Origin of the sequence: Sulfurospirillum arsenophilum NBRC 109478 (assembly GCF_000813345.1) — a bacterium.
In the GTDB taxonomy this organism is placed as follows: Bacteria; Campylobacterota; Campylobacteria; order Campylobacterales; family Sulfurospirillaceae; genus Sulfurospirillum; species Sulfurospirillum arsenophilum.
In genome coordinates this window covers 113702-229044 of record NZ_BBQF01000003.1, presented here as the reverse complement: position 1 = coordinate 229044, position 115343 = coordinate 113702, and the positions used below count along the sequence as shown (strand labels likewise).

The 115343-nt window shown below is 40.5% G+C and carries 124 protein-coding genes and 5 tRNA genes (2 of these 129 running past the window's edge); 66 read left to right on the top strand and 63 right to left on the bottom strand.

The window, feature by feature from the left end:
* Positions 1-1011, bottom strand: the 5' portion of a protein-coding gene (locus SAR02S_RS08780) for a 4Fe-4S dicluster domain-containing protein (RefSeq protein WP_041958882.1). It extends 672 nt beyond the left edge of the window; the window shows 1011 of its 1683 coding nt (coding positions 1-1011); the start codon lies at positions 1009-1011; its stop codon lies beyond the left edge, outside the window.
* A gap of 207 nt (positions 1012-1218) precedes the next feature.
* On the opposite strand from SAR02S_RS08780, the gene SAR02S_RS08775 reads away from it, so the two are divergent.
* From SAR02S_RS08775 to selB, 5 genes are read left to right on the top strand one after another with little or no spacing between them, the layout of a single operon-like run.
* Positions 1219-2382, top strand: a complete 1164-nt coding sequence (locus SAR02S_RS08775) for an ABC transporter substrate-binding protein (protein ID WP_052433581.1) — start codon at positions 1219-1221, stop codon at positions 2380-2382.
* A 1-nt stretch (position 2383) separates the two neighbouring features.
* A complete protein-coding gene (locus SAR02S_RS08770; RefSeq protein ID WP_041958880.1) occupies positions 2384-4015 on the top strand; it encodes a sensor histidine kinase in 1632 nt (543 codons plus the stop codon).
* The gene (locus SAR02S_RS08765; RefSeq protein ID WP_041958878.1) at positions 3996-4670 is read left to right on the top strand and encodes a response regulator; all 675 of its coding nucleotides are present in this window, start codon (positions 3996-3998) and stop codon (positions 4668-4670) included. The genes SAR02S_RS08770 and SAR02S_RS08765 overlap by 20 nt, the downstream gene beginning before the upstream one ends.
* Positions 4667-6004 carry an L-seryl-tRNA(Sec) selenium transferase gene (gene selA / locus SAR02S_RS08760; protein ID WP_041958877.1) on the top strand — a complete coding sequence of 446 codons (1338 nt, stop codon included), beginning with the start codon at positions 4667-4669 and terminating at the stop codon, positions 6002-6004. Before SAR02S_RS08765 ends, selA begins: the two co-directional genes overlap by 4 nt.
* A complete protein-coding gene (selB, locus tag SAR02S_RS08755; RefSeq protein WP_041958876.1) occupies positions 6005-7840 on the top strand; it encodes a selenocysteine-specific translation elongation factor in 1836 nt (611 codons plus the stop codon). It abuts the gene before it with no gap.
* Between the two features lie 27 nt (positions 7841-7867).
* On the opposite strand, the gene SAR02S_RS08750 is transcribed toward selB, so the two are convergent.
* The gene (locus tag SAR02S_RS08750; RefSeq protein WP_232294025.1) at positions 7868-8398 is read right to left on the bottom strand and encodes a hypothetical protein; all 531 of its coding nucleotides are present in this window, start codon (positions 8396-8398) and stop codon (positions 7868-7870) included.
* A gap of 155 nt (positions 8399-8553) precedes the next feature.
* Between SAR02S_RS08750 and SAR02S_RS08745 the strand changes: the two genes are divergently transcribed.
* The 5 genes from SAR02S_RS08745 to SAR02S_RS08725 all read left to right on the top strand — a co-directional run bounded on the left by SAR02S_RS08745 (position 8554) and on the right by SAR02S_RS08725 (position 11798).
* Positions 8554-9009, top strand: coding sequence for a MarR family winged helix-turn-helix transcriptional regulator (locus SAR02S_RS08745; RefSeq protein ID WP_041958872.1), 456 nt, complete (start codon positions 8554-8556; stop codon positions 9007-9009).
* A 62-nt stretch (positions 9010-9071) separates the two neighbouring features.
* On the top strand, positions 9072-9638 hold the full coding sequence (locus tag SAR02S_RS08740) for a YceI family protein (protein WP_041958870.1): 567 nt from the start codon (positions 9072-9074) through the stop codon (positions 9636-9638).
* A gap of 191 nt (positions 9639-9829) precedes the next feature.
* Positions 9830-10537, top strand: a complete 708-nt coding sequence (locus tag SAR02S_RS08735; RefSeq protein WP_041958868.1) for a pirin family protein — start codon at positions 9830-9832, stop codon at positions 10535-10537.
* A gap of 18 nt (positions 10538-10555) precedes the next feature.
* Complete coding sequence (locus tag SAR02S_RS08730) at positions 10556-10768, top strand: CDGSH iron-sulfur domain-containing protein (RefSeq protein ID WP_041958866.1); 213 nt, start codon at positions 10556-10558, stop codon at positions 10766-10768.
* A 115-nt stretch (positions 10769-10883) separates the two neighbouring features.
* On the top strand, positions 10884-11798 hold the full coding sequence (locus SAR02S_RS08725; RefSeq protein ID WP_041958864.1) for a DUF234 domain-containing protein: 915 nt from the start codon (positions 10884-10886) through the stop codon (positions 11796-11798).
* A gap of 188 nt (positions 11799-11986) precedes the next feature.
* On the opposite strand, the gene SAR02S_RS08720 is transcribed toward SAR02S_RS08725, so the two are convergent.
* Together SAR02S_RS08720 and SAR02S_RS08715 are read right to left on the bottom strand one after the other, a co-directional pair.
* A complete protein-coding gene (locus SAR02S_RS08720; protein ID WP_198133100.1) occupies positions 11987-12961 on the bottom strand; it encodes an HD domain-containing protein in 975 nt (324 codons plus the stop codon).
* 28 nt (positions 12962-12989) lie between these two features.
* Positions 12990-13211, bottom strand: coding sequence for a hypothetical protein (locus tag SAR02S_RS08715; protein ID WP_232294024.1), 222 nt, complete (start codon positions 13209-13211; stop codon positions 12990-12992).
* Between the two features lie 79 nt (positions 13212-13290).
* Between SAR02S_RS08715 and SAR02S_RS08710 the strand changes: the two genes are divergently transcribed.
* The 4 genes from SAR02S_RS08710 to SAR02S_RS08695 all read left to right on the top strand — a co-directional run bounded on the left by SAR02S_RS08710 (position 13291) and on the right by SAR02S_RS08695 (position 16686).
* Entirely contained in the window at positions 13291-14010 is a 720-nt protein-coding gene (locus SAR02S_RS08710) for a thioredoxin domain-containing protein (RefSeq protein ID WP_041958860.1), read from the top strand.
* 142 nt (positions 14011-14152) lie between these two features.
* Entirely contained in the window at positions 14153-14833 is a 681-nt protein-coding gene (locus SAR02S_RS08705; protein WP_041958858.1) for a response regulator transcription factor, read from the top strand.
* Positions 14830-16059, top strand: coding sequence for an ArsS family sensor histidine kinase (locus SAR02S_RS08700; RefSeq protein WP_041958856.1), 1230 nt, complete (start codon positions 14830-14832; stop codon positions 16057-16059). The genes SAR02S_RS08705 and SAR02S_RS08700 overlap by 4 nt, the downstream gene beginning before the upstream one ends.
* An 18-nt stretch (positions 16060-16077) precedes the next feature.
* Entirely contained in the window at positions 16078-16686 is a 609-nt protein-coding gene (locus SAR02S_RS08695; protein ID WP_041958854.1) for a DJ-1/PfpI family protein, read from the top strand.
* On the opposite strand, the gene SAR02S_RS08690 is transcribed toward SAR02S_RS08695, so the two are convergent.
* Positions 16683-17753 (bottom strand): class I SAM-dependent methyltransferase, encoded by a 1071-nt coding sequence (locus tag SAR02S_RS08690; RefSeq protein WP_041958852.1) that lies wholly within the window; start codon positions 17751-17753, stop codon positions 16683-16685. The two genes, SAR02S_RS08695 and SAR02S_RS08690, sit on opposite strands and share 4 nt — an antisense overlap.
* A gap of 123 nt (positions 17754-17876) precedes the next feature.
* Between SAR02S_RS08690 and SAR02S_RS08685 the strand changes: the two genes are divergently transcribed.
* From SAR02S_RS08685 to SAR02S_RS08640, 10 genes are read left to right on the top strand one after another with little or no spacing between them, the layout of a single operon-like run.
* Positions 17877-18191: an ApeI family dehydratase gene (locus tag SAR02S_RS08685; RefSeq protein WP_041958849.1), complete on the top strand. Its 315-nt coding sequence runs from the start codon at positions 17877-17879 to the stop codon at positions 18189-18191.
* A complete protein-coding gene (locus tag SAR02S_RS08680) occupies positions 18178-18882 on the top strand; it encodes a glycosyltransferase family 2 protein (protein ID WP_041958847.1) in 705 nt (234 codons plus the stop codon). The genes SAR02S_RS08685 and SAR02S_RS08680 overlap by 14 nt, the downstream gene beginning before the upstream one ends.
* Positions 18879-19739 carry a lysophospholipid acyltransferase family protein gene (locus SAR02S_RS08675; protein WP_041958845.1) on the top strand — a complete coding sequence of 287 codons (861 nt, stop codon included), beginning with the start codon at positions 18879-18881 and terminating at the stop codon, positions 19737-19739. The genes SAR02S_RS08680 and SAR02S_RS08675 overlap by 4 nt, the downstream gene beginning before the upstream one ends.
* Complete coding sequence (locus tag SAR02S_RS08670) at positions 19736-21256, top strand: HAL/PAL/TAL family ammonia-lyase (RefSeq protein WP_041958843.1); 1521 nt, start codon at positions 19736-19738, stop codon at positions 21254-21256. The genes SAR02S_RS08675 and SAR02S_RS08670 overlap by 4 nt, the downstream gene beginning before the upstream one ends.
* Positions 21253-21942 carry an SDR family oxidoreductase gene (locus SAR02S_RS08665; protein WP_041958841.1) on the top strand — a complete coding sequence of 230 codons (690 nt, stop codon included), beginning with the start codon at positions 21253-21255 and terminating at the stop codon, positions 21940-21942. The genes SAR02S_RS08670 and SAR02S_RS08665 overlap by 4 nt, the downstream gene beginning before the upstream one ends.
* Positions 21942-22475: a hypothetical protein gene (locus tag SAR02S_RS08660; protein WP_041958839.1), complete on the top strand. Its 534-nt coding sequence runs from the start codon at positions 21942-21944 to the stop codon at positions 22473-22475. Before SAR02S_RS08665 ends, SAR02S_RS08660 begins: the two co-directional genes overlap by 1 nt.
* A gap of 3 nt (positions 22476-22478) precedes the next feature.
* On the top strand, positions 22479-22961 hold the full coding sequence (locus SAR02S_RS08655; RefSeq protein WP_041958838.1) for a LolA-like protein: 483 nt from the start codon (positions 22479-22481) through the stop codon (positions 22959-22961).
* Positions 22945-25062, top strand: coding sequence for an MMPL family transporter (locus SAR02S_RS08650; RefSeq protein ID WP_041958836.1), 2118 nt, complete (start codon positions 22945-22947; stop codon positions 25060-25062). Before SAR02S_RS08655 ends, SAR02S_RS08650 begins: the two co-directional genes overlap by 17 nt.
* Positions 25059-26240, top strand: a complete 1182-nt coding sequence (locus tag SAR02S_RS08645) for an AMP-binding protein (RefSeq protein WP_041958834.1) — start codon at positions 25059-25061, stop codon at positions 26238-26240. The genes SAR02S_RS08650 and SAR02S_RS08645 overlap by 4 nt, the downstream gene beginning before the upstream one ends.
* Positions 26241-26265: 25 nt before the next feature.
* Positions 26266-26925 (top strand): hypothetical protein, encoded by a 660-nt coding sequence (locus SAR02S_RS08640; protein ID WP_052433580.1) that lies wholly within the window; start codon positions 26266-26268, stop codon positions 26923-26925.
* Between the two features lie 44 nt (positions 26926-26969).
* On the opposite strand, the gene SAR02S_RS08635 is transcribed toward SAR02S_RS08640, so the two are convergent.
* Complete coding sequence (locus SAR02S_RS08635; protein ID WP_198133099.1) at positions 26970-27368, bottom strand: hypothetical protein; 399 nt, start codon at positions 27366-27368, stop codon at positions 26970-26972.
* 156 nt (positions 27369-27524) lie between these two features.
* Here SAR02S_RS08635 and SAR02S_RS08630 point away from each other — a divergent pair, with 156 nt between their 5' ends.
* From SAR02S_RS08630 to SAR02S_RS13380, 6 genes are read left to right on the top strand one after another with little or no spacing between them, the layout of a single operon-like run.
* Entirely contained in the window at positions 27525-28388 is an 864-nt protein-coding gene (locus SAR02S_RS08630) for an ABC transporter ATP-binding protein (protein WP_041958829.1), read from the top strand.
* Positions 28388-29545 carry an ABC transporter permease gene (locus SAR02S_RS08625; RefSeq protein ID WP_041958827.1) on the top strand — a complete coding sequence of 386 codons (1158 nt, stop codon included), beginning with the start codon at positions 28388-28390 and terminating at the stop codon, positions 29543-29545. The genes SAR02S_RS08630 and SAR02S_RS08625 overlap by 1 nt, the downstream gene beginning before the upstream one ends.
* Entirely contained in the window at positions 29546-29815 is a 270-nt protein-coding gene (locus SAR02S_RS08620) for a phosphopantetheine-binding protein (RefSeq protein WP_041958825.1), read from the top strand.
* Positions 29812-30972, top strand: a complete 1161-nt coding sequence (locus tag SAR02S_RS08615; RefSeq protein ID WP_041958823.1) for a beta-ketoacyl synthase N-terminal-like domain-containing protein — start codon at positions 29812-29814, stop codon at positions 30970-30972. The genes SAR02S_RS08620 and SAR02S_RS08615 overlap by 4 nt, the downstream gene beginning before the upstream one ends.
* Positions 30973-30981: 9 nt before the next feature.
* On the top strand, positions 30982-31707 hold the full coding sequence (locus SAR02S_RS08610; protein ID WP_041958822.1) for a hypothetical protein: 726 nt from the start codon (positions 30982-30984) through the stop codon (positions 31705-31707).
* Positions 31708-31763: 56 nt separating this feature from the next.
* Positions 31764-32084, top strand: a complete 321-nt coding sequence (locus tag SAR02S_RS13380) for a hypothetical protein (RefSeq protein WP_084218479.1) — start codon at positions 31764-31766, stop codon at positions 32082-32084.
* Positions 32085-32153: 69 nt separating this feature from the next.
* On the opposite strand, the gene SAR02S_RS08600 is transcribed toward SAR02S_RS13380, so the two are convergent.
* Genes SAR02S_RS08600 through SAR02S_RS08555 form a run of 10 tightly spaced genes read right to left on the bottom strand, consistent with a single transcriptional unit; the run spans position 32154 to position 39748 of the window.
* On the bottom strand, positions 32154-32564 hold the full coding sequence (locus SAR02S_RS08600; RefSeq protein ID WP_041958819.1) for a hypothetical protein: 411 nt from the start codon (positions 32562-32564) through the stop codon (positions 32154-32156).
* 45 nt (positions 32565-32609) lie between these two features.
* Positions 32610-33605 (bottom strand): BtrH-related acyltransferase DarH, encoded by a 996-nt coding sequence (gene darH / locus SAR02S_RS08595; protein WP_041958817.1) that lies wholly within the window; start codon positions 33603-33605, stop codon positions 32610-32612.
* Complete coding sequence (locus SAR02S_RS08590) at positions 33602-33997, bottom strand: DarG family dialkylresorcinol biosynthesis protein (RefSeq protein WP_232294023.1); 396 nt, start codon at positions 33995-33997, stop codon at positions 33602-33604. The genes darH and SAR02S_RS08590 overlap by 4 nt, the downstream gene beginning before the upstream one ends.
* The gene (locus SAR02S_RS08585) at positions 33997-35136 is read right to left on the bottom strand and encodes a beta-ketoacyl-ACP synthase III (RefSeq protein ID WP_041958815.1); all 1140 of its coding nucleotides are present in this window, start codon (positions 35134-35136) and stop codon (positions 33997-33999) included. The genes SAR02S_RS08590 and SAR02S_RS08585 overlap by 1 nt, the downstream gene beginning before the upstream one ends.
* On the bottom strand, positions 35129-36082 hold the full coding sequence (locus SAR02S_RS08580) for a hypothetical protein (RefSeq protein WP_041958813.1): 954 nt from the start codon (positions 36080-36082) through the stop codon (positions 35129-35131). The genes SAR02S_RS08585 and SAR02S_RS08580 overlap by 8 nt, the downstream gene beginning before the upstream one ends.
* 11 nt (positions 36083-36093) lie before the next feature.
* Positions 36094-37413, bottom strand: a complete 1320-nt coding sequence (locus SAR02S_RS08575) for an alpha/beta fold hydrolase (protein ID WP_041958811.1) — start codon at positions 37411-37413, stop codon at positions 36094-36096.
* The gene (locus tag SAR02S_RS08570; protein WP_041958810.1) at positions 37410-37772 is read right to left on the bottom strand and encodes a hypothetical protein; all 363 of its coding nucleotides are present in this window, start codon (positions 37770-37772) and stop codon (positions 37410-37412) included. The genes SAR02S_RS08575 and SAR02S_RS08570 overlap by 4 nt, the downstream gene beginning before the upstream one ends.
* The gene (locus SAR02S_RS08565) at positions 37769-38413 is read right to left on the bottom strand and encodes a beta-ketoacyl synthase chain length factor (protein WP_041958808.1); all 645 of its coding nucleotides are present in this window, start codon (positions 38411-38413) and stop codon (positions 37769-37771) included. Before SAR02S_RS08565 ends, SAR02S_RS08570 begins: the two co-directional genes overlap by 4 nt.
* Positions 38410-39519: a beta-ketoacyl-[acyl-carrier-protein] synthase family protein gene (locus tag SAR02S_RS08560; RefSeq protein ID WP_041958806.1), complete on the bottom strand. Its 1110-nt coding sequence runs from the start codon at positions 39517-39519 to the stop codon at positions 38410-38412. Before SAR02S_RS08560 ends, SAR02S_RS08565 begins: the two co-directional genes overlap by 4 nt.
* Complete coding sequence (locus SAR02S_RS08555; RefSeq protein ID WP_439645581.1) at positions 39506-39748, bottom strand: phosphopantetheine-binding protein; 243 nt, start codon at positions 39746-39748, stop codon at positions 39506-39508. Before SAR02S_RS08555 ends, SAR02S_RS08560 begins: the two co-directional genes overlap by 14 nt.
* 398 nt (positions 39749-40146) lie before the next feature.
* Here SAR02S_RS08555 and SAR02S_RS08550 point away from each other — a divergent pair, with 398 nt between their 5' ends.
* Positions 40147-41940: a DEAD/DEAH box helicase gene (locus SAR02S_RS08550; protein ID WP_041958802.1), complete on the top strand. Its 1794-nt coding sequence runs from the start codon at positions 40147-40149 to the stop codon at positions 41938-41940.
* 41 nt (positions 41941-41981) lie between these two features.
* Here the strand turns inward: SAR02S_RS08550 and SAR02S_RS08545 are convergent, their stop codons facing one another.
* The 5 genes from SAR02S_RS08545 to SAR02S_RS08525 form a co-directional block, all read right to left on the bottom strand.
* The gene (locus tag SAR02S_RS08545; RefSeq protein ID WP_041958801.1) at positions 41982-42257 is read right to left on the bottom strand and encodes a heavy-metal-associated domain-containing protein; all 276 of its coding nucleotides are present in this window, start codon (positions 42255-42257) and stop codon (positions 41982-41984) included.
* Complete coding sequence (locus SAR02S_RS08540) at positions 42254-42586, bottom strand: mercuric transporter MerT family protein (RefSeq protein WP_041958800.1); 333 nt, start codon at positions 42584-42586, stop codon at positions 42254-42256. The genes SAR02S_RS08545 and SAR02S_RS08540 overlap by 4 nt, the downstream gene beginning before the upstream one ends.
* Before the next feature lie 3 nt (positions 42587-42589).
* Entirely contained in the window at positions 42590-43678 is a 1089-nt protein-coding gene (locus tag SAR02S_RS08535; protein WP_041958799.1) for a transglutaminase-like domain-containing protein, read from the bottom strand.
* Positions 43679-43863: 185 nt separating this feature from the next.
* Positions 43864-44085, bottom strand: coding sequence for a hypothetical protein (locus SAR02S_RS08530; RefSeq protein ID WP_041958795.1), 222 nt, complete (start codon positions 44083-44085; stop codon positions 43864-43866).
* Between the two features lie 48 nt (positions 44086-44133).
* On the bottom strand, positions 44134-45111 hold the full coding sequence (locus SAR02S_RS08525; RefSeq protein WP_041958793.1) for a DNA adenine methylase: 978 nt from the start codon (positions 45109-45111) through the stop codon (positions 44134-44136).
* 87 nt (positions 45112-45198) lie between these two features.
* On the opposite strand from SAR02S_RS08525, the gene SAR02S_RS08520 reads away from it, so the two are divergent.
* Complete coding sequence (locus SAR02S_RS08520; RefSeq protein WP_041958791.1) at positions 45199-45555, top strand: response regulator; 357 nt, start codon at positions 45199-45201, stop codon at positions 45553-45555.
* On the opposite strand, the gene SAR02S_RS08515 is transcribed toward SAR02S_RS08520, so the two are convergent.
* The 10 genes from SAR02S_RS08515 to SAR02S_RS08470 all read right to left on the bottom strand — a co-directional run bounded on the left by SAR02S_RS08515 (position 45552) and on the right by SAR02S_RS08470 (position 57767).
* Positions 45552-46835 (bottom strand): ArsS family sensor histidine kinase, encoded by a 1284-nt coding sequence (locus SAR02S_RS08515; protein ID WP_041958789.1) that lies wholly within the window; start codon positions 46833-46835, stop codon positions 45552-45554. The genes SAR02S_RS08520 and SAR02S_RS08515 overlap by 4 nt on opposite strands.
* A complete protein-coding gene (locus tag SAR02S_RS08510; protein ID WP_041958786.1) occupies positions 46828-47499 on the bottom strand; it encodes a response regulator transcription factor in 672 nt (223 codons plus the stop codon). The genes SAR02S_RS08515 and SAR02S_RS08510 overlap by 8 nt, the downstream gene beginning before the upstream one ends.
* A gap of 73 nt (positions 47500-47572) precedes the next feature.
* A complete protein-coding gene (locus tag SAR02S_RS08505; protein WP_041958784.1) occupies positions 47573-48493 on the bottom strand; it encodes an EF-hand domain-containing protein in 921 nt (306 codons plus the stop codon).
* 116 nt (positions 48494-48609) lie between these two features.
* Positions 48610-49293, bottom strand: a complete 684-nt coding sequence (locus tag SAR02S_RS08500) for a winged helix-turn-helix domain-containing protein (RefSeq protein ID WP_041958782.1) — start codon at positions 49291-49293, stop codon at positions 48610-48612.
* Positions 49293-51986, bottom strand: a complete 2694-nt coding sequence (locus SAR02S_RS08495; protein ID WP_041958781.1) for a DUF4118 domain-containing protein — start codon at positions 51984-51986, stop codon at positions 49293-49295. The genes SAR02S_RS08500 and SAR02S_RS08495 overlap by 1 nt, the downstream gene beginning before the upstream one ends.
* A 1-nt stretch (position 51987) precedes the next feature.
* Positions 51988-52566, bottom strand: a complete 579-nt coding sequence (kdpC, locus tag SAR02S_RS08490; protein WP_041958779.1) for a potassium-transporting ATPase subunit KdpC — start codon at positions 52564-52566, stop codon at positions 51988-51990.
* A gap of 10 nt (positions 52567-52576) precedes the next feature.
* The gene (kdpB, locus tag SAR02S_RS08485) at positions 52577-54613 is read right to left on the bottom strand and encodes a potassium-transporting ATPase subunit KdpB (RefSeq protein WP_084218478.1); all 2037 of its coding nucleotides are present in this window, start codon (positions 54611-54613) and stop codon (positions 52577-52579) included.
* Between the two features lie 9 nt (positions 54614-54622).
* Positions 54623-56320, bottom strand: coding sequence for a potassium-transporting ATPase subunit KdpA (gene kdpA, locus SAR02S_RS08480; RefSeq protein WP_041958775.1), 1698 nt, complete (start codon positions 56318-56320; stop codon positions 54623-54625).
* Positions 56321-56644: 324 nt separating this feature from the next.
* Complete coding sequence (locus SAR02S_RS08475; RefSeq protein ID WP_041958773.1) at positions 56645-57115, bottom strand: YjiG family protein; 471 nt, start codon at positions 57113-57115, stop codon at positions 56645-56647.
* Positions 57108-57767, bottom strand: a complete 660-nt coding sequence (locus tag SAR02S_RS08470; protein WP_084218477.1) for a nucleoside recognition domain-containing protein — start codon at positions 57765-57767, stop codon at positions 57108-57110. The genes SAR02S_RS08475 and SAR02S_RS08470 overlap by 8 nt, the downstream gene beginning before the upstream one ends.
* A 137-nt stretch (positions 57768-57904) precedes the next feature.
* On the opposite strand from SAR02S_RS08470, the gene SAR02S_RS08465 reads away from it, so the two are divergent.
* Positions 57905-59005, top strand: a complete 1101-nt coding sequence (locus tag SAR02S_RS08465) for an amidohydrolase (protein ID WP_041958769.1) — start codon at positions 57905-57907, stop codon at positions 59003-59005.
* A 26-nt stretch (positions 59006-59031) separates the two neighbouring features.
* Here the strand turns inward: SAR02S_RS08465 and nspC are convergent, their stop codons facing one another.
* The gene (gene nspC / locus SAR02S_RS08460) at positions 59032-60177 is read right to left on the bottom strand and encodes a carboxynorspermidine decarboxylase (RefSeq protein WP_041958767.1); all 1146 of its coding nucleotides are present in this window, start codon (positions 60175-60177) and stop codon (positions 59032-59034) included.
* Positions 60178-60308: 131 nt separating this feature from the next.
* Here nspC and SAR02S_RS08455 point away from each other — a divergent pair, with 131 nt between their 5' ends.
* On the top strand, positions 60309-62447 hold the full coding sequence (locus tag SAR02S_RS08455; RefSeq protein ID WP_041958765.1) for a methyl-accepting chemotaxis protein: 2139 nt from the start codon (positions 60309-60311) through the stop codon (positions 62445-62447).
* A 23-nt stretch (positions 62448-62470) separates the two neighbouring features.
* Here the strand turns inward: SAR02S_RS08455 and SAR02S_RS08450 are convergent, their stop codons facing one another.
* The 5 genes from SAR02S_RS08450 to mltA form a co-directional block, all read right to left on the bottom strand.
* Entirely contained in the window at positions 62471-63295 is an 825-nt protein-coding gene (locus tag SAR02S_RS08450; RefSeq protein ID WP_041958763.1) for an SDR family NAD(P)-dependent oxidoreductase, read from the bottom strand.
* Positions 63292-63630: a hypothetical protein gene (locus SAR02S_RS08445; protein WP_041958762.1), complete on the bottom strand. Its 339-nt coding sequence runs from the start codon at positions 63628-63630 to the stop codon at positions 63292-63294. Before SAR02S_RS08445 ends, SAR02S_RS08450 begins: the two co-directional genes overlap by 4 nt.
* A 72-nt stretch (positions 63631-63702) precedes the next feature.
* A complete protein-coding gene (locus SAR02S_RS08440) occupies positions 63703-64917 on the bottom strand; it encodes a saccharopine dehydrogenase family protein (RefSeq protein ID WP_041958760.1) in 1215 nt (404 codons plus the stop codon).
* Between the two features lie 103 nt (positions 64918-65020).
* Positions 65021-65611: an RdgB/HAM1 family non-canonical purine NTP pyrophosphatase gene (gene rdgB, locus SAR02S_RS08435; protein WP_041958758.1), complete on the bottom strand. Its 591-nt coding sequence runs from the start codon at positions 65609-65611 to the stop codon at positions 65021-65023.
* A 49-nt stretch (positions 65612-65660) separates the two neighbouring features.
* The gene (gene mltA, locus SAR02S_RS08430) at positions 65661-66734 is read right to left on the bottom strand and encodes a murein transglycosylase A (RefSeq protein ID WP_052433579.1); all 1074 of its coding nucleotides are present in this window, start codon (positions 66732-66734) and stop codon (positions 65661-65663) included.
* 201 nt (positions 66735-66935) lie between these two features.
* Here mltA and SAR02S_RS08425 point away from each other — a divergent pair, with 201 nt between their 5' ends.
* The 6 genes from SAR02S_RS08425 (at position 66936) to SAR02S_RS08400 (ending at position 71909) form a co-directional block, all read left to right on the top strand.
* Positions 66936-68252: an MFS transporter gene (locus tag SAR02S_RS08425; RefSeq protein WP_041958756.1), complete on the top strand. Its 1317-nt coding sequence runs from the start codon at positions 66936-66938 to the stop codon at positions 68250-68252.
* A gap of 3 nt (positions 68253-68255) precedes the next feature.
* Positions 68256-68678 (top strand): YqaA family protein, encoded by a 423-nt coding sequence (locus tag SAR02S_RS08420; protein WP_041958753.1) that lies wholly within the window; start codon positions 68256-68258, stop codon positions 68676-68678.
* Between the two features lie 24 nt (positions 68679-68702).
* Positions 68703-68933, top strand: coding sequence for a hypothetical protein (locus SAR02S_RS08415; protein ID WP_041958751.1), 231 nt, complete (start codon positions 68703-68705; stop codon positions 68931-68933).
* 89 nt (positions 68934-69022) lie between these two features.
* On the top strand, positions 69023-69307 hold the full coding sequence (locus SAR02S_RS08410; protein WP_041958750.1) for an ArsR/SmtB family transcription factor: 285 nt from the start codon (positions 69023-69025) through the stop codon (positions 69305-69307).
* A gap of 91 nt (positions 69308-69398) precedes the next feature.
* Entirely contained in the window at positions 69399-70304 is a 906-nt protein-coding gene (locus SAR02S_RS08405; protein ID WP_041958748.1) for an oxidoreductase, read from the top strand.
* A 177-nt stretch (positions 70305-70481) separates the two neighbouring features.
* Complete coding sequence (locus SAR02S_RS08400) at positions 70482-71909, top strand: SLC13 family permease (protein WP_041958747.1); 1428 nt, start codon at positions 70482-70484, stop codon at positions 71907-71909.
* Positions 71910-71959: 50 nt separating this feature from the next.
* Here SAR02S_RS08400 and SAR02S_RS08395 read toward each other — a convergent pair whose 3' ends face one another.
* From SAR02S_RS08395 to folE, 9 genes are all read right to left on the bottom strand, one after another.
* Entirely contained in the window at positions 71960-72364 is a 405-nt protein-coding gene (locus SAR02S_RS08395; RefSeq protein ID WP_041958746.1) for a hypothetical protein, read from the bottom strand.
* A 79-nt stretch (positions 72365-72443) separates the two neighbouring features.
* Entirely contained in the window at positions 72444-72650 is a 207-nt protein-coding gene (locus SAR02S_RS13375; RefSeq protein WP_156961457.1) for a CPXCG motif-containing cysteine-rich protein, read from the bottom strand.
* Positions 72651-72727: 77 nt separating this feature from the next.
* Positions 72728-73942: a molybdopterin molybdotransferase MoeA gene (locus tag SAR02S_RS08390; protein WP_041958745.1), complete on the bottom strand. Its 1215-nt coding sequence runs from the start codon at positions 73940-73942 to the stop codon at positions 72728-72730.
* The gene (locus SAR02S_RS08385) at positions 73939-74385 is read right to left on the bottom strand and encodes a molybdopterin synthase catalytic subunit (protein ID WP_041958744.1); all 447 of its coding nucleotides are present in this window, start codon (positions 74383-74385) and stop codon (positions 73939-73941) included. Before SAR02S_RS08385 ends, SAR02S_RS08390 begins: the two co-directional genes overlap by 4 nt.
* Positions 74386-74388: 3 nt before the next feature.
* Positions 74389-74610 carry a MoaD/ThiS family protein gene (locus tag SAR02S_RS08380; RefSeq protein ID WP_041958743.1) on the bottom strand — a complete coding sequence of 74 codons (222 nt, stop codon included), beginning with the start codon at positions 74608-74610 and terminating at the stop codon, positions 74389-74391.
* A gap of 63 nt (positions 74611-74673) precedes the next feature.
* A complete protein-coding gene (locus tag SAR02S_RS08375; protein WP_041958742.1) occupies positions 74674-75663 on the bottom strand; it encodes an iron-sulfur cluster assembly scaffold protein NifU in 990 nt (329 codons plus the stop codon).
* A 133-nt stretch (positions 75664-75796) separates the two neighbouring features.
* On the bottom strand, positions 75797-76987 hold the full coding sequence (locus SAR02S_RS08370; RefSeq protein ID WP_041958741.1) for a NifS family cysteine desulfurase: 1191 nt from the start codon (positions 76985-76987) through the stop codon (positions 75797-75799).
* Positions 76988-77078: 91 nt separating this feature from the next.
* A complete protein-coding gene (gene fliI, locus SAR02S_RS08365; RefSeq protein ID WP_041958740.1) occupies positions 77079-78383 on the bottom strand; it encodes a flagellar protein export ATPase FliI in 1305 nt (434 codons plus the stop codon).
* Complete coding sequence (folE, locus tag SAR02S_RS08360; RefSeq protein WP_041958739.1) at positions 78383-78958, bottom strand: GTP cyclohydrolase I FolE; 576 nt, start codon at positions 78956-78958, stop codon at positions 78383-78385. Before folE ends, fliI begins: the two co-directional genes overlap by 1 nt.
* Positions 78959-79086: 128 nt before the next feature.
* Between folE and tig the strand changes: the two genes are divergently transcribed.
* The 13 genes from tig to SAR02S_RS08295 all read left to right on the top strand — a co-directional run bounded on the left by tig (position 79087) and on the right by SAR02S_RS08295 (position 87493).
* Positions 79087-80385 (top strand): trigger factor, encoded by a 1299-nt coding sequence (gene tig, locus SAR02S_RS08355; RefSeq protein WP_041958738.1) that lies wholly within the window; start codon positions 79087-79089, stop codon positions 80383-80385.
* Positions 80385-80975, top strand: coding sequence for an ATP-dependent Clp endopeptidase proteolytic subunit ClpP (clpP, locus tag SAR02S_RS08350; protein WP_041958737.1), 591 nt, complete (start codon positions 80385-80387; stop codon positions 80973-80975). The genes tig and clpP overlap by 1 nt, the downstream gene beginning before the upstream one ends.
* 20 nt (positions 80976-80995) lie before the next feature.
* A complete protein-coding gene (locus tag SAR02S_RS08345; protein ID WP_041958736.1) occupies positions 80996-82087 on the top strand; it encodes a GGDEF domain-containing protein in 1092 nt (363 codons plus the stop codon).
* Positions 82084-82599, top strand: a complete 516-nt coding sequence (def, locus tag SAR02S_RS08340) for a peptide deformylase (RefSeq protein WP_041958735.1) — start codon at positions 82084-82086, stop codon at positions 82597-82599. The genes SAR02S_RS08345 and def overlap by 4 nt, the downstream gene beginning before the upstream one ends.
* A 2-nt stretch (positions 82600-82601) precedes the next feature.
* On the top strand, positions 82602-84137 hold the full coding sequence (locus SAR02S_RS08335; RefSeq protein ID WP_041958734.1) for a YifB family Mg chelatase-like AAA ATPase: 1536 nt from the start codon (positions 82602-82604) through the stop codon (positions 84135-84137).
* A gap of 9 nt (positions 84138-84146) precedes the next feature.
* The gene (locus SAR02S_RS08330; RefSeq protein WP_041958732.1) at positions 84147-85544 is read left to right on the top strand and encodes a bifunctional ADP-dependent NAD(P)H-hydrate dehydratase/NAD(P)H-hydrate epimerase; all 1398 of its coding nucleotides are present in this window, start codon (positions 84147-84149) and stop codon (positions 85542-85544) included.
* Entirely contained in the window at positions 85535-86113 is a 579-nt protein-coding gene (gene purN, locus SAR02S_RS08325; RefSeq protein WP_041958730.1) for a phosphoribosylglycinamide formyltransferase, read from the top strand. Before SAR02S_RS08330 ends, purN begins: the two co-directional genes overlap by 10 nt.
* A gap of 2 nt (positions 86114-86115) precedes the next feature.
* On the top strand, positions 86116-86907 hold the full coding sequence (locus SAR02S_RS08320; protein WP_041958728.1) for a thiazole synthase: 792 nt from the start codon (positions 86116-86118) through the stop codon (positions 86905-86907).
* 80 nt (positions 86908-86987) lie between these two features.
* Positions 86988-87065, top strand: a tRNA-Pro gene (locus SAR02S_RS08315).
* A 22-nt stretch (positions 87066-87087) separates the two neighbouring features.
* Positions 87088-87164, top strand: a tRNA-His gene (locus tag SAR02S_RS08310).
* Positions 87165-87189: 25 nt separating this feature from the next.
* Positions 87190-87266: transfer RNA gene (locus SAR02S_RS08305), tRNA-Arg, on the top strand.
* A gap of 18 nt (positions 87267-87284) precedes the next feature.
* Positions 87285-87361: transfer RNA gene (locus SAR02S_RS08300), tRNA-Arg, on the top strand.
* Positions 87362-87408: 47 nt separating this feature from the next.
* Positions 87409-87493: transfer RNA gene (locus SAR02S_RS08295), tRNA-Leu, on the top strand.
* A 183-nt stretch (positions 87494-87676) separates the two neighbouring features.
* On the opposite strand, the gene SAR02S_RS08290 is transcribed toward SAR02S_RS08295, so the two are convergent.
* The 9 genes from SAR02S_RS08290 to SAR02S_RS13440 all read right to left on the bottom strand — a co-directional run bounded on the left by SAR02S_RS08290 (position 87677) and on the right by SAR02S_RS13440 (position 96925).
* On the bottom strand, positions 87677-88900 hold the full coding sequence (locus SAR02S_RS08290; RefSeq protein ID WP_198133098.1) for a transporter substrate-binding domain-containing protein: 1224 nt from the start codon (positions 88898-88900) through the stop codon (positions 87677-87679).
* Between the two features lie 70 nt (positions 88901-88970).
* Entirely contained in the window at positions 88971-90143 is a 1173-nt protein-coding gene (locus tag SAR02S_RS08285; protein ID WP_052433577.1) for a sensor histidine kinase, read from the bottom strand.
* A complete protein-coding gene (locus tag SAR02S_RS08280) occupies positions 90130-90792 on the bottom strand; it encodes a response regulator transcription factor (RefSeq protein ID WP_041958726.1) in 663 nt (220 codons plus the stop codon). The genes SAR02S_RS08285 and SAR02S_RS08280 overlap by 14 nt, the downstream gene beginning before the upstream one ends.
* 84 nt (positions 90793-90876) lie before the next feature.
* Complete coding sequence (locus tag SAR02S_RS08275; protein WP_041958724.1) at positions 90877-91512, bottom strand: TorD/DmsD family molecular chaperone; 636 nt, start codon at positions 91510-91512, stop codon at positions 90877-90879.
* 10 nt (positions 91513-91522) lie between these two features.
* A complete protein-coding gene (locus SAR02S_RS08270; protein WP_041958722.1) occupies positions 91523-92212 on the bottom strand; it encodes a cytochrome b/b6 domain-containing protein in 690 nt (229 codons plus the stop codon).
* A 53-nt stretch (positions 92213-92265) separates the two neighbouring features.
* Positions 92266-92829 carry a 4Fe-4S dicluster domain-containing protein gene (locus tag SAR02S_RS08265; RefSeq protein ID WP_198133097.1) on the bottom strand — a complete coding sequence of 188 codons (564 nt, stop codon included), beginning with the start codon at positions 92827-92829 and terminating at the stop codon, positions 92266-92268.
* Positions 92816-95158, bottom strand: a complete 2343-nt coding sequence (locus SAR02S_RS08260) for a molybdopterin-containing oxidoreductase family protein (protein ID WP_232294022.1) — start codon at positions 95156-95158, stop codon at positions 92816-92818. The genes SAR02S_RS08265 and SAR02S_RS08260 overlap by 14 nt, the downstream gene beginning before the upstream one ends.
* A gap of 75 nt (positions 95159-95233) precedes the next feature.
* Positions 95234-96742 carry a disulfide bond formation protein B gene (locus SAR02S_RS08255; RefSeq protein ID WP_041958720.1) on the bottom strand — a complete coding sequence of 503 codons (1509 nt, stop codon included), beginning with the start codon at positions 96740-96742 and terminating at the stop codon, positions 95234-95236.
* Positions 96743-96754: 12 nt separating this feature from the next.
* Positions 96755-96925 (bottom strand): dihydroneopterin aldolase, encoded by a 171-nt coding sequence (locus SAR02S_RS13440; protein ID WP_156961456.1) that lies wholly within the window; start codon positions 96923-96925, stop codon positions 96755-96757.
* A gap of 484 nt (positions 96926-97409) precedes the next feature.
* Between SAR02S_RS13440 and SAR02S_RS08250 the strand changes: the two genes are divergently transcribed.
* From SAR02S_RS08250 to SAR02S_RS08240, 3 genes are all read left to right on the top strand, one after another.
* Positions 97410-97886, top strand: coding sequence for a nucleoside 2-deoxyribosyltransferase (locus tag SAR02S_RS08250; protein WP_041958718.1), 477 nt, complete (start codon positions 97410-97412; stop codon positions 97884-97886).
* 135 nt (positions 97887-98021) lie between these two features.
* The gene (locus tag SAR02S_RS08245) at positions 98022-99518 is read left to right on the top strand and encodes an aldehyde dehydrogenase family protein (RefSeq protein ID WP_041958716.1); all 1497 of its coding nucleotides are present in this window, start codon (positions 98022-98024) and stop codon (positions 99516-99518) included.
* A 144-nt stretch (positions 99519-99662) separates the two neighbouring features.
* Complete coding sequence (locus SAR02S_RS08240) at positions 99663-100040, top strand: DUF779 domain-containing protein (protein WP_041958714.1); 378 nt, start codon at positions 99663-99665, stop codon at positions 100038-100040.
* A gap of 31 nt (positions 100041-100071) precedes the next feature.
* On the opposite strand, the gene SAR02S_RS08235 is transcribed toward SAR02S_RS08240, so the two are convergent.
* Positions 100072-100506, bottom strand: coding sequence for a hypothetical protein (locus tag SAR02S_RS08235; RefSeq protein ID WP_041958712.1), 435 nt, complete (start codon positions 100504-100506; stop codon positions 100072-100074).
* Positions 100507-100657: 151 nt separating this feature from the next.
* On the opposite strand from SAR02S_RS08235, the gene SAR02S_RS08230 reads away from it, so the two are divergent.
* Both SAR02S_RS08230 and SAR02S_RS08225 read left to right on the top strand, forming a co-directional pair.
* Entirely contained in the window at positions 100658-101578 is a 921-nt protein-coding gene (locus tag SAR02S_RS08230; protein ID WP_041958710.1) for a phosphoglycerate dehydrogenase, read from the top strand.
* 63 nt (positions 101579-101641) lie between these two features.
* Entirely contained in the window at positions 101642-102901 is a 1260-nt protein-coding gene (locus SAR02S_RS08225; RefSeq protein WP_041958708.1) for a hypothetical protein, read from the top strand.
* Between the two features lie 3 nt (positions 102902-102904).
* Here SAR02S_RS08225 and SAR02S_RS08220 read toward each other — a convergent pair whose 3' ends face one another.
* A complete protein-coding gene (locus tag SAR02S_RS08220; protein WP_041958705.1) occupies positions 102905-103126 on the bottom strand; it encodes an SHOCT domain-containing protein in 222 nt (73 codons plus the stop codon).
* 124 nt (positions 103127-103250) lie between these two features.
* Between SAR02S_RS08220 and SAR02S_RS08215 the strand changes: the two genes are divergently transcribed.
* Positions 103251-103520 (top strand): metal-sensing transcriptional repressor, encoded by a 270-nt coding sequence (locus tag SAR02S_RS08215; protein WP_041958703.1) that lies wholly within the window; start codon positions 103251-103253, stop codon positions 103518-103520.
* A 12-nt stretch (positions 103521-103532) separates the two neighbouring features.
* Positions 103533-104405: a nickel/cobalt efflux transporter gene (locus SAR02S_RS08210; RefSeq protein ID WP_041958701.1), complete on the top strand. Its 873-nt coding sequence runs from the start codon at positions 103533-103535 to the stop codon at positions 104403-104405.
* Between the two features lie 40 nt (positions 104406-104445).
* Here the strand turns inward: SAR02S_RS08210 and SAR02S_RS08205 are convergent, their stop codons facing one another.
* From SAR02S_RS08205 to SAR02S_RS08195, 3 genes are all read right to left on the bottom strand, one after another.
* On the bottom strand, positions 104446-106560 hold the full coding sequence (locus tag SAR02S_RS08205; RefSeq protein WP_041958699.1) for a Tex-like N-terminal domain-containing protein: 2115 nt from the start codon (positions 106558-106560) through the stop codon (positions 104446-104448).
* Between the two features lie 119 nt (positions 106561-106679).
* Complete coding sequence (locus tag SAR02S_RS08200) at positions 106680-107435, bottom strand: nitroreductase family protein (RefSeq protein ID WP_041958697.1); 756 nt, start codon at positions 107433-107435, stop codon at positions 106680-106682.
* Between the two features lie 8 nt (positions 107436-107443).
* Complete coding sequence (locus SAR02S_RS08195; RefSeq protein WP_041958695.1) at positions 107444-107737, bottom strand: putative quinol monooxygenase; 294 nt, start codon at positions 107735-107737, stop codon at positions 107444-107446.
* A gap of 435 nt (positions 107738-108172) precedes the next feature.
* On the opposite strand from SAR02S_RS08195, the gene SAR02S_RS08190 reads away from it, so the two are divergent.
* The 5 genes from SAR02S_RS08190 to SAR02S_RS08170 are packed head-to-tail and all read left to right on the top strand — an operon-like array spanning position 108173 to position 113221.
* Complete coding sequence (locus tag SAR02S_RS08190; protein WP_052433576.1) at positions 108173-109273, top strand: GTP pyrophosphokinase; 1101 nt, start codon at positions 108173-108175, stop codon at positions 109271-109273.
* Between the two features lie 27 nt (positions 109274-109300).
* Positions 109301-109903 (top strand): pentapeptide repeat-containing protein, encoded by a 603-nt coding sequence (locus tag SAR02S_RS08185; protein WP_041958693.1) that lies wholly within the window; start codon positions 109301-109303, stop codon positions 109901-109903.
* A gap of 38 nt (positions 109904-109941) precedes the next feature.
* Complete coding sequence (locus SAR02S_RS08180; RefSeq protein ID WP_084218474.1) at positions 109942-110610, top strand: tRNA-uridine aminocarboxypropyltransferase; 669 nt, start codon at positions 109942-109944, stop codon at positions 110608-110610.
* Between the two features lie 35 nt (positions 110611-110645).
* Positions 110646-111719 (top strand): glycoside hydrolase family 3 N-terminal domain-containing protein, encoded by a 1074-nt coding sequence (locus SAR02S_RS08175; RefSeq protein WP_232294021.1) that lies wholly within the window; start codon positions 110646-110648, stop codon positions 111717-111719.
* Between the two features lie 26 nt (positions 111720-111745).
* Positions 111746-113221 (top strand): amidohydrolase family protein, encoded by a 1476-nt coding sequence (locus tag SAR02S_RS08170; RefSeq protein ID WP_041958689.1) that lies wholly within the window; start codon positions 111746-111748, stop codon positions 113219-113221.
* A 60-nt stretch (positions 113222-113281) separates the two neighbouring features.
* On the opposite strand, the gene SAR02S_RS08165 is transcribed toward SAR02S_RS08170, so the two are convergent.
* Entirely contained in the window at positions 113282-113911 is a 630-nt protein-coding gene (locus tag SAR02S_RS08165) for a LysE family translocator (RefSeq protein ID WP_041959389.1), read from the bottom strand.
* A 136-nt stretch (positions 113912-114047) separates the two neighbouring features.
* On the opposite strand from SAR02S_RS08165, the gene SAR02S_RS08160 reads away from it, so the two are divergent.
* A complete protein-coding gene (locus SAR02S_RS08160) occupies positions 114048-114713 on the top strand; it encodes a nitroreductase (RefSeq protein WP_041958687.1) in 666 nt (221 codons plus the stop codon).
* On the opposite strand, the gene SAR02S_RS08155 is transcribed toward SAR02S_RS08160, so the two are convergent.
* Both SAR02S_RS08155 and SAR02S_RS08150 read right to left on the bottom strand, forming a co-directional pair.
* Complete coding sequence (locus SAR02S_RS08155) at positions 114679-115266, bottom strand: GNAT family N-acetyltransferase (RefSeq protein WP_041958685.1); 588 nt, start codon at positions 115264-115266, stop codon at positions 114679-114681. The genes SAR02S_RS08160 and SAR02S_RS08155 overlap by 35 nt on opposite strands.
* Positions 115251-115343: the final stretch of a bifunctional transcriptional activator/DNA repair enzyme AdaA gene (locus SAR02S_RS08150; protein ID WP_041958683.1), read on the bottom strand. The gene runs 759 nt beyond the window's last position; the window shows 93 of its 852 coding nt (coding positions 760-852); its start codon lies off the right edge, out of view — the gene reads right to left on this strand; the stop codon is at positions 115251-115253. The genes SAR02S_RS08155 and SAR02S_RS08150 overlap by 16 nt, the downstream gene beginning before the upstream one ends.

The following is a 115343-nucleotide window of genomic DNA, read 5'->3' as shown; positions in this document are numbered from 1 at the left end:
CCCAGTACCTTTTGAGATAAAATCGGTGTAAAAAATGATTGGATTGCCACTGGTTTGAAGCAGATTTAAAAGGTGCGCTTCATGCAAATACTTCTCACCCTCAATCATAAGCGGCAAAACACCCTCACGAAGAGGAATATCAATCAAACTTAAATCCATTTTATGAGGAATAATCAGTGCCGTTGAGCCTTTAAAATAATCACTCAAATGCGAAAAAGCAATACGCGGCATCTGCGTATAATCGAGTGCTCCACTAGGACAAACACTGATACAACCGCCACAGCCATGACAGTCAATATGTGAAAAAGCGAGATGCTTGGTCTCATCCTCTTTTAAAATCGCAACGGTTGGGCACACCTCAGCACACTTACCACACACCTCAACACGACGCTCATGGTACTGGCAAATGGAAGGATCATAATTGATATAGTTTTTATAGTGGTATTCACCTTTATTGTCACGAAGCTTTTTAAGCGCCCCTTCTAAACCAAGTAGAGCTGGGTCATACACGCCACTTTGCTTCATAGCAAAAATGGGCGCATTCCACCAAAGGATTTGATCGCACTCTAATTCAAGCAGTTCATCCTCTTTTTTAAGGGTTACATGTAAAGCACCTATGTGACCATTGACATCTAAAATCGCTGAGGGAGAAAGCAGCATCACGGTAAAATCTTCATCTCTAAGTTCCGCTTTAAGCGCTTCAAGACTTTCATCATCGGTAACGATCAAAACTTTATTGCCAACCTCTTGGGAGTAGTCCATATCTTGCGCAAAATCAAATCCAAGCCCACGAATAGCGTAAAGTTTCGTAACATTGTTAATTTTTTGAGCGATGGTATCGCGAGATTGTTGGAGGTAAAAATTGATCTCAGGAGCATAAATAATTGCTTCGGCATCAGGGTTGTTAGAGACTAAAAAATCGCCATTACATGGGCTTTTAACCAGTTCTATCGCTTCGTCAAGAGGGAAATCAATACCAACGGTATCGTAGAAAACGTACTCTTTTTGCATTTTACATCCATTATAGTGGTAAATAAGTATTTACCGATATTGTAAAATGAATTGGATTAAATGGCTCTTAACAAGACAAAGTTTATCCGCTTGGAAGAGCGTTATATCTGCAACTACATAACGTATTTTCTTACACCTGTACCATTAGGTTGCGTTAATCTTCTTAAGCTATAATAACTATTCATCCAATGTTCAAGGTGACTCATTTTGGTAAACAAAAACTTTCTAATCGTGAGCTTTTTAGCCCTAATCGTTTTGGTACTCTTTTTTTTCTTTACCGCTTCTTTCAAAGGTATCGAAAAAAACACCATCGTCTTAGGAGCATCTCTTCCTCTAACGGGTATCAACAGCCATTTAGGACGTGATGTGGTCGTAGGTGCCAATACATACTTTAGCCACACCAACGCCAGAGGCGGAGTGCAAGGTAAAAAGATCGAATTTATTCAGTATGACGACAAATATGAGCCTGAAAACACCTTTAGTAACACCATCAAACTTATCACCAAAGATGACGTTTTTGCACTTTTTGGCTTTGTAGGAACGCCTACGGTCAAACGCGTTATGCCTCTTATTGCTGAAAGTAACATACCTTTTATAGCTCCTTACACTGGTGCTTCCTTCCTTCGTACCAAAGAGACTCCCAACATCGTTAATTTTCGAAGCTCTTACACTGAAGAGTTAGATGCCTTGGTGGAGTATCTGACCAAGCAAAAAGGCATAAGCCGTTTTGCGATCTTTTACCAAAACGATGACTACGGTGAAGAGGGCTACATTGCACTCTCAAATGCATTGACCAAGCGTAACCTCCAACTTACTGCTGAAGGCACGTACAAACGCAATACTCTCTCCATTCGTCATGCTATCCATGAGATTGAGGCGGCAAAACCTGAAGCCATCATCTTGGTGGGTTCTTACAAACCAACGGCACGTTTTATCGAAAAAGTGAAAGAGCAGGTTCCTTCAAAAATGATTTTTTGCCCCATCTCTTTTGTCAATGCCGATGCATTAATGGGTGAACTCCACGGCAAAGGGGAGAACATTCTCTTCTCGCAAACGGTTCCTTCTTACGATGATTTTTACTCAAAAGAGGCGGTGGAGTACCTTAAAAATCTTGCGTTTTACTACCCTGATGAGAAGCCCTCTTTAGTTTCATATGAATCCTATCTTGCTGCTAAAGCGGTTGTTACAGCCCTGAAGGCGATCAATGGAACGATAACACCCTACAAGTTCTTAGAAAAACTCAAACACATAGCACCCCAAACACTGGATAACATCCCCCTTGTTTACCATAACGCACAGCTCTTAAACCAAGTCTATCTCTCCAATTATGTCAATGGCAAATTTGAGATCATTCAAAAGTACGAGTACTAAGATGACATTTGTAGAGTTTATTAACCAAAAACTAGAGACTATCAAGTTTTCCAATAAAACGAAGATTCTTATTTTTATCATTCTCAGCGGTACAATGACCATTGGTTTTTTGATGTTCGTTTCCATTTTTGCACTGAAATACGACTATGAAACCCTGTTCCAAAAACACACCCAACCCCAAGTGGATCTTGAAGAGATTAAAGACAATTACCGTGTGAATATTGCAGAAACCTTACATGATATTCGTGAAAAACAGATCAGTAACACTGATGCTATCGAGGTTATTTACCTGACACAACAGATCATCCACAAACAGTGGAACAGCTACCAATTTGCAACCAATCGCCAAATCGGAGGACTTCCCTACTTCGCAAGCAAATGGCTCAGCCTCTTTTTAGTCACACCTGAAATCCATGAAAAGACCATTTTCCAGCGAGGCATTGTAGAGAAGATTAGCGTTAAAATGCAAAGCATTGATAGTAAAATCAACACGATGCTAGAGCTTTTAAAGTACTCCAAAACAGAACAAGCCACCTTTTTGATTGATGACATTACCCTAGAGGCAAACTCACTCAACATCTATCTCTCTAGCCTTATTACCACGCATCTCAAACAGGCGATTACCGAGAAACAAGTGAACGACAGCCTTTTTCAAACAAGCACTGTTATGCTGATTCTTCTCATCGGTCTGATCTTCTTTTTTATCACGATGGTACTTTTTATCATCATTAACCATTTTAAAAACTTGCATAACTACCTTGAAGAGAATATTCTCATCAAAACCAAAGAGCTTCGTGATCTGAACGATTCGTTAGAACAACGCATCAAACGAGAAGTCGAGAACAATCGTAAAAAAGACAACATCATGTTCCAACAAGCAAGGCTCGCAAGTTTAGGTGAAATGCTTCAAAATATTGCGCATCAATGGCGTCAACCGCTTGGTTCACTGATGATGATTATTCAAAGTTTTGAGAGTAAATTTTTAGCAAAAAAACTGGATGAAGCCTTTATATCCTCCCGTGTCAAAGACGCACAACTACTCTCTTCCAATATGTCAGATACATTGGAAGATTTTCGTACCTTCTTCAATCCCAACAAAAGCAAAAAAGCTTTCCGTATCAAAGAGGTGATCCAAAAAGCAGTCGATCTTTCCAAATACCAGCTAGAGCGTGAGGAAATTATACTCGCACTTTTCATCAAAGATGACCTCGAAGTGTTTGGTTTTAAAAATGAGCTTATTCATGTGCTTCTCAATCTTATCGGTAACTCTAAAGATGTTTTGGCAGGCAAGACTGAGCAAATTAACAAGATTATTCACATCATTGCCAAACAAAATGAAGAGCGCATTTTTATCAATGTCATCGACAATGGCGGTGGTATAAAAAGTGATATAATACCCAAAGTTTTCGACCCCTATTTTACGACAAAACACAAGAGTGTAGGCACAGGAATAGGGCTTTATATGTCCAAACAGATGGTTGAAAAACACATGCACGGTAAAATAACCTGTAAAAATATTCGCCACAAACTAGGTACAAAACTTTTTTGGGCGTGTACGATGTTTACGATAGAAATACCAAAAAAACATATTCATACAAACGAGGGTGATGACGATGAACAAGCGCAATTTTGAATTACTCGGTAGTTTTACGATTCTTTACATCGAAGATGAGGCGGATCTGCTCAAGCACACGACCTCTGTTTTGGAAGATTTTGTGAAAAAAATCTATCCCGTGCAAACCATTGATGAAGCTCTTGAGATCGTTCAAAACGAAAAAATCGACGTGATTATCGCCGACATTCACCTCAAATACAGCAATGGACTAGACTTCTTACGCACGGTTAAAAACAACCTTGAACTTGAAATTCCGTCCATCGTCACAACAGCCTTCACCGATACCGAGTATCTGCTCGATGCCATTAAATTGCGTGTTGACAACTACATCATCAAACCTGTGAACATCAAAGAGCTTCTAAACTCTCTGCACGATGTACTTTTACCTAAAATTCAAGCCAAAGAGATTGAGCGTTCTTACAACATCATCAAAACCATTTCCGCAGTGACCGATAGCAAACAGGTGGAAATTATTCGCTTCATCATCAAAAACTTAGACAATGACAATATGCTCAACTACTCCTACAGCGAAATTATGGAGCAAGTCGATGTCAGCAAGCCTACCGTCATCAAGCTTTTCAAACAACTTGGCGACCAAGGCATTCTGACGAAGATTCAAAATAAAAAATACCTTTTCGACGAGACCAAATTACCGCTTCCGGAGAATGCATGAACAGTTTAAGAACGCTTCCAAAAGTTGACAAATGTCTTTCTCATCCGCTTTTTGAAGACGCTAATGCAACCTTAGTGATGAAAATTGCCAGAACAAAAATCGAAGAGTTACGCCAAGCACTGATGAACAAAGAGCTTGAAAGCTTTGATGAAGAAGCGTTAATGCACGAGATGAAGAAAGCATATGACGCGCTTTTTGAGCCTTCGCTCAAACCTCTCATCAACGCCACAGGTGTTATTTTGCACACCAATATGGGCAGAAGTCTCATCTCTAAAACCCTGCTGGAACGTGCAAGCGAAGTCATCTGTAACTACTCCAATTTAGAGTACAACTTGGAAATGGGTAGCCGAGGTGAGCGCTATGAACATGTCAGCACACATCTCAAAGAGCTTTTAAATGTTGAAGATGTACTCGTTGTCAACAACAACGCCTCCGCCGTCTTTTTGATCTTAAACACCTTCGCCAAAAACCAAGAAGTGGTCGTCTCTAGGGGCGAACTGGTCGAGATCGGCGGAAGTTTTCGCATTCCTGAAGTGATGAAGCAAAGTGGAGCACTTTTGTGTGAAGTGGGAGCGACCAATAAAACGAAAATCGCCGACTACGAGAGCGCCATCAATGAAAACACTGTGATGCTCATGAAAGTGCATCAGTCCAATTTCTCCATCGAAGGCTTTAGCGAAGATGTTGCGTATGAAAATCTCAAGCAATTAGCCACCCAAAACAACCTTTTGGACTACTACGACTTAGGCAGTGGTTATGTGCCAAAACTTCCGTATAACTTAGGCAACCGTGAACATTCACTCTCAGAAATTCTTACATGTAATCCATCCTTGATTAGCTTTAGCGGTGACAAGCTTTTTGGAAGTGTTCAAGCAGGCATTATCGCGGGACGCGCAGACTTGATCGCAAAGCTTAAAAAGAACCAACTTCTTCGAATGCTACGTGTGGATAAAATCACCTTGAGTCTACTCGAAGAGAGCATCAAAGCGTATCTGGCAGAAGAGTATGAGCAAATTCCTACCCTTTGGCTGCTGTTTAGAAGTGTCGAAGAACTCGCGCAAAGAGCTTTACATGTAAAAGAGATTATCGGTGAAAATGTGTGTGACGTTGTAGAGAGTGAAACCTATATGGGTGGCGGTACACTGCCTAATAGGCGCTTTCCTACCATCGCTTTACATGTAAAAGGAAAAGCAACCCTTTTAGAGCGAAAATTTCGAGAAAAGCATGTCATTGGTCGCATTGAAAATGACCAGTTTTTACTTGACTTTCGCACCATTCTTCCAAGTGTAGAAGAAAAACTTATTGACATTATCAAAAGCATTGTAGGCAATTAAATGGACTATATTATCGTTGGAACAGCAGGACACGTCGATCACGGCAAAACGGCTCTTATTACAGCTCTTACAGGCTTTGAGGGAGATAGTTTAGAAGAGGAAAAACGCCGAGGAATCACCATCAACCTCAGTTTTTCCAGTATGCAAAACGAAGCAAAAAACGTCGCGTTTATCGATGTCCCTGGGCATGAAAAGCTTTTAAAAAACATGATTTCAGGTGCGTTTGGTTTTGATGCGAGCTTGGTCGTTGTGGATGCAAATGAGGGCATTATGCCTCAAACCAAAGAGCATTTGGAGATCTTAAATCTTTTACATGTAAAGAATATTATCATCGCACTGACTAAAAAAGACCTCGCCTCTTTGGAGGTAATCGAGCAACGTCAATACGAGATTACCGAGCACCTTAAAACACTGAAAAACCTTCACCTTGTTGAGATCATTCCTGTGAGCGTGTATGAGCCAAGTTCTATTCAAACACTCAAAAACGCCCTTTTTGCACTGCCTGTAACACCCAAAAAAAGCAACGGTCTTTTTCGCTACTATGTGGATCGCTCTTTCTCCATCGCAGGTGCGGGTACGGTTGTTACGGGAACGGTTTTGGATGGAACGATTAAAGTCGGGGAAAAACTTTTTGCACCAGAACTTGAGAAAGAGTTTGTCATCCGAAATCTTCAAGTCCACGACCACGATGTTGAAGCTGCCTACTCTTCTCAGCGAACCGCGATCAACCTTCAAAATGCGCAAAAAACCTCTTTTGAAAAAGGAGCACTTCTCTGTAAAAAAGGGTTTATTCGTGGCTTTGACTGCGCTGATGTCTGGGTTGAAAGTATTGGGGGACATGCGCTTAAACATAACGCAAAAGTCATCCTTTATGTAGGAACTAAGCAAGTGGAAGCGCGTATTTTGTTCTATGAAAATGAAGACAAGACAGATAAAGGTTATGCTAAATTACAATTTAACCACAAGCTCTTTTTAGTCCATGATGAGCCGTTCATCATCTGTGCAAGTGGTCGCACCATCGGTGGTGGACGCGTTCTCAACCCCATCAATGATCCAATGAAGAAAAAGGTTAAATTAGAACTTCTCAAAGCACTGGATACCAAAGATTATAAGAGTGCTTTTACCATTTTAGTCGAGATGCACAAACACGGTTTTGGACTTATCTCGTCCAACCAACGCTTTGGTCTGAATCATGAAGAAGCCATCATTATCGCCAATGAAATGAGTGACGTTTTTGTCGATGAAAAAGGCTTAGTCCTCTATCCTATTTCAATGAAAAACGAGTTAGAGCGCATCGTTCAAGCCATTTACACGAAAAATGCTTACGCCCTACTCTCAGCCAATTCGCTCTCAATGAAGCTCAAATGGGCAAGCGTTGCTTTAGTGGAAAGTGTGCTGCAAAAGCTGAGCGATGAAGGAATGCTCGATTTGGTCAATGGCATCTACAAAAATGCGCAAATTGATATCGAAAATATCGAAACACTCATCGAAGATAAACTCTATGACATCTTACTAAAGGCTGAATTTACACCCGAAGCTCCGTATAACATCTACGATGACCTCGACATTGACCGCAAAATGGGTGATGACGCACTCAAAAGCCTCACACGTGCTAAAAAAGTCGTACGATTAGAGCACAATCTCTTTGTCACCACCATTGCCTTAAGTGCCATGATGACGCATTTAAGGGACATTATGCGCAAGGAAAATGGTGTTGATATCAAAGCTTACAAAGAGCACTTCGACATCAGCCGAAAATACCTAGTCGCCTACCTTGACTACCTCGATAATTTTGAGGATGTCAAAAAAGAGGGAAACCGAAGGGTGCTTGTTTAAGGAGTTGATTACCGATCATCAACTCCTTTATTTTCCACCTGATTCAATGCATTTTTCGCATTTCTCTCGTTCCCATTTATGCTTCATCCCTTTAATATAGACGATTAAAATAAAGAAAAGCGCTGATGTTACGCCAAGCACTAACAAGAGAAAGGTCTCAGAGGGGTCTGTCTCAAGCAAGATAAGCTTTCTTACCAACACAACAAACGAAATCTCAAGAAAGGTTACAGCATAGTCAAAACCATCTTGGATAAAAAGCGTTTTGACAATCGCCAAAACAATCAAAACAAATAAACTATCTGTCAAAATGACTTTAATCGAATCAAAATCAAGCGCTCCTTGCGATATGGTAAAAGCAACCATCTTATAGCCAAGGCTTACAAAACATTGTCCTAGATAAATAATCATCATCACAATAAAAATATACCGAGCAATATTGAGCAGTTTAAGCAACATGCTTTCTACTTTTTGCTCTAAAAATTGATTAAACGTTGAAACTTTCGTTAACAGATTCTCTTCCAATTTAGACTTTGTGTCATTTTCCACGGTCTTCTCCACAATTCATCATGCCTTTAAAAAAGCGCAGAATTATATAACAATCAACGTAAAATAGATGTTTGTTCCATAGGAAAAATGACTTTTTTGTTTTATTTTAAAAAAAGACTTGACATTATTACTAATTAGTAATATAATTTCGGCAGAGGTACAAAAAAATGAAACTAAGATCAGAAGTTAAAAGTTATGGTGAGCGCACAGATAAGAGTATGCAAACGTGGATACAAATACTTAGAGCCTTTACCAAAATCCGTGCCAAAGAGTTGAAGTATATCAACGAATGCGGTTTAACGATGAATCAGTTTGAAGTTTTAGAAGTCCTTTACCATCGTGGCGATTTGCAAGTAGGTTCTATCACAAAGCTCATTATGAGCACTCCGGGCAATGTCACTGTGGTTGTCAAAAATCTAACACGAGATGGCTTAGTGAAAACACTGCCATCACTTGAAGATAGCCGTGTGCGTATCGTAAGCATTACCGAAGCGGGAAAATCGCTCATCGGTGGTATGTTTGGAAAACACGCAGCCAATCTAACGAGTTATTTTGACGTGTTATCCGATGAAGAGATGGTGGTCCTTTACGACCTGTTACGAAAAGTGCAAAAAGCGCAATAGACTTCGTGTAAGTCAGCAATTTTTTTGCTCAAAAATTACTAATTAGTAAAAAAGGAAATATTATGAAAATCAAAACTTTACTCGCATCATCCCTGTTGGCAGGAACTGCTTTATTTGCTGGCAATTACAACGTTGATCCTATGCACTCAAGTGCGGATTTTAGTGTTAAACACGCCATGATTTCAACCGTAAAAGGGAATTTTTCAACATTTAACGGAAGTTTTGTATACGATGAAGCAACTAAAACGCTTAAATCTTTAAATGGAACCATTCAAGCAACTTCGATCGATACAGGCATTAAAGACAGAGACGAGCATTTACGCTCAGCAGATCTTTTTGATGTTGCAAAGTACCCAACGATCACGTTTGCATTGGATGAAATCAAAGGTGACAAAGCCTACGGAAAATTGACCATGAAAGGTATTACAAAACCTGTTGTTTTAGCTTTTGAGAACGGCGGAGCCGCAACAGATCTTTATGGCAACAAACGTGTAGGTCTTGGCCTTACTGGTAAAATCAATCGCTCAGATTTTGGTATCTCATGGAATAAAGCGCTTGAAACAGGTGGTGTGATCGTGGGTGAAGAGGTTAAAATCGACGTAGCACTAGAAGGCATTTTGCAAAAATAATAGACTTCTTTCATAGCCCTTGAAAAGAGTAAGAGCTTGTGAAGAGTGCGTTAATTTTCAAAACTTAAAATTGAGTCATAGCCGTAGCTATGGCGATGTTTTTAGTTTTTAAAAGTGATGTGCTATGGACAAACTCTTTTTTCAATGGGTTGTAAAAGAAGTTTCATGCTTTACATGTAAAGGAGAAAGCAATGGCATTTATCATTCATAGAGCAAACCAAAGAGGTGTTGCGGAACATGGTTGGCTTCATAGCCATTTTAGCTTCTCCTTTGCGGAGTATTACAATAAAGCTCGCATGGGATTTGGCGCATTACGTGTCATTAACGATGACATTGTTGAAGCAGGAGAAGGATTTGGCATGCACCCCCACCGCGATATGGAGATCATCTCCATTGTCACCAAAGGGGTTCTTATTCATAAGGACTCTTTTGGAAATCATGGTGAAGTTCATGCAGGTGAGATTCAGTATATGAGTGCAGGAGAAGGCGTTTTACACTCCGAATTTGCCTCCAAAGATGAATCTGCTGCACTGTTTCAAATTTGGATACACCCCAATCAAAAAGGTGGTAAACCTCTTTACAATCAACGTGATTTTAGAGATGTCACCAAGAGCAATCAGTGGGTAACGCTGGTTTCACCTGATGGCAGAGACCACTCGATTGCGATCAAACAAGAGGCATTTATCGCTACAACCGAGTTAGAGGAAGGTAAAACAATTTCCTTAGCACCTTCTAGCTCAAATCGTGGTAAACTCGTACTCATTGTCGAAGGCAAAATAGAAGTCGATGGTGTGACACTAGAAGCAAGAGATGAAGTACAGATCACCGAAAGTAAAGCCTATGAGCTTAAAGCGTTGAAACCCTCTTGGGTTTTAGTATTTGATGTGCCAATGCACTAAATCAAACAAGGAAATACTATGTCACCTGTAAAAATGTCACTCGAAGCCAATAAAAGTTACCACTTCTGTACCTGTGGAAAAAGTGCCAGCACTGTTTTGTGTGATGGCAGCCATAAAGGCTCAGGTCTTACGCCTAAAGAGTTTACGGTTACTGAAAGCAAAGAGTATTATCTGTGCGCCTGTAAAAAAAGTGCAAATGCTCCATTTTGCGACGGAAGTCACTCCAAGTAACTCAAAACCTTCTTCAAGCGTAGTGAAAAAGCTTTCACTACGCTTCACTTCTACTCCTTTTAAAATCTTCTAATTCGTGTATAATTGGTAAAAACAATTATAAAGGTATTTTTTCATGCCAAAACACCCTACTCTTTTACACCAGTTTCGCTCTTTTTATCTTCAAAACCATGCCGATGATATTGAAAAAGCTCTTGAGTATTTTTCTGTTTTTGGAGGAACAAGCTGGAAAGTGGACATGCACAAGCCTCTTTTAGAACTTATGGAAACCAAAATTTTCAAAAATTATCCCTATATTCACTCCGATATTGCCAAAGTAACCTTTAGTAATAAGCTCAGTCACGCTCTTTTAAGCGCTATGGCAACAGGCGATCGTCGTGTGCATTCAACCTTTAAGAGAGCACACATTAGCCGAGAAGAAGGCGAATCTGCACTCGATACACTGTTAGACAGTGCACTAATCCGCTTTGAGTATTCACTGGAACGCCCCGTCAATATAGACGATGACAACTCCGACAAACTGAGCTTCATGACCCCTTTTATGCGCTTTTGGTTTGCCTTTGTTTCACCGTTTTATAAAACGATCAAAGAGGGCGATTACAGTGAAGTTGAAAAATCATTCGCATCGCGTGAGCAAGAATTTTATGAGCTTATCTTTAAAAAACTCTCATTTGAGCTTTTGCGTAAACTAATGATCGAAGATCCTATCGTGGAGGTGGGAAGCTATTGGGATAAAAACGCTGAAATTGATATTTTGGCTAAGACGCAGTCGGGTAAACTCATTGCAGGAAGTACCAAATACAAAAACACTAAAGTGAAGAAAACCGAGCTTTCAAAACTTAAAGAGCAATGTGCCAAAGCAGAATTTGAGCCCGATCTTTTTGTCATTTTTTCAAAAAGTGGTTTTACGTCCGAACTCAAAGCGCTTAAAGGTGATGATCTAAAACTGTTTACGATCAAAAGTATGAAAGCATTGGTAGAAGAAATTAGTGACAAAGAGTTGATTCCTTGTGAAGGTAAAAAATACTAGAACGAGTATCACAAAGGAAGCAAGCTTCCTTTGTGATACGTTTGCCCTTGATCAATTATCGCGTTAAAACAACACAGGTTGCGACAAATGCGATGATCTCAGGGGTGTATCGGAAATAACTTATCCAAATACGCATGATTCATCCTTTGTTTGGTGTGCGCAAACCAAGCATTCTTCGTTCCAAAGTTTTACATGTAAAGCGAATACGCCTCAATTTTTTCTTGCAATTTCATGGCTAAATAGTGATGTGCATACCCCAATTCTTGCAAAATGAGTTTTGCTTCTTCCAGATACTTCCGTTTTTTAGCATCGTCCCAATGCTTCGGAGGAATTCCCAAGTTGGTAATGCGATCGGCTAGTTTTACCATGGCTACGCAGTTTTGACGCTTTTTCAGTCGCTCTAAACTATCTCTCATTTGCATTTCTTTGGAAAGCAGTGTTTTATCTTTGGTGAGTGCCGCAACCCCTTTGGCAATGACTTCCACATTACCTGCCAAATGTGTCTCTTTCGTAATGTTGGTGGATGTGTCCTCATTGACATCATGCAAAAGCGCGCAGGCAATGGCGACATTGTTTTCATCAAAGCTCAACGGCTCAACAAAAAGAGCATTGATGATTTCACTGGCAACACTTAAAAGATGCATACTGTACGGCAGTCCATGCGGTGTCTTTTGTTCACCATGCGCTATGAGTGCAAAAGAGAGATTTTCTTTGAAAAAGTCCACGCTAAAAAGCTCTTGTGACAATGTTGCCTCTATTTTTGCAACTTTAGGCAAATGTGGTGCTTTATTTTTTTCAATTTTAGCGTAATGCTCTTCCTCTGCATCGTCACTAAAATAGAGTAAATAAGTGCCCTCTTCGCACACAAGCTCTAGCTCTTCATAGTGTTCATGCTCGTTTAGCTCCGCATAAAGATTTACATGTAAAAATTTTGAGATCGAAGAACTCAGCGCATGTTTGACTTTTGAAGGAGGCAAAGGAATGGAATCTAGTTGAAAGCACTCAACGTAACCCATCGCTCCACCTGCGACATGAAAATTAAGCGTAAGGCTTCGTTGCTTCCCCTCTTTAAGATATACAATTTCTACAAGATTGTGAAGCGTATACAGTGCCACAACATTGCAGCCCTCCATATCGTTTAAATAAGCCCACTTTTGACTCATTTTCTACCTTTACATGTAAAGATTTTAACTACTTTTTACAGAGCTCATCAAACCACTTTTCATTCTCAGAAGAGCGGTTTGTTTTGGAGCGTAAAAGTGTTTCGCGCACTGAAACCAAATCGTCTAGTTCTAAAAACTCTAACATCGAAAATGAAGAAATAGGAGCATTTGGGTCGGATTCTATGAGCATCTCGATTTCTTCTATAAGTGCCATTTTATCGGCATTCTCAACCATTCGTTGACCTTTCATTAACAAACTATCATTGGTTTTATTGTATAATACCTTACATTTCATGCAGATTATATTCTGTAACTTACAAGGAAAATGAATGAAAAAACAACTTTTATGGTTTGTTGCGCTTATTACTAGCACTCTTTTTGCAGCAACTGACGCACAGATTGTCGAACACTTTAAATCAACAATTCAAGTGCCAAATATTACCATCGAAGTAGTCTCACGCAAAGGCGTTGATGGCATTGATGGAATGGATTTCGTGACTTTAAATCTTAGCGATGGAGCACGTTCACAAAAACTCAGCATCTTTACCAAAGATGATTTGATCTTCCCTGATGTGATCAGTATCAAACAAGGTGGAAGTATCAAAGAGATGATGGAGATGGCAGAGCTTCAGAAAAAGCTTTCAGCAATCTACAAAAAAGAGGAGAAGAAAAACATCGTCTCTTTAGGAAATGACCCTAAAAAAGAGACTTTAGTGGTTTTTACCGATCCTGAGTGTCCTTACTGTAGGCAAGAGCTTGCTCAAATCGAGCAACGCCTTACAACCAACAACCTCAAACTCATTTTTACACCGGTTCATGAGAGAAGTTCTTTAGAAAAATCAGTACTGATCTACAATGAAACCGCCAAAACAAAAAGTGATGCTGAGAAGATCAAAATCTTGAAAAAATACTACGATGAAAACGTCAAATATGAGCAAAAAATCAGTGATGCTGAAGTTGCGCACATTGATGAACTCAAAGTCAAATACTTTGGTGCAGGCATCAAAGGCGTACCATTTATTGTCAAAGAAAAAGAGCTTTTAAAATAATCTTTACGTTTATCCCGCCTCAAAGGCGGGATAACTTCTTTTCCCTTCAAGAAAAATCTGCTATATTAGACTTCTTTTATATTAACAAACCGTTCAAAGAGTAGGTGTATCATTGTTTCAGACAAATTCTAAGGAAACTCCTATGCAACCCAACCTTTTAATGATCGAAGATGATGTCGAACTCGCCGAAATTTTATGCAATTTTTTAAAACGCTATAACATCACCGTCACCAATTATGACGATCCCTATCTTGGCATCAGTGCCTTAAGCCTTACAAAATATGACCTTCTTATACTTGACCTTTCACTTCCAGGTATGGATGGACTCGAAATTTGTAAAGAGGTACGCTCGAAAAGCGACATCCCTATCATCATCTCTTCCGCACGCAGTGATCTGGAAGACAAGATCGTAGGGCTAGAACTAGGAGCAGATGACTACCTACCAAAGCCTTATGAGCCTAAAGAGCTTTACGCACGCATTATGAGTGTGCTAAGGCGTTATAAAAAGAGCAATTCGCCCCATGAAGAAACGTCGATTTCTACTTTGATTCTCAAAGAAGAGAGCCATACCATCTTTTTTAACAATGCACCCATGACACTCACTCCAGCCGAGTACGATGTTCTCGCACACCTCATCAAAAAGAACAACTGCGTCGTTTCACGAACGGAGTTGCTCAACAGTGCACTCAGTCTCAACGAAGACAACGAAAGCAGGAGCCTTGATGTCCTCATCAGCCGCATCCGAACAAAACTGGGTGAGAGCTCCAAAGAGCCTAGGCTGATTCATTCGGTACGTGGCATTGGGTATAGGCTTCAAGCATGAAATGGTACCACTCGATCATCACGCGCATTACGCTTATTTTTGCACTTGCCTTGTTGGGTATCGGTGCCATCTTTTTTTCACTCTCTATCCATGATCGTGAAAACACTATGAGGCGTATGCACGATTATACGCATATCGCCGTTCGTTCTGTCTTTGATCCAAACGTAAAGCAACTTGATTTTAACAAGCTTGAAGAGATGGGGTTCACGCTTATTGACGACCGCAAACTCCAAGAAAAAATCCTATCGTTGCCGAAACCACCACAACCTTTCCCCATGAAACGGATGGAAGAGAAAATACGACTGGGATTGTATGTCGTCCCACATGGCATTCATATTTACGCTGTTTTGCAAAAAAGAGACGACGAACCCATCATTTTACAAGTCCCTTTTGAAAAAGAGATTTTCCCACAAATTCTCTTCCCTTTCTTGACATTTGCTTTTGTCATTATGCTGTATATTGGCATTATTCGCAGTATCCTTCCACTTAAAACCTTACGCGAAAAGATCAAGCACTTTGCCAATGGAGATTATGACATTACATGTAAAAGTAACAGTAAAGATGAAATCGCCGCTCTTGCCAATGAATTTGACAGTGCTGTTTTCAAAATAAAATCTCTGAGAGACTCAAGGCAACTCTTTTTACGCAACATCATGCACGAACTTAAAACACCGATTACCAAAGGTAAACTCGCGGCTGAGATGATCGAAGATGCGACCTATACCAACATTCTTCAAAATGTTTTTAAGCGTCAAGAAGCCCTTTTAGTGGAGTTCTCACGCATCGAAAAACTCAGTGCTGATGAACTTAAACTCGATATAAAACGCTATCACATCGAAGATATTGTGGATTTTGCCCTTGATATTTTGGAAGACAAACACGAGAACATTACATGTAATCTCATCCCCGTTGAACTCAATGTCGACTTTGAACTGTTTGGCGTTGTACTTAAAAACCTTTTGGACAACGGCGTTAACTATTCCCATGACCACCGTGTTACACTAACCAATGATCTCAAAACCATCACCGTTTCCAACCATGCTCCCGCATTAGAGTTCCCAATTGAGCGTTATGCTGAGCCTTACTTTTTAGAAGGTAAAAAACAAAAAAGTTCTCGCGGTCTTGGGTTTGGGCTGTTTATCACATGGCATGTAATTCGTTTGCATGGTATGAGATTGCAGTATAAACGTGAAGGCGAAATGAACCATTTTGTGATTTACATGTAACGATAAAGGAGAAGATTTATGACGTATTCGGTTGGTATATTGGTGTTTGACAATGTTGAAGTACTTGATTTTGCAGGTCCTTACGAAGTATTTACCACAGCTTCACGCGTTTATGGTAAACAAAATCTACTCTCTTCCGTAACACCTTTTGAAGTCTTTACGATTGGTAAAACAAAAGAGTCTGTTCGCGCACGTGCAGGACTGAAAATTGACCCTGATTTTGACTTTAAAACACATCCCAAAATCGATGTTTTACTTATCCCTGGCGGCGTTGTCACCGAAGAGCTGAAAGACGCTTCGGTTATAAATTGGATCGCCACTACATCCAAAGAGACACAACTGACTGCTTCTATCTGCACGGGTGCGTTTTTGCTAGCAAAAGTGGGACTGCTTGAGGGCAAGTCTGCCACAACACACTGGGAAGATATAAACGATCTTCGTGTGATGTTTCCAAAACTTGAGGTAAAAGAGCAGATGCGTTGGGTCGATGAAGGCGCTATCGTCACATCCGCTGGCATTTCCGCAGGTATCGATATGAGCCTGCATCTTGTGGAACGACTTGTAAGTCGAGACTTAGCCCTCAATACTGCCAGACAAATGGAATTTGATTGGACGGAAAATGCCTAAGCTCTTTTGATCTTCACAATACTCTGACATACACCTAAATGGTCAATAATTTCATCGACTTTCAACCCCGCCATTTCAATCAGCTTGATAAAATCTTTAGAGTGGTACATCTTACTGCGCCCATTTGCCATCGCGGTAAAGTAAGGTGATGTGTTGATGATACAAAACGCCGAAGTTTCAAAGCGTTGTCTGTCCCAAAATGGCTCCATGATGCAAAGTAGCGTCTTCTCATTCATCGCCTCTTTGGCTTTACTCAAAATAGAGACGATCTCATCTTCACTAAAACAGTCTAAAAATTGACTCATCCAGATGATGTCAAACCCTTTGGGAAAAACGTGAGATGGGGCTAAAACATTGGCAGGCAAAAGAGAAATTTGCTCTTCTAAACCCTCCTTTTCGATGTTTTCACGCGCCAATGCGAGTTGTTCTGGCAAATCCATAATGGTTACATGTAAAGCCTTATCGCTCTTTGTCATCAGCATCGAAAATTTCCCTGTATTGCCTCCCACATCCAAAATTTTAGTGGGATTGAGGCTCAAAAGTTTTTCCACCGCTTCAGGAAACGCGCTGTCAGAATAAAAATGATCAAACGTGAACCAACTCTGTTTGGCATTTTCGGGCAAGATGGAGAGTGCTGGGTAGATAGTCTCCCAATCGCCAAAGACTTTGAGTCCTGTTGGTTTCCCACTTTTGATCGCTTCATCGAGTGAAAAAAGCCCTTGGTAATTCACGTGATGGTTGTAGTTCATATTGGCAATGGTCATCGGATCATTCAGTAAAAAATAGCCCGTTTTCGTGATGAAATAAAGCTCGCCTTTTTGTTTAACGATGTCCGCACTCAGACTGGTTTCGATGAGTGTCGTAATGCCATACTCACTTAAATTGGTCTCTTTTGCCAATGCTTCAATGCTCATACCCTCTTTATGCTCATAGAGTGCCTTTAGGACACCTAGATCGCGCATAGAGCGTGCTACTTGAAAAATAATCGGTGCAAAAGCAATGCGCTGGGCATCGTACTGTGCCTCAATGGCAGAGGCGCTATCGTTTTCTTCAAAAAACTGGTGCATTCAAACGTTCCTTATTTTCTAAAAAAGTAAACAAAACCTTAACAGAAAAAGCTATTTTAAGCTCTTATTTTAGCTAGATTTATATAATACACCTGTTTATTTAAGAATTTTTGTAAGGATTGTATGATTTTAAATGATTTTTATACGCTTACATGTAAAGATGAAACGCGTTTTTGTGTACAACTGTGCGACGCAAGACATCCTATTTTTCAAGCGCATTTTCCAACCAATCCTATCGTTCCGGGGTATGTTTTACTGGATATGAGTGCTGAGATTTTAGGCATTGAGATTTTAAAAATCAAAAAAACAAAATTCTTGAAAAACATTGCTCCCCTAAGTGTACTTTGGTTTGAATGTCAAACCAATGAAAAAACACTCAAAATTCGTGTCAGTCAAAATGAACAAAAAGTAGCAGAACTCACCTATGAAAAAAGATGATATTGTCGTTGTCGTTCCAACCTACAATAACCCTCTCACCATCAATAATGTCGCCAACGATGTCTTGAGTCATGGGTACACGTTGATCATTGTCGATGATGGCTCAGAGGTGAGCGTTTCATCGCTTGTAAATGAACATGAGAAGCTCACCGTCTTACGCCATAAGGTCAATCAAGGCAAAGGCGAAGCCATCATCACAGGAGCGAAGGAAGCGCAAAAAAGAGGCTTTTCGTATTTCATTAGCCTTGATGGCGATGGACAACATCTGGCTTCTCAAATTGAAAAAATATGCGATGCCTGTGATGGAGCAGATCAAATCATCATCGGTGCGCGTAATTTTGAGATCAATCATGTTCCCAATGGCTCCAAGTTTGGACGCTGGTTTAGTAACTTTTGGGCATGTTGGGACACCGAACAGACCATCACCGATTCACTCTCTGGCTTTCGACTTTACCCTACTTCCATCCTAGACCTCATTATCAAAACCAAACGCTTTGACTGGGAAATGGAAGTACTCGTTAAACACGCATGGAAAAGTCGCCTCATCAAAGAAGTGAGCATCGAATGTTACTACCCAACTCCCGAAGAGCGCGTCAGCCACTTTAAAAAGTTTTGGGATACCGCCGCAATCGTCATGGTACATGTCAAACTCTTGCCGTGGAAATTTTTCCTCAAAAAAAGGTACCAATGAGCACGAAACAGCGTGGAAGTGGTTGGAGTATCAGACTCGTTTTTACTTTTTATAAACTCTTTGGCTACACGTTTATCTATTACTTGATGTACCCTGTAACCTTTTTTTATTTTTTGGTTGCTGGCAACGTTAAAGAAGCCTTGCGTGATTACTACAAGCACATCAACAAGCCTTTTAACAATTGGGTTTATTATGAACATTTACGACACTTCGCGATCACGATGTGCGACCGTTTTGTCTCTAAAGTAAGCCCACAAGATTACACATTTGACATCAAAAACGAAGAAGAACTTATGCGCCATCTTCACGGTGGCGGTATTTTGCTATTATCGCATTTTGGGGGTTGGTCGAGTGCTGGCAACTGTTTTGCAGATCTTAAAATCAACATTGTGATGCAAGAAGCACTCATTGAGACGATCAAATGTATCGAAGAGAATCTTGAGACACAAAACCCTCATCTTAGCATCATTGATCTCTCTAAAGGCGGAGTTTATGTCACGATGAAAATCGCTTCAGCACTTCTCAATAACGAGATTGTAGCGATGATGGCAGACCGTGCAACTGATGTAAAACATAAAGAGGTTGTAACCTTTTTTGACAAAGAGGCTGAATTTAATAAAAACCCTTTTAGCATCGCCTACAAAACCGAAAAACCACTGATGGGCATTGCCTTTAGCTACCAAAGCCCCCAACATTACAGCATTGAGTTTATCGAAATTACGATGGATAAAAACAACCCAGCAGATGCAGAGATACACAAAGCGATGCAAGTCTATGCCGATTTTTTTGCAACGCACGTTACCTTGCACCCTGAACAATGGTTCAACCTATACCCCTTTTGGAAAGAAAAAGCATGAAATTAATCATAGACGATCGTTATATTAGCTTAGAGGAGATATGCAAAGCTAGCAGTGTTCGTGTCTCTAAAGATACCCACTTTGAAGAGAATTTTTTACTCGGTCATACCTTTTTGATGAATGAAATCAAAAAAGGAAAACCCATTTATGGCGTCACCACAGGCTATGGTGCAAGTGGCAAGAATTACTTAACTTATGAGCAAAGTGCCATTTTGCAACAGAACCTTTACCGCTTTCATGGCTGTGGCGTTGGAGCATCACTAAGTCCTCAAACTTCACGTTACGCGCTGATTTGCAGACTGATTTCACTCTCCAAAGGCAAGTCTGGCATCTCTTATGAACTTTTGCAACGCCTTGAACTCTTGCTTGAAAAAGAGATTATCCCTGTTATTCCTTCCCTTGGCTCAGTAGGTGCGAGTGGCGATTTGACACCGCTTTCGTACATCGCTGCTGTGATTGCAGGCGAGAGAGAAGTGTGGTATGAAGGTGCCATTTGTCCAACGAGTGAGGTGTATGCAAAACTGGGCATTACTCCGTATCTCTTTAAACCTAAAGAGGCACTTGCCATTATGAATGGTACGACCATTATGAGTGCGATTGCCCTCTCTTCTTTAGAGCGTTTTGAGGTGCTTCTCTCAAGCATGGAGTCCTTTGTAGCAGGTATGTTTGAAGTGCTCTTGGGCGATACGACACCACTGGATGAATTTGTGCATGAAGCAAAGCCTTTTAGTGGACAAATTCAAAGTGCCTTCAACATCAAAACGAAGATTGAAGGCTCAAAGCTCACACACGGGCGCGATGACAGATATGACAAGTTCTTTGCTGACAATGATTTGAATATCCAAGACACCTACTCCATGCGTTGCGCACCGCAAGTTTTAGGCGTGATTCGCGATAATTTAGAAATCTCTAAAAAATGGGTCGAACAAGAGATCAACTCGGTCAATGACAACCCGCTCATTGATGGCAAAAACCAAAAAATCTACACCTCCGGTAATTTCTACGGTGGCTACGTCGCTCACGCGATGGACACACTCAAAATTTGCGCAGCAAATCTTGCTGACCTGCTCGATAAAGAGTTTGCCCTTCTGGTCGATCACAAATTTAACCGTGGACTTGGAGAGAACCTTAAACTCAGTCGTGAGCACTATTTCCACGGCTTTAAAGCGATGCAGATAACGCTGAGTTCTCTCAGTGCTGATGTCATCAAAAACACCACAGCAGCTTCCATTCACTCTCGCCCAACCGAATCGCTCAACCAAGACAAGGTGAGCATGGGAACGACAGCGGCACTGGACTTTAAAAAGATGATGGAACCCCTTGAGCTGATGCTGAGTATCGCATTTATGGGTATGGCACAAGCGGTGGACATCAGAGGGAAACAGAGCGTTTCTCAAACACTTCTCAAACACTACGAAGCCATTAGAGCGCACGCCAAGCCACTTTTAGAAGACAGGCGTATGGACATTGACATCGTGAAGATTCAAAACATTCTTCGCCAAGGAGCACTCGCATGAAAAAAGTGCTGGTCACAGGTGCAACAGGGAGCATTGGAGCCGCCATTGTGCGCTACTTTGCCAAAGAGGGTTACTTTGTTTACATTCACTACAAAAGCCAGAAAGAGAAGGCTCTAGCACTTCTTGATGAGATCAAACATGGTGAGATTATCCAGTTTGACATCACCCAAAAAGAGGAAGTCAAACACGCCTTAGAATCTTTACATGTAAATGTTTTAGTCAACAATGCGGGCATCACCAAAGACAAGCTTTTTTTCTTTATGGAAGAGGAAGAGTGGAGTGATGTGATGGATGCGAATCTTAACAGCCTTTTTTATGTCACCAAGCAAATTCTGCCAAATATGATCAAAGAAAAAGCAGGCTCCATCGTCAATGTTTCTTCCATCTCTGGACTCGTGGGCAATGGTGGGCAAGTGAATTACTCGACCACTAAAGGTGGAATTATCGCTTTTACAAAAGCGCTTTGTGTGGAAGTAGCACGCTATAATATCAGAGTCAATGCGGTGGCCCCCGGTGTGATTGAGTCCGAGATGATCCACAATGTGGATAAAAATATCACCAATATCATCCCGTGCAAACGCTTTGGAAAGCCCGAAGAGGTCGCTGAAGTTGTCTTCTTTTTAGGCGATAAAGCAACCTACGTGAATGGTGAAGTGATCAATATTAGTGGTGGGATGGTACGGTAATGCACATACTTTTTTCGTTTTTATACGCACCCGTTGTGGTGGTGTTGCTGAGTTATTTTGACATTAAAACCGTCTCGATGGGACTTTTTGGTTTTGGTATCGTTTGGCTTTTAAGCCTGAAGAAGAAAGATATTAAAACCACTCTTTTCCCTCTTTTTTATATTGTAGTTGCCATTACCGCTTTTATCTTAGATGACTTTTTAGTGCTCAAATTTTTACCGCTTTTGATCTCTTTGGCATTTATCTTTTTCTTGATGGCAAGCTATTTTGACAACGATTCCATCATTTTACACTTTGCACGTAAAATTCATAAGCGCGCTCTGAGCGAAAAAGAAGAGCTCTACATCAACCGTTCTACCCTCTTTTGGATAGCTCTTGCGTGTGTCAACATTCTTTTACATGTAACCATTTTACTGCTCAAAAATGACCACTATTGGATTATCTACTCTTCATTTGGCTGGTATTTGGTTTTTATCGCGGGTGGTATTATGCAGTTTTTGCACCGCCATTTTATCTTCTTAAAACGGATGTAACGCATGAAAATTATCGTTTTGTGTTTACTCTCGCTACTGTGTCTTTTTGCCAACGACGCTTCCACTTTTAAAGAGACGCGCTACCTTTATGCGCTCGATAAAACCATCACACTGGAAGGGTTCATCACGTTTGGAGAGCAAAATATCATCATCGAATACGCCAAACCCGAATCCAAAGTATTGACCTATTTTGAAGAAAAGCTTACCATTCAAGATCAAAATGGCTATAAAGTCATTGATGCGCAAAGTATGCCTTCCATGAACTATTTTTTCATGATTATCAAAGCGGTTCATGATGAAAACAACGTCTTATTGAACTCTTTTTTTGAGGCAAAAACAGAAGGCGAAGAGACACTCCTAAGCCCTAAAGGAGTGGCAGCCGAAGTGCTTGAGGAGGTGCGTATCACACGTCAGGCAACGAAGCTAAAATCTTTACATGTAAAGATTAAAAACGGTGATAGGATTACCATTGAAATTAGGAACTAAAACCCTTAATATCGTTCTCTTTGCCATTGTCGGTATACTCTTTTTTTTCTACCAAAACTCGGTGCATGTCTCCACCAACCTGCTCTCTTTTTTGCCTGAAGGAAAGAGCAAAGAGGCGTTTGAGATCTATTCGCATTTCAAAAATTCAAAAGAAGTGCTCATAGCCACCGAAGGGTTCGATAAAGACTCCCTTGCCAAGATCAAGACCATCGAAGAGAAACTGCTCGCAACTGAGCTTTTAAAGTTGGAAAGCAGCATAACACCGAATGCAAAGCTGATCGAATACACTAAAAATAACGCTTTTTACCTCAAAAATCTAAACAAAGACGACTCCGTAAGCATCCATGAAAAGCTAAAATCGCTTTATGAAAAAATGACAAACAACCCCTACTATACGACCATAGACGCAACTGATCCACTGAGCTACTTTAGCCCTAAAGAGCAAAAAATTCCCATCAACATTCGAGATGGACACTTAGCGCTAGACGATTTTGGGTATCTTTCAGTTTTGAGTATCAAAGACACCTCCAATACCATCGAGAGTTATGAAACCATCTATAATCTTGTGCATCAAACGCTTGAAGGCGTGCAAAATATTCGCGTCTTTAGCCCGACCTTTTACTTTGTGGAGAACGCGCAAAAAATCCAAGATGATGTCACGTTTTTGATTGTTCTCTCGACCATCTTGTTGCTTGTGCTTTATATTTTCATTATTCGAAACATCTACCTTCTTATCAACACTATTGCCACCCTTGCCACCTCTGCACTGCTTTCGTTTCTGCTTATTGGCATGATTTGGAGTGAAGTCTCTGTTTTTGTGTTGGCCTTTGGAAACGCCATAGGAACGTTGGCGATTGATTATATGTTCCACTACTATTTTTACGGTCATTATGAGAGCAAAAAGAAGTTTAACACCTCTGTTTTTTACGGCTTCCTCACCACATTTGGCGGCTTTTTGATCTTCTCATGGGTCGATTTTCCACTGATTCAACAAGTGTGTGTCTTTGCGATGATTTCGCTCATACTCTCTTACCTCCAATTCGTTTTTCTCTTCCCACTGATTGGGTTTAAAAAGGCACAACCGTATTCCAAATTTCACTTTTCCATTCCCTTACCCTACCGTGCCATTGCCCTACTCTCTTTGTTAGCTATTGTTTTAAGCGTTCCTTTCTTACATCTTGATACCAACATCAAAAACCTCGACTACCAGAATGTCTCCTTAATGAAAGAGGAAAAATTCTTCAAGAATGCGATTAAAAAAGAGGGATATATGCCTCTTTTACTCGAAGCGGACTCTATCGATCAGCTCATAACTCACAGCAATGCCATCCAAAAGAGCTTTAAAAACGCCACAGCTCCGCTCTCTTACTTTTTCGACAAATCGTTTTACGAGCAGAGAAAACAAGAACTTGAAGCTCTACATGTAAACGAAAAAAAAGCACAGATCGAAGAGGAAGCGACTAAGCTTGGCTTTCGTGAAGGCTTCTTTAAAAATGCGTATAACGAAGCACTTTTGCACCCAAGCTATCAAGAACTCTCTTTAGAAACATTGCGTGAAATGGGCTTTGATGTCGTCTTTCATGAGGGCAAGTACTACACGTATGCTTTGGTGAAAAACAGCGAGCGAAACTTAGTCTCCAACTTTGCTTTTGCCTCCTCCATCGACGCTAAAGAGATGTTCTTTAATGCACTTCAAAAAATTGCGCATCAACTCCTGTTGGGAGGCATTTTAGCCATTGCATTTATCTTTTTCATGCTGTGGATGGTGTGTCGCAAAACATTGACACTCAGTGCTAACTATGTTTTACTTCCAACAGCGCTCATTTTACTCCTTGCGCTCACAGGAGGCTTTACCATTGCGCATATTTTTATGCTGTTTATCATGATGCTTTTTGGCATTGACTATGGCATTTATATGAGCAGTGAGGACAGCTTCAAAGATGGAACGAGGAGTGCAATTTTCTTCTCCATTATTGACACGTTTGCAGGTTTTGGCGTGCTGATTTTCAGTGACATCGGCGCCCTTCATGCGATGGGTTTGGTTTCGTGTGTCGCAACAGGAGCTATTTTAGTTTTACTGATGGGGAGGACAAGTCATTGAGAGTTATTATACAAAATGATGATGGCGGTGAAAACGTTTATGAGAGTGAGACTCTCGTCGACACAGCACTCAAAAACCAAGTCATTCTCGTTCCTTCCAAAACCAAAGAAGCAAATGCCATTGAGATTTTAAGAGCCTATCTTTCAGGCGCAAAGCCTATTTTGTATGACCAAGAAAACCTCTCACTCAAAGAGAAAATCGAATCGCTGGGTGCTGAAACATTCAACGACATTGACTTTGCCGCCATGTTTTTTACCTCTGGAAGTACGGGTTTTCCCACGGGAGCGTTTAAAAGCAGAGAAAACATCGAAGCTGATATGAAAGCATTAGTAAGAGAATTTGGCAATTTTCAGATCGAAAAAGTGGTTGCAACCGTTCCCTTTATCCATATCTATGGCTTTCTCGCCGCACTTTTACTGCCACTCAAACTTGACGTTGATCTGTTTTTTAAAGAGCATTTTCTGCCTCACGATCTGCTTGAGTCTGCGAAGCCTCATCACCTCATCGTTACCACCCCACTTTACATCAAATCGCTTTTGAGGTTAGACGAAACTAAAGACCTAAGCCAAACAATTTTTATTAGCTCCACAGGACCATTACCAGCAGAGATTGCCAAAGAATTTACCGATAAATTTAATACCACACTCATTCAACTCTTTGGCTCTACCGAATGTGGAAGCATAGCGTTTAAAAAACAAGATGACATATTTTGGAGCCCATTTCAAGGTGTTGAGGCGACACTGAATGACGAAGGACTTTTACATGTAAAGTCGCCTTTTATCTCGAAAACGCTATGGCAAGAGGGCTTTACACAAACGGGTGGAGAAATTCAGAGTTTTGATTATGCTGTGATAGAAAATGGAAAATTTCAACTCATAGGACGAAGCAGTAACATCGTTAAAATTGCAGGCAAACGCTACGCAACAGCACAGATCGAAGAGATTTTAGAAGCGATGGAGGGCATCGAAAAAGCCCTCGTACACGTCAAACACAACAATGCCGAGCTGAAAGATGAAGTCGTTCAAATCTTTCTTGAAGCCACGCGCCCGATCGCAATCAAAGAGCTAAAAAATACCATCAAACAAAAATTGGGGAAAATCAATCTACCGATTGAATTACACATTGTCGATAAAATTTCTACTACCCTGATGGGGAAAAAATGTATGCCATTAGTCTAAAAATCTTAATTTTAAAGGAAGTTAAATGAATTATGTCTTGAGAACTCTTCTCACACTCCTCTTTTTTACCAGTGCACTGTTTTTCAATGGTTGTGCAGCCAAACGTGGGGAAGTTGCACTAGCAGTGCCAACCACTAACGCTGAAGCTGTACCATCCAATGCTCAACAGATATACATCAACTCCGTTGTCGATAAACGTGTTTTTGAGGTAAAGCCCTCTGAGCCAAACATTCCTTCTTTAGACCCTTCTGAACCACAAACAGATACTATCAAAGCGCGTGCTGTTGCTAGAAAACGCAATGGCTATGGCATGGCTATGGGAGATATTGTCCTCAATGCAAATCAAACGGTCAATAGTGTCATCAAAGATAGCCTCAAAGAAGCTTTAAAAAGTAAAGGCTATCAAGTGATTGAGAACAAAGATCAAATCACACCTCAAACATACATAGCAGATGTGAAAATTGTCAAATTTTGGTCGTGGATGAATCCAGGTGCTTTTGCCATAACCCTTAGCTGTGAAATTGAAACCAATGTAAACATGAAAAAAGAGGGTGATCCTCAAGCGTATAATATACATGTAAAAGCAGCAGATTCATACCAAATGGGCACAGAAAGTAATTATATAGAGATCATGCAAATAGCTTTACAGAAGTATATTGCTGAGGCAAAAACAGAGATAAAGTAAGTTACTAGAGGCATTGAGAAAAGTCTCAATGCCTCTAGAGTTTATTAAAGTGTACTAAGTTGTACGCGAATTGATTTATTAAGATTTTGTATCCAGCCATTATAGTTTGGGTGAATAGTATTTTCACCAGGATTGTAATCAAGATTTTTACTATCAATATAATTGATACTGTATTCTTTAGAATTGTATTTAATAGCAACAACAGCTTCATGTTTTCTTAGCACTAGTGTACCTTGAATGTTGCCGTCATTCATTTTTTTCATTACCCAACCAAGTCCTGTACCTGCTCTAATAATTGCCTTTTCAACTTCAACTGCCGAAGCATCTTTGTTAACAACATCTTCTACTGACATATTGTTAAAATTTTGAACGCTAACTGGTCCACACCCAAGAAACATCATAGATAACAACCCTGCAATCACTAACATAAGAAGCTTTTTCATTACCATCCTTTAAAAAAATTTAAATTTATTCTATTGATTGTATGATTAAAAATTACTGAGTTACGTGATAATTCATTACCTAATTTTAGCTCACATCAAAAGCTCTCTATAATCAAAAATTTATTACACTATATAAAACCTAAACAAAGATACTCAATGGCAATTTGCATCAATAATTTGATTAAAAAATATAAAAACAGTATTGTCCTTGAGCATCTTGATTTAACCATAAAAGAAGGCTCTATTTTTGGGCTTTTAGGACCTAATGGTGCGGGTAAAACTACCTTGGTTTCTATCCTCAATTTTTTGGTACCCAAAGATTTTGGTGAGATAAAAATTTTAGGTTATGATCTCAATAAACACGAAAAAGAGATCAAAGCATGCTCTAGTCTAGTACCCCAATCTTACGCCTTTTACCCCACCCTGAGTGCATACGAAAACCTTGAATTCTTTGGCGCACTTTATGGGCTTACTGGGAAAGTTTTACATACCAAGATAGACTACTGCCTAGAAATGACCTCCCTCGAAAAATACAGAGATGCCAAAGCCGAAACATTCTCAGGTGGCTTAAAAAGACGCCTTAACATTGCCATTGGTTTACTTAACAGTCCGAAGATTTTATACCTTGACGAACCCACCGTTGGCATCGACCCTCAATCACGCAACTACATTTTACAGGTCATCAAAAACATCAACCAAGCGAATAAAACGACCATCGTTTATACCTCACACTACATGGAGGAGATCGAGTATCTTTGCGATGACATTGCTATACTTGACCAAGGAAAAATTGTTTTTCACGAAACCAAAGAGAAGATCAACGCGCAATCCAACATCGCCAAAATCCACCTGAGCGACACCTCAACACAAGAGGTCAATCTGCAAAGCAACTACGACGTACTCGTCGATACCTTTTGTGACATCAAACAAAAATCGTTACATGTAAAAGAGATCGAACTGCCTAAAAACAACCTAGAAAATATCTTTTTATCGATCACCAAGAAAGAGTTGAGGGACTGATGTTTTACTATATTTTGAAAAAAGAGTTTTTACTCATCATCCGAAATCTCCATGCCCTCATCGTTTTGTTTGTGATGCCAACGGTGTTTATTATCATCATGTCGCTTGCCTTACAAAACACCTATGCCAACAAATACGATGTCAAACTCTCCGTTCTCCTGAGTAGTGAAAAAACTTCCCCCGCATTAGAATCGTTTGTGCAAACGCTCAATGACAACACCTTTTTTACGTTTACACTCGCTCAAACGGCACCGATCGTCGATGAAGCGTTGTACCACCAAAAATACGACTTTGTTCTTACGTTAAGCAATGATTTTAATGAAAAGCTTGGCAGAAGTAGCGACGTTTCTATGGCGCTTTTTTCGCGCTCAGACATCTCGTACCAACAGGTCGCTTTTCTCAAACAATTTTTAAGTGCAAAACTCTCAGAGAGCGTCATCAAAAACCTTTTAGAAGTGCAAGGAAAGAGTCAAAATGCTCTCAATTTTGATGAGATCATCTCCCATACTTACGTCTTAAAAGATAAAAATGCCACCACGATTACTTCCGTGCAACACAGCGTTCCGTCGTGGCTGATCTTTTCGATGTTTTTTATTCTTATTCCTATCTCCAACACCTTTATCAATGAAAAAAACTTTGGCACGATCGATAAAATCAGGAGCATCAACGTCTCTTTGAGCAAAATCATCATGGGTAAATTCATCCCCTATTTTGTAATGAACCAACTGCAAGTTTTTTGTATGATCTTGGTGGGAATGTACCTCATCCCCCTTCTAAACGGTGACGCGCTTATCATTCATGGAAGCCTCTTTTTACTTATACTCATCTCGTGTATTGTCTCCATCGCGGCGATCTCTTTTGCCCTTTTCATCGCAACACTCAGCAACAGCAGTGAGATGGCGACCATCTTGGGTGGCACGTCCAACATCATCCTAGCCGCCCTTGGAGGCATCATGGTTCCCAAAGTCGTCATGCCAAAATTTATGCAAGATGTCTCAGAAATTTCGCCTATGTCATGGGCATTGGATGGCTTTTTGGACATCATCGTCAAAGGCGGAAACTTTGGCGACATAGAGCTTAATGTGATGAAACTCTTACTCTTTGCACTACTCTTTTTTACCCTTGCATGCCTCATGCTAAACTACAGGAGAAACTAAATGCTCTGCTCACAAAACCTAGAACTCAAACGTGAACTTAAACAACTCATCATCACCGAATGCGATAAAGAGGAGTTCACCCCCGAAGCTATTAAGGATGATGAACCGCTTTTTGGCTCAGATAGCCCACTCCAACTTGACTCGATGGATGCCCTGCAAATCTCAATGGCACTCAAAGAAAAATACGGTGTCGAAGTCACCGATAGTAAAAAAATACGCACCATTATGACCAGCATCAACACCTTAGCGGATTTCATTCAACCCCAATGATCGATACAAAACGATGCTACATCACGGCACATTCGCTTTTTTGCAGCCTTGGAGATAACGAGTCAGCCATTGTCTCCCAAGTGCAAAGCATAAACCAAAGCAACTACGAGGCGTACTTGCAGCATCTCTTTGCGCAGAAGCCTTATTATCCTTTAATCCAAAATTTCGACACTGAAGAAAAAAAGCTCTTCAGTGTCATCGATCATGTCGTTAAAGCGTGCATCCTAGAAGCAAATCTCAGTGAAGAGGAGCAAAAAGAGTTAGCCATTTTTATAGGCTCTACCGCTATGGGTATCTCACTGAACGAAGAGGCGTATGCACTTTACCACCAAGGAAAGAGCGATAAAGCATTTAACCATCTAGGCTACGGATATTTGGGAGACTATCTGGAAACGTTAACACACTCCGACCACAAGGCGCTTCTTTTTTCCACGGCGTGTACTTCCAGTGTCAATGCACTCGCTTACGCCTCAAAACTCATCGCCTCAAAACAGATTAAAAAAGCCTTAGTGGTGGGCATCGAACTTTTTAACAAAGCCACTTACAACGGTTTTTCTTCGCTGATGCTTCTTTCCAAAAATAAAATCTACCGCCCTTTTGACAAGCAGAGCGATGGCATCATCTTAGGCGAAGCCTGCTCGGCACTGCTCTTGGAGAGTGAGCCTAGAAGTGCTGAGGATTTTTACTATAAAGGCTCAAAAAACATCTGTGACATTTACAGCGAAACCACAAGCAACCCCTCGGGTGAGCCCATCTTTCAAACGATGGATGAAGCCCTACGTAACGCTTCGCTAAAACTCAGTGAGATCGACTTCATTAAAGCCCATGCAACAGGGAGCGAGAACAACAACACCTCAGAAGCCAATGCGATTGCCCTCCTCTTTGAGAAGCATGGCACCACAACGCCCGTAACGGCACTTAAACCCTTGATCGGACATACGTTAGGGGCAAGTGGTACCAATGAGATCGCTTTGACGCTCTCGTGCCTCAAGGAAGGTTTTATCCCTCCAACCCTTGGGTTTCAAGAAAGAGCCGATGGCGTGAACTTTACGCCCCTTTTAAATCCTGTAAAACTGGATGGCAAAAAGACCAATGTGCTCTTTAACTTTGTCGCCTTTGGTGGCAATACCACTTCGCTTGTTTTGAGCAACGCGTAAGGAGTGGCCATGTATATTCATCAAACCTACCAACTCATAGAACCCAATGAGCCCATCGCTACCTACAAACAAAAGCTTTCTACCCTTTGCAAGATCAATCTACGACGTGCCAATAAGTTCAACCTTTTAGCCGTTTTTGGAGCGCTCAGTTGTGTTCAAAACCAAACGCTCTCTACCAATCTAGGCATCTACCTCGCCACCGAGCACGGCCCCGTGGAAAGCCTTACCAATGTACTAGAACAGGTCACAAAAGAAGATGGCGTCGTTATGCCCTTTGATTTTCTAGGTATTAATACCAACGCCAGCTTCTACATCGCCCAAGCGCTGAATGCCTCAGGCAAACACATGGTCTTAACCTCACACAACCTCTCCTTCGAAAAAGCATTACAACTGGCGTATTTTGACCTAATGCACAATGAAGTGGACGATGTTTTAGTAGGAAAGGTCGACGCCTCTTTGTGCTTTATAGACCCCAAACATCGCCCTATGGGTGATAAAAATAATTTTGATGAAAGCTGTTGGCTCTATGCTAACCGAAATGCTAAAAATGCGGTTGCGAAGATTGAAAAAATTGAAGAATTTGCGAGTTTGGAAGCAATGCAAAAAGTTTATGGAGAACTAGGGACAACCGCTTCTTTTCACGATCTGCTTCACACTTTTGAAGATAATTTACATGTCGCCAAAGATGAAAATGGAAAATATATTGTTATAAAGATACAAAAGTTAAAAGTTTAGCTCAAACACCTATTTTTATTTTTTTGTTCAAAAATTTTTATATATAAAGGAATAAAATGGAAATTACAACCGATTGGAAATTAAAATTACGATACGGAAAAGAAACAACGCCATACACACATTTCACAGTTATTGCTGATGGAATAGCGGGACAGTTAGAAGATGGTTTTAATTGTCCAATGGGAACAGCCGTCATGTCTATGAAAGTTTGGGCAACCGATGCAAATGAAGCAGTGAATATGATTAAAGTTCTGGGCAATAAAATTGGCTTTCAAGCAAATGATCATATAGAAGTTTATACAACAGAAGCTGAGCAAGCTCCAAAAAATGATCCGTTTGGCTATTCTATAAACTTTGTACCCTATAATGATAATTAACAACACTTGAATACAAATTTAGGAAGTTAAAAATTTAGCTCCGACCCTTATTTCACTTATTTTATTACCCTATTTTTTTGTAATAAATGCAGGAAATTTAACAATGATCGGTATTGTCCCATAATTAGGAAGAGTTGGAGCGTTTACACTATTAAGAGTTTCTTGTTCAATGCATGATTTTACTTCTTCACTAAAATCAAAATTACTAATCTCAACTTTAGAAATTTTATGTTCACTTACCATAAGCCAAAGAGTATAGTGATAATCTATAATTCTTATTTCTTCCCCTTTTAGGTTAGACTCTATCTTATCTATATGCTTTTTATCACAATTTGCAGTAATGATATACAACTCGCTAGGCCCTTTTAAATCATAATTATTCATAAGTTCTTCATATTCTTTCTTTTGTTTATCTGTTATTTCAGAGAGCAAGAATGATGGAAATATTATAAAAACAATAAGTACTAATTTTTTAAACATTTATATTTCCTTATTTATGTTGCAATAATAATTGGCTAGTAACTTTCACAGATTTTTCAACACCCTAAACGCCTTCTCTTCATACTCCGAAGCTTCCACCAGTTTAGCGGCTATCTTTTGAGTATCGAGCTTTTCGATTTTTCGGCTTCCCTCAACACAATAAAGTGCAAATTCTCTCAGCGTATTGCCCGACTTTACGATCAGCTCCGATGCCTCTGTTAACACCTCAGCGTTCAAACCATAAGTTTTGGCTTCTTCTAAAAAGGCAGCATACAAAAAGCGAAATCCTCCGCCACCCGTGCCGATCTCTTCTTGCATTCTTACGATGTGGGTGAGGTAGTTTTTGACATAGCGTGTGTTGGTCTCTGTTTGTAGGGACTCTATTTTTTTGGCGAGTCTTCGCATCCCTTTAACGCCCGCAAATGGGAACGGTGTAAGCATAGACTTGGCATTTTTAACAATCGCCTTTTTGAGGGCACTGTGCATATCCACACTTTGGGGCATCGTTTTAGGGTAGTACAAAAAGCCTTTAGGCGCAAAAACACCCTTTGCAAAGCGCGCTTTGGTTAGCCCATCTTGGCTACACTTCACCGCCTCTTCAAACACAGGGTCGGAGATAAGATACTCCTCGCCTTCCATGCCATAGACAAGGAGATTGTGGGCATTGAAGTGAAAGCGCATATCTTTAGGGAAATATGGAAGGTAATACACAGAGGTTTGAAGCCCCACGAGCTTGCCCTCTTTGGTGAGGCTTTTGAGCTCTTCATTGGCTTGGTGTTCGTCTTTATAACTGCGCTTTTCCATCGTTACATGTAAAACTTTCGAGATCGTGTTGATGATGCTTTTTGGTAGGCTTCTATACGCGATGAGAGGCAAGTTATTGACTTTGACAAAGGGCAGATAAACAAACGTCAAAGCGCTGGTGATGCCAAATGCCATCGGCTCGCTGATCTTAAAACCATACGCCGAAAAAAGGGTTGATGTGACACCACTTTCACAGTGTGCAAATTGAGAATGCGTAAATGAAAGCTCTTGGCTCAACGAAAATCCTTTAAGTAAAATAAATCAAGTGAAAAAACATCGGCATAACGTAACAATAAAGCATCACTCATGGTTTGAAAAACACTCATTTTGAGGTGTCGCTTTACACGCCATTGAAACATGCCCACGGCACTGGCTAAGGTTGGAAGGTCCATTCTATTTTCATACATAAAGTACTCAATAGGGGAAGAGAGTCCTTGTTTGATGCGTACCAAACACTCTTGTTTAAGCGTCTCGTACTCTTCAACTGCCACTTGGGTCGCGAACTCTTCCACGGAGCTTCCGTAGTTGTAACGCTCAAATTCGCCTTGCTCATTTTTGGCATACATCACTTTTTGGATGCCATCCAGCGTTGCATTAGGCTCGTGAGGTATTTCGATAATCTCCTTCATCACACAACCTCAAGCAACATAAACGCGGTTGAAAAACGTCCGCTCTCAGGAATGTAGCAGAGAATTTTCTCGCCTTTTCTAAGCTTGCCCGAGTGGAAAAGCTCTTCAAGCATGATGTAGATAGACGCAGAGCCTGTATTTCCACACTTCGTCAGGTTCGTAAACCACTTCTCATAAGGAATTTCCAAACCAACTTCTACTAAGCCTACATAGAGTTTGTCTTTAAAAAACTGCGAAGAGTAATGCGGCAAGAAATAATCAACCACCTCAGGGGTGATGCAACGCTTCGCTAAAATCTTTCGAAGTGGCTTGACAACGGTGTATTCAACGATGTTGTCGTTGAGCAGTTTCACATCTTGGGCGATGCTCAAAAGCGATTTTTCCATGATCTCATGTTGCGAATAACCTCTCCAACCAACCGCTTTACCATCAACCATCTCGCAACCGCTGTACATACACGTTGGCATTTCTCCCGCATAGGAGAGCACATCGATCCACTCGATTTTCAAAGAGAGTCTGTCGCTGTTAGGTTTATCTTGAAGCAACATCGCCCCAGCACCATCAGAGAGCATCCAGCGTAAAAAATCTTTTTCAAACGCTAATGAAGGATTTTTCTCCAACAACTCCCACTGCTTGGACTCCTCTTCAAAATTTTTAGCACTTAAGAGGACCGAAACGACTTCGGAACCTGTCGCGATGCCGTTACTTAGCTCACCGCTTTTGATACCGTAGTAAAGGTATTTGAGCGCATTCACGCCGCTTAAACAGATGCCAGAAGCACTGAGTGTTTCTATCTCAGAGATGCCAAGCTCACCTTGCACCATCAAGGTATGGTTTGGCATAAGTTGGTCAGGCGTAGTTGTACCACACGACAAACACTCGACTTCACCTAGTTTAAACGTACTGTTTTCAAGTTTTTTAATGGCATTGGCTGTAATCTGCGCATTGGAGAAAAGAGGTTTTTCGGTTCCTTTTTCCAGCACATAGTAGCGCTGTTTGATGCCATTGCTTCTTAGAACTATGTTTTTCGCTTTGGATTTTTTACCACCGATATAGCCTAAATACTCCTCCATTTCGTCGTTGGAGACAGGAGCATTGGGCATAAATGTTTGGATGTCGTTGATATAGATATTATTCATAGCTTGAAAATTCCTTCATACGTTCTGTGCCACTCCCTGAGGGTAATTCGTACAACGCTTTTTGTTTCAAAACTTCTTCTTTGTTGAGTTTGCGGTAAAGTGTTTGGATGAGCATATTAAGAGGCACAACCGTTATAATAATGCACACTAAAAAAATCGTGTAAAGCATTATAAAAAGTTTTCGTTTTAGCTCTCCTTGTTTGGAGCATTTTCGAATCAATTTACCCCAAATATGGAAGCTTTTCGTACCGATCTTTTCACTTTTGATCAGCTTTTCATCCACACTCACCGCACCCAAGCCATGACACAGGCTCACACCTTTTTTCTCTTCATCATTCGCTAATGCTTGCTTGATGGCATAACCAAACCGTGAAGCAGAACGTAAGGCTTCTTCGCTAATGCCCGCTTTGGGGAAAATACCCCACAAAGCATCTTTTTTACCACTCATCATCCACCGAGGCGTCGTGATAAAAGTCGCTAAAGAGCTTCCTTGATCGACCAAAACGATGTTATCAATCAGCTTTGCACCAATGTTCCCAAGCAAAGTTTTCACCTTTTCTTGTGCCATAATCCACATATTGCGACAACCAATAAGCGTTATGATGGGTTTGTTTTTTAGTTTTTCTTTGGCGTAGTCTGATTTTAAAAACGACGTGATAGGAATGGAGGGCGATAAAAACCAAACTTGATACGCCAAAATGACCAAATCGTACTCATTTGTATCAGCCTCAAAGTTTTCAAGCTCACAAGGGTCAAGATAAACAGACTCAGGAAAGGTGTCCATAAACGTCATAAATTGCCATGGAAAGGGGTAAGGTTTTTTAGGTTTTATCTCTCGCCACGTCACTTCTATAGTAGGCTCGCTCATGAAAGGTCGTGTCACGTTTTCGACCAATCGTGTTAATTGTCCTGTTTGGGAATACGAAATAACAAGTACTTTTTTCACTGTTTTATCCTTTAATTTCCCAAAATCTCTTTTCCATGAATCAATTTGTTATTAATTTGACACAAAGAGAAGTAAACCATTGAGGTTGAGAGCGCTTCGATGGGTTTTCCAAGAACATCCATGGTGATGCCCAAAAGATGCAATTTTGTATTTTGCAGTTTTGTTTTACCAAAAACATCACTTGCGACAATGGAAATTTTGGCATTTTGAGCCGTTATTGCCACTGCTTTCCCCGCTTTAATGGTACTATTGATAATCTCGACATCCGAGTTTAAAACCACTAGTTCTTCAATCACCGCATCTTTAATGATGATTTTTTGAGAATTGCGAATACTCATACTCTCAATTCTGCCCGTATAAACTTTATCGCTCATATCTTTAATCTTAACACTATAACTTTGCGTATTTTTTGGCTGAACGGGGCGAATGATGCCCTCTTGGTTTAAAAGATGCGTCAACAGCATGTGAGAAAAAGCCTCTTCACGTGTCAACATCGGTACATGACCCGTATTAGGAAGTATTTTGAATGAAGAATTAGGCATTAGTTTATGAAGCACATAGCCCGTTTCTACAGGAGCGACCGTGTCTGTTTCCCCCCAAATAATCGTCGTCCTCGCACCAACCTTTTGAGGAATTCCATTAAAATTCTCCTCGACCAACGCAACCGCGGCGATGCTATGAGGCATGCCTCCAAGAATTGTGCTTCTTAAATCTTCACTCGCAAGCACGACGCCCATATCCAAAGACATTTTTCGATCAATCTTCTCTGCTATTTTATCGATAAAAGAGTTTACCTTTTGCGTTTGAAGACCTTGTATCAAGCCATTTTGCTCATCAAAAAAAGCATTCACACCACTTTGCACTAAAAAGTTATTGTACTCAGACCGATGCAAGATACCAGCCGCATCCACCAGCACTAAACTCGCCACATCAGAAGGATACATACTGGTATACTTCAGCGCAATCGCCCCACCCATGGAATGACCAACGAGATGAAACGGTTTTTTAACATACGTTTGAGCAACATAATGAATAAACTTAGCGTAATTTTGGGGAGAATAGAGTTCATTTGCCTTACTGGATTGCCCAAAACCAGGAAGATCAAAGGTCACCACAAAATAGTCATTTTTTAACAGTTCAATACTGCTTTCCCAAATCGTAGAAGCCTCATCACCCAATCCATGCACCAGCACAATGGCTGGATTTTCGGGATTGCCTATGGTTTGCATGTAAACAGAAGCTTTAAAAATAGGCTCGGTAATAAACGTTCCACGTAACGCTTCCGCATGAAGCCCTAGAAAGAAAGTCAAGATAAATACAAAAATCTTCATGCACCACGCTCTTCAAGCACGATCATCAGCGATCCATTGGCGTACATTACACCACCCTCTTTTTCAAACACTTCAAAATAAAACTCACTCGAATTCCCAAGCGATAAACGCTCTTCTACCATGATGACGCACGTCAAGCTCTGCACCTTTACATGTAAAACAACATCTTTGATCAAAACTAAAAAGCCGTTTTGGGGCGTGTCAGATTTTGCAAAGGCTGACGAGGCTTGAGCGGCGGCTTCTGTGAGCATAGGAAGTGTTGACAAGCATGGAAATTCACACAACACGGAAGCGCGTTTGTCTTTAAATGTAAGAATCTCTTTGGCAAAACGAATGGGTGGAAGATGCGGTAAATTCATAGGTTCACTTCGACAATAGCGCGCGCAAGTTTGGGTGCATTCTGAGCTACATGTAACATCTCACTTATGGAGTTTGGAACACCCGCAAGCTCGCTTTTTTCAAGCTTTAGAGTTGCTTTCTCTTCGGTTACACGCACGACCAACGCCACGCCACTTTCAAGATACTTAATGCAATGATTGACCTGTTCGATGTTTGGTATATCCAGCGTTTCAAAACACAAAAGAAGCAACACATCGCCATCCAACGCTTTCAGTGCTCCCGCTTTAAGAACATTCAATGACGTTTTGTCACCACTAGAGATGGTCAAAATCTCATTGTGGTTATGGTACAAAATGGAGAGGTACGAAACAGCGGTATTGTAAACCGAATTTTGAAAATCGGTGGGGCTAAGAGGTTGTTCATCTTTAATGGCATTTAAAATATTCGCTGTCGTTTCAAGCTCGCCAAAAGCGCTCCCACAGAGAATGCGACCACCCTCAAAATGCTCCACACTGTTAAGAAGTTCTACGGCAATTTTCGCCGCTTTGGTAAGGCGGCGGCGCACCATCATCTGAGGTACTAACTCTTTAATGCGAGGAAGTTCTATGCTTTTTTCACTTAGCAGATAAGCATTGCTTAAAATCTCTAAATTAACCTTCATTGGGGTAATCCAAAAAGAAGTGAGGTATTATTGCCACCAAAAGCGAGTGAATTGCTTAGGGCATAACGAAAGGTGTGCGCTTTGGCAACCTTTACAAAATTAAGCGTTTTATTTTCGGGTTCAACTAAATGTGTGTTAGGAGGAATCATCTGCTTTTGAAGCGCCATAACACAAATGATCGCTTCAAGCGCTCCAGCAGCCCCCAGCGTATGTCCCGTAATGGATTTGGTCGAACTCACATTCACACTGCTTCCAAAAAGCGCTTCAATGGCATTGGCTTCACTCGCATCATTGGCGGTCGTGCCCGTACCATGGGCGTTAATGTAACCCACATCGCAAGACTCAACATTGGCACATTTCAGTGCTTTTTGCATCGCACAAAGCGCACCTGCACCATCAGGACTTGGATGTGCCATGTGATGCGCGTCGGAGCTGTACCCAACCCCCATGAGCTCAATGCTCTCTTTTTGAGGCTGATGTTGAAGCAATAAAACAGCGATGCCTTCCGCCACATTCATGCCATCTCGATTCACATCAAATGGTTGGCACGGGCGAGAACTCAGTACACCAAGCGCGTCAAAACCTCGTATGGTCGTTAAAGAGAGCGTATCAAAACCCACCACTAAAACATTTTCATAAACGCCTTTAGCGATCATCTCGTACGCATAGCCCAAAGCATTGGCACTAGATGTACAAGCGGTTGAAAAAGAGATGTCATCTTTGAGCGAAAATTTCTGAGAAAGGATGTGTGCGATGGTATCAATCGCGTGGAGTTTGGGATTGATGTTTTTATAATGATGATCTCTTAAAAAAATGCTCTCCGTTGTTTGCATCCCACCCACGGAAGAGCCGACAACAAGGAGTGTATTCTCAAAATTTTCAAGATTGCTCTGCTCTAAAACTTTTTTACATGTAAGCCCTAAAAGTGCTTCGATGGAAAAAGGTTTCTCGATTTTGCCTAAAGCAATCTGTTTGTCAGAAATGAATTCACTGAAAGTTTTAATACCACTTTGATGTGTACAAATTGCTTCAAAAAGTTCTTCACAACTCTCTCCTGCACAACAAACCGACTCAAAACCATTTATAAAAACACTATTTTTGGGCATTGATAAAGTCTAATAAACTTTGAACATTCGCAAATATTTTTTCATACTCTTTAGAGTCTGCAATTTTGACGCCAAACTCTTTGTCAACCGTTAATACAAGCTCTATAGAATCCACCGAATCAAGTCCCAAGCCATCTTCACCAAAAAGAGGCATTGTGTCGTCTATGTCCTCTGGTGTCATATCTTCTAGCTTTAAATTCTTAATCAATATCTCTTTTAATGTTTGCATTTGCACCATAATACTCTAGCCTTTAGCGGTATGATTTTATTTTAGTTTTTAGTGTACTTTAACCTATCTTGGATTTTTATAAAAAAGAGTGAAAACCTGCATTTATTGCCTATTTTTATGGCACATCTTCCACGTATCCTTTACATGCAAAAGGCAAACCACTTCAAAACCTTAATATTATTTTAAACTAATTCCACTATAATGACCACAATTTCAGAGCTTCATTAAAAAAGAACTTCACCTAAAACCTACCAGATTTGAGAAATCCTCAGTGAGTATGTAGGTTTTTGCATACGATATTGACGGGTTATTCCCCATTAAAATTTTTATGTACATGAGTTTTGTGCCTTATCCGCACGTTAGTATTGTTTTGGAAAAATCAAAAACATGGAAAATACATGGAAAACAACACACACACAACACCCACATTTGAATCGTTTGGCTTACACCCAGAGATCCTTAAAGCTGTCGTAGAAGCTGGCTTTACAGAACCAAGCCCCGTACAAGCAGAATCAATCCCTTTAGTACTAGCAGGTAACGACATCGTTGCGCAAGCACAAACTGGTACAGGTAAAACAGCTGCATTTGGTCTTTCTACAATGAGTATGATCGATCCACACCTTAATAAAGTACAACTTTTAGTCATTACACCAACACGTGAACTTGCAACGCAAGTCAGCGATGAGCTTTACTCATTAGGACGTTTTCGTGGCGTTAAAACTGTAACTATTTACGGTGGTAGCTCTTATTCACGTCAAATTGGTCTTATCGAAAAAGGTGCTAGCGTTATTGTTGCAACACCGGGTCGTATGTTAGACCTTCTTAAAAATGGTAGACTTCCAGGCTTTTCACCTAAAATGGTTGTTTTAGACGAAGCCGATGAGATGCTTGATATGGGCTTCTTAGAAGACATCGAAGAGATCTTTACCTACCTTCCAAAAGAGCGTCAAACCCTTCTTTTCTCAGCAACAATGCCTGATCCTATCAAACGTCTTGCAAGTAAAATTCTTAATGAGCCAAAATTTGTTAGTGTCACACCAAAAGATCACACAACCAATGAAGACATCGAACAACTTTACTATGTTATCAACGAGTATGAGAGAGATGATGCGATGATTCGTCTTTTGGACGCTCTTGAGCCTGAAAAATCCATCGTTTTCTGCCGTACCAAAAAAGAGGTTGATCGTCTTTCAACACAACTTATGGCAGTCGGTTATGCAGCAAAAGGTTTGCATGGTGATATGGAGCAAAATCAACGTGAGAGCGTTATTAAAGCGTTCCGTAGTTCACAAATTGAGATCCTTGTAGCAACTGACGTTGCAGCGCGTGGTCTTAATGTTGCTGACATCAGCCACGTTTTCAACTACCATATGCCATTTGATCCAGAGAGTTATGTTCACCGTATTGGTAGAACAGGACGTGCGGGTAAAAAAGGTACAGCGATTACATTGGTAACGCCTATCGAATTTCATTCAATGCAAAGAATCGGCAAAAAAGTTGGTTCTAAAATCGAGCACAGAATTGTTCCAAGTTTACGAGACGTCAAAGAGAACAAACTGATCAAAATTGCAGAAGATATTAAAAATGCAGAGCTTAATGAAAATGCTACAAAACTTCTTGCTATTTTAGAAGAAGAGATGGATATGTCTCAAATTGCACTTAAACTTCTCTCAAATCTTTTGAAAGAAAACACACCAGTCGGTCCAGATAAAATCGGTTTAGATAAAAAAACCTTGGAAAATGTTGTTAAAAACATCGAAGAGCGTGATGGTGGCCGTGGCAGAAGTGGTGGCGGTTACAGAGGAAATTCTGGCGGCAGAAGCAGTGGCGGTTATAGAGGAAACTCTGGCGGCTCACGTGAAGGTGGTGGATACAGAGGCAACTCTAGCAGTGGCTCACGCGATGGCGGTGGTTACAAAGGTTCAAACCCACGTGATGGCGGAAGCAGAGATGCACGTCCTCCAAGAGGCGATGGCATTCCTAGAAGTGACAGCAGAGGCGAGAGTCGTAACCCATTTGCAAAAGAGGGAAGCAGTTCAGCTCCACGCGAAGGCGGCGGATACAAAGGCAATCGTGACAGTGGCGATAGCAGACCACCACGCGCTCCAAGAGCCGACAGACCAAGCGCACCACGCAGTGACGCAGGTCGCGCTCCAAAAGCCGCTCCTCGTAACGCTTACAAAAAAGACTAATCAACCAAACTTCTAAAGCTCTGCCTCATAAGAGGCGAGCTTTAGTCTTTAAGATGATGCCGAGACACAATCACACCCTCATACCCCGTCGTTTTCACCGCTTCTAAAAACGTCTTATCTTCAATGCCATCTTTAGCAATCACAACCGCCAATTTTGTCTCTAATGTTACTTTAGATGACTCAACACCCTCAACACTTTTCAATGCTTTTTTGACCGCTGTTGTACACAAAGGACAGTGCATTTCAGCGACTTTAATGACGACTTCTTCTTTGGCAAAGAGCATTAAAGGCAAAAGGAGTATCAACCATTTTTTCATTCATTAGTTCCTATTAGAAAATTTGCCCACTCAGGATAAAGTAATACGACAAGGATTACCCCTAAAATCATTGAGTAAAGCCAAAGATAACGCTTTCTCTTTTGAGGATTACATGTAAAGGTATGATGAGCGTAACTTCGCCATGAAAGCCACAAAACAAAGAGCGATAAAAGGGAGAGTGGTATACGAAATGGTGTGAGGACTTCTAAGAAACTTAAAAATCCAAAAGAGATTCCAAAGAGTAAAAACAGCAGAGGAGGCAGACAACATGCCGTTGCGGCAAAGGCTGAAAACAGCGCTGTTAGGACACCTAGAATCTCTTTTTTCATACGTTAGAGTTTTTCTTGAGAGTTGAAGCTATACGCAAACGCGGCTGGAGCGTAATAGTCTAAGACTTCATCGCCGACTTCCGCGTACGGGTAACCAAACATATTGATCGGTTTTTGCGCTGGTGTTGGCGTTAACACAAAATCACGCGCTGTGTTGTAACCCATCCAGTTCATCTCCCAGTTGCCGAAGAAATACTCTCGTACCTCTTTTACAAGTGGATCACCCAGCGTCATTTTCTCGGTCAAGATGACTTTAGCCACATCGGCAGGATCGCATGGAACCCAGCCTGCGCCATCAAGGTAAAACTCAGCACGACAATGCTCGCCTCCCGTGATTTTCGCCAACCCTTTTTCATCACTGCTTCCGCATGCTTTCGAGTAGCGAGAACTGCCTAAACGGATACCAAAGATCTCACGTGCAGGCACACCTACACTTCTAAGAAGTGCTACAAAAACAGAGCTAATATCGGTACACTTTCCGCCCATGATGTTATTTTCAATCGCTTTTCCTGCATCGCCTAAACCACAACCGACTACGGCATTATCACGGTACATATGCTCAGTGACCCACGCGTAAATTGCTTTGGCTTTATCAAGAGGTGTTTTGCTGTTCTCTGTAATTTTAAGCGCCAACTCTTTGACTTTGCCACTGGTTGGGATGTGTGCGGTTGGTTTGAGGTAGTGTGCTACATCTTTAGGATATTTGGTTGAAGCGGTTGCTTTTGAGAGGTCTGAATTGCGCTCATACGTGGTAATGGTGTACGTGACTTCGAGGAGTTTTTCACCACCATTTTTCCACTCAGCGTAAAGCGTTCTGGCTTTATAACTGTTTTTATCCGTTACATACGCATGGGTTGCGTTAGAACTAAATTTAAAATCGCTTACTTTTTGATAACTTGTCTCTTGAGGAAGTGGAACCCAGAGTTTGGTCAAGTCATTTTTGTTTTCGTGCTTGAGGTTATAACTGTTTGTGACGAAAAAAATACGTGTTTTTGATTTTGGTTCACTCGCTTCCAAAATCGAAACCTGAGGGAGAATGACAGAACTTGCACCTAGTGCTACGCAGCCTTTAATAAACGCTCTTCTTTGCATAAAAAATCCTTACATGTAAAGTAGCACGAAGAGGAGTAAACATAAAAGTAGTTACGAAAAGAGTTGTTACGATTATGTTTGTCTAAGCCTTAGACGTCGTGCATTGGAGGGATTTTACAGTTGATTAGCTTAAAAATAGACCTAGGTGTTCTGATAATTCAAGACTATCAGAACAACCTTAAGGATTATGCTACAACTTTAGTTGGCTTTTTTTTGCTCTTCTTCGCAGCTGTGTGTTGTTTAGAAGTACTTTTTTTAGCTACTTTTGTAGTTTTTTTGGCGGTTTTTGTTTTTGCAGTTTTAGTTTTTGTTGGTGCTGCATCTTCTGATGAAAGATAGCTTTGTGCAAATACCGATGTTGATAAAAATGCAACCATTGCCATTAACAACGTTAAACGTTTAAACATGATTTTCTCCTTTCCTAAAAATAAAAGTGCTATTGTACAATCTCCAATCTAAAATTTTTCCAACATATGAAGATATTCGTAAATAGAGTGCTTTTGTTTTAGATTTTGATAGGCTTTAAAGCGCTGGTGTGGTATTTTGACACTTTCGTATCTGCCGTATTTTTGCATCATTTTCATGATGGCTTCTTGGGAAATAATCCCCTCGTCATTGTAACTTACAAAAATGTACGAAAACTTTGCTTCTTGAATCAGTTTTTCTAATGCTTGTAACGCCGTTGTTGTTTTGCAATACGCTGAACTCTCGTAGCTTCGCACTCCCGTTTTACCTTTGGGTGTAAAGCTATCATAACGAGCAATCGTGTTTAAGATATGATAATTCGCTCCATATTGGCGACGATTGTAAGGAGGGTCAAGGTAGAGAATATCTCCCTCTATCGTTGAAATAAGCGTATTGGCATCACTGCAATACACCTGGTGAGCTGTGGCTGAGGGTATGTGTTCCAATGCCTGTAAGTAGAGTTTTTCTTGGGCAAGAGGTTTGAGATTCTTTAAAAAAGCACTGTAAATGGAAGCAGTATTGGCAACTTTATCGGCACTGATGAGCAGTGAAGCTAAAAGATAAATATAGAGCGTCTCATCGTCTTTATAAGCTTCAATGCCTTGACGCAGTGCATCTATTTTTTGACCATTATCATCCGAAAAATAGTTCCGTCCACTTCCACTGCCTAGACAATACTGTTGATACATCATTCCCGCTATAGGAGGAAGCGCATTTAAAGCAATTATACGCTCATTTATACCGTCTAAATTGGTTGTTTGAAGCATCGCATAATTAAGCACGTAACTGTAGAATTCAGCGTCATTGCTGATGATGGTGTAGCCTTTTTGTGCGAAATGGTACCCCACACAGCCACTCCCTGCAAAAAGATCACAAAATTTTTTTGCAGGAAGCTTATTTTTCACAAATTCCGATATAGTGGTCTCTATAAAAGAAAGAAGTTTTGCTTTTGAGCCAATGTAATTCATACAAATTCCTCAAAATTTTCAATATCATAGCAAAAGTAGAACACTTTTTGCTTGTAGACAAAGAAGAACTTTTATAAAGGATAGAAAATGCATTTTTTAGTTGTTGATGATAGCTCAACAATGCGCAGAATTTTGTGCAACACTCTGGGAACTATTGGGTATAGTACGACGGAGGCAGAAGATGGACTGGATGCGCTTAAAAAGATCAAAGACCAAAAATTTGATGCGATCATGACAGACTGGAATATGCCTAAGATGAATGGCTTAGAGCTTGTGCGAAGTCTTCGAGCCATGGAAGAGTACAAACATACTCCGATCATCATGGTAACGACGGAGGGTGGAAAACACGAAGTCATCACTGCCATCAAAGAAGGCGTTAATAACTATATCGTCAAGCCTTTCACCGCCTATGTTCTTCGTGAAAAGCTTAAAGATATTATCTAACGTGGAGAGTTTTTCTCCACCTCTTTTAGCGTAAAATGAATCGTAAAGTGATTCTGTCCCTCTACATGTAAATAACTTAGCTCAAATCCATGCTTTGCAACAATCGCATTGGCGATGTAAAGCCCAAGCCCTAAACCACTACTTGAACCTTCAACAGCTCGGTTAAAGGCCCGTGAAAAATCAAGTCGTTCACTCGGTATTCTTTCGCCAAAACTACAAATACTCATGCTATCAAGACCAATATCAACTTCGACGGCTTCAGTAGAATGTTTGAGCGCATTATCGAGTATGTTTTTGATCGCAGTAGCAAAAAGATCAAAGTCAACATTCACCAAGGGCGCCATCTCTTGCGGTAAAATGTGGATACGTTTGGTGTCGCTTAAAAGTAGATCCATCGCATGGTCGAGCACATCCACCACACGGTACTCTTTTGCTTCTAAAACCCACTCGTTGGAGCTGAGTTTTTCCACTTTAACCATCTCACCCAACAAGGTTTCAAGACGTTCAAAGATACGCTCCAATTGCGTTTGCTGCTTCGCATTTTCCAAAGCGTTGGAGAGAATTTTTCCCTTCATAATCGGCGTTTTAAGCTCATGCAAGATATTGCGTAAAAACAGCGTGCGCGCCTCTTTGAGAAGATGAATCTTTTGCATCGCAAGATTAAACTCTGAAGCAATTTCTCCCAGTTCATCCTCACTTTCCACACCAATAGGCTGAAATTTCTTGGTATCGCCAAACGTATGAATCGCACTTTTAAGGTTGCGAAGGCGTAAAAGCTTACGCAACACAATGCCAAAAAAAAGCAGTAAAAGAACATTGATAACACTCCCTAAAATCCAAAGGCGATAGAGTGAAAACACCTCAATATTTTCTAAAACAGGTGGCTCAAACCTCTTTTGCATAGGAAAAGGTGGAGGGGGACGAAATCCTGAATCTGACATCATCGGTGGAGGCGGTGGAGGTGGCTTTCTTGGAACAAAATAGAGCTTTTTTTCATATAAAATCATATCGGAAAAAGGGTCTTCTAAGAGTTTTTTACCCTCTTGGATTAAAATGCTTTTTTCCTGATCACTGATGCGAAGACCCAGTTTTAAAAGCATGGCTTCTTGGTCAGTCTCATTATGATGCATCATTTTCATAGCCATCATAAAACGCTGAAATGTAAAAAATTGAAGGTCGCTTATCTGTCTTTTATACTCAATCACAAAGGCAATATTAATCACCACCAAAGTGAAGGCAAAAAAGATCGAAATAAGGGTGACAATGGATATCTTACGCATTAACAAATTTATAACCAACCCCTCGAACGGAGAGAATAAAACGAGGTTTTTTAGGATCATCCCCGATCTTTTGGCGAATTCTGCCCATAATGACATCAATACTTTTGAGACTGCTTTCGTATTTGATAGAACCGATGTTAAGCAAAAGCTCTTCCCTGGAAATCACAAAGCCCTCTTTTTTAAGCATATAAGAGACGATGTCATACTCCGCCATCGTAAGTCTTACCTCATTTTTACCTTGTTTAATGAGATGCCTCTCATCATCAATATGAAAGTTCTGATAAGACGGCTCATTCACACTCACCCCTCGTCTTAAAATAGCACGAAGTCTAAAAGCAAGTTCGCGTGGGTCATACGGTTTAGGCAGAAAATCATCAGCACCTCTTTCAAACCCCATCACTTTATCGCTCATGTCAGAGCGTGCAGAAGAGATAATAATAGGAAGTGTGGGAATAGAAGCATGCACAATTCGACAGATTTCGAGTCCATCAATTTGAGGTAACGAGAGATCCAGTACGAGAGCATCAAAACTTTCATGCTGGAGCGCGGTTAAACCTTCTAAGGGAGTAAACGCCAGTATCGTTTCGATCTCCTCTTTTGCAAGAGATTCTTGAAGGAGTTGTGCGAGTTCAACATCATCTTCGATCATTAAAATTTTAATCATATCCTGATTATAACGAAGATAAAGTAAATGGAAAGTAACAAAACCACGCCTTGCTTAGAGCGTGGTTTGAGGCTTAAGCGCTAAAACTAACAGAGCTACCTGAAAGCGTATTTTGAGTAGCGTAATTCGAGATGATTTGCGCTAAAAGTGCTTTCATCAACGAATCATTACTGCTTGCGGTTGTTGTATTTGCAACACCCATACTATCGGCTCTTGTTGAGTCTTTATAGGCTTGTGCTTCCGAAGAAGTCACTTTACCATCACTGTTGGTATCAGCCGCATCAAAATTTTGCGCCAATGACTCAAAAAGCGAAGCAAGGTTGCTATCGGTTGATGAAACGTCACTCGCCATAGCGGTAAGCTCATCTTTCGTATAGCCCGTATCTTCTTGCGTAGAAGAGGATGAGGGTGGCGGAGGAGGTGGGGGCATACTTCCTGACGCCGCAACATTACTTGCATCTGTTCCACTGGCACTTGTCTCTTGCGTTGATTGCTGATACGCCATAGCTTCAGCAGAAGTCACTTTACCATCACTATTTGCATCCGCTGCTGAAAAATTTTCAGCCACTGAAGAGAGTAATGAAGCCAAATTGCTATCCGTTGAAGAAACTTCTTCCGCCATAGCGGTAAGCTCATCTTTGGTCTTGCCATTGTCTTCTTTACCGTGTGATGATGACGAAGGAGGTGGGGGCATACTTCCTGACGTCATAGTTGACTGCGCTGATAACATAGATGTCAACTCATCTATAGTAATACTGCCATCTTTATTACTATCCAGTGATGAAAAAGCGTCATTAACCGCGCTTGTATCACTTGATAGCTCTAAAGCTGCACTGCTAAACTCAGCACTGTCCACAGAACCACTCGAATCACTATCCAAAGAAGTAAGCAACGCTTCTGCGAATTTTGAACTTAACGAGCTAGAACTGCTGGTACTGCTGCCATACGTCGCGTACGATGACGTTCCGTAAAGAGAATTTGAAGTTATATTCATTTTCTCCTCCTTTGTTTGGCTTGGGGATTTCCCAGTAGCAATCCTAACGCTAAAGCAGTAAACAATGGGTAACATTAGAAAAAATAATTAAAAAAAGAGTTTAGAGTCGTTACAGCTTATCCAAACCGGTACCCAACGCCTGAAATAGTGATGAGTAATTTAGGTCGATTAGGGTCTATTTCGATTTTTTTACGCAGTTGATTGACAAACACTCGCAGGATTTTAGTGTCGCTTTGGTAGCCAATCCCCCAGACATTTTTTAGGATTTGCGCATGGGTTAGAGCCTTGCCACTATTTTGCATTAAAAATTTTAAAAGACTAAATTCGAGTGGGGTGAGATGCAACGCTACATCATCTTGTTTAAATTCTCGTTTTTCAAGATCAAGTTCCAACGTACCAACTTTGAGCAGTGGTGTGCTCTCTTTTTTGAGCGCATGCCTGAGTGCAGAGTTGATGCGCGCAACGAGTTCTCCTGTAAAAAAAGGTTTTACAACATAATCATCCGCTCCTAAATTGAGTGAATCTACAATCTCTTGTTCACCGTTTCGTGCGGAGACAATAATAATGGGGATGTTACTAAACTCGCGAATTTTTTCTACAAAAAGCTTTCCATCACCATCGGGAAGCCCTAAATCTAACAAAATCAGATCAGGATTAAATTGAACCATATGTGACATGCCCTCTTTTTGAGTGCCACACACTTTGAGTAAAAAAGCGTGCTCTTCAAGGCTCACTTCTAAAAGCTTTTGGATCTGCTTATCATCTTCGATGATCAAAATTTTATATCTAGGTTGTGACACTATTCTTCCTCAAGGGGGATGTTAAACTCAAAGATGACACTGTTTTCCACATTTCTTGCCCAAATGGTTCCCTCGTGCGCTTCAACGATTTTTTTGCAGATAAAAAGACCTAAGCCACTGCCATTGATGTCATCGCTAATGCCTTTGATGCGGAAAAACTTTTCAAACACCATTTTAAGATCTTCTTCATTGATGTGACTGTCTTCATTTAAAACAAAGATTTTACACCATTCACCCTCTTTTTGAAACCCTAACGTAATGGCACTTCCGTGTTGCGAGTATTTAATCGCATTTTCCAAAAGATTGACAACCACGCGTTCAATTAAAACACAATCGGCTTTAAAAATGCCCGATTCTTCTTCAATTTTAATGTTAAAATTGCGTTCTTTTAAAATATCTTCAAACTCCCTAGCCGCTTGCGAGAAGATGTCTGCTATATCGCACCAGTCTTTTTTAAGAACCACTTGGTGGCTTTCAAAGCGTGCAGAATCGAGCAGATTATTCATCAAGCGTTCCATCTTTTTCGCACTAAAAATCACTTGAGAAATGATAACGCGTTTTTTCTCATCCAGCCACGTCTCATCCGTCTTAAGCATCGAAATCATGCCTAAAATGGAGGCAAGCGGTGTTCGTAAGTCATGGGAAATTGAGCCATAGAGTGCATTTTTGAGCTCTTCACGTGCTAGTGTAATTGCATTTTTACTATTTTTTTCTGAAAGGGATATTCGCTCAAAAGAGACCGCCATAACACTGGTGACCGAGTCTAAAAACATCTTAAGCTCTGTTGTCATCTCATCTTGGTTGATTTTAAGCCCAAGGGCTCCATAAACGACATCGCGGCTTTTAATGGGGATGTAGAGCATGTCCGAAGCTAAAAAGGTATCCGTACCTGCCCCTGCTACTTTGCCGTTGTCCAAACACCAATCAAGGACGGCTTTTTCACTCGAAGAGATAAAAATAGCCTCTAATTTTTCAAACATCGCATCGTACTTTTTACTGGAAAGTGGACTTTTGGGATCATAATGCGCATAGAGTTTTGGCATCTCATCCACATGCTTGCGCAAGAAAAAGAAGGTCTCTTTGCCGAGTGATTCAGCAATTAAAGGCATCGCTATTTTAATCACCTGTTTCATCTCTGAAACTGCGGTCACCCTGCGACTAAGTTTATAAAGTCGCCTTACCCTCTTCTCACGTTCGCGTATCACTTCGCCAATAAGTTTTAGCTTTTGAGCTTGCGATGAAATGAGATATGCAACGATGAAAAAGATGAAAAAACTCCACAAATTGGAGATGTCACTTACAGCAAAAGTATAAATTGGAGGTACAAAATAGTAATTAAAAAGCCCAACGCCAACAAAGGTAATCACCATAGAGGTTTTCATATCACCTCTGGAAGCAACAAGAAGAACAGGAAGAAGAATGAGTAAAGCGACGTTCAACAACTCTAAATAATTTCTAAAAACGATACAACCAAATGTGATGATGCCCAGCAATCCTAGTCCAAAAAGATAGTGCCACAAAGGGGCTTCCTCTTTTTTGTGTTCATCAAGGGTGTACTCTTCTAATTTTTGCTCTTTGGTTTTGTTGATATACGAAATAATGCAAAACTCATCGCCTGCATTTAAAAGCTCATCGGCAATATCCATACGCCAGAACTTTCCTATAAAATTCTTTTTGCGCTTCGCGACAACGATGTGCGTTACAAACCGCGCTCTGGCATGTTTTAAAATTTCTTCGCCCACATCTTGCCCTGAGACGGTGTTAACCTCAGCGCCTAACTCTTCGGCTAAGCGGATATTTTTAGCGAGTTTTTCGCGATTATTGGTTGAAAAATCATCAACATACAGTGCGATCCACTCCGCATTCATCTGCGAAGAGAGCCGTTTGGCATAGCGAATCAGATTGGCGGAAAATTCACTGCCATCAATGCAGACCATGACTTTTTCAACCGCTTCCCAGCGCTCCAGTTTATTCTCTTTATATAGATCGTAAACGTCTTTACTCACGCGTCCTGCGGCTTGTTTGAGCGCAATTTCCCTCAGTGCATTGATGTTGCCAAGCTTGAAAAAGTTCATGAGCGCTTTTTCAACACTTTGGAGTTTGTAGATTTTCCCTTCTTTAAGCCTCTCAACCAATTTTTCAGGAGGAATGTCGATGATTTGGATTTTATCGACACGTTCTAAAATGCTATCAGGAACAGTTTCAGTGACCTTCACTCCCGTAATTTGCAACACCAAATCGTTGAGGCTCTCAAGATGTTGCACATTCATCGTGCTGTAAACATCAATGCCATTGTCTAAGATTTCTAAAACATCTTGGTAACGCTTTTGATGCCTTGAAGTGGGAGCATTACTGTGGGCTAACTCATCAATGAGCACAACATCGGGTTTGGCTTTTAAAATGGCATCAATATCGAGTTCATAGAGCGTACTTCCACGGTACACGATCTTTTTAGGAGGAATAGAAGGAAGTCCTTGAGTTAAACGCTCCGTTTCAGCCCTGCCGTGCATCTCAACATAGCCGATGTGTACATTCGTTCCACTTTTAAGAAGCTCTTTGGCATTGCGAAGCATGGTGTAGGTTTTTCCCACACCTGCAAGGGCGCCAAAGAAAAGCGTTAGTTCACCCGTTTCGCGTTTGTTTTTGATCTCTTGAAGAACCAGATCACTCGTTTCTAAGACATCTTCATTCATTTTAAGGATTTAAAACTCCAAAGTTTTTATCTAACGCACGATTTAAAAGAAGGACATTCACCCTCTCCTCGCCTATAAAACCCAAAAATTTTCGCTCAATATGTTGATTGACAAGCTCTAGCATTTGAACTTCATCCACTTGGCGCTCTTTCGCAATGGTTTGAACCTGGTAGAGTGCCGATAATTTGGAGATATGCGGGTCAAGTCCACTGCCTGAACTGGTTACCAAGTCACTGGGAATGGTACCCTCACCAAATCTTACATGTAAAGCTTCTTTACTGGCGTCTATTCTATCTAACAAAAGCTTGTTTGTCGGTGCTAAATTGCTACCAGCAGAGGAGAGTGCATCGTAGCCATCATCCCCTGCAGCCGAGGGTCTAGCAATAAAATAACCCTCTTTTGAAAAATTTTGCCCGATCAGTTCTGAGCCTATAACCGTTCCATTTTCTTTCAGCAAAAGCCCTGAACTCTGAGAGGGAAAAACCCATGCACCTAAATTGGTGATAACCAGAGGATACACACCTCCTAATAAAAATGTCATGACTAAAAGCAATTTAACGGATTGAAATAGTGTTTTCATAGTCTTCCTTTTACAAAAGATGCAATGTTGCAAGCAACATATCAAGCAGTTTTATACCCACAAACGGAGCAATAATGCCACCCAAACCATAGATAACTAAGTTTTTTCCTAGCACCACGTCCGCGCCCAAGGCTTTATACCCAACCCCTGAAATCGCCAGAGGAATCAGTGCGATGATAATGAGCGCATTAAAAATAACCGCCGATAAAATAGCACTCTGAGGCGATGAGAGGTGCATGATGTTAAGCACTTCCATCTGCGGAAACGCTACCACAAAGAGAGCTGGGATGATCGCAAAATACTTCGCAATATCATTGGCTAAACTAAAGGTTGTCAGCGCACCCCTCGTCATTAATAGCTCTTTACCTACTTCCACCACTTCGATGAGTTTCGTCGGCGAACTGTCCATATCAACCATATTAGCGGCTTCTTTAGCGGCTTGCGTTCCACTATTCATCGCCAGTCCGACGTCGGCTTGCGCAAGAGCAGGTGCGTCGTTGGTGCCATCACCTGTCATCGCGACCGTAAAGCCCTCTTTTTGATAATTGCGAATAAGCGCTATTTTCGTATCGGGTGTTGCTTCGGCGACAAAGTCATCCACCCCCGCTTCGGCGGCAATGGCAGCAGCCGTGATCGGATTGTCTCCCGTAATCATCACGGTTTTAATGCCCATACCTCTAAACTCAACAAATTTCTCTTTGATAGAAGGCTTGATGATGTCTTTAAGGTGAATCACGCCCAAAACATGATTTCCAATACATACGACTAAAGGTGTGCCACCTTTTTTACCAATTTGAGCGCATATATCATGAGCCTCTTTGGGGAACTTCCCACCCTTTGCGGTGACAAATTTCTCGATGGCATCCACCGCCCCTTTGCGATACTCCTTACCATCAAGATCAAGCCCACTCATCCTCGTATAGGCACTAAAGGGGATAAAGGTGGCACTTTCAAGATTGGCTGGTTCTTTAGATCCATACGTATTTTGCGCAAACGTAACCGTACTTTTTCCCTCAGGTGTGTCATCGGAAAGGGATGTTAACAGTGCGGCATACGCCAAGTTATCAAGCTCTTTAATGTCAAGAGGGATAAAAACGCTTGCCATACGGTTACCAAAGGTGATCGTGCCTGTTTTATCGAGCAATAACACATTGACATCGCCCGCGGCTTCTATGGCTTTACCGCTCATTGCTAACACATTCTTTTTAAGCAATCTGTCCATTCCCGCAATACCGATGGCACTTAAAAGCCCACCAATCGTCGTAGGAATCAAGCAGACCAAAAGTGCAATCAAGGAGACAACAGAGATATCTGCGTTTACATGTAAAGCCATCGGTTTGAGTGTCAACGTCACGACAAGAAAGATGGCGGTCAAGCCCATCAGTAAAATGGAGAGCGCAATTTCATTCGGACTTTTTTGCCTTTTAGCCCCTTCAATGAGACTAATCATACGATCCAAAAAGGTCTCGCCTGGATTTTTTGTGATCTTGATCGTAATCTCATCACTTAAAACAAGCGTACCTCCCGTAACCGAGTTGCGGTCTCCTCCTGATTCACGAATGACGGGAGCGGATTCACCCGTGATGGCACTCTCATCGATGCTCGCAATGCCCTTAATGACCTCACCATCGCTAGGAATCACTTCGCCCGCACTGACAACAACGACATCGCCTACTCTCAGGCTCTCTGAGCTGACCTTTCGAAGGGAACCGTCTTCACTTAACTTATTGGCACTACTGCTTTTTTTACCTGAACGCAAGGCACTCGCTTGTGCTTTGCCCCTGCCTTCTGCTAATGCTTCTGCAAAATTGGCAAAGAGAACCGTAAAAAAGAGCCACACAAAGACCCAAAATTCAAATCCAAAAAGAGAAATATTGCCACGACTGCTCTCGTAAATCCATATAAAACCGGTGATAAATGTGCCCAAATAGACCACAAAAATGATCGGATTTTTGAGCTGTTCTTTGGGGGTTAATTTGCCAATGCATCCTTTGAGCGCATCGTTGATAATCGCTTGGTTATAGCTAGAATTAGTTTGTTTTTTCATGTTCATTCCTTAAAAAGAGACGCGTTCAAGCATCATCAAATGCTCAATAACAGGACCAAGTGCCAGTGAAGGGAAAAACGTGAGCGCTCCCGTTAATAAAATGGTTGCCACCAAAAGGGTGATGAAAAGTGTACTTTGAGTATTGAGTGTACCTTTACCAAACGGAACCACTTTCTTTCTCGCCAAACTTCCTGCAATAGCAAGCATGGGGATAATCACACCAAAGCGCCCCACGAACATACAAAAAGCCAGCGCGTAGTTATAGTAAAGCGTGTTGCCACTTAGTCCCGCAAAAGCACTGCCATTGTTTCCACTGGCTGAACTGAAGGCATAAAGAATTTGAGAAAGCCCATGCGGTCCAGGGTTGGAAATGGAGCTAGTGGCATCCGGAATTAAAAGCGATAATCCCGTAAAAAGAAGGATGCACAGACCCGGAAGTAACACGGCTATGACGGTATAGGTCATCTCTTTGGCCTCAATCTTTTTACCCATGTACTCAGGCGTTCGACCTATCATGAGTCCTGCAATAAAAACACTTAATATGACATACGCCATCATGCCGTAAAAGCCTGCACCCACACCACCGATGACAATCTCACCGAGCATCATCTGCACCATAGTCACCATACCTGCTAGTGGAGTGAGGCTATCGTGCATACCATTGACCGCACCACACGATGCCGCCGTAGTGGTTACTGCAAACAGGGAAGTTGAAGCAATGCCAAAGCGTACCTCTTTGCCCTCCATCGCACTCTCTCCTACAATGCCCGAAATTTCAGGATTGCCAAATTTTTCTGAGACATAATGAGAGCCTAACATCAACACAAAAAGAACAACCATCGCGATTAAGATAGAACGACCTTCGCCACTTTTTTGACTCATTTTCCCATAGACAAAAAGAAGTGATACCGGTAAAAAAAGGATAGAAAAGGCTTCTGCAAAATTAGAAAGTGGCGTTGGATTTTCAAAAGGGTGTGCTGAGTTAGCATTGAAAAAACCTCCACCGTTCGTTCCTAATAGCTTAATCGCCTCTTGCGAAGCCACAGGACCCATTGGAATGCTCTGATTGACCCCTTCGAGGCTCACGGCACTGATATAAGGAGCAAAATTTTGGATGACACCTTGAGAGATCAAAAAGAGTGCATAGACCAAAGAGAGTGGCAGTAAAACATACAGTGTTACGCGAACCATGTCCGCCCAGAAATTGCCGATAGACTCGCTCTCTTTAGAGATAATACCTCGCATAAAAGCCACGGCTACTGCAATGCCTGTCGAAGCGGAGAGGAAGTTTTGTACACTGAGCACAAACATTTGCGAGAAATAGCTCATTGTGCTCTCACCACTGTAATTTTGCCAGTTCGTATTGGTGACAAAGCTTATTGCCGTATTGAACGCTAACTCAAAGGGCAAAGCGGGGAAGCCTTGTGGATTAAGAGGCAAAAGATGTTGGCTCAGAAGCACTGCTAAAACAAGCACGATGCCCGCACCGTTAAAAAGCATTAGTGCTAAAGCATACTTCTTCCAGTTCATCTCCAGTTGTGGATTGATACCACACAAGCGATATAGACTATTTTCTACCGGTGAAAGAAGTCGTGTTAAAACGTTTTTATCGCCCACCACTACTTTAGTAAAAAACCCACTGTATGCTTTTGCTGCTCCTATGAGCAAGATCAAAAAGCTGATAAAAAGGGTTATATCTGCAACCATTGTTTTCCTTTATTAGACTTCTTTCATAACCCTTGAAAAGATAAAGAGTTTGCTGAGAGTGCATTAATTTTTGAAACTCAAGATTGAGTCATAGCCTTTAGCTATGGCGATGTTTTTAGTTTCAAAAAGTGATGTGCTATAAGCGATACTCTTTTTTCAATGGGTTATGAAAGAAGTCTATTGGTTATTTAGGAAAATTATAGAGCAGATAAAAGTGGGGAAATATCTTGATTTGGGGTTAAAAGATAAGGATTTTGTTAGGATGTAAAAAAGGAAATAGAACGACTTCCTTTTTTACATGTAAAGATAAATAGCTTTAAAACCTTAGACAACAAAACGCATAATCAGCATGGCTAAACAGCTGTTGAGGATACTAATTACCATTAGAAGGGGCCAATATTTTTTAGGAACATCGGCAACGCCTAAGAGTCGTCCCATATACTGAATTTGAGATGCCATAAGAAAAAGTGCTGGCATTAAAATGCTCACATGAGTCCCTGTTAATACACCTTTGGTAAAAAGACTCAAAGCCATACCTACACCTGCAGAACACGAAAGCCATGTTGATAAAAGCACTGTAACAGCTTCACCAGGTAAGCCAAAAATAGCCATAGCAGGCGCAAAGAGTGTACCAATGGCTTTCATAGCACCCGTCACATTTAAAATTTCAGCAATAACATACGCCATCAAAACATTAGGCATCAAGTTATTGATAGCCATATTAAAGCCCTTGCGAGCGCCGATGACAAAAATATCAAATGGGTTATTTGTGGTTGGAGTTGTTGGACTACTCATTGATAAAATCCTTTTTATAAACACTATTGAGAACAAAACGTGCACCGATTGCACCGATAAATTTAAAGACAAATACCAACAACAACGGAATGAGAACAGGTATAGTCAATGTTGAAAATACTGCTGAACCAATCGCAAAATAGTTGTTAATCATGCCCGCTCCAGAATACTGCCACGCACACATAATAACCAACTCTTTTTTGGTAATCTGTTTTTCATCGTAAAGCTCTTTGGTTAAAGCAGCTCCTGCATCGGTACTTTGCAAATCCGTAATCATCGCAAGACCCGTAAGACCTGGAATGCCAAGTAACGGTCTTAGCAAGGGTGTTAATAATTTATGTGCCGCTCGAATCGCACCGTAATGGCTAAAAATTTCTAACATACCAAGTGCTAACATCACCGTTGGAACCAAAGAGAGCGCAAATAAAAATCCCGCTTTTGCACTCACACCACCTGAGCCTACAAAGGTACTTTTCCCATCTTGAAGCGTTCCAAATTTTCCTGATAACGTTGTAAAATCAAGTGCACCAAGCCACTCCATACCATCAACTTTCATAAATAGACCCGAAAAAAACAGCACTGCAAATATTAGTGCGATATAGGCACCAACACCTACTTTCCATTCATCTGGAGATTGATTTTCTACTCCCACATAAACTCCTTTAAAAATTTAATTTATAATTATATATTTTAATTATTCTATTTTTATAAAGTAGAGTGCACAATAAGTCAACAATAAGCAAAATTTAGCCATTCTATACGCACTAAAACGCTTTTAAGGATTTCAAAATGTCACGAGTCATTGAGTTATACGATACATTACATGCCATGCCTGAACTTGGATTTGAAGAGTTTAAAACGGCAGAATTTTTAGCCAATGCCCTAAAAAAGGCTGGTTATACTGTAACTACAGGTGTGGGTGGTACGGGTGTCATTGGTGTGTACGATAGTGGCGTTGCAGGTCCAACTCTTGCCCTTCGAGCGGACATCGACGCACTGGGTCATTTTATCGATGGAAAACTTTGTGCCTTGCACACCTGTGGACACGATGCACATGCCTCAATGGTTCTTGCTGCTGCAGAAGAGATTATCGCTCAAAAACTCATCTCTAAAGGCAAACTCAAAATCCTTTTTCAACCGGCAGAAGAGCCTGGTACTGGTGCATTAGCGGTTATAAAAGCTGGAGCAATTGATGATGTGGATATGATCTTAGGGCTTCATTTGCGCCCTCTTTCAGAAGTACCGATGGGCAAATCAACCCCAGCACTCTACCATGGGGCATCCAATCGTCTCAAAGCCATCTTCCACGGTGTTGCCGCCCACGGCGCACGCCCTCATTTAGGGGTTAATGCTATTGATGCGGCTGTTGCTGCCATCACTGCGGTCAATGCCATTCACCTCAACCCATCAGACTCTTACAGCATCAAAGCGACCAAGATGATTGCCGATGCAGGTGTCACCAACGCGATCCCCGATGAAGCAACGGTCATTTGGGATGTAAGGTCTGAGCTCAACGACACAATGGATCTTTTACTTGAACGTGCCCAATCAGCTATTAGTGCAGGAGCAGCCACAGTAGGTGCAACAGCAGAGATTAATACCTACTCCTACATTCCTGCGGCACACTACTCTAAAGAGGCAATTGATGTACTGTCTAAAGCGATTGTTGATGTTTATGGCGAAGAAGGATTAGCTCCTGAGATTAAAACCGTGGGTGGAGAGGATTTTCACTACTACATCAAAGAGCGACCATCCATTAAAGCGGGGTATTTTGGCTTGGGGTGTGACCTCACTCCTGGGCTTCATAATCCTAGCATGAAGTTTAATAAAAATGCGATGGAACAAGGAAAAGAAGTTCTTATCTGCGCTACAAAACGCGTTTTACATTAGAGAAGAGGCGCTCAATGCGCCCTTTCTTAATTGCGTCGTTTGTACTCTTCATACCCAAAATGGCTGGTCACTTCATAGCTTCCATCACGATGCAAAACGGCAAGATCTGGTAATTTAACGCCGTTAAACGTGGTGTTTTTAACGATGGTATAGTGAATCATGTCTTCAAAAATAAGCTTATCACCAATCTTCAAAGGCTCATCAAAACTGTAATCGCCCATGATGTCACCGGCTAAACAGGTAGGTCCACCTAATCGGTAAAGATTTGGCTTTTCACCCACATCACCAGCACCCCTAATGGCAGCGCGATACGGCATTGCAAGCGTGTCCGGCATATGTGCTTCAGCGGAGATGTCCAAAATGGCAATGTCCATACCGTTATGCACGATGTCAAGCACACTCGCAATGAGTGGTCCCGTTTGCCAACCCACCGCTTCACCCGGTTCGAGATAGACTTTAATGCCATCGTATCGCGCTCTAAAATCGTTAATAATTTTAATGAGTTTTTCGACATCATACCCATCACGCGTGATATGATGCCCTCCTCCAAAATTCACCCACTTCATACGTGGAATCAAATCTCCAAAGCGTTTTTCAAACCCTTTTAAGACCTCTTCCAAAGCGTTTGCATCTTGTTCGCAAAGCGCGTGAAAATGAAGCCCTTCAATGCCTTTTAATTGATCGTACTGCATATTTTCTTTGGTGATACCCAAGCGACTGTATAATCCACACGGATTGTAAAGATCCACAGGGCTTGAAGAGACTTCAGGGTTAAGGCGTAGTCCACAACTGGTTTTCCCAATCGCTTTACTTTTATATTTTTCCCATTGATTAAAGGAATTAAAAATAAGATGATCGCTCAAAGCTATTACTTCATCAATGTCTTCTTCTTTATACGCGGGTGAGTAGGTGTGAATCGTGCCTTTAAAATATTCATTGGCAAATTTCGCTTCATGAAGTCCACTGCATGTACAACCACTGAGATATTTATCGACAAGCGGAGCGAGTGCTTTAAAGGCAAAGCCTTTAAGGGCAAGTAAGATGGTAGCACCTGAGCGCTCACTGACCTCTTTTAAAAGAGTTAAATTTTGCTCTAAAAGAACCTCTTCACACACGTATGCTGGTGTTTGAATATCTTCAAGTACGGTTTCAATACGACTTATTTTCAACATGTTTTTCTCCAAAAATTACACATGAAATGTAGCATTTTTACTCTTAAGAATCTCAATACAAGCGTAGCATTAAAGAATTAGCCAAAAGTTACGATAATATTAGGAATTTGAGCAAAATATAAGGAGAGTATATGCCAGCTTTGAGCATTAAAATTAAAGCCTTGATTGTCTTCATGGTTTCCATTGCCGTCGTGGCATCCATTTCGTTGGGTGTAATCATCTACAAATCATACCAACTCGGGCAAACACAAATGAAAGATGAAGGTGAGCTTATTTTAGATATTAATAAAAATGAACTCAAAGCCTTTACCATTATGGCAGAAAAAGCCATTGGGGCATTTTATGAAGCCTCTTCATCAGAAGCTAACATCGCGCAAAAGATTAAAGCGGATGCAATGATTCTCAAAAAAACATTAGACGACATCTACACCAACAATAAAGATAAACTCTCTAAAGATGAGTTGCGTACCATGCTTTTAGCACTGATTAATGGCTATCGCTATAACAATGATGTAGGTTACTTCTATGCGTATAATTTAGAAGGTATCAATGTCGTTCATCCTATCAACAAAGCACTGGTCGGTAAAAATCTAATCGATATGAAAGATAAAGAAGGAAACTTCGTTATCAAAGATCTTCTCAAAGCAGCAAAAGAAGGAACGGGTGTTACCAAGTTTATTTGGCCTCATCCTGTAACCAAACAAGATGAACCAAAACTCTCTTATAACTTCTACTACGAACCTTTAGATATTGTCATCGGCACGGGAGACTATGCTTCAAGCATTAAAGAGCATTTTCAAAATGAAGCCATTAAGATTCTCAATAAATTGCGCTATACCGATGATGAAGAAGGTTATTTTTATGCCATTAAAAAAAGTAACAACGGTAACTATGAATATGCGTTTCATGCACTCAAGCCTGAAAGAAAAGGTAAAGAGGTCAAACTAACCGATACAGACCCTATGGGACGATTGTTTAGAAAAGAGTTGGTTGAAGGCGCATTAAAAAATCTTAAAGAAGGTACTTTCTTTATCTACAATGCCGAACATCCTATCACCAAAAAAGATGCTCCTAAAATAGCCTATGCAAAATATTTTAAAGAATGGGATTGGACGATTATCTCAGGCACGTATATTGACAACATTGAAGAGCATACGGCAAAACAAGGTCAAAAGATAAGTGCTAATATCAACAGTATGTTATTTGAGACCGTTATAGCAGGGTTTATTGTCGCCCTCATTGCAATAATTGCAATCTATTTTCTCATTACCAATCTTATTGCAAAACCTCTTTTAAACCTTCAAGCAACGGCGCACAATTTAGCAGAAGGCGATGGAGATCTTACCAAACAGCTCGAAATTAAAAACCAAGATGAAATTGGTGGAGCTTCCAACGAGATCAATAACTTTATTGAAAAGGTTCGCGCAACGATTGCACTTGCTAAGGAGACGAGCAGTGAAAATGCTTCCATTGCACATGAACTTTCAACGACAACGCTCCAAGTAGGTAAACGTGTCGAAGACTCTACCACGATTATCCATCAAACCAGCACCATGTCTAATGCTATCAAGCAAGAGATTAGCACTTCTGTTACCAAAGCCAAAGAGTCCAAAGAAGAGATCATCAAAGCCAATCAAGAACTTAGATCTGCACGAGGATTTGTCCAACAGTTAGGAGAACGTGTTCAAAACAGTGCGCACACAGAGATGGAACTAGCGCAGAGAATCCAACAGCTTAGCTCAGATGCGGATCAAGTCAAAAATGTCCTCACGGTCATCAGCGATATTGCCGATCAGACTAACCTTTTAGCGCTCAATGCTGCCATAGAAGCCGCACGTGCGGGTGAACATGGACGAGGTTTTGCCGTTGTTGCCGATGAAGTACGAACATTAGCAGAGCGTACCCAAAAAAGCCTTGTAGAGATTCATGCTACCATCAACGTTATCGTCCAAGCCATTACAGACAGTAGTGAGCAGATGAATAAAAACTCAAAAGAAGTTCAAGAGCTTTCTGTTGTTGCCGAAGATGTTGGTAAAAAAATCAATACGACCGTTGATATTATGGATATTGCGACCAAATTAAACGACAAAACGGTTACGGATTATATTAATACAGGCTCAAAGATCGAAGAAATCGTGAGTAAAATCGAAGAGATCAATACACTTTCAATCCAAAATACAAGAAGTGTAGAAGAGATCGCAGGAGCAAGCGAGCATCTTAACTCGTTAACTGAAAAACTAAACGCGATTTTGAATAAATTTAGAACGTGAAAAGAAGCCTCATTTGAGGCTTCCTAATCCCCTGCTTTACGCGCTATAGCATCCATCCAAGAGGTTGGTAAAAGACGTTTGAGCCACACAAAGAGCTTGGTGGGGAACGTTACAGGATAACGAAATTTCGGTTTCCTAGCCTCAATCGCTTGAACTAAAACTTCCAAAACTGCCTCAGCCCCCAATGTAAAAGCACCATCACCACTTTTTTGAAGTCGCTCTAATGTTTTAGCATAAATTTCACGATGCGCTGAACGATCAGAGTCAACATTGGCTAAAAATTTGGCAAGGGCATTTTTACGAAAATTGCTCCGGATAGGACCTGGTTCAATGAGGACAACGTCTACGCCACTTCCATGAAGTTCCAAACGCAACGTATCAGCAAGTCCTTCAATCGCAAATTTGGAAGCGTTGTACGCCCCTCGGTAACTCATCGCCACAAAACCCAAAATAGAGCTGTTATAAATGATGCGTCCACTTTCTTGTTTGCGCATATAAGGGAGTACGAGGTTTGTAAGCTCTTGTGTGCCAAAGACATTGGTTTCAAACTGCTCACGAAGCACATCACGTTTAAGGTCTTCCACGGCTCCGGGTTGCCCAAAAGCGGCGTTGTTAAAGAGAACATCAATGCGACCACCCGTTTGAGAAAGCATCCATGCAAGCGCTACATGTAAACTGCCAGAGTCGCACAAATCGAGCTTAAAAGCATTCAACCCTTCACTTTGCAAGCGCATAACATCTGCATCATTGCGACAGGTGGCAAAAACACTATAGCCCAGTTTTGAAAGCCCTTTGGCACAAGTATAACCAATGCCCGAAGAACAGCCCGTGATTAAAACTGTTTTCATACGCTAATAACAGTCTCACCAGAGTTGATCCACGAACTGAGTAGTTCTCCCGTATAATGAACATCAATGCCACACGTTTGTAAAGGCGCGGTAATGTCCATCGTGTCAGCGCATTTAAGACATGCCACCACTTTAACGCCATCCTTTATCATCGCTTCAACTTTGGCTCTCACTTCCGCATCTTCAGCGATCAAGCGTTGTGAAGCGCCCCAAACCAGCACTTCCACTTCATCCATCCAGCCTTTTAAAATAGCGTTGTGTGCATAGAGGCAGACCATATGTAGGGAGGTTTCTTTGTTGTCCGTTGTCCAGAGAATTTTAGCTTTTTTTGACATGGTAATCCTTTACATGTAAAGTGTCAAAGAGGAGGCTCAAAACTTTACATGTAAAGCTTTGAGCGAGGTAGATTATTTAATTTCGTAAGTCTCGTCGGGTTTCATTTCGATGATTTTCCAAGGAAGCCCTTGTGTGTTTAACTCGTCCATAAATGGTTTTGCATCGAATTGCTCCATATTGAACACACCCTTACCAGCCCATTTGCCCTCTAACATCATCTTCGCACCGATCATTGCAGGAACACCCGTGGTGTAGCTGACTGCTTGAGCGCCCGTCTCACGGTAGCACGCTTGGTGATCGCATACGTTGTAGATGTAAATTTTGCGTTTTTTGCCATCTTTGAATCCTTCAAAGACACAACCGATGTTGGTAAAGCCAACCGTTCTAGGTCCCAAACTCGCAGGATCTGGAAGGAGCGCTTTTAGAAGTTGAATCGGAACGATTTTCACGCCATCAACCTCAACTTCATCAATGCGAAGCATGCCGACGTTTTCCAAACATTTCATATGTGTAAGGTAGCTTTGACCAAAGGTCATAAAGAAGCGAATACGTTTAAGCCCTTTGATGTTTTGAACCAAGGACTCTAGCTCTTCGTGGTATAGCAAATAACTGTCTTTAGGGCCTACTTCTGGGTAATCCCACACCATTTTTACAGATACTGGCTCTGTTTCGATCCACTTGCCCTCTTCCCAGTAACGCCCTTTGGAGCTGACTTCTCTAAGGTTGATCTCGGGATTAAAGTTGGTTGCAAACGCATAACCATGATCTCCTGCGTTACAGTCTAAAATGTCGATAGAGTTGATCTCATCAAAGAGGTATTGTTGTGCGTAGGCACAAAAAACATTGGTGACACCTGGGTCAAATCCGCTGCCCAAAAGCGCCATAATGCCAGCATCTTTAAACGCTTTATCTCTTGCCCATTGCTCTTTGTACTCAAACTTTGCAAGGTCTGGATGTTCGTAGTTTGCGGTATCGAGGTAGGGAACGTTCGTCTTAATGCACGCATCCATAATCGTTAAGTCTTGGTACGGAAGAGCGATGTTCATCACTAAAGCGGGTTTTACTTTTTCGATCAAAGCCACCAATGCATCGACATTATCCGCATCAATTGCAGCCGTTTCGATGTTTACATGTAAAGATTCTTTGATCTCATTTGCGATTTGATCGCATTTTGATTTGGTTCTACTTGCCAAGACGATGTGTGAAAATACCTCTTTGTTCATCGCACATTTTTTGGTGACGACACGACTCACCCCACCTGCGCCAATAATTAATACTGTTGCCATTTCTATCCTTTAAGATTTTCATTGAGGCTTCTTTAATAAGCGCTATGAACCATAGCCATTATCAAAAAAGCCTAGTCTATTTTACGTTTTTTTGATTACTTCTTTATTTCAAACTGTTGATAACGATGTGCGCGAGCTCCAACGCACGTGCTCGGTGTGAAAAGGCTTTTTTTACACTTTCATCCAGTTCACCCAGTGTCTGGTTGTAACCACATGGAATAAACATCGGGTCGTACCCAAAGCCATTGTTTCCACGTGCTTCTGCAATGGCATCGCCGTGCATCCAGCCATGCACACAAAATTCACCTTTTTTGCAAACAAGTGCAATCGCTGCGGTGTAAAATGCGGGCGTTTTTGCAATCCCTTTGTCTTTAAGCGTCTGAATAAGCTTGTTCAAATTATCTTTTGCGTTTGCATTAACGCCTGCATAACGCGCACTGTAAATGCCCGGCTCCCCGCCTAAAACGGGTACGCTGATGCCACTGTCATCGCTTAAAACGATGTCGTTTTTGTTTTCTAGTTTTTCATACACGGCGCGCGCTTTAATCAGAGCGTTTTCTTTAAACGTCGAGCCTGTCTCATCGATCTCAAAAGGCTCCATAATATCGCTGTAAGCGACCACTTCATACTCATTGATCCATGACTGGAACTCTTTAACTTTACCTTGATTGGACGTGGCTAAAATAATTCTCAAACTCTGCTCCCAATGCTTGTAATTAATCTTTTATTGTACCGATTTTTGTTTAAAATTTGGGTTGCATAATCCACACTTCAAGCGGCGCTTTAAGCTCACCTGCTATCCACTGCGCTCGCTCGCCATACCCCATAAACATATCAGCCCTATTTGGCCCTTTGATCGCACCACCCGTATCTTGAGCAAAAACAAATTTATCGACACTGTAATTTGCCGAATGGCTCTTAACCGCTAAGAGTGAACCTAGTGGAATAAAACTGCGATCGACCGCAACGGAACGCTCAGGTGTCAACACAAGCCCCAAACTTCCTGTTGCTTTTTGATCCATTCTGCGGAAGAAGACATAGCTTGGATTGGTGTTAAGCAGTGCGTCTATTTGCGTTGGATGCGCTACAAGCCATGCTCTGATACTCTGCAATGAAATCTCTTCGACACTGGCGAAAATGCCACGGTTCATCATCTCGCGACCTAAAGATTTGTACTGATGCCCGTTAGCATCGGCATAACCTATAAAAATGACTTTACCGTCTTCCAACTCAACCCTTCCCGAGCCTTGCACTTCCATAAAGAAAAGGTCTATTTTATCGTCTACATAACAGAGAACTTCTGCATTGAGCTTGCGTTTGCTGATCTCTTCGCGTGTATAGTAAGGCATCATCTTGCCTTTTACGGAACGTCCACGCATCTTCTTGTCATTCTCGCCCACGATCATGAGAAGGTCTTTGGGTTTGGCATATACTGGGTATTTGAAACGCGCACTCTTTTTCATACTTCCATGAAGTAGCGGCTCATAGTAACCTGTCAACATCGAGCGTTGTTCATTGGGTTGGATTTTTTTAAGTTCAAAAGAGTTTTTGAAAAAAGCTTTGGCATCGTTTACATGTAAAGCTTGTTCGCAGACATTGGCATAGACTTTTTTGCTTAAAGGTGCCGCGCAATTTTGACGAAACAAAGAAAGCAGTTCATCAAAATTTTCATTTTGACTGAGAGACTCAAAACGTTCGTTTTGCTCTTTAATCGAGGTTACAAAGGCTTCATCTTGAGAGGAAGGAGAGGTCGTTTTTAAGCTACAACCGCTCACCAAAATCATTAAACACACTAAAAAAAGTATACTCTGTCGCATTCACATCCATTACAAAAGACACCTTTGTGCCTTACATTTTTCAACTTCTTAACGCATTGATGGCGCTTACCATCATCATTTAGGGTGTAAATTATAACATAAAACAACCTTGTACAAAGAGTTGCTCAGTGAATCCATAGAATTTTCAAAGTTTAACAAGGGTAAAATTTGTCTTGATTAAATTTCGAGGAATTTCCTTCCATGTTCAAAACTATTTTTCCCCTTAGCCTTATTATTTCACTCCGTTTTTTAGGTCTCTTTATCGTCTTACCCGTCCTCTCCGTTTACGCGCTTCATCTGGAGGGCTCTAACGAATTTCTCGTGGGTATCACCATCGGTGGATATGCCGTTACACAGATGTTACTCCAAATCCCTTTTGGCATCATATCCGATAAAATTGGGCGTAAAATTACCATCTTTATTGGTCTGGTTATCTTTCTCGCAGGCTCACTCGTCTGTGCGTACAGTGACACCATTTATGGCTTGATGATCGGTCGTTTTTTACAAGGTGCTGCTGCCATTGGTGCTGTTGGTACTGCGATGATCAGCGATATGGTCAAAGAAGAGGTGCGCGGCAAAGCTATGGCGATCATGGGTGGTTGTATTGCGGCAAGTTTTGCTATTTCCATGATGTTAGGCTCTGTCATCGGCGGTTATTATGGTGTCGATAAACTCTTTTTCATTACCGCAGCACTTTCCATCTTTGCAATGATCGTACTCTACACCAAAGTGCCAAATCCTCCTAAAATCGTCCACCATTATGGTGCAGACGAGACGGAGCTCAAACACATTTTAAAAGACCGCAATCTCATGAACATGAACATCACCAACATGCTTCAAAAAGGGATGATGACGCTCGCGTTTATGGTCATTCCTATCATCATGGTTCAAGAGTTTGGGTTTGCCAAAAAAGAGCTTTGGATGGTCTATCTTCCAGCGATGATCTGTGGTGTACTTGCCATGGGACCTTCCGCTATTTTAGGTGAGAAAAAACACCTTTCCAAAGAGATGCTCATGATCGGTGTCTCCTTATTTGCCATCAGCTACGTTATGATGGGTTACGCTCACGCCGCTCCGTGGTTTATCGTGGGTGTGGTCATCTTCTTCATCGGCTTTAACATGCATGAACCACTTATGCAATCCATGGCGAGTAAATACGCGAAGGTTCACCAAAAAGGCGCAGCACTCGGTGTATTTAACACCTTTGGGTATGCTGGAACGTTTATTGGTGGTGTTTTTGGTGGTTATTTCTTACAACACTTTGGCATTAAAGAGATAGCATGGGTTATCTTCATTACCTGTATTCTCTGGCTCTTTTTGATCGCCGCGCTCAAAAATCCAAGTCATAACAAAAACATCTATCTTTCTTACGACAGCTTCGATCTCACACGGGTTGAACACTTACACAATGTTATAGGCGTTCTTGAATGGTATCGCAATGAAAGTGAGCAACTTTTGGTCGTCAAATACGACTCCAATGTCACTAACCAAGAGACGATTTTAGCGGTCATTTCCTAAACAGTGAGCTATTTCTCTCTCTTTTTAACCAGCTTCGCTTCTGCCACACTTTTACCCGGTGGAAGCGAAGCACTTTTTGTGTATCTTTTAAGCGAACATCTAAGCCCTATTCTACTTTTAGGTGTCGCCACACTGGGCAACACACTGGGTGCTTTTGCCAACTATATCCTTGGAAAATACGCCACAGATTTTGCACTACGTAAAAACTACATGAAAGAGAAACACCTCCAAAAAGCCTCGTCTCTTTTTGAAAAATACGGCGCATGGAGCCTGCTTTTTTCATGGCTTCCCATCATCGGCGACCCACTTACCTTTGTCGCTGGCATCGTACGTTATGCGTGGTGGAAGTTTGTCATTATCGTAGGTTTTGCCAAACTGGCTCGGTATGTTTTTGTTTATCTTGGTTTTTTAGCCATCGCATCGTAAATCCACACATGAAAAGAAGTTCTTATGCATAATCCCATCTCTTGCGAATTTTACGACCAACTGATGGTCGCCATTCAACGTAAAATTCCTTCCACCATTGTCTATCTTGAAAATGAGCAAACCACTACCATTAAAAGTATTGTGACGGAATTGATGATGATAGAGTATGAAGAGTTTTTAATGCTAAAAGGTGGGAAAAAGATCAATCTTCAAACGATTTTTTCGTTTAATGGCAAAATGCATAAAGAAGTTTAGAATCTTTACATGTAAAAGATTATTTTGAACTTGACAAAGAAGACTATAAATTATATACTTCGACAACTATCGAATTATATGGGGATACTATGGATATTAAAGAAGCTGCAAAAGTGATGAAAGCACTCTCTCATCCTAATCGACTCGAGATTTATCTCGGTATTGTAAAAGGGGAGCAAAGTGATTTTCAAGCTAATGAATGTTGTGTGACTGACATCATTGATAAACTTAAAATTGGCGCACCTACCGTTTCACATCATCTTAAAGAGTTGACAAATGCAGGACTTATCGTAACAGAGAGACAAGGTAAGTTTTTGATTGCAAGACCTATCCTTTCCACATGGGAAGAAGTCAAAAAACTCTTGCCTAACTAAACCCAATGTCTTTTGTATAGTGGGTTTAATGTCTTTCGTATATCTTTATAATTCGATAGTTATCGAAATTTAAAATCAAAGGAGTTTTATTATGGGTTGTAAATGTTGCCAAAAGGCATGGGGACTAGAAGACATCGGCGATTTAAAGGGGAAAACTATCATTGTTACAGGTGGCAATAGTGGACTTGGATTTTATACAGCTTTGGCATTAGGTGAAGCAGGAGCCGAGGTTATCATTGCATGCAGAGATAAAGTAAAGGGGCAAGCAGCGTTAGAAAAACTACAAAAATCAGCATCAAGCGGTCTATTTAAACTAGAAATACTTGATTTAGCCGATCAAGAGTCTATTGCCAACTTTGCCAATAGATTTTTGGCATTAAATAAGCCCTTAGACATTCTCGTTAATAATGCAGGAGTAATGGCACCACCAAAGAGAGAAGTAACCACGAAAGGTTTTGAGCTTCAATTTGCCACCAACCATTTAGGGCACTTTGCCTTGACGGGACTATTATTGCCTGCGTTGAAAAGAAGTCAAAAACCGCGTGTTGTGGTTGTCTCTAGTTTAGTAGCATTTTGGGGTAAAATCAATTTCAATGACCTTCAAAGTAACCTGAGTTATAACCCAATGCAAGCATACGGACAGTCCAAACTCGCCAATCTTGATTTCATGCTTGAGCTAGGGAAAAAAGCACCGTGGTTAACATGTGTAGCAGCTCACCCTGGTGCATCTATAACAAACTTACAAAGATATTCAAAGCCCTCAAAGATATTCGTTAAACTCCTTGGTCAAGAAGCAGAAAAAGGAGCATTACCAACCCTGCTCGCTTGTGTAGACGATGTTTCAAGTGGTACGTTCTATGGCCCAAAAGGGTGCTTACAACTCAAAGGATCACCAAAAATAAAACGCTTACCATGTCGTGCAAGAAATACAGCTGAACATGAAAAATTGTGGGCAATATCTGAAGATCTAACAAAAATAAAATATGATTTCAGTTAATGATTGACGTTTACATGTAAGGATTGTCCTTACATGTAAATCTACTTAATTCAAAGTTTCACTCAAACCTCTTTTTACATTAAATTTAAGGTTTCTTATCTTATTCTACTTCAACATCACATTTTGTATGTGACATTTTCCTGCAACTGAATATCTAGGGCGCACACAGGAGTTGATATGTTTAACACCAAGAAGATTATTTTTATTGTTTTGGCTTTAATCGCCATGCTTTCCATGATTTATCTTACACCCGAAATGGCGGGACTCAATTTCAAAGGAAAAGTAGCGCTTGGGGTTGGCATCTTTGCCATCATTGTGTGGATCACTCAAGCTCTGGATGATGCCCAGAGTGGTTTTTTAATCATTGCTTTTTTGGTTCTCTTTGGTGCAGGAAAAATTGGTGAAGCACTGATTGGGTATTCTTCAACGGGCGTTTGGATTGTCGTTCTTGGTATGATTATGGCAGCCTGTATGGGTGACACTGGGCTTTCCAAAAGGCTTGCGCTCATCATTGTAAGCAAGATCGGAAAATCCGCCATCAATTTATACTGGGCGATCTCCTTAGTCACACTTCTTATGACCTTTTTCATTCCTTCTCTTGCGGCTAAAACGCTTTTGGTTATACCGATTATCACCTCAATGGGTTTAGCGTTTGGTGCCGAAAAAGGGCAAAGTACACTAGTCAAAGGCTTGATTTATATTGTTACCGTGGCAGGAACGATGTACTGCATGGGCATTATGACCTCTCACGCCGCCAATCCAATTTCTGTTAGTCTTATCAAAAATGCAACAGGAGTAACCGTAGGCTGGATGGAGTGGTTTAAAATCGGCATGCCACCAGCCCTACTTATGGGCTTAATCGCAACGTATATGATTATTAAGATGTTTCCACCCGACATCAAAGACATCTCAGCAGGTCAAGATGTCATGCAAAAACAGTTAAATGCTATGGGGAAAATGAGCTCAAAAGAGATTTATACGTTTGTCATTTTCATCACGACGCTTCTTTTATGGGCAACCGATAAACTTCACGGTCTTGATACCACGCTCGTTGCCCTACTTGCCGTTGCTGCGATGATAGCCCCCGTTCCTACGCAAGTCATGACATGGAAAGAAGCTGAGAAAAAAGTTCCTTGGAATGTTTTTATCGTGTATGGGGCTGGTTTGTCTATGGGTTCATTGCTCGTTAAAACAGGCGCCGCCGCGTGGCTTGCGAGTACGTTTTTTCATCCATTACTTAGTCTTGATGTCAAACTACAAGTCGTCATTTTCATCTGGCTAATGCTTGCACTTCAAGTCTTATTCACAGGAGCAGGTCCCAAAACAACGGCATTAACACCTGTAGTCATCGCCCATGCCATCGCCGTTGCCGCCCTTCCTGCCAATGCAGGTATGCAAGTCACAGCATTTGTCATTTTAGTCAGTATGAATATGCTTCACCAATACCTACTCCCCGTCTCCAATCTCCCGAACATCATCGGTCTTGCAACGGAAGAGATCACCTCAAGTGAGTTGATTAAAGTGGGTGCGATCATGAGTCTATTTGGAGCAGTTTTTTGTACGATTATGGTCTACACGTATTGGAGTTGGATAGGGCTATTTTGATCAATAGCCCTAAAATTAGGTTTTCTATTAAAAAGTATATTTTACAATGGTTACAAAACATCTGTGTAAACAAAATCAGAGAAATTTAAATTTGTTTTTCCCTTTAAATCTTTTCTCATTGCTAGCACAATATTTCCAATAACCTCTCTACCTTTTGCAGGATCAGGATCTTTTCCTTTTGAATCAATAACTAATTTAACCATAGCATTAATTGCCCTTACAACATCATCAGAACTATAAATCCATGATTTGTACTGCTCTTCAAAAAACTTACGCTTTGTTTCAGCGTTTGCTGATGAACCAACAAATCCTCGCAATAACACAAGTAAATTAACGTATTTTTCTTCTTTATATTTTAAAACAGCTTCTTCTCTTTTTGATTTATTAGCAAAATAATAAGTCAAATATGATCCTAGTACTAAAGTAAAAATTGGTAAAATTGAATTAATTTCCATTACTTATCCTTACAAAAATTATTGATGCAAAAGATTACTATGATATAAAAATTTTTACATGTAAAGAAAAAACAAGCCTCTAAAACTCATTCCCCTCTATACGGCTAACTCGAATATCTATAAAGTCGTCATGTTTCGATGCAACGTAAATTTCGATGGGGCGACAGCAGACGTAACAATCCTCAATATAACTCTCTCCCACTTCACTACTAGGTTCAATGAAAATAGAAAAGTTCTCCCAACAGTAAGGGCATGTGATGGTTTTATCGAACAGTGTGTTATCCATAAAAACCTTTCAAAAATAGAGGTTATGTTGTTTACATGTAAAGACTAAAACGAAGTTTTTTGGGTATTGCCAAACTTTTACAAGTCCAGCAATACCACGTCAACCATCTCGCCTTTTTCAATTTTTTGGACATCTTTTTCAACGCGTAAAAGAACGGGATTTTCTAAGAGGTTATTGAGGATGGCACTACTGCCCTCTTTTTTGCCTTCTAAATCAACAACAAGCTGCCCCTCAATAAATCGAAGATTGCACGCTGTAAATTCCACAAATTTGGAACGTTTTTTATAGAGCTCGCCCATGTAAGCTTTAATCGTTGGCAAGGCAAACGTTTGCGCGCGCATTTTGCGAAGCAGTGGGGCTATAAATAAAAAGGTACAAACCGAAGCACTGTACGGGAAGCCTGGGAGAGCGTAGATGTATTTGTGACCCGATTTGACCACACGAATGTGACGACCTGGTTTCATGTATGAACCGTCGATGATATTTTCGATTTTCATGTCGGTTAGAATACTCTGTAGAAAGTCAAAGTCTCCAACACTTCCACCGCCCGTGGTAATGACGATGTCACTCCACATCAACGCTTGTCTGAGTTGTTGCTCGATCAAATCACGATCGTCTCGAATGAGTTTAAAACGCATACACTCACAGCCTAGTTGGCGTAAAATCGCTTCAACGGTGACGTGATTTGAACTTCGAATTTGTGCATAAGACGTTTTTGGCTCGCCGAAGTCCAAGATTTCATTACCGGTTGAGAGAATGGCGATGCGAGGCTTCATAAACACTTCAACTTGAACCATACTCACTTCTGCCATCACACCAATCTCAGCAAAACCAATCTTCGTGCCTTTTTTGATGAGCACTTCACCCGCTTTGTAGTTCTCACCCACAGGGCGAACCGCAAAGCCTTTGGATACCGCGGAAGTGATGTGAATTTTTCCCTCTTTAACTTCGACATTTTCAATGGGAATCAGCGTATCGCTGCCTTCGCTCATTAATGTGCCCGTAAAGGTTTTGACACACTCACCTTTATGCACGACACCATGCGTTTCAGTTCCCGCAGGAATAAAATCGCTGATGATCAGTGAACCTAGTTGTTGGTCTTCACAACGAATGGCATAACCATCCATCGAAGAAGTTGCATGCGTTGGATTGTCTTCTTGTGCTACAACATCAACGGCAAGAAAGCGACCAAGCGCGTCACCTATGAAAATATTTTCAATGCCCATTTCTGTTTTTATGGAGTTTTCAAGCGCTTCTAGTGTTTCATCAAACGGTAGGAATGTCTTACTCATGCATCCGCCTTTAAGAGTCCAGAGCCACTGAGAACATGCGAGCGCTCTTTGGCATACACGCGTTTGCCTTCTACCAAATCATATTTCCAAATAGGAGCATTGGCTTTAAAATCTTCGACAAAATCGTTAATCATTTTAAGGGCAACTTTACGTTTCGGAGAGACAACAGCGGCAATGTAGCTTGAAGTATGGTTAGGTACATCACCACGAGAGTGCGCCATAAGAAGGTAAGCGTTTTGCTCTCTGGCTTTTTCTTGCCACACGTTAAACCAGTTATTTAAAATAGGCTCGTAAATGTCAAAACTAAGCCCTTCGATACCATCTTCATCTCTGACGATGCCTACAAAAGGGATAAATGCACCATAATTTTTATCGCAAACGTGGTCGTACCACGAAGCTAAAATCGTGTTTACATGTAAAGGTCCATCATGAAGTTCAAGCATGAATCAACCTCCGCAAACTGGGGGTAAAAGTGAGATTTTATCCTCTTTGGAGAGTGGTATATTTAGGTCGCAAACGAGCGTATCGTTCACAGCAACTGCGCAGATAGCAAGCCAGTCTTGAAGTTCTTTGTCCTCTTTAAAAAAGGTTTTGAGTTCGTTTAAATTTGCAATATCCACTTCAATGCTAGGACGTCCAAGGGGTCCCAAAAATTCGACTTTTGCCACATCTTTTCCTTATTACATGTAAGAAATTTCAGAGAAGTGCGAAAGCACTCCTCTGAAGTCTTTTCAGACAGGTAATATTCGTATATTTTTACTTAATTTCTCTTGTAAGACAGCTTCAATCGCATAAAGTGTGCCTGTAGAGCTACTTGCACAACCACTGCATGCACCAAGATAACGGATGTAAACGTCGATTGCGCCATCACTTCCATCTTTGATATCAAGAATTTCAAGGTTACCGCCATCCATAACGAGCATTGGACGGATGTTTTCATCGATGATCGCTTCGATCTCTTTTAGTTTTTTAACAACGGTCAACTCTTCAAAACTTACCGTGCTAGTGCCATCAATTTTTGAATTGGAAATAGCGAGCAAATGGTCATGTTCCATCTCAGCTCTGGTATCTCTTAGAATGTCAACAAGGTAGTATTCACGTGCTTCATGACCACCTGGTTTAATACAGGATTTACAAAATGCACCTGCTTTGGTGTAATTCGTAATGTCTTCAACGGTTTTAAGGTCGTTAATTTTAATGACTTCTCTAATCGTTCCAAGGCTAACACGCGCACATTCACATACGATGATGTCATCTTCAAAACTTGCGGCATCAACGCCTTTATACGAAGCAGCAGCAGCTTTGATAACATCGTACGCCATAACAGAACAGTGCATTTTTTGAGGTGGAACCGCAGGAATGTCTGGAGTATCGCGCATTGCTTTTTCAACATCAATATTGGTGATTTTAACCGCTTCAGAAACTGTCTTACCGATACAAAGTTCTGCCATCGTGTCAGAACTTGCGATGGCTGTACCACAACCAAAACTTTTAAATTTTGCCGCTTTGATGATTTCAGTTGCTTCATCAACGATCCAATAAAGTCTGACCGCGTCGCCACAGCTCTCTGCACCAAAATCTGCAATGACAAGCTTTCCGCCCATTGCTTTTGCATCTTCTTCGGTTAATTGTCCCATATTTTGTGGGTTATTCATCAAATCTTGTACTTTTTGGCTGTATTCCTCCCAGATGGAGCCGCCAATTAAACTATTTTTTGCCATTTTTTTATCCTTTTTTACATGTAAAAATAAAAGCACCAAAGGTGCGCGGGCTCTCTGCCAAAGAGAACCCAGTGTTAACGTAGCTTTTAGAGCTTTGCTTTAAAAGCGTGTTTAGAGTTCTGTAAGAACTCGCTTATAGCTTACTAACATGCCACTCAGGGGCATACGCATAGGTGCTTGAAATGGCACGAAGGCGTGTTACCGCATTGTTTAAAATCTCTATGGTGTAGTCTATCTCTTCATCGGTTGTAAAGCGTGAAAGTGAAAGACGAAGAGCCGTATGTGCTAGATCAGCTTCTGCGCCTATAGCTTCCATAACAGGATTTGACTCCAACGCTTCACTCGCACAAGCACTTCCTGTACTAGCTGCAATGCCATTTTTATTCAAATCCCACAGCATCGCTTCGCCTTCAATACCTTTGACGCTGACCAAAATGGTATTAGGGACTCTTTGCTCTTTCGTACCAATCACCAAAGTTTCTGGTATAAGCGAAATCGCATCTTCAAGTTTGTCACGAAGACGTCTTACGTTGTTTTTCTCAAAATCAAGGCTTTCAACAGCAAGTTCCATCGCTTTTCCCATACCCACAATACCCGCAACATTAAGCGTTCCACTACGGCGTCCACCCATGTGTTCACCACCGTGAAACAGAGGCGTGAGTTGCTGTCCACCTTTAATGTAAAGACCTCCAACACCTTTTGGACCGTGGAATTTATGAGCAGAAAAGCTTAGAAAATCAACATTGGCTTTTTTGACATCCACAGGAATTTTACCAACGGCTTGGACGGCGTCTGTATGGAAAAGCACGCCTCTTTCTTTACAAATAGCCCCAATCTCTTCAATCGGGAAAAGCATACCTGTTTCGTTGTTTGCCCACATAATGGAGACAAGCGCTGTTTTATCGGTAATTGCATTTTTAAGATCTTCAAGTTCAATGACACCATCGGTATTAACAGGAAGGTAGGTCACTTTAACGCCAAGACCTTCTAAAAATTTACAGGAAGCTCCAACGGCTGGATGCTCTACTTCGCTGGTAATAATATGATCTTTGTCGCCATTTAAAATTTTATCGTTATAAATACCTTTAATGACCCAGTTATTGCTCTCAGTCGCACACGATGTGATGACAATATCGTCTTCATCGCTTGCATTAATACCAGCATAAAGCTGATCCATCGCTTTGCGAAGTGCAGGATGACTTTCACTGCCAAATTCATGTAAAGAATTTGGATTGCCATACATTTGACAAAAATAGGGTTCCATATCAGCAAAAACTTTAGGATCAACTATGGTTGTTGCGTTATTATCTAAATAGACTCTCATCGTCTTATTGCTCCATTCTATATAGGATAAACTTTATCCTAATTAATTTTTGAATACTATTACTTTCTATATTAAAAAATACTAAAAAAATTTAGGCAATGATCTGTTTTAACTCAGCAACCGTTGCTTCAAACTCAAAAACTTCTTCAGGATCTTGCTGTAAGAAGCCATTCATCTTCTCTTTTTTGCTAATTGCGATATCTAACTCTTTATCGTTGCCTTTTTCATACGCACCAATACGAATGAGAACCTCGTTCTCTTTCAAAATGGAGTTAAGGCGCTTAAAGCGCATCGCCGCTTTTTTATGCTCACCATCGATGACATCGCCCATAACCCTTGAAGCACTGTTTTGAATGCTAATCGGCGGGTAAATACCATAGTCGGTGAGCTCACGACTGAGAACAATGTGACCATCCAAAATACTTCTGGATTGATCGGCAATTGGATCACTAAGATCATCACCCTCAACCAAAACAGTAAAGAACGCTGTAATCGAGCCTTTACCCTCTTCTTTTCCTGCCCGCTCCATGAGTTGAGGCAAAAGTGCCAAAACGGATGGCGGATAGCCTTTAGAGGTTGGTGGCTCACCCAAAGCCAAACCAATTTCACGTTGTGCCATCGCAAAACGTGTAACGGAGTCCATCATAAACAGAACATCTCGTCCTTGGTCTTTAAAGTACTCTGCAATGCTCATTGCACTAAAAGCACCGTATTTTCGCATCAAAGGCGAATCATCGCTGGTCGCTACCACAATGACAGTATTGTCAAGGTTACCACCCAAGTTTTTTTCAATAAACTCAGGGACCTCACGTCCACGTTCCCCTATGAGTGCAACGACTTTGATGGAGGCTTCTGCACCTTTAACGATCATGCCCATCAGTGTGGACTTACCCACACCACTTCCTGCAAAGATGCCCATTTTCTGACCTTTGCCACACGTCAAAAGTCCATCAATGGTCTTGACACCGACACGAAATGGCTCGTTAATTAGCCCTCTTTTCATCGGATCAAGTGGCGCTTTCATGATAGGTGCCATTGACGTTGCACCTACCGTTCCTTTGCCATCTTTTGGGCGAATAAACGGGTCAACCACACGTCCAAGCAACTCTTCGCCCACAGGGATCATCATGCCTTGCTCACTGATAAAGACTTTATCACCAGTTTTAAAACCTTCAATAAAACCAAAAGGAGAGATAAAAAAGGAGTTGCGATCCACTTCGGTGATCATGCCAAGCTCACTTTTAGCCCCATCAAGTGAAACAATTTTAACAATATCACCAATACTAGGTCTTAGCCCACACGCCTCAATGGTCGTGGAGCTAATTTTGGTGATGGTGCCAAACATGGGAGAGAGGCTTTTACCGTGAAGTTGTTTTTTGAGGCGCTCGAGTGGCATTAGTAGCGATTAGCCTGCGGTGCATTGATGATGTCGAAAAACTCTTTCCTCGTATCTGCTTTGAGAAAGAGTCCACGAAGTGCTGATGTCGTGGTATTGGAGTGTGTTTTTTCAACCCCTCTCATTTCCATACACATATGACGTGCTTGGATGACAACACCTACTCCTTTGGGAGCAATAACATCATCAATCGCTTTAGCAATTTGTTCGGTAAGTTGTTCTTGGATTTGAAGACGGCGCGCAAAAATGTCAACCATACGAGGAATTTTGGAAAGTCCAACGACTTTTCCATTAGGAATGTACGCAACATGAGCACGTCCAATAATCGGTAGAAGGTGATGTTCACACATCGAATAAAACTCTATATCTTTAATAAGTACCATTTGATTATTGTCGCTCTCAAAAAGTGCTTCACCCAATACCTCATTGGGACTTTGATGATACCCTTGTGTCATATGTTCATATGCTTTAAAAACGCGTGTTGGTGTCTTTAAAAGCCCCTCACGCTGGGTATTTTCACCAATAATTTCAAGCATTGTTTTGACGGCTTGTTCAAACTCTTCTCTTCGTTGCATTGTGATTCACTTCTGTTAAAATTAAGACGAAATATTTTATCTCTATTTTGCTTTTTAATGGATAAAAAGCGACTTAAAAGCAATTTTTTGGTATATTTGAGCAAAATTTTATATCGAAAAGGGATTTTATGCAAATTAAAGTTAACCGTACAAATAGTGCTAATGCTGCAGTTGAGGCAACCATTTCACCTGCGCTTTTACAAAAAAAAGAAGAGAAGATGATTGCATCGGCTGCTTCAAATATGAAAGTTGATGGTTTTAGAAAAGGAAAGGTTCCTGCACATATCGTTAAAGCACGCTACGGCAAACAACTCAAAGAAGATGCACAAACAGAAGCACTCAGAGAGCTTTACACAAAAGCTTTAGCTGAACTTGACATCAAAGCAGACCTTGTTGTCGGTGAGCCAAGCTTCTCAAAATTTGAAGAGAAAGATGGCGGGTTAGATCTTGTTATGAAACTTTCATTCAAACCAACTATTATTATCGAAGGCTACAAAGAGTGCGTACCTGAATACAAAGCTCCTAAAATCACTAAAAAAGAGATCGCTGAGAGACTTGAAAAAACACTTCAACTGGTTGCTGATCTTAAAACGGTTGAAGAGAAACGTGCTGTTAAATCAGGCGACTTCGTTGTGATTGATTTTGAAGGCTTTATAGATGGTGTAGCATTTGAAGGCGGTAAAGCAGAAGGCTATACACTTGAAATTGGAAGCAACTCTTTCATTCCAGGTTTTGAAGATGGCATCATTGGTCTAAAAGTAAGTAGCAAAGCTAAAGAGATTGCTGTAACGTTCCCAGAGACTTACGGAAACAAAGACCTTGCAGGAAAACCAACCACATTTAAAGTAACCCTTAAAGAGATTAAAGTTAAAGATATCCCTGAAACTCCTAGCGAAGAGATGATTAAAAAACTTCTTCCAGGTGTTGAGAATCCAACACTAGAAGTTCTTGAAGGTCAAATTGAAGACGAAATTCGCAATGAAAAATTAGCAAAACTTTTCAATGACGAAGTTAAGCCTAAATTTGTTGAAAACGTTTTAGAAAAAATTGTATTTGATCTTCCTGAAAACATTGTCGACCAAGAGATTGACCTTCAAATGAGAAGCGTTTTTGGCAAGCTTAGCGAAGACGAAATCAAAGAATATGCGGGAAATCCTGAAAAAATTAAAGAAAAAAGAGAAGAATTTAGAGCAGAGTCTGAAAAAAGTGTTAAACTAACTTTTATCGTTGATGAATTGGCTAAACAAGAGACCATCAATGTCAGTGACCAAGAAGTCCTTCAGATGATCTACTTTGAAGCAATGCAACAAGGTGCTAATCCAAAAGAATACCTAGAGTTCTATGAGAAACAAGGTGTCCTTCCAGCGATTAAAATGTCTATTATTGAAGAGAGACTCTTCACAAAGCTTTTTACTAAAGGTAAATAATGAGCTACTACGTTCCTGTCGTTATCGAAAAAACGGGTCGCGGTGAGAGAAGTTACGATATCTACTCTCGCCTTTTAAAAGATCGTATCATTATGCTCAGTGGTGAGATTAATGATGTTGTTGCTTCTTCTATCGTAGCACAGCTACTGTTTCTTGAAGCGGAAGATCCTGAAAAAGACATCTATCTTTACATCAACTCTCCTGGTGGCGTTATTACCAGTGGTTTTAGTATCTACGATACGATGAACTATGTTAGACCCGATATTAGCACCATTTGTATTGGTCAAGCGGCATCAATGGGAGCATTTTTGCTTAGCTCTGGCGCTAAAGGTAAACGTTATGCGCTTCCTAATGCGCGCATTATGATTCACCAACCACTAGGTGGCGCACAAGGTCAAGCAACGGATATTGAAATTCAAGCTAAAGAAATTTTACGCATGAAACAAGTACTCAATGAAATTTTGGCAAAAAACTGTTCACAGAAACTTCCAAAAATCATTAAAGATACTGAGAGAGATTTTTTCATGAGTGCAGAAGAGTCATGTGAATATGGCTTGATTGATAAAGTATTAGATAAAAGTTTTAAATAATATAGCAAAGAAGGCAAACAATGGTTCGTTTCAATAAAGACAAAGGGTCAACGGGTGTTTACAATATTGATACCAAAGATGATATGATCGAGCAAGCCCCGCCACCAACGCCTTCAAAAGAGCCTATTGTAACCCAAGCTTCTAATGCTGAGCTTGAAAAATTTGCCGCTTTGGTGCTCAAGGTGTTGGGAGATGAGAATATCCCTCCCACACCCACCAATTTTCAGATCTATTTTGACAAACTTTTAGAGAGTAAACCGACTGCTTTTAAAAAACGTATCAACGACTTTTTAGAGCTTGAAAATACAAATAATGATGAAAATCATGCACGCATTGAACGTGAAGTCAAAGAGGGTTTTGCACAGATTAAAAACATCATGCAAGTCGTCTCTACGGTTTACCGCAACCTGAATGTCATGCAAGAGATTGTTAAAAAACGCTCGACTCAATTAGAGGCAAATTCTAATCCACTATCGATTCAAAATATTATCTCTTCCCTAAGTGAAGATCTCAATAAAATGTTTGGCTTAACCACCAAACAGATTGATCTTTTAAAAGATTATTACCAAAAAACGACAATTATTTTACAAGAGGTCGATAACCAATCCATTTTTGATGTCAAGTATGGCGTTTACAATCGTAGATACTTGCTTAAATCCCTCCAAGATGAGATCAAACTCATTAAAAACTATGCGCATCCAAGTTCTTTGGTTTTAGCGCGCGTTAAAGAAGATACGCTAGAAAAGATTGTTAATAAAAAAGATAAAGATATTGTTGTTCGCAACATTGCCAAGCTCCTTTTAAAAACATCTCGTAGAAGCGATGTTGTTGCTCATTTTGGTGATGGTATTTTTGCGATGATCCTAAAACATACCGATATTGTTGGCGCTAAAAAAGCGTGTGATCGTATCAGTGAACTTGTGTACCAAACCAGCTTTTTTGTTGGAACAGGTGAAGTTGAAACCGATATTGAGCTGAGCATTGTAGCACTTGATCCTGACCATAACGCCGAAGAATTTATTGCGGCAACCCTTGAAGAATTGCCGCATACTGGCAAAAAACATGTTCCGTATATTGTTTGTACGCCTTCCCTCCCAAGCGAGGAGCTATGAATAGAGAGGTATTAGTTTACCCCAATAAGCTTCTACGCGAAACGTCAAAAGATGTTATGCATTTCGATGCACATCTGCACACACTGTTGCAAGACATGTACGATACTATGGTTTGTAGAGAAGGAATTGGACTTGCTGCTGTTCAAATTGGAGTGCCTTTAAATGTAGTGGTCATCAACCTTGTCGATGATGAAGGCTCACAACTGATCGAAAATCTCTATGAAATCATCAACCCTGTCATCCTTGAAAAAGATGGTTTGACCATCTATCAAGAGGGATGCTTGAGTGTTCCTGGGTATTATGATGAAGTAGAGCGTGCCGCACATATCAAAATCTCTTACTACGATAGAGATGGAAACAGACACGAAGAAGAGTTTACGGATCTTATGGCAATTGCCGTACAACACGAGATGGATCACCTTAAGGGTCGTCTTTTTATCGAAAAACTCTCTTATCTAAAACGTAAAAAATTTGAAAAAGAGTGGAAAAAAAAGCAAAAAGCAGGTAAATAACCATGGAAGAAGCGATTGCTCTATCCAAGGTCAAACACGCTAAATGCGCTACACTTTACGGTAACAAAGCCTATGAGGTCGATGTAGAGTCCACACTTGTTCGAGCCTTACCAGGCTTTAGCATCGTAGGTATGGCGGACCAATCCATCCAAGAATCGCGTGAGCGTATAAAATCTGCCCTATCAAGCATCAACTTCCAGTTTCCTGCTCAAAAAATCACAATTAATCTCTCCCCCTCCGATCTTAAAAAAGAGGGTAGCCACTTTGATTTGGTCATTGCTTTACTCATTGCCATTCAAAAAGAGCGCTTTACATGTAACGATTTTTTCATCTTCGGCGAGCTGGGGCTTGATGGCAAAGTCAAGAAAACCAACACTATTTTTCCCATCATTCTTTCATTAGTGGCTCACGCTCAAAATCTTCGTGTTTTAGTACCCAGTGAGCTTCTCTCTAAAGTACAGCAAATCCCCAATATTGAAGTCTATGGCGTTGAAACTCTGAGTGACGCACTGCTTTTTTTTAAAGAGAAACGCTTTAATGTAGCAATGCCTCCACGTGAGCAAAGTTTTTGTGAAAACACTTTGGAAATTGATGGCAAACATTATTTTTACAGCACTCAATTTCCACTTGATTTTAACGATGTTTTAGGACAACACAGAGCCAAACGCGCCATGCTCATCGCCGCTGCTGGCATGCACAACCTTCTGATGGAAGGAAGTCCAGGGTGTGGCAAAAGCATGAGCATCAAGCGCCTTCGCTACATTTTACCACCTCAAAGCATCGAAGAGATACTTGAATCTAACGCTTACCAATCGTTGCAAGAAGAAGATGTTGAACTAAACCCTCTCAGACCTTTTCGCTCGCCCCATCATACTTCTTCTCGTCCGTCTATATTTGGTGGAGGCAGTTCACAAAGCCGTGCAGGCGAAATCGCACTCGCCCACAACGGGGTTCTGTTTTTTGACGAATTTCCCAACTTTTCCAAAACCGTTTTAGAGAGCCTGCGAGAACCACTTGAAGATCATCGAGTGCTCATCTCACGAGTCAATACCAAAATAAGCTACGCGACCAAATTTCTTTTCGCCGCCGCACAAAATCCTTGCCCTTGTGGTAATCTTTTTAGCCAAACGCATGAGTGCCGTTGTAGCGAAGTGGAGATCAATCGCTATAAAAACCATATCTCCGAGCCTATTATGGACAGAATCGATCTTTACATTCAGATGAACGAAGAGAGTTCAAAAGAATCAGGTCTAAGCTCGCAGGAGATGTTTGAGCAGGTACTAAAAGCATTTATCATGCAAAAAAAGCGCGGTCAAGGCGAGCTCAATGGCAAGCTGGATGAGCATAACACGATGCGTTTTTGCACACTGGACACGCGCGCTGAAGAAAGTTTAGAGATGGCACGCAATCGTTTGGGACTAAGTCAAAGAAGCATCCACAAAGTGCTTCGCATCGCGCGCTCCATAGCCGATCTGGCACAAAGTGAGCAGATAGCGCAAGAACACCTTCTTGAAGCTCTAAGCTTCCGTAAGCGTTAGGAGAAACCAATGCAGTATGTCTATGAAGAAACAAGCAGTTTGGATGAGCGTTGTTATGCAAATTTTGATTTAACCCCTGAAATTTTAATGGAACATGCAGGCCTTGCACTGGCTCGCTCTGTGAAAAAAAAGCTTACATGTAAAAAGAGTGCTCTCTTCGTCTGTGGCATGGGAAACAATGGAGCAGATGGCATTGTCGCGGCACGCATACTGCATGGTGCTTACAATGTGAGTGTCTATCTGCCATATGAGCTTAAATCAGAGCTTGCAAAACTACAATTAGCGCGTGCCAAAAAAGTGGGTGTTGTCATAGTAAATGAACTCATCGATGCCGATATTTACATCGATGCACTCTTTGGTGCAGGACTTAACCGTCCTTTGGATGCGTTTACATGTAAACTGCTTGAAACGCTCAATGCGAAACAAGGCTACAAAATAGCCTGTGATATCCCCAGTGGCATTCTCAGCGATTTAACGCTCAATTCCGTTGTTTTCCAAGCCCATGAAACCATTACAATGGGGGCTTTAAAGCTGGGTTTGCTCAATGACAACGTTAAAGATGCTGTTGGAAAAATTAAAATCGCAAATCTAGGCATAGCACGAAATCAGTATGAAATACCTAGCACAACATTTCTACTTCGCAAAAGCGATCTCAAACTACCCATTCGCATGAAGAAAAACACCAATAAAGGCACTTTTGGGCATGTTGCCATTGTGCAAGGTTCCAAAGAGGGTGCGGCACGCCTTGCGGGCATGGGAGCATTTCACTTTGGTGCAGGACTTGTCACACTTCTTGGCGAGAAACCTAAAAAATTGCCCATTTATCTGATGAGCAGCGAAACACTGCCAAAAAATGCCAATGTGATCGTAGCAGGTATGGGACTTGAAATGCCATTTGATGAAGTGGCACTTAAAACACTTTTGCTCGCCAACACACTGCCACTGGTTATTGACGCATCATTGTCGCATCATCCGCTTATCACGCAGATTATTGCATCCAAAAAACCTGTGGTTTTAACCCCGCATCCCAAAGAATTTAGCGCGATTTTAGAGCTTATATGTAAAGAAAAAATCAGCGTCGAAATGATTCAGCAAAACCGCTTCAAACACGCTAAACGCTTTAGCCTCGCGTTCCCCCATGTCGTACTCGTTCTCAAAGGTGCGAACACCATCATCGCACATAATGGCGAGCTTTTCATCAACACCTATGGCATGCCTTCCCTTGCAAAAGGTGGCAGTGGCGATGTCATGTCTGGTATGATAGGAGCACTTCTAGCCCAAGGATATACCCCAAAAGACGCGGCAATTCATGCCTCATTAGCGCATGCACTTGTCTCGCAAAAGTTTACATGTAATAATTTTGCGCTTACCCCGATTGATATTTGTAAAGGTCTTAAATGGTTATAAAAAAAATTGCTATTTTATTTAGTGGGGAGGGCAGTAATTTAGAAAAACTGCTTGCGGCTCTTCACAACAAAGTATTTGAACACTGTAAAATTGAAGTTGCAACCACCATCTGCAATCGTCCCAATGCAGCAGGAATCGAAAAATCACGAAGTTATGGCATAGAGCCTCTCATCCTCGATCATACGCTCTATGGAAGCCGTGAAGCCTTTGATGAAGCTCTTGTAGAGGCTATCCATCACAGTGGAGCTGAGCTTACCGTGCTTGCTGGATTTATGCGTTTTCTCACCCCTTATTTCACAAAACAGGTTAAAGCGATCAATTTACATCCTTCACTCCTTCCCCTTTTTAAGGGAGGCAATGCTATAAAAGAGAGCTTTGATTCACCCATGAAAGTCGCAGGCATCAGCGTTCACTACGTTAGCGAAGAGCTTGATGGCGGTGAAATCATCGCACAACGCTGTTTCGAGAAAGTTGAAGGTATGAATTTGGAAACATTTGAAGCCAAAATTCACGCACTTGAACATGAACTCCTTCCCGAAACTGTTAAAAATTTACTCAATAGGAACTAAAAATGAATGACATTCTCAAAGTAGGCAATATTGAATTTGCAAGTCGCTTGATCGTAGGAAGCGGTAAATACCCAGACTTTCAAACGACTAAAGATGCAACGCTCGCGAGTGGTTCTAAGCTTATCACCGTTGCAGTGCGTCGTGTCAACATTACCAATTCCAACGAAGAAAATCTCATGGATTACTTCAAAGGTACTGACATTAAACTCCTTCCAAACTCTGCAGGCTGTACAACCGCCGAAGATGCTATCACTCTTTTTCGCATGGTTCGAGAAGCGACAGGACTTGATCTTATCAAACTCGAAGTTATCGGCGATACCGCAAAAACTCTCTATCCCGATGTTATGGAAACACTCAAAGCATGTGAAGTTTTAGCACGAGATGGCTTTACCATCATGACTTACACCAATGATGATCCTATTATGGCAAAGCGCCTTGAGAATGCTGGAAGTGCTGCTGTTATGCCTTTGGCGTCACCAATAGGAAGTGGTCTTGGCATTCAAAACCGTTACAATGTTCTTTTCATTAAAGAAGCGGTTAACATTCCTGTCATCGTCGACGCAGGTATTGGCTGTGCTAGTGATGCCGCTATTGCGATGGAAATTGGCGCTGATGGTGTACTTACCAATACAGCCATTGCACAAGCTAGAAACCCTATCTTGATGGCAGAAGCGATGAAATATGCTGTCCTTGCGGGACGTGCTAGTTACCTTGCTGGAAGAATTGCGAAGAAGCCTTTTGCAACAGCAAGTTCGCCAACAGAAGGACTTATCGAATTCAACCCAAAAGCTTAAAAAACTTTTCCTTGACAAAAGGCTGGATTTTGGATAGAATTTCAGCCTTAAAAAGACCAACCTAAAGTTTTTTTAAATGTCGGGGCGTAGCGCAGTCTGGTCAGCGCACCTGGTTTGGGACCAGGGGGTCGAAGGTTCGAATCCTTTCGCCCCGACCATGTTATAATTTTGAAAATGATGGTGGGTGTAGCTCAGTCGGTTAGAGCATCAGGTTGTGGTTCTGAGGGTCGTGGGTTCGATCCCCATCACTCACCCCATTAGACCAAAGAGCAGTGTTTTTATGCGCTCGTAGCTCAATTGGATAGAGCAACGGACTTCGGATCCGTAGGTTGTAGGTTCGACTCCTTTCGAGCGCACCACCTTAAAACCGAGAAGATGCGCTCTTAGCTCAGCTGGATAGAGCAACGCCCTTCTAAGGCGTAGGTCACACGTTCGAATCGTGTAGGGCGTACCACCTTTTAAGACGGAGCTTCAGCTTCGCAAAATTTACTACTGTTGTGTGCGGATATGGTGAAATTGGTAGACACGCCAGACTTAGGATCTGGTGCCGAGAGGCATGGGAGTTCGAGTCTCTTTATCCGCACCATCCCTTTAATAGGGACTTTCAAACAAACTTCTCAACTTCATTTTATTACTGTTAAAAAATCTAGGGTACGGTGTTCTGTTTTAAATAATCAATTCTTCTTATAATTTATTTTCAAAATTTATCAGCCAATTACAATATTATTTACACGCATTTCCAATCAATTAAAAAATCATTGTCGTTAATTTATGTTTGCCTGTTTTCTCTTATAATTTCTTTGATAAATCCTATAATTCGAATTGGATTATTGTATTCATCGTACTGAAACACTTTGCTGTTTGATTCTATCAGCTTGACTGAATTGTACTTTGAAATGATTCGAAACTGCATTGTATTAAACCCGTCAATATGACTGAAACACTCTTCTTGGTGTTGCAACAAGATTTTCAAATCTTCTGGATGTACAAATTCTTTTTTAAAACGCTCCATCTTCAAAGGTATTTCACCTTCTGGAACCTCCAGCAAATTGGTAAAAATTGCATTCCCAGTTATATATCCACTTATAATATTCCAATCCCATGCACCAATATTGGCTGAATTTAAACTACAATTTAGCCATTCTTGATTTCGTATTAATTTTTTTTCTATGGAAATTCTCGCTTTAATCTCTTGTTTTAATCTATACAACCAATACGCGAACACGAATAAGACAATGCCTGTTAATGTCAATATTTTCCAAACCGTTGAATAATCGATGACTTGCTTATAAACTCGAGGAAACCATTTACAATAAATTTTTTCTTTTATATTTACAGGAATGGCAACAATACTTTTTTGCAAAATATCTCTTAAAATAGGAATATCATTGCGTATTCCCATCGCATAATCAAATTTATACTCCGTAATACCAGCTACAGCCAAATTTTGAAAACTCTCTTTTTGAAGTATATAAAGTATCTGGGACAAGTTATCGACGTAAGCAAATGTTTTACCCGAAGAAACAAGTTCTAAGCCTTGCGTTAAATTCTGAGTTTTGACTAAAAAAATATCTTTGTAATTTTCTTCTAAAAGCTGGTTAGCCATATATTCTTCAACAACTGCTACAGTTTTGCCATTGAGTTCTTTTAATCCATCAATATAACCTATGGACTTATTGGTGACGATAGCCATCGGAAACGAAAGATAAGGCTGCGTGAAAGTTAAATACTTTGCTCTTTCAGTTGTTTTGGCGACACAGGATAAAACATCGACGGTTTTATGTTTTGCAAGATCTGTAACTTCCGTCCATGTTGTTGCAGTTATAATATTAAATTTAATATTAAGCATTTGCTCAATCTCTTTTAAATAATCAATTGCAATACCTTTGAATACTCCATCTTTGTCTTGAAACTCAAAAGGTGCATAATTTTTATCAATACCAATCGTAATGGAAGGATGTTGTGCAAGCCATTCTTTTTCTTCATCAGTCAATTTTAAATTGATACTTGCAAAAAGACTTATCGTTAGTATTAAGAACATGATAAAGTATCGTATTAACATTTTAAGGCTTCCTATAAAAATATTTTCTTGGAATTTCATACATAAATGTCGTATAGCCATTATCTTGAGAGTCTACATGAATCGTAATTTTATACTTTTCACATATATTCTTTACAATGTTTAACCCCAAACCAAAGCCTCCTCGAATATTATCTCCTCGAAAATAACGTTGAAATATTTTATTTACATCTATAATTTGCTCTCCGTAATTTGAAAAAATTAATTTTCCAACGTTAGGATGAGATTCCAAAACGATATCAATCATAGTCCCTACACGTGCATATTTAATGGCATTTGAGAGGTTGTTATCAATCAATCGCTGTATTTCAATCACATTAGCTTCTATCACGATATCTTTGTCAATACGACTGGCAATTGTGAGCTTTTTGATATCTGCTAAGATTTTAAAAAATTCTATTCGTTTTGCCAAAGCAAAAGAAAAATCAATCTTCTCTTTTTTATAGGTTACTTTGGTGTCTTTAATAAAATACTCTATTCCTTCATAAATAGAAATCAAATTTTGCAATGCGCCTTGTGCTCTTAATAAGGGCATTGAACCCTCTAAATTGCTTTCCAAAAATTCTAAATTGATTTGAATCACTCCAAGAGGCGTTCGTATTTCGTGTATTGCATCTTTTAAAAATCGTTCTAAATTTTTATTAATTAGATTATGTATTTTGTTTGTATGAATATAAAGAAAAAAAGTACATATGAGAAAAAAACAAGCTATCAATACTAGAAGAATGGTCACTTTTCTATTAACTTCAAAATAATCCAATTCTTTTTCTACAATGATTATAGACGTACCTACTTCTAAAAAATCACTGCTCTCATAATAGATCATTTTATTATCTATAATATCCATTGTCTTTAAAGGTTCTATTTTAGGAATATTTTCAAACGTGCTATATAAGATTTCTCCATTTTTGCTAATGAGAGCAATCTTATACACAAAGGATTCTAACGTACCAAATAGATATTCTTTAAATTCGTTTATAGTTCTTTTTTGTTTGGTAATTTTATTGACATAGTTTAAAGTCTGATACTTTTCTTGTGTTTCAAATGCAATGTGAAGTTCGTGAATATAAAAGTATGATAAGGCAAAAAGGACAGAAGTAATGCAAAAAGATAACACTAATGAATATGTAACAATAGAAACGTTAAATTTTTTCAATCTTATAACCTAACCCGCGTGAATTTAAAATAAGATTTTTATCTGTTTTATCCCGAATACGTTTAATATGCATTCTTAAATCTGCATCCGTAATGAGTTCTCCATCCCAAAGCGAACTAATAATTTCATTAAGATTAACAAATATCCCTACTCTTTGAACCAAAAAAGAAATAATTTTTTGCTCTAAAGAAGTCAATTTAATACAACGATTATTTTTGAAAAGCTCATACGTATCGAGATGAAAGACAAACTCGTACTGTAGAGAGATTTTATTTTTTTGGGTTTTATACTGAAATGTATTAATGGCTTGATTAATTCTATATTTCAACTCTTTGAGTGCAAAAGGCTTTCTAATGTAGTCGTTGCATCCAAGATCATAACCAGTACTTAAATCATCCACGTCAGTGAGGGAAGTAATTAAAATAATAGGGATATCTATCTCTTGTTCTCTGGTTATTTTAACGACTTCATAACCAGAAATTTTTGGCACTCGAATATCAAGAAGCAGTAAATCATAGACATCATTTAAAACTGCTTCTAATGCATCTTCCCCATTTTCGAAATCATGAACCTCAAATGAAAAAGATTCAAGGAATTCTTTTATACTTAGGCGATAGCTATAATCGTCTTCTAATAATAATATTCTCAAATCGTTATTTTCCTTTAAAGCGCTGTTGAAGAGGCATTGAAATAATCATAATTCATATATTCAAAAATGCCTCTTCATAATAAATCAAAATATAAAATATTTACGATTCATCTCATCTTCTTTATGTAAAACTTCAATAATCAATTCTGCAAGATTTTTCCATATTTCTTCCTTACTTTCCGTTAAGATGTCATTGCAAAATTTGTTCATCCATTGATTTGGATGATTTTTCAAGAACTCTTGTTTGATAATTAAAAGTTCCTTTTTCTCATCATCTTTTCCTTCGCTTAAAGCTTCGACAATCAAACGTGAAATATAAAAAAGATACTGAAATTCAAACCCAATAAAATCATCTGGGAACTGATTTTTCAACTCAACTTCGAGCCCAACTTGTGCATAATACTCCCTAACTTCAAATGCAAAATGCTGCATCTGAAGCTTCTTATCCGAACGATACACTGATTCAAAAGGAGGGGCTAAAGGCTTTCTTGGGCCGATGAAAAGTCTATTATACTCCCATCGTGCAAAGTCTAATTTTTCACTCTCTAGACTTTGTAACTTATTGATAAACGCCGACTTTCCAAATGTTGCATGTAACAATTTTGTTTTTTGTAACATACTCTGAATACTATCGTGCGTCCACTGATTAAAAAACACATCTCTTAATAGATCGTAGATGTTCGCCATATCAAAATGATATTTGAATTCTAAATTTTTCAATGAAAATTCTCTACTTTAGTTTATTGTACCACAAAGGATGATGTTCTTTTACATACTCTCTATCCATTTCACCGGTTTGGAACATGGCTTTGTATGCATGAATATTAGAAGGTAAAAGTGCAAAAAAGACATGAACCATTAAAACACAAAATAACACAATAAAACTAACCGTATGTATGTTCCTTAGAAAAAGAGAAATATCGCTAGGCAAGAAACTTCCGTCAATATTTCTGAGTACTAATAAAACACCCGAAATAATAAGCAAAACCATAGTGAAAAACATCACCCAAGCACTCGCTTTTTGACCCAGATTCATTTTTCCAAAATTTCCTGACTTTTTTTCAAGATAATGCAATCGCATTTGCTTAATACCATCAAAAATCGCATCAACACCCCATACATCTGGCCAAATACTAAGTCGATTAATTTTTGAAAGCATCGCAAATAAAAATACAACCGAAATCACTGCTAACAAAAATCCGCTACTCCAATGAATGACTCTTAAAAAAGCTAACCCTGAAGAAAGAGGCTGCCCGTTTCCGAGAAACTCACTTATGGGATATCCTACCCCATAAGCAATAAAACTAAACATTTTTGAAAAAAAAGGCAACCCACTAATAATCAGTAATATCACAAATCGCAACATGTTTTTATGAAATGACATCTCTAAAGGGTGATAAGCTTTAACTGTATTGCTCATAAAATTTCTCCTAAGATAAATTTACTCTAAAATATACTTTTGAATACTCGGCTTTATCCGAGAAAAGTCGCACTTCTAAATTTTGGATAAAACCTAATTGATGGTTTAAGGCTTGATTGTTTAAAACCAACGGCACTTTTTACCATGCCTGCCTCGTCTGCAACAACTATATCTACTAACCTTAAAGCTTTTACAGGACATCCAGCAATACATGCAGGTAACTCTCCAATATCTTGCTTCTCAGCACACATATTACACTTTTGTGCTTTTTTATCGTTCCCTTGAAGAGTAATTGCCCCATATTGGCAAGATTCCATACAGTAACCACAACCGATACATTTGTCACGATCTAATATTACGATACCATCATCCCTTTTAGTATAAGCATTTGTTGGACAAACGCTCATACATGCAGGCTCTTGACAATGATGGCAAGCTTGTGATAGATAGACCTCTTTTTCCATATTGTTTTCACGAATAAGAAATGTATCTACATGCCTCCAATCAATCATGTCTTCTTGCTGATGATATACTTGACATGCCACTTCACACGCTTTACAACCAATACAAAAATTTTGATCGAATAAAAATCCTTTTTGACTCTTAGGCATTTTCATGTCCCTCCTGTACTTTTTTCACTTCAATATAAGTCGCTGTATATACAGAACCTTGTCCCATATCACTAATTCCATCACTGCACAACGTATTACTACCGGTTTTTGTTCTAGTTGTTTTTAACCAGATATTATTCCAAGCATACACAATGCCCGGTTTCATTTGAGAGATAATTCTTACCCTAAAATACGCTTTACCTAACTCATTAGTAGCTATAACGACACTACCTTCTTTAATAGCTCGAGCATCCGCATCTTTCTTTGTCATAAATAACTCTGCATGACCATCATAAATTACACGTCGGCTAATATATTTAATATTCCCCCAGTTTGAGTTATTGACAAGTTGAGTCCCTGGAGTCATAAAATATAATGGATATTGTTTTAAATAATTCTCTCCAAAGTCTTTATGCTCTTTATAATAACTTTCATCAGTACCAAGATCAATGACAGGATGAAATCCAGCTTCTTTGAATTGTTTAGAATAAAGTTCACATTTGCCAGAATCTGTTTTAAAGATTAAATTATTTGGCTCATTATATGGATAGTATGGGTAATAATCTTTAACTGTTTCATGTGTTCTATCAGGTTTAATCCATCCTTTAACCTTCAATTTTTCATATGTAATTCCTTGCTTTTTATTGAAGCCTGTATCTAACATCATTCGTAAAATTTCCTCTGCCGTCCAAGAAAAACATTCCTCTTGATATCCCATTGCTTTTGCTAAACCATTAAAAATTTCTAAATTTGTTTTGCTTTCGCCGACAGGTTTTGCTGCGGCAGCGTTATAACTTACAAATCCTGAACATTGATCGCTTTGAATATCTTCGGACTCCAAGAATGTTGTAGCAGGCATAACGATATCAGCATAATCTACAGTATCTGTGTAAAATGGGTCCAAAACAACCAGAAATAAATCTTCATCAAGTAATCTTTTTTTAATTAAAGATGTGTTCGGAGCAGTAACCATCAAATTTGTATTATAATTAACTACTGCCCTGAGAACAGTTTTTAACTTGACCTCTTTATAGGATTGAGAATCTGTGTCTAAACTTGTAGGGTTATCTGTTCTTAATGCTCGGCCAAATTGAACATAATTTGCAGTTTGCCTTTTTATTTTTTTGCCATTACTGTCTTTTGGTGAAAGGTCTGTAGGCATAACTTTTACCATATCATAACAGGGTTCCAAATACGTATATGCCCAAAAAAGACCTGCCCCTGGTTTTGTTAAAGCACCGATTAGAACAGGTAAGAATGTTACAGCACGTACCAATCGGGCACCATTAAAGTGTCTTTGACCGCCATCTCCATGTGATATGGCAGGGGCTTTTGCCTTAGCATATTCTCTTGCAAAAACTTGAATCTCTGCAACGGTAATACCACATACATCAGCTAATTGGGTAAGTGTATATTCTTGCGTCTCTTTAACTAGATCATCAAAACCCATGGTATATTTAGCAACAAATTCTTTATTATATAAATTTTCTTCAATCAGAACTTTACATACCCCTAAACAAAATGCTGGATCTGTCGAAGGCTTTAACTGAATAAACATATCCGATTGGTTTGCCATTGGCGTTCTGATGGTATTAATAGTAATTAATTTCCCACCTCTTTTTCGTACATCTTGTCCAAATTTTGCCCAATGCACTGCTGTGTATGCTTCATTAGATCCCCACGTAATATACATATCTGATAGACCAAATTCAAGTGCATCTTTTGAAAAATCGGTACCAATAACACTAGGTGTCCCTGCATATCGTGGCCAGTCGCATGGATTTCGAATCAAACGTGTTGCACCAACTTTTTCAAAGAAATTTCCTGGGGCGATTTTTTTGCTGATAAACCCCTCATTACCAGAATATACAAACTCAGCAATGGCCTCACCGCCATAGTTTTTTATAATATGCTGAAATTTTTCAGCTGTAAGAGCAAAGGCTTCATCCCAACTGATGCGTTCCCATTTCCCTTCACCTTTTTTCCCTGCCCTTTTCATTGGGTATAAAATTCTATCGGGAGCATATAAATACTCTCTATAAGCATGTCCTTTTACACAGGCTGTTCCTTGTGTTAAAGGATGAGCAGAATCACCTTTAATATCGACCATGACACCATTTTTGACTTCAGCGATTAAAGCACATGCATCCCTACAATTTCTAGGACATGTAACATGATGAAGCTCAAAGTTACCTTGTGCTTTTTTAGGGCTAAATAAAACATCATCTGCATGAATTTGCGTCATACCGAAAAGCTGAATGCCGGCCAAACTCAAGCTACTGCTTTTTAAAAAATTCCTACGACTTATACTTAAGTCTTTTTGTTCTACTTGCAAAGACTTCTCCTTTGTTATCATTTTGTACTACGCCAAATAGCGCTAAAGCATTATGTTTTAGCGCTATCACCTCTTTTATTTTAAGTAATACACTATGTTTTTATTTTTTTGATAACTTACTACGCACATTTGATTATTGATAAAGTCCAATCCTCTAATATTTGTAATTTCTTTTGGAAATGCATAAGTATCGATGATTTCATCAGTAGCAACGTCAATGACAATAATCGTATTGAAGTTTTTACTTGCTGCGTAGAGCTTACCGTCCTTGTAACTAAGAGCTGTTATATAGAGTTCTCCAATTGTCCGACCATCTTTCAATTCAACAGTTGCACCAATTTCAGGTATGACTTCTGCCGATAATAGTTCATCTGCATTTGATTGTTTAATCAAGACCAAATCTTGTTGTAAATTATCTGGTACCGTAACAGCATAACTGTATTTTTTATCTACAGCAAAACTTTCGATGTAACGTGTTTTGGATCTAACCGTTTGAAACATCGTTCTTTTAACTTTTGTAAATTGATTTGCACCTTCATGAAAATCAGGAAATCCTACAATTTCATCTGCATTATCATCTGATTTTACTCTAATATATGCTTTGTTATATCCCATAACTTTAATTTCATCTTCTATAAAATCAACACCGATAAAATTTAGAATAACTGGGAAATAGAGTGGATCTAAAACAAAATGTTTTTCAATTGTTGTCAAGCTTTTATTTGCTAAATATAGCCCCCATTTCTCTGTTGTAAATGCAAAACGATTATTTTGTGCATCAAATCTTATGGAGCTAATTGGACCGTTAACATCTAATGCTATCTCTTTTTGAGAAGCAATCTGCAAATGATGGTTGATCGTTAAAGGTGAATTTTCATAATTGTTATCAAAAGTTATAACATCCGTTGGTTTGGTAGATAAATCAGGATCACTCACACCCATAGGACCTCTCCACGAAGGATCTGAAAAGAGCTTGGTTAAACCAGTTTGCCATGAAATGTATTTTGGATTTAACGTAAATCTTGCTGGTGTATCGGGTGCTGTAAATGGTGGTGGACCAACTAAAATAAATGCTTGAAATGCATTTGAAGACACAATACCTAGAAAAACGATAAATGCAAGATTGTTAATTTTTGTTAATTTTCGATAATTATTATTTTGCATCTCATCGACTAACTCTTTATTTGATGGAGCCGCAAATAACAAAATAAGTGCAAAGAATAAAATGACAGACCACATAACAACACCGGCCCATAACTGTGTATGTAGATTGAAGATCATTAAGGCTTGTCCTTGCCCCATATCTAATTGTCCATAAAACCCTAAATGCCAAAATGCGTTCCATAATCCATATGCTGCCGCTATTAAGATAACTCCCACATATTTAAGCCTTAATCCATATCTTACAATGAACAGTGCCGCAGTCGCAATAATAATCATAGTAATTCTTAACGACCAACAACTCGTACAAGGAGAATCACCTAACATATACCCTAAAATAATATTTGCAATTCCAACGGGAAAAACAATAATCCCTAAAATGGCTAGGGATATTAATGTGTAAAATTTCGTTTTTTTTTCCATATTAATTTCCTTTTATAAATTGATTGGAGGTAATATGAAAAATTGTAAATCAATTGCAAAAAATATAAATGCAACCACTACAAATACCCCAACTAATAACTTAAATGCCCTTGCCTCTTTTTCCGGTTTTTTCCAGATCGTGAAAGCACTGATAATTAGAAGTGTTAGTTCTAAAAACTCCATAAAGTCCCCTTTCATAACGTTTTCTTGCTCACAATGAACAACCCATAAATGCATTAAATTATTAAATTTTAGATTTAATTTTTTTGCAAACGAATATTAACAATCTAACGTAACATTAATGTAATAATTATTTTTAAGATTAAATTTATTAGTTAAAAGTAACTTTTTTGTGCTACATACTTATGGTATTTCATGATGGATAGAAAGTATTTGGGTACGTTTTGGGTACGGTATAAGAGATGAAACCATATAAAAACGCATCATGTCTACTTTTATGAGAATCCCTAAAATAAGAGAGAATAGAACAAAATATAACACCATATAAAAAGATTTATACGGACTTAGGATCTGGTACCGAGAGGCATGGGAGTTCGAGTCTCTTTATCAGCACCACTCTTTTATTTTCCTTCTAAAAAATTTAACACTTCTTCTATGTTACAATCTCAATATTTTTACGATTGCTTCTTATTCAAGGAAATCTTTCATGCAAAAAATCTATCTTGCTGGTCCTGAAGTCTTTTTACCCAATGCGCTTGAAGTTGGCAATGCTCATAAGCTTCTCTGTACAAAGTATGGTTACGAAGGGCTTTTTCCACTTGACAATACTATTGAGGGGAGCAATCTCAAAGAGATCGCAACTGCGATTCGTCTTGCAAATCAAGCCATGATTCACGAATGTGACATCGTCATTGCCAATCTTTCGCCCTTTCGAGGTCCTGAACCCGACAGTGGCACGGTTTGGGAAGTAGGTTTTGCACAAGGATTAGGCAAACATGTTTTAGCCTATTCTACTGATCTTCGCCCCCTCAAAGAGAAAACCCAATCTATTCTAAATTTGGGTGATACCAATTGTGACGCCTCAGGTATGGCTATCGAAGACTTTGGGCTTACGCACAATCTTATGTTTTCGCATAGTGTGGTAGCTTCTAGCTTTGAAGAATGCTTCAAGTACCTAAAATAGGGTTTTCACTCAATATTTAATCCACCCTAAAATAAATAGTTAGTTCATGCTTTGTCTTTGTTGTTAAAGCTTTGTGGAATAGAGTTTCTAAAGAGATAATTTTTATCTTATAATTCTATCAAGAAAGGTGCAAAAATGGCATATTCTAAACCAACGTACAAACCTCGTTATGAAAACTTTATTGGTGGTGAGTGGGTTCCACCTCTTAGCGGTGAATATTTTGACAATCTTTCCCCCGTTGATGGCGAACTTTTAACCAAAATCCCTCGTTCTACTCCCGCAGATGTTGATGCAGCGGTTGCAGCTGGCGTAAAAGCCTTTGAATCTTACAAGCACACTTCTGTTATTGAAAGAAGTACACTCCTAAATAAAATTGCTGATAAAATTGAAGCAAATCTCGAAGCACTCGCGATTGCTGAGACACTCGACAATGGTAAAGCGATTCGCGAAACTTTAAATGCAGATGTTCCTTTGGTGATTGATCACTTTAGATACTTTGCCTCTGTCATTCGTGGCGAAGCAGGAACCGTAGCAGACCTTGATGAAAATACGATTTCTCAAGAAATCCACGAGCCTTTGGGTGTTGTCGCACAAATCATTCCATGGAACTTCCCTCTCTTGATGGCAGCATGGAAAATCGCTCCTGCAATTGCCGCTGGTAACTGCGTTGTCTTAAAACCAGCCAGTGCAACACCAATGTCTATCTTACTTTTAATGGAAACCATCCAAGACGTGTTACCAAAAGGTGTTATTAACATCATTAACGGTGCGGGTGGAAAGATTGGTAAGCACCTCTCAACGCACCCTGACATCAAAAAAGTAGGCTTTACGGGTGAGACAACTACAGGTCAGCTCATCATGCAGTACGCCACTGAAAACATCATCCCTTCCACACTCGAACTGGGTGGTAAATCTCCTAACGTTTTCTTTGAGTCTATCATGGCTAAAGACGATGAATTTTTTGACAAAGCGATCGAAGGACTCGTACTCTTTGCCTTTAACAGCGGCGAAGTCTGCACATGCCCATCACGAGCCCTTATTCAAGAGTCTATCTATGAGCCGTTTATGAAACGTGTTTTAGAGCGTGTTAAAGCGATTAGCCAAGAAAACCCTCTTGATCCAACCACGAAAATGGGAGCACAAGCTTCAGTGAATCAAAAAGAAAAAATCTTGGATTATATTCGTATTGGTAAAGAAGAAGGGGCTGAATGCCTTATCGGTGGAGCTGAGTATAAAAACAAAACTTTTCCAAAAGGTAATTACATTCAACCAACCATCTTCAAAGGTCACAACAAAATGCGTATCTTCCAAGAAGAGATTTTTGGACCCGTACTATGTGTAACAACCTTTAAAGATGAAGCCGAAGCGCTTGCCATCGCCAATGACACAATTTATGGTCTAGGCTCAGGCGTGTGGTCAAGAGACGCACATCAACTCCACAGCATGTCACGTGGTATTGAAGCGGGACGTGTATGGGTCAACTGCTACCATCTTTACCCATCACATGCCTCTTTTGGTGGCTATAAAAAGTCAGGCATCGGTCGCGAGACACATATGATGATGCTCAACGCGTATCGCCATACTAAAAACATCTTGACGTCTTACAATAAAAATAAATTAGGATTCTTTTAATTAAAGTCTGAATACGTCTTTAAAGCAAAGCTCTAAAGACTACGTTAACACTGGGTTTTCCTCGACAGAAAGCCCACGCACCTTTGGTGCTTTTATCTACAGCGTGCATGGTCTTACTACCATGCACGTTTGAAAGGAGAAATTATGGAAGTCAAACGACTGGTAGCAACCCCCGAAGCCCTCACTATTATCGAAAAACTTAAAAAAGAAAATGGTGAACTGGTCTTTAACCAAAGTGGTGGCTGTTGCGATGGCACAGCACCGATGTGTTATGCAAAAAGTGATTTTCACATTCCTTCACGCAATATCAAAATGGGTGATGTGGGTGGGTGTGAATTTTACATCGACAAAGACCAATTTGAATACTTTCGTTACTCTCAAATTATTTTAGATGTCAAAGAAGAGAAAGCTGCCTTTGGCAACTCGTTTTCGTTGGAGATAGATTTGGGATATCAGTTTATCACGCGGTCACGCATTTTTAGCGATGCGGAGTATAACAGCTTGCCAAAAGATCAAAAATGACCAACGCTTTTAAGCGTTGATCATCTAAAAATTAGAGTTTCTCTTGAAAAGAGATGGCAGTGACATTGAGGTTATCGAGTGTAATAACCGTCATGCGATCCTCTTTTTTAGGGAAATAACCCGCATCTTTTTCATTCTCCAAAAGCCCTATAGCATAGTTATATTTTTTGAATTTTGGCATCATAAACATGCTCATGACCATGCTGGGAACAGCGGTTGCATCCATAAAGTAAAGTGCGCTATTTTCACTTAAATAGTTTGGATTTGCCTCAAAAAAGGCTTTCATTACATCGCCTTGAGATTTTGTAAAAGCAATAATAATCTGCTTGGTTTGCGGTGTAATGCTCACATTTTTTTCAAACTGGTCTTTGATGACAGGCGCTTGGATAGGCGCACCCTCTTTAAGTGCATCAGCAAAAAGCCCAAAAGGTAGAAGAAGCATTGCTGCAAGTATAAAATATTTCATAGAATTCCTTTGTTGATAATAATTATCCTATTCTAGCTTTTATAAGTAAATATTGTCTTAATGAAAATAGACCAATTTGATAAGCAAAGTTTCCAAAAAGCATGCTATACTTTTTCACATAAGATACTTTACATGTAAAAGGGAATATTCCATGAAAATCGCTGTTATCACGCCACTTTTCTCGCGTTCAACGGAGCTTATGCAAGCACTTGGAAACCACTTTAGTGACATCAAACACAATGCCGACAATACGTTAAAAACAAAAGCAGATCTCATTGCTTTTTTACAAGGGGTCGATGGTGCTGTTGTTGGACGTGAAGAGATAGACGATGAGATACTCAGCGCTTGTCCGCAGCTTAAAATTCTTTCACGTTATGGCGTGGGACTGGATAATTTAGACCTTGAAGCGATGAAAAAACGTGGTATTGTCTTAGGCTGGAGCGGCGGAACCAACAGCAATTCAGTTGCTGAGATCACGCTTTCGTTTATGCTCTCGCTCATTCGTAACCTTCACATTGCAACCACCCTTCTCAAAAATGGCACATGGAAAGTCAATGGTGGAAGTGAACTGAGCGGTAAAACCATCGGACTTTTTGGCTTTGGCAACATTGCTAAACGTGTGGTTGAACTCTTGGCACCTTTTCACTGCACTATTTTGGTTTACAATCGTACCCATGATGAGGCAGAAGCCCAAAAATATGGCATCACTTATGCAACAAAAGAGCGCATTTTAGAGGAAGCTGACATCATTTCTATTCATCTGCCACTCACTCCTGAGAGTAAAAATATATTCTCCGCCGATGCATTTAAAGCGATGAAAAAAAGTGCCTTTATCATCAACACGGCGCGCGGTGGAATCATCGATGAGGAAGCACTCAAAGTGGCTTTGCAAACAGGTGAAATTGCAGGCGCAGCACTTGAAGCATTTGCGATCGAGCCACCACAAGATAAAGAGCTTATAGCCCTTCCCAACCTTATTTGCACTCCTCATCTTGGTGGAAATTCCAAAGAGAGTATTTTAGCGATGGGTTATAGCTGCATAGAGCATCTTAGCTCTTTTTTTAAACACTAATTGTCACCAAACTTTTATTATTTTAAGCTACAATAGGGCCGATTTTGAACTAATAGGGAAATTATGGAAGAGTCATCATTTAGTCACGTTGAAAAAACTATTGAAAATTTTTTAAACACTTTTAATCCTAAAGAATATTTGTATTTGGATGTTTTGTACCGCTTTGAAGAAGATGACCTAGCAGAAGTTTTGACTGCTTTACATGGTTGTAAACTACCTAAAAAGTACCACACGTACAAAGACTTTTTGCATGAAAAGTTGGCTAAAAAACTCTCCCTCACAAGTAATGACCTCTTTTTGTACACAGAAAATGCCATTTACGCCAAGCTTTTTTTCCAAGCAGAAGCACCCGAAAATAGTGCTGATCGCAGAGCATGTGGCGTCCCCAAAGAGACGCTTGAAGCGTATAAAAAACAGTTTTTCCCACACAACGAATATAAAGAGCGCATGCTGGAACTTCTTCGTTTTGCCGAAGAGAGCACACTTAATATCAAAAAAATTAATCCATCCGAATTTCGTGCGCTTTTCATTCCTGTCTTTGTCAACATTGCAGACATCGTTGTCATTGAGTACAGCGAACTTGAAGATTTGCGCGAAGTGAGGGGACTTAGTTACTATCTTTTACGTGAAATATTTGAAAAAATGATGCTCTATATCGCAGAGGTTATTTTATTTCATTTTTCAAATCAAGAGAAAAAAGCCATCGACTTTCTAAGCCATTTTGGTATCCATGAGACTATCGATGCTAAAGGAAATCGTTACAAACCAAACCCTATTTTGGATGAAAGTAACCGCGCATGGAACATGACAACCATCCGCTCAACAATGATTCAGCATAAAAAGTCCAAACAGACACTATATGATAGACGCAATGATCTGATTTCCATTAAAAAGAAACTTGAGTCCTACAGAAATGAACAAAAAGAGCTAAGTAAACATATTCAAAAAGATCATAAAACATTTGAAGAAGCAGATGAAAAGTTAGACCATATCCATCAAACGATCGACAGGCTCGAATACACCGATGCCAAAGAGGTAAAGTTTTTAGAAGATGGCGAAGAAAAACTGTTTGATCGCAAAAGCTTGATCGCACAGCTTTTTAGAAAAGAAGATTCGCTTATAAAACAAAAAGCCAAGTTGCATAAGTCAAGCAAAGAGCTAGAATTAACTCTCGCAAACAAGCAAAAAGAGATTTATGTGTGGGAAAAGAAACTTGCAGATGCAGAGAAGTCACTTGCCAATCTTGAATCACAAGGGCATCCTATTGATGCGCAGTATGAGAGGATTCAGCGAGCATTGGCTAAAACCCTCTCACAACGCTAACATTTAGGCATTAAGTTTTTGTTTGATCTTCTCAAAAGTCTCTTCGTCGATCTCACCGCGCGCAAAACGCTTGCGCGCAATTTCTAACGCTTCGTCTTCTTTTTCATGATGATGGCAAGATGATTTTCCCCCTCGCATCATCATAAAGAGCACTAAAATCACCATCGGAAATATAATCATCCACGGCATAAAAAACCCATGCCCCATCCATTCATATCCATACATTTTAGCTCCTTTAAATAACGTTGTATTATTGTAGTCCTTTTGTGTGAACAATGTGTTAACTCTTTCAATTTTTTCAAAGTGTCATTAAACTATAATATCCTACCCCATAGGATAGGATATACTCATGTCGCAACATCTTTCACACGAAGATATACTCAAACGCCTCAAAAGAGCCAATGGACACCTTAAAAGCATTATGACAATGATCGAGAAAGAGCGTAACTGCTCTGAGATAGCGCAACAACTCCATGCTGTAGAAAAAGCCATCTCCAATGCTAAAAAATTACTCATACACGATCACATCGACCATTGTCTCGATAGTGCCGCAAAAGATGGAACACTTAGTTCAGACGATGTTATCAAAGAGTTTAAACAAATAACCAAATACTTATAAATAAGGAAAAAAATGACGGATATCGCTTCAATTATTCAAAGCAGTTCAGGTAATGCGTGGCTCTTTCTTCCCAGTGCCATTCTCCTTGGCGCACTGCATGGACTAGAACCAGGGCACTCTAAAACGATGATGGCGGCATTTATTATCGCCATTAAAGGAACGGTCAAACAGTCCATCATGCTCGGACTTGCCGCTACACTTTCACATACTGCGGTGGTTTGGGCTATCGCACTTTTGGGTATGCATTTTGGCGCTCGCTTTGCAACCGAAGCGGTGGAGCCGTATCTTGAAGTTGTTTCGGGTTGTATCATGGTAGGCATTGCGCTGTGGACACTTTGGCAAACACGTAAAAATGAACGTGCCTGCTTTAGCGCCCATGAACATGACGACCATCATCATTCGCATGAGCATAGTCATGACCACGACCACGATGAGCATCATCATCACGATCATCATCACGATCATCACCACAGCAAAGAAGAGATCATCTTTGAAGAGCTTGGAAGTTGCAATGACCCGCATGAGCTTGCACACGCCAAAGATATTAAAAAGCGTTTTTCAAACAAAGAAGTGACCAACTGGCAAATTTTACTGTTCGGACTAACAGGTGGGCTTATTCCCTGCCCTGCGTCGATTACAGTGCTTCTCATCTGTTTGCAACTTAAACAGTTTACGCTCGGTGTTGCGCTTGTGTTAGCTTTTAGCGTGGGGCTTGCACTAACACTGGTTTTATCAGGAGTGATTGCCGCTCTGAGTATGCGCCATCTTTCACAAAAATGGAATGGCTTTGGGGAGTTTGCTAAAAAAGCACCTTATGTTTCAGGTGGACTTATTTTGCTTGTTGGCTTGTATATCGGCTATCAGGGATTGCACCATCTTCTCTAAGTGATTTTTACATGTAAGGAAAATCCTTACATGTAAACGCTTACACCTCTTTGAGGCTAAGGCTGACTTTGCCTTTTTCTTTGTCCACTTCGATGACACGAATACGCGTTAACTGCTGGTTGATGCTCAAAACTTCCAACGGATGCGCGATGCGTTTGTCGCTCATTTGGGAGATGTGAATGAGTCCATCATTTTTCAGCCCAATGTCCACAAATGCCCCAAAATCGGCGATATTTCGCACTACTCCTGAAACAATGGAGCCTTCGCTTAACTCACTAATGTCGGTTAGGTCAGAACGAAATGCAATCGGTGGCAATGTTTCTCTTGGGTCAAAACCAGGTTTTAAAAGCTCAGCGATGATGTCTTGAAGCGTCGCCTCACCAATGCGATGCTCACGGGCTAACGCGATGATCTGCTCTTTGCTCAGTTGTGCTATATCTTCGCGCAGTAAAAGTTGCCCAGCAATGACGTAACTCTCAGGGTGAACGCCCGTATTGTCCAGCACACTTTTACCCTCGCGAATGCGGAAAAACCCTGCGCATTGCTCGTAGGCTTTGGCTCCTAAACCCTTTACATGTAAAAGTTCAGACTTACATGTAAACGCATCCTTATTCTCTCGATGCTCGACAATAGACTTTGCAAGTTTTTCACCTACTCCCGCCACATACGAGAGCAGTGAAACCGAAGCACTATTGGGGTCAACGCCAATGCGGTTAACCAAATCCTCAATGACTTCATGCAGTTTTTTCTCTAGGCTTTTTTGATCGACGTCGTGTTGGTATTGCCCAATACCCAAAGATTTTGGATCAATCTTCACGAGTGCCGCCATTGGGTCACGTAGACGTTGGGCGATGGAAATTGCCCCTCGTATCGTCACATCCAAATTTGGATATTCTTGCGTAGCAATTTTAGAAGCCGAGTAGATAGAAGCACCCGCTTCTGAAACCACCGTATAGGCGAGATTCAACCCCTCTTCACGGTTTAGACGTGCAAAAAATTCTTGGCTTTCGCGAGAACCCGTACCATTGCCAATCGCCACAGCGGTGATGTGGTACTTTTGCGTAAATTCTTTGATAACTTTAGCGGAATTTTCATAGTCACTTTGCGGTGGCGTTGGGTAAATAACCGCATGGGTCAGGTACGTGCCATGTTCATCCACAACAGCGAGTTTGCACCCCGTACGATACGCTGGGTCAACGCCCAAAATCACACGCTTGGTCACAGGTGGCGTGTTTAAAAGTTGAGAGAGATTTTTACCGAATGTTGCAATCGCCTGTGTATCGGCTTTTTCTTTGATAAGTACGTGAATCTCTCGCTCCAAAGAGGGAAAGAGAAGTCTTTTAAACCCATCCAAATAGGCTTCCAAAAGATAGCTTTTAGAACTTCTAGCGTTACGTGGAATGCGGTAACGCTCTATCGCACTTTCCACTCTTTCCATCTCGTGCAGTATCTTTACATGTAACTCTTTTTCGCTCACACCACGCATCATTGCTAAGTAACGATGTGAGGGAATCGAAGCGATGCGTTCCGCTTTGCCTGCAAGTTTGGCATAAAGTCCATCAGGCTTGAGCGTTTTTGTTGCTTTGATCTCAAACGAAGCGTAGTCATGCAGTTGTGACCGCCAATACTCACGCTCTTTCGCATCGTCACTGTAACGCTCCGCGATAATGTCTTGCGCTCCTGCAATCGCTTCTTTAACGCTTCCAACTTTCTCGTTCACAAAACTCTGCGCCTTTTTCTCAAACGCTTCGAGCTCTAACTCCGCCCTCTCCAAAACATCGGCTAATGGACTGAGCCCCGCCGCAATTGCCAACGCCGCACGGGTATTTTTCTTCTCTTTGTAAGGCCTGTAAATGTCTTCCAACTCTTGCAGCGTCTTCGCCTTTTCAACCGCTTTTTTCACCTCATCGCTGAGAACGACTTTTTCAGCAATCAGCCGTAAAATCTCTTCTTTACGATCATGTAATTTTTTGGCATACGCATAAATGCTATCAAACTCCCTCAGCTGTTCATCACTCGCACCACCCGTCATCTCCTTGCGATAACGCGCGATAAAAGGGATGGTTGAGCCCTCTTCTAAAAGTTTTAAAATGTTGATGATATTTTCTTTGGCAATGCCTGTTTTTTGAACTAAAATGGGGATAAGTGGGTTCATGATTTTTGCTTTCCTAGGTTTTACATGTAAAGATTTTTGGAGAGGTATTTTAGCGGAAATAGAATGATTTTATGTGTAAAGAAAAAGGGATACGGTTTCATATCCCTGTCTAAAAATAGTTATTCGTCTTTAAATGCAAACCCTTGTGCCATTAAAACTTTGCCTGTTTTTCGGTAATAAATGCTCGAATACGCGTTCGAAGTAATCTCAGCGTAGGTAGGCATAGAACCACTTCCTGTTGCATCTCTAAAAGCTTTGAAGGTTTTATCGTACTCAAACACGCCCTTTTTCACTTTTTCACTGTCGTAACTATCTTGCATTGCAAAACTCTCAAGTGCAACACGTGGTTTTAAAGGAGCATTTTTAGCATCTTGTGTAGGAACTCCGATAGTGCAACCTACGGCTAAAAAGGTCTTTGGTGGAAGGTTAAAGAGTTGTATCATCTTGTCAGAATTTTCACGTACCGCCCCAATACATGTTGTGCCATACCCCAACGCTTCGGCAGCGACTTGAAGCTGAATAAGCATAATGCCCGCATCCACAGCGCCTACCATAATGCCCTCGGCACTCTGCTCGATGACGTGTTTTTTTCCCATACTCTCAGTAATCATATTCGTACGATTAAAGTCGATGACAATGCCAACAAAAACCTCAGCTGTGGCAATATGCGCTTGATGGTTGCACAACTCGGAAATCTGTTTCAATTTGGCTTTATCCCGTGTGTAAACAAGGCTGATTTGTTGAGCGTTGATAGAGGTTGGAGCACGTTGCGCCGTTTTAAAGATAAGCTCTAAGCTTTCATCACTGATGGCTTCACCGGTGAATTGACGGATCGATTTTCGATTTTGCAGTTGTTTGATGGTTGGATTTTCCATTGCGTCTCCTATAAGATTTTTTCTAATTTTTGGAGCGATAAACTCTCAACCTTGTCACCTAAAAATGTTTTGTATGCATTGAAGTGCTCTTTTTCCATGTGTGCTGCCAAAAGTGCTTCGCTCTCCCATGTTTCCACAAAAACATAGGTATTTTCTTTTTCTATATCTTTATGAACATCGTACTGCAAGCAGCCTTTGTCTTCTTTGTGGGTAGCCTTGTGTAAAGCCGTCAAAGCTTCCATAATTCCTTCATTTTTTGAATTTTTCAAGACTAATGTTGCAATTAAAACGATTTTTTTCATTGGCTCTCTTCCTTTTTAAGTTCTTAGTGAAGTATAAGAGTCATGTACTTAAACTTCTCTTACAGTATTTTTTTAACGTAATGGAAAAATGAGAGAATATTGGGCTATTCGTGGGTGAATTGAGGATAAACTATTTTACATGTAAAGAATCAGTGCAAGAGGAACAATTTTTTATCCCTCTTGCATGGGCGTGTAGATGACTAAGCTTTTTTTGCTTTTTTCTCTTCACGTTTCTCTTTTAACGACTTTTCGGGTTTCTTTTTGACTTCTTTTTTCATATCTTTACTTTTTGCCATGCTCTCTCCTTTTTGAAGTTGGTTAATACTTCTTAATTGTATAAGAGTTGGGCTTAAAGAAAACACTCAACCTCATTTCGCACAATCTTAAGCTCGCATACTATAAAATAAAATGATTTATCTCGTACAAGGAGTCCTTTTGGAAAACAACAAACATCATCTCATCGCCGAGTTTGAAAAAGAGCTCAAGCAGTATGAAAGCTTTAGCGACAAAATGGACATCTTACTCAAAGAACTCCTAGACCAAGAGAACATCTCGTACCACTCCATTGAAAACCGAGTCAAAGAAAAGAACAGTTTATCGAAAAAAATAGACGGCAAAAACAAGTACCAAGACCTCAGCGAGATCACCGATATTGTGGGTTGCCGTATCATCAGCTATTTTGAAATTGATGTTGAAAAAATCGTCAATCTTATCTTTAAAGAGTTCAAAATAGACGAAGTAAACTCCATCGACAAAAAGAAAATACTCGATCCCGACCGTTTTGGCTACCTCTCCTATCACATCATCTGCTCCATCAACGACGAGCGCGCACAGCTAAGAGAGTATAAAAACTACAAAAATCTCAAATTTGAAATCCAAGTGCGAACCATCCTCCAGCACGCGTGGGCAGAGATAGAACATGACATCGGCTACAAATCCAACATTGCCGTTCCAAGGGAGTTCCGTCGAAAATTCTCACGCATCGCCAGCATTCTTGAAATTGCCGATGATGAATTTAGCAGGCTTAAACTCGACATCCACAATTACGTTGAAAATATTGCCAAACAAGGGTTTGAAAACATCGACATTAACGCCGAAAGCCTCAAACTTTTCATCGAACAATCAAACGATTTGGAAGAGATAGAAGCTCATATTATCGAAAAACTAGAGTTAACCTCGGTTGCCTTTTCAGAGCAGATGCAGTCGGCGAACATCAGTCTCTTTTTAAACATTATCAACACCTTTACAACCTATAAAGAGATCTTGGAGGTTCAAAACTCCATTCAAAAAAACAAAGAGCTTATCAAGCAGTTCATCGTCAAATGGGCACACGCTAGAGGCAAATTGCTTGAGCGTTTTCGTGAAAATTTTGAGCAAAAAGATGGCTTTATCATAGGCTACGCTTTGATGATCGAGTTTTTTGAAACCAACCACAAAGAGGGACTTGGTGCTTTTTTCCCAAGCCTTTCTGCTCACGAAAAAGAGGAAGCAGTGGCATTGGCAGTGAAAATATACAAAGAAATTACACAAAAATAAGTTTTAGACGAAGAAGGTATTTAATCAATGGCTCTCCAATGTATCACTGACAAGATGGACGTATTTGCAGAAAATTTTACAGGTGTGAATCTGCACAAACAAAAGATCACCAAAGCAGAGTTTGATGACTGCACCTTTGTCTCATGCGATTTTAGTCAAACATTTTTCTCCTCGTGTCGCTTTATAGGGTGTTGTTTTGAAAACTGCAACCTCAGCCTGATGAAACTCACCGACACCAAAATGAACGCTGTTCAGTTTTCCTCATGTAAAATGATCGGGATTGATTGGACGATGGCAAATTGGGAGAGTCTTCTCTCTATCGAACCACTCCAGTTTCGAGAATGCCTTCTGGGTGACAGTAATTTTTTTGGCTTAACCTTGAACGGACTTGTGATGAGTGAATGCCGTATAACCGAAGCCGACTTTAGAAGCGCAAAACTCGAAAAATCAGACTTTCGAGGCTCTGACCTCAAAGGCTCACTCTTTGGAAATACCCATCTGGAATACGCCAATTTCACGGATGCAAGCAACACGATGATCGATCTGCGCACCAACCATCTCAAAGGGGCTATTTTCAGCCGATACGAAGCACTTCAGTTGCTTGAATTAATGGGAATTGTACTGGTTTGAATGGGTTACGAGAGAAGTCTATAATTTTAAGGTGGGCAATGCAAACGATTTATGGTGATAGAGCAAAATGTTATAAGTGTCACAGACCCAAAAGCTCGTGTATGTGTACTCATATTCGCCCCATTGCGACGCAGACCAAATTTATCGTTTTGATGCACCCCAAAGAGTTTAAAAAAACCAAAAACGGCACGGGGCATTTGACGCATCTCTCCTTACCAAACTCTGAGCTTTTTATGGGCATCGACTTTAGTGACAATGCGCGCATCAACGAGATCATCGCAACGCATGAGAGTTTCATTCTCTACCCCTCCGCTCATGCTATCAACCTGAGTCACAAAAATCCTCTGGCTGAAAAAGCTTTACATGTAAAAAAACCGATGGCGATTTTCCTCATCGATTCAACATGGGCGTGTTCGCTCAAAATGATGCGTGAGAGTAAAAACTTGCATGCTCTTTCGCACATCAGCTTTGACGCCACGAAGCGTTCGGAGTTTAAGATCAAAGAGCAACCCTTGGAGTATTGTTTATCTACCATTGAGTCCACACTCACCGTGTTGGAGCTGCTGAGTAAGTGGCAGATCGAAACGATAGCGCAAGAGAAGATAGAAGCGTTTCTCACCCCTTTTCACGCGATGATTGACTATCAACTAAAGTGTATTGAAAACCCACTGCATCAAGCCGTAAGATTCAAGCCTAGAAAATCCTAACTGCGCTATAATTTTCTAAACAATAAAGGATATTTGTGCGTTTATTTGTCCTCTTTTTTACCCTTATAACCTCTTTATTGGCGCTTCCAAATGATGGTGAACTCAAAAAAATGATCGGTCACATGCTGGTCGTTGGCTTTGATGATGCGACTATTGATTCGCAAAGTACCATCGTTAAAGAGCTACAAAATTATGAACTGGGTGGGGTTATTTTATTTGACAGATTTTACAAAGAGAAAAATCGCACAAAAAATATTAGCTCTCCAGAACAACTAAAAGAACTGAGTAAACAGCTCAAACGCTATGCGAAAAAACCGCTGCTTATCTCCATCGACCAAGAGGGTGGCAAGGTGGCAAGGCTCAAACCAAGTTATGGTTTTGCTGAGATTCCTTCCGCTTTTGCACTTTCTAAAACTTCACTCGAACATGCCACAAATGTTTACAGCCTCATGGCTCAGATGCTCTCAACTTATGGCATCAACTGTGACTTTGGACCCGTGGTGGACTTGGCAGTAAATCCTGACAATAAAGTAATCTTTGGGCTAGAGCGCTCGTATGGAAAAGAGAGTGAAACGGTCGTTCAGTATGCCAAAGTATTTATCGATGCACTCAAAAACAAAGGGGTTATCAGCGTGCTTAAGCACTTTCCAGGGCACGGCTCATCACTGGGCGATTCGCATCTAGGCTTTGTTGATGTTACCCAAACATGGAGCGAAAAAGAGCTAGAGCCTTACCAAAAACTCATCGATTCCAACACTGTTTCGATGATCATGTCAGCCCATGTTTATAACGCAAAATTAGACAATACCTACCCTGCGACACTCTCTTATGCCGTCAACACAACACTTTTGAGAGAAAAAATGCACTATAATGGTGTATTGATTAGCGATGATTTGCAAATGGAAGCGATTGCGAAGTATTACCCACTCAAAGAGACCGTGACTTTGGCGATTAATTCGGGCATCGACATGCTACTCTTTGGCAACCAGCTCTCACAGACGAAAACAGATGAGATTGTAGAAACCATTTTTTTACAAGTTAAAAATGGAGCCATTCCTTTTGAGCGGATCAGGCAAGCCAATGAGCGTATTGCAAACTTAACGTTTTAAAAACGTTTTACATGTAAGGAGTTACCATGCGTTATCTTCAACATCTAAGCCTCTTGGTACTTTTGAGCCTTTTTATAGGATGTACCCCAACACCAAATCTGCCGCAAAATGACGATGAGGGCGCAACCTCAGCACTGTATGAGCGCACGTTTGAAGCCAATATCCCCAATATTGCGCTGCAAAATCTCTTTTTCACTCAAATGCCTAAAGGAGGCGACTTACATCACCACTACTCAGGCTCCATCTATGCCGAAACCTACCTAGAATGGGTGAAAAATAACGACTGGTTTATCGATACGTGTAGCTTCAAAATCGTCAAAGCAAAAGGTGGCGAAACGTGCAAGATCGTCACTGTCGATCAACTCATTGCAGACGATACACTTTACCGTAAACTGCTCATGCTCTGGTCTGACAAAGACTTCGACAACCACAGCCATAACCAACTACCACCCGATAGCAACTTTTTCAACACCTTTGGCTACTTTTCGCCTATCTCAGACCAATATATGGACGTGGGGCTGAACATCATTAAACAACGTGCACTCAACGAAAATGTCTCGTACATCGAGAGCATGCTCTCTCGCATCGGCATCAACAGCTCGGAATTTTTCAACACCGATGAAGTCAAAATGTTCAATAACGAACTGCGCCATGCTACCACGCAAGAAGAGGTCAACGCTTTGCTAGATCGCATCAGTGCGGTTTATACGCGCAACCAAGCCTTTAGCGCAAAAGTGCAAAATTTTGTCACGGAGTTAGAGCGCCGACACGAAGGCATCGACACAGCAAACTTTACGATGCGCTACCAAACCTACGCGATTCGAGTGCTTGATCCTCTGCAAGTCTATACTGACTTACTTGCGGGTTATAAAGCCGTTCTTAGCTCACCCCTTATCGTGGGTGTGAACATCGTAGCACCTGAGAACAACACCGTAGCGATCAACGACTACACGCTTCACATGCGTATGTTTAACTACCTTGTGAGTAAATACCCACAAGTGCCACACTCACTTCACGCAGGAGAGCTTACCATCGGGATGGTTGAGCCTAAAGAACTTCTCTTTCACATAACCCAAGCGCGTAAAATCGCAGGGGCAAATCGCATCGGTCATGGTGTGGATTTGGCGTATGAAAAAGAGTCACTCTCGCTTCTAAAAGAGCTTAAAGAATATGCCGCAGTGGAGATAAACCTTACGAGCAATGAGTTCATCTTAGGCGTTGCAGGCAGTGAACACCCCTACTCCATCTATGCGGCGTATGGCGTGCCTATCATCATCTCTACGGACGATTCAGGTGTTTCAAGAGCCAACCTTAGCCACGAGTATGTCCTGCTTGCCAGCCGCTACCACCCAAGCTATGCGACCATCAAAAAGTATGTTTACAACAGTATCGACTATTCGTTTTTAACGCCTGCAGAGAAAGCTAAAGTAAGAGCCCAGCTCGATAAAAAATTTGTAGTGTTTGAGAAAGAGATGAGCACGTTAGCGAAGAGTTTAAAATAGCGTGATTTTTTCAAAGAGACAAAGCTAGAAACTTAAGCTTTGTCTCTTTACATGTAAAGATTATCCAAGTGCGAGCCAAACCCCAACACCTAACATCAATGTCCCTGCAATGCGGTTCATCAGCCTGACATTGTCACCTTTTTGCAAAAATTTGCGCAAGGTATTGCCACCACTCGCGTAGATAATCATACAGATCAATTCAAGTGTTAAAATAATGGCTAAAAGCACCGAAATTTGAGGAATAAGCGGTTTGCTTTGGTTGATAAAGGGTGGAAGAAGTGCGATGAAAAACGCCCAGCCTTTTGGATTGGCAATCGCTGTTACAAAACCTTGAAGTGCTAAAGAAGTTGCGGAGATGGTCGCCGAACACTCGGTATTTGAAAGCGCCATCTTGCCACGGTTTAGCCAGAGTTGCACACCCAAATAGCCTAAGTAGAGTCCACCTGCGTACTTAAAAATGGTAAAGATGTCAGGGTGTTTTATCATAATAGTCGCCACACCAATGACCGAAGAGAGTGCCACGATGCCAACGCCAATAAGCTCACCGATCATCATGTAAAACGTACGCTTAAGCCCGATGCTCATACCCAAACTCATTGCAAGCGTCATACACATACCCGGTGTCACCGAGACAAAAAAGAAAGTAGGAAGAAAAATCGCCATGATGGAAAAATCAACTGCAGAAGCCACATCAAATCCTTTATTAAAAATAGTATTATAGCCCATCTCATCTTTCTAAAAAATGGAAGTTAGTTTTAAACTATTTCATTTAATTTCAAAAAAGTTTCATACAATAGAACACAGACAAAATACAAAAGGCAATGCCATGAATGTATCTGAAGCACTCAAAACGAGAAAATCCACACGCGCTTTTTTACCCCAAGAGGTTTCTCAAACACTCATTGAAGAGATTTTAAACGATGCCAAACATGCGCCCTCTGGTGTCAATATGCAACCTTGGCACGTGTGCGTCGTCAGTGGCGAGAAAAAACGCACGCTGGAAAACAGCATCATCGAAGCCTTTGAGCGTGGAGTCAAAGAGGTCATGGACTATGCGTACTACCCTCTCACATGGGAAGAGCCTTATAAAAGCCGTCGCAAGGAGACAGGACTTTTAATGTACAGCACACTAGGCATTTCAAAAGAGGACAAACCAAGGCAAATCGAGCAATGGAAACTCAACTATCGTGCGTTTGATGCACCTGTGGTACTCTACTTTTTTATCGATGCTCATTTAGGAAAAGGCTCCTACCTCGACTATGGTATGTTTTTACAATCCATTATGCTGAGCGCTACGGAAAAAGGGTTGGCGAGCTGCCCGCAAGCCGCTTTGGCTGAATTTCCTAGCATCGTTAAAAGTGAGCTTGACATCAAAGAAAACATGCTTTTGCTCTGCGGTATAGCACTAGGTTACGAGGATACAAAAGCCCTCATCAACAGCTACCGAACGCCTCGCCTTAGCCTTGAGGAGTTTGTAACGTTTCACGCTTAAGTGCTTTTGCCGTGTCATAGACCAGTTCATAATAGTGATTGTTATTGAACGAAAACTCTTGGATCACTTCGAGTCCGATTTTTTTCGTGTGTGCGGCATAGGAGCGTGTGTTTATTTTATTGATGAATGTCACTAAAATAGGGTATTTTTTTGCCATCTGCTCTCGTGCAAAATCAAAGATGGCTTCCAGTACGCCACTGCCTCGCACGCTTTTATCGATGCAAACGGGTCCATACTGGTAGGAGTTCTCAGGAGTTATTTTTTGCCCCAAATACTCAAGGTTCGGTAACTCTTCCATCATATACGCAAAGATCGGCCAAGCCGCCAAGAACTGCCACGAAGCGGACATCACATACGCGACAACTTCACCCTCGTGGATAGCGATAAAAAGCCCCTGCTCTTCGTTGATAAGTTTGGTTAACTCCTCTTTGGTGAGAGCGGTTGTCACGAAACCATCTTTTTTATCTTCCTCTTGGATTGTCTGGATCTGATACTTCGCATGGAGCTTTAAAACATTGTCGATGTCACTGAGTTCGGCTATTTTGAGGTGCATGTCTCTTCCTTGTTGATTGATTCATAGGCGATGAGAATTTTTTTGCGCTCAATCCCCCATCGGTATCCGCTCATTGC

Coding starts and splice junctions, on each gene's coding strand:
- SAR02S_RS08410 (WP_041958750.1), top strand. CDS start 69,023: ATGGATATTAAAGAAGCTGCAAAAGTGATGAAAGCACTCTCTCATCCT.
- SAR02S_RS08635 (WP_198133099.1), bottom strand. CDS start 27,368: ATGAAAAAGCTTCTTATGTTAGTGATTGCAGGGTTGTTATCTATGATG.
- SAR02S_RS08570 (WP_041958810.1), bottom strand. CDS start 37,772: ATGAATTTACCGCATCTTCCACCCATTCGTTTTGCCAAAGAGATTCTT.
- SAR02S_RS08550 (WP_041958802.1), top strand. CDS start 40,147: ATGGAAAACAACACACACACAACACCCACATTTGAATCGTTTGGCTTA.
- kdpC (WP_041958779.1), bottom strand. CDS start 52,566: ATGAAAACACTATTTCAATCCGTTAAATTGCTTTTAGTCATGACATTT.
- SAR02S_RS08560 (WP_041958806.1), bottom strand. CDS start 39,519: ATGCCCAAAAATAGTGTTTTTATAAATGGTTTTGAGTCGGTTTGTTGT.
- SAR02S_RS08400 (WP_041958747.1), top strand. CDS start 70,482: ATGTTTAACACCAAGAAGATTATTTTTATTGTTTTGGCTTTAATCGCC.
- SAR02S_RS08525 (WP_041958793.1), bottom strand. CDS start 45,111: ATGAATTACATTGGCTCAAAAGCAAAACTTCTTTCTTTTATAGAGACC.
- SAR02S_RS13375 (WP_156961457.1), bottom strand. CDS start 72,650: ATGGATAACACACTGTTCGATAAAACCATCACATGCCCTTACTGTTGG.
- SAR02S_RS08255 (WP_041958720.1), bottom strand. CDS start 96,742: ATGGAAAAAAAAACGAAATTTTACACATTAATATCCCTAGCCATTTTA.
- SAR02S_RS08585 (WP_041958815.1), bottom strand. CDS start 35,136: ATGAATAATATCTATATCAACGACATCCAAACATTTATGCCCAATGCT.
- SAR02S_RS08250 (WP_041958718.1), top strand. CDS start 97,410: ATGCAAAAAATCTATCTTGCTGGTCCTGAAGTCTTTTTACCCAATGCG.
- SAR02S_RS08415 (WP_041958751.1), top strand. CDS start 68,703: ATGCATAATCCCATCTCTTGCGAATTTTACGACCAACTGATGGTCGCC.
- SAR02S_RS08675 (WP_041958845.1), top strand. CDS start 18,879: ATGAGCACGAAACAGCGTGGAAGTGGTTGGAGTATCAGACTCGTTTTT.
- folE (WP_041958739.1), bottom strand. CDS start 78,958: ATGCAACGAAGAGAAGAGTTTGAACAAGCCGTCAAAACAATGCTTGAA.
- kdpB (WP_084218478.1), bottom strand. CDS start 54,613: ATGAAAAAACAAACTAATTCTAGCTATAACCAAGCGATTATCAACGAT.
- SAR02S_RS08230 (WP_041958710.1), top strand. CDS start 100,658: ATGAAAATCGCTGTTATCACGCCACTTTTCTCGCGTTCAACGGAGCTT.
- SAR02S_RS08225 (WP_041958708.1), top strand. CDS start 101,642: ATGGAAGAGTCATCATTTAGTCACGTTGAAAAAACTATTGAAAATTTT.
- SAR02S_RS08720 (WP_198133100.1), bottom strand. CDS start 12,961: ATGAGTCAAAAGTGGGCTTATTTAAACGATATGGAGGGCTGCAATGTT.
- SAR02S_RS08770 (WP_041958880.1), top strand. CDS start 2,384: ATGACATTTGTAGAGTTTATTAACCAAAAACTAGAGACTATCAAGTTT.
- SAR02S_RS08680 (WP_041958847.1), top strand. CDS start 18,178: ATGAAAAAAGATGATATTGTCGTTGTCGTTCCAACCTACAATAACCCT.
- SAR02S_RS08690 (WP_041958852.1), bottom strand. CDS start 17,753: ATGCACCAGTTTTTTGAAGAAAACGATAGCGCCTCTGCCATTGAGGCA.
- SAR02S_RS08735 (WP_041958868.1), top strand. CDS start 9,830: ATGGCATTTATCATTCATAGAGCAAACCAAAGAGGTGTTGCGGAACAT.
- SAR02S_RS08220 (WP_041958705.1), bottom strand. CDS start 103,126: ATGTATGGATATGAATGGATGGGGCATGGGTTTTTTATGCCGTGGATG.
- SAR02S_RS08700 (WP_041958856.1), top strand. CDS start 14,830: ATGAAATGGTACCACTCGATCATCACGCGCATTACGCTTATTTTTGCA.
- SAR02S_RS08210 (WP_041958701.1), top strand. CDS start 103,533: ATGACGGATATCGCTTCAATTATTCAAAGCAGTTCAGGTAATGCGTGG.
- SAR02S_RS08330 (WP_041958732.1), top strand. CDS start 84,147: ATGCAGTATGTCTATGAAGAAACAAGCAGTTTGGATGAGCGTTGTTAT.
- SAR02S_RS08205 (WP_041958699.1), bottom strand. CDS start 106,560: ATGAACCCACTTATCCCCATTTTAGTTCAAAAAACAGGCATTGCCAAA.
- SAR02S_RS08745 (WP_041958872.1), top strand. CDS start 8,554: ATGAAACTAAGATCAGAAGTTAAAAGTTATGGTGAGCGCACAGATAAG.
- SAR02S_RS08405 (WP_041958748.1), top strand. CDS start 69,399: ATGGGTTGTAAATGTTGCCAAAAGGCATGGGGACTAGAAGACATCGGC.
- tig (WP_041958738.1), top strand. CDS start 79,087: ATGCAAATTAAAGTTAACCGTACAAATAGTGCTAATGCTGCAGTTGAG.
- SAR02S_RS08200 (WP_041958697.1), bottom strand. CDS start 107,435: ATGGAAAATCCAACCATCAAACAACTGCAAAATCGAAAATCGATCCGT.
- purN (WP_041958730.1), top strand. CDS start 85,535: ATGGTTATAAAAAAAATTGCTATTTTATTTAGTGGGGAGGGCAGTAAT.
- SAR02S_RS08240 (WP_041958714.1), top strand. CDS start 99,663: ATGGAAGTCAAACGACTGGTAGCAACCCCCGAAGCCCTCACTATTATC.
- SAR02S_RS08685 (WP_041958849.1), top strand. CDS start 17,877: ATGATTTTAAATGATTTTTATACGCTTACATGTAAAGATGAAACGCGT.
- SAR02S_RS08395 (WP_041958746.1), bottom strand. CDS start 72,364: ATGGAAATTAATTCAATTTTACCAATTTTTACTTTAGTACTAGGATCA.
- SAR02S_RS08660 (WP_041958839.1), top strand. CDS start 21,942: ATGCACATACTTTTTTCGTTTTTATACGCACCCGTTGTGGTGGTGTTG.
- mltA (WP_052433579.1), bottom strand. CDS start 66,734: ATGCGACAGAGTATACTTTTTTTAGTGTGTTTAATGATTTTGGTGAGC.
- SAR02S_RS08575 (WP_041958811.1), bottom strand. CDS start 37,413: ATGAAGATTTTTGTATTTATCTTGACTTTCTTTCTAGGGCTTCATGCG.
- SAR02S_RS08375 (WP_041958742.1), bottom strand. CDS start 75,663: ATGGCAAAAAATAGTTTAATTGGCGGCTCCATCTGGGAGGAATACAGC.
- SAR02S_RS08155 (WP_041958685.1), bottom strand. CDS start 115,266: ATGCACCTCAAAATAGCCGAACTCAGTGACATCGACAATGTTTTAAAG.
- SAR02S_RS08385 (WP_041958744.1), bottom strand. CDS start 74,385: ATGCTTGAACTTCATGATGGACCTTTACATGTAAACACGATTTTAGCT.
- SAR02S_RS08425 (WP_041958756.1), top strand. CDS start 66,936: ATGTTCAAAACTATTTTTCCCCTTAGCCTTATTATTTCACTCCGTTTT.
- SAR02S_RS08345 (WP_041958736.1), top strand. CDS start 80,996: ATGGTTCGTTTCAATAAAGACAAAGGGTCAACGGGTGTTTACAATATT.
- SAR02S_RS08555 (WP_439645581.1), bottom strand. CDS start 39,748: ATGCAAACATTAAAAGAGATATTGATTAAGAATTTAAAGCTAGAAGAT.
- SAR02S_RS08320 (WP_041958728.1), top strand. CDS start 86,116: ATGAATGACATTCTCAAAGTAGGCAATATTGAATTTGCAAGTCGCTTG.
- SAR02S_RS08265 (WP_198133097.1), bottom strand. CDS start 92,829: ATGAAAATGCCTAAGAGTCAAAAAGGATTTTTATTCGATCAAAATTTT.
- SAR02S_RS08455 (WP_041958765.1), top strand. CDS start 60,309: ATGCCAGCTTTGAGCATTAAAATTAAAGCCTTGATTGTCTTCATGGTT.
- SAR02S_RS08535 (WP_041958799.1), bottom strand. CDS start 43,678: ATGCAAAGAAGAGCGTTTATTAAAGGCTGCGTAGCACTAGGTGCAAGT.
- SAR02S_RS08610 (WP_041958822.1), top strand. CDS start 30,982: ATGTATATTCATCAAACCTACCAACTCATAGAACCCAATGAGCCCATC.
- nspC (WP_041958767.1), bottom strand. CDS start 60,177: ATGTTGAAAATAAGTCGTATTGAAACCGTACTTGAAGATATTCAAACA.
- SAR02S_RS13380 (WP_084218479.1), top strand. CDS start 31,764: ATGGAAATTACAACCGATTGGAAATTAAAATTACGATACGGAAAAGAA.
- def (WP_041958735.1), top strand. CDS start 82,084: ATGAATAGAGAGGTATTAGTTTACCCCAATAAGCTTCTACGCGAAACG.
- SAR02S_RS08545 (WP_041958801.1), bottom strand. CDS start 42,257: ATGAAAAAATGGTTGATACTCCTTTTGCCTTTAATGCTCTTTGCCAAA.
- SAR02S_RS13440 (WP_156961456.1), bottom strand. CDS start 96,925: ATGGAGTTTTTAGAACTAACACTTCTAATTATCAGTGCTTTCACGATC.
- SAR02S_RS08740 (WP_041958870.1), top strand. CDS start 9,072: ATGAAAATCAAAACTTTACTCGCATCATCCCTGTTGGCAGGAACTGCT.
- SAR02S_RS08600 (WP_041958819.1), bottom strand. CDS start 32,564: ATGTTTAAAAAATTAGTACTTATTGTTTTTATAATATTTCCATCATTC.
- SAR02S_RS08170 (WP_041958689.1), top strand. CDS start 111,746: ATGCGTTATCTTCAACATCTAAGCCTCTTGGTACTTTTGAGCCTTTTT.
- SAR02S_RS08495 (WP_041958781.1), bottom strand. CDS start 51,986: ATGAATGAAGATGTCTTAGAAACGAGTGATCTGGTTCTTCAAGAGATC.
- SAR02S_RS08505 (WP_041958784.1), bottom strand. CDS start 48,493: ATGAATATAACTTCAAATTCTCTTTACGGAACGTCATCGTACGCGACG.
- SAR02S_RS08185 (WP_041958693.1), top strand. CDS start 109,301: ATGGCTCTCCAATGTATCACTGACAAGATGGACGTATTTGCAGAAAAT.
- SAR02S_RS08530 (WP_041958795.1), bottom strand. CDS start 44,085: ATGTTTAAACGTTTAACGTTGTTAATGGCAATGGTTGCATTTTTATCA.
- SAR02S_RS08695 (WP_041958854.1), top strand. CDS start 16,078: ATGACGTATTCGGTTGGTATATTGGTGTTTGACAATGTTGAAGTACTT.
- SAR02S_RS08730 (WP_041958866.1), top strand. CDS start 10,556: ATGTCACCTGTAAAAATGTCACTCGAAGCCAATAAAAGTTACCACTTC.
- fliI (WP_041958740.1), bottom strand. CDS start 78,383: ATGCCACTCGAGCGCCTCAAAAAACAACTTCACGGTAAAAGCCTCTCT.
- clpP (WP_041958737.1), top strand. CDS start 80,385: ATGAGCTACTACGTTCCTGTCGTTATCGAAAAAACGGGTCGCGGTGAG.
- SAR02S_RS08705 (WP_041958858.1), top strand. CDS start 14,153: ATGCAACCCAACCTTTTAATGATCGAAGATGATGTCGAACTCGCCGAA.
- SAR02S_RS08440 (WP_041958760.1), bottom strand. CDS start 64,917: ATGGCAACAGTATTAATTATTGGCGCAGGTGGGGTGAGTCGTGTCGTC.
- SAR02S_RS08270 (WP_041958722.1), bottom strand. CDS start 92,212: ATGAGCAATACAGTTAAAGCTTATCACCCTTTAGAGATGTCATTTCAT.
- kdpA (WP_041958775.1), bottom strand. CDS start 56,320: ATGGTTGCAGATATAACCCTTTTTATCAGCTTTTTGATCTTGCTCATA.
- SAR02S_RS08215 (WP_041958703.1), top strand. CDS start 103,251: ATGTCGCAACATCTTTCACACGAAGATATACTCAAACGCCTCAAAAGA.
- selA (WP_041958877.1), top strand. CDS start 4,667: ATGAACAGTTTAAGAACGCTTCCAAAAGTTGACAAATGTCTTTCTCAT.
- SAR02S_RS08565 (WP_041958808.1), bottom strand. CDS start 38,413: ATGAAGGTTAATTTAGAGATTTTAAGCAATGCTTATCTGCTAAGTGAA.
- SAR02S_RS08725 (WP_041958864.1), top strand. CDS start 10,884: ATGCCAAAACACCCTACTCTTTTACACCAGTTTCGCTCTTTTTATCTT.
- SAR02S_RS08630 (WP_041958829.1), top strand. CDS start 27,525: ATGGCAATTTGCATCAATAATTTGATTAAAAAATATAAAAACAGTATT.
- SAR02S_RS08655 (WP_041958838.1), top strand. CDS start 22,479: ATGAAAATTATCGTTTTGTGTTTACTCTCGCTACTGTGTCTTTTTGCC.
- SAR02S_RS08640 (WP_052433580.1), top strand. CDS start 26,266: ATGAATTATGTCTTGAGAACTCTTCTCACACTCCTCTTTTTTACCAGT.
- SAR02S_RS08615 (WP_041958823.1), top strand. CDS start 29,812: ATGATCGATACAAAACGATGCTACATCACGGCACATTCGCTTTTTTGC.
- SAR02S_RS08715 (WP_232294024.1), bottom strand. CDS start 13,211: ATGAAAGGTCAACGAATGGTTGAGAATGCCGATAAAATGGCACTTATA.
- SAR02S_RS08335 (WP_041958734.1), top strand. CDS start 82,602: ATGGAAGAAGCGATTGCTCTATCCAAGGTCAAACACGCTAAATGCGCT.
- SAR02S_RS08520 (WP_041958791.1), top strand. CDS start 45,199: ATGCATTTTTTAGTTGTTGATGATAGCTCAACAATGCGCAGAATTTTG.
- SAR02S_RS08195 (WP_041958695.1), bottom strand. CDS start 107,737: ATGAAAAAAATCGTTTTAATTGCAACATTAGTCTTGAAAAATTCAAAA.
- SAR02S_RS08765 (WP_041958878.1), top strand. CDS start 3,996: ATGAACAAGCGCAATTTTGAATTACTCGGTAGTTTTACGATTCTTTAC.
- SAR02S_RS08390 (WP_041958745.1), bottom strand. CDS start 73,942: ATGAGTAAGACATTCCTACCGTTTGATGAAACACTAGAAGCGCTTGAA.
- SAR02S_RS08710 (WP_041958860.1), top strand. CDS start 13,291: ATGAAAAAACAACTTTTATGGTTTGTTGCGCTTATTACTAGCACTCTT.
- SAR02S_RS08235 (WP_041958712.1), bottom strand. CDS start 100,506: ATGAAATATTTTATACTTGCAGCAATGCTTCTTCTACCTTTTGGGCTT.
- SAR02S_RS08245 (WP_041958716.1), top strand. CDS start 98,022: ATGGCATATTCTAAACCAACGTACAAACCTCGTTATGAAAACTTTATT.
- SAR02S_RS08620 (WP_041958825.1), top strand. CDS start 29,546: ATGCTCTGCTCACAAAACCTAGAACTCAAACGTGAACTTAAACAACTC.
- selB (WP_041958876.1), top strand. CDS start 6,005: ATGGACTATATTATCGTTGGAACAGCAGGACACGTCGATCACGGCAAA.
- SAR02S_RS08510 (WP_041958786.1), bottom strand. CDS start 47,499: ATGATTAAAATTTTAATGATCGAAGATGATGTTGAACTCGCACAACTC.
- SAR02S_RS08450 (WP_041958763.1), bottom strand. CDS start 63,295: ATGAAAACAGTTTTAATCACGGGCTGTTCTTCGGGCATTGGTTATACT.
- SAR02S_RS08590 (WP_232294023.1), bottom strand. CDS start 33,997: ATGAAGGAGATTATCGAAATACCTCACGAGCCTAATGCAACGCTGGAT.
- SAR02S_RS08370 (WP_041958741.1), bottom strand. CDS start 76,987: ATGAGAGTCTATTTAGATAATAACGCAACAACCATAGTTGATCCTAAA.
- SAR02S_RS08160 (WP_041958687.1), top strand. CDS start 114,048: ATGAATGTATCTGAAGCACTCAAAACGAGAAAATCCACACGCGCTTTT.
- SAR02S_RS08465 (WP_041958769.1), top strand. CDS start 57,905: ATGTCACGAGTCATTGAGTTATACGATACATTACATGCCATGCCTGAA.
- SAR02S_RS08180 (WP_084218474.1), top strand. CDS start 109,942: ATGCAAACGATTTATGGTGATAGAGCAAAATGTTATAAGTGTCACAGA.
- SAR02S_RS08445 (WP_041958762.1), bottom strand. CDS start 63,630: ATGTCAAAAAAAGCTAAAATTCTCTGGACAACGGACAACAAAGAAACC.
- SAR02S_RS08475 (WP_041958773.1), bottom strand. CDS start 57,115: ATGAGTAGTCCAACAACTCCAACCACAAATAACCCATTTGATATTTTT.
- SAR02S_RS08665 (WP_041958841.1), top strand. CDS start 21,253: ATGAAAAAAGTGCTGGTCACAGGTGCAACAGGGAGCATTGGAGCCGCC.
- SAR02S_RS08670 (WP_041958843.1), top strand. CDS start 19,736: ATGAAATTAATCATAGACGATCGTTATATTAGCTTAGAGGAGATATGC.
- SAR02S_RS08515 (WP_041958789.1), bottom strand. CDS start 46,835: ATGCGTAAGATATCCATTGTCACCCTTATTTCGATCTTTTTTGCCTTC.
- SAR02S_RS08540 (WP_041958800.1), bottom strand. CDS start 42,586: ATGAAAAAAGAGATTCTAGGTGTCCTAACAGCGCTGTTTTCAGCCTTT.
- SAR02S_RS08625 (WP_041958827.1), top strand. CDS start 28,388: ATGTTTTACTATATTTTGAAAAAAGAGTTTTTACTCATCATCCGAAAT.